Origin of the sequence: Salsuginibacillus kocurii DSM 18087 (assembly GCF_000377705.1) — a bacterium.
Classification (GTDB): Bacteria; Bacillota; Bacilli; order Bacillales; family Marinococcaceae; genus Salsuginibacillus; species Salsuginibacillus kocurii.
This window is the reverse complement of sequence record NZ_KB898625.1, coordinates 173,015-288,357: the sequence shown is the minus strand read 5'-3', so window position 1 is coordinate 288,357 and position 115,343 is coordinate 173,015. Positions and strand designations below refer to the sequence as shown.

Genomic DNA, 115,343 nt, shown 5'->3' with positions numbered 1-115,343 from the left:
TCCGGTAAAACGAACGTTGAACATTTCCAACTATACATTCTATAACAATGATAGATAGAACGACCTTTCTAAACTTGGTGAAAAAAATTACGATGTATGTTGGACAAGTGTCCTCGCCATCGCAATTGAATACTCTGTTGCTTTCTCTGCGCCAATCAGGGGCGTCATGGAAGTGGTTCCTTCAAGCAGCAATGTAAATTGGTTAGCTAAATCTTTTTCGTTATTTTTTCCTTTTCTATGAGCCAATTGCTGAAAATATTCGAGCAATTTTTGTTTGTGTCCTCTTGCTATTTTTTCTATGTTATTATCCATTTCCCCATAATCTTCTATGGCTCTTAAAAACATACACCCTTTGTAGGATTCTTCTTTCAAAAAGCGACCATGTGCTTCAGCCGCAAGTATGAAAGGGGAATCTGACTCCATTTCTACATGTGCGTCTAAATAGGACCAATACCGTTCTTCCCGTTGCTTTAGCACTTCTTCAATCAAATTCTCCTTGGAAGAAAAATGATTATAAAGCGTCATCGTTGCTACATTCGCTTCATTTATGATTTGCTTTAATCCTACACCACGAAAACCGTGCTCATAGAAAAGCGATTCAGCTACTTTTAATAATGTATCCTTTTTAACAGACCGACTCATGTCATTCACTTCTCCTTCAGTTATATAGAACGATCTTTCTACTTTAAGGTATCATTTCCTCGCTCCAACTTCAACCATTCTTCTGCTGAACGAATGGGTGATTGAGTATCAACTAAATAAACGGGGCTATATTCGAAGCTGGGTGAGGCAATAGGTGAGATAAATGAGTCCTGCTTATGATTAGGTGTCATTAGCGGGCGATTTCTTCTGTGGTAAGGAAAGAGTCAGTTTGGTTTTTGTCGAAACGGGGTAGTAAACTTATAGAGGAATGGTCAAAAAAAGACAGGAAGGAGCGTAAATGTATATACGCAGGGAAGAACGCACTGATTGCTATAGAGGGAAGCCAATAGAGGAACGTTTTCTCAAGTTAATGAGAAACGAACTGGAGCAGTTGTTGGGAAATGGTCAGTTGCAATGATGACACCTACATTTTGCATACTTACATTTTTGAATCTCCCCTAGTGGAGCTTTTTTTGTTAGGGCATTACTTGAAATAGGTCCTGACGTTTAAGGGCGGGTACGTGTTACTGCCTTCTGGCGATCTCCCAGCTTTGAAGTGCAAGTCGTTGTATAGCATAGCAAGTCAGGCACTTCCCTTAAAATTACACCCGGTTCAGGAATATGATGCAGTGGGAATTCAAACACTAAAAGGGTCAGGAACCGAAGAGGGCAAGCGCAAAAAACATAACAGCCGAGCTTGCTCATGTCACAGTATTCATTTTGGTAAAAGATAAAACAGGAGGTTCCGCGTTGTCTATTGAAGAACTGACCATTGATCTGGGACTTATCTCACTTCTTCTTCTTGTTGGAATGGTCCTGCGCGCAAAGATTGAATTGATTCAGAAGCTGTTTATTCCAGCTAGTTTTATTGCTGGCATGCTCGGGCTTCTATTAGGACCAAACGGGATAGGCTTTCTTCCATTTTCTGATTTAATTGCTGATTATCCGACGGTTTTGATAGCGGTTGTGTTTGCTGCTATTCCAATCGGGGCGGCAAAGATAAATTGGAAAGAGAAGTTTTCGAACGTCCGGAATATGTGGGTTTATTCCATGACGATTACATTACTTATGTGGCCTGCAGGGCTGGTTGTATCGTATTTAATTTTAGAACATATTTGGGAGCTTCCACCTGGCTTTGGCTTTGCGCTGGGCGCCGGTTTTGTCGGTGGGCACGGCACAGCAGCTGCAGTAGGTGAAGTGTTTAATGCCCAGGGCTGGGAGCAGATCACCGACATCGGTTACACAGCAGCTACTATCGGGCTCCTGTCAGCTGTGCTCGGTGGGTTGTTTATTATCAAACGAAACACAAGGCGCGGACAGGCGAATTTTATTTCAGATTTTCAGAGCCTGCCGGATGATTTGCGGACGGGCTTGATACGAGAAGAAGACCGGGCTTCTTCTGGAACGGACACAGTTTCTAGCAACACGGTCGATCCCTTGTTTTTTCACGCTGCTATTATCGGTGGGGTCGTGCTGATTAGTTATTTTCTGCAGCAAGTGCTAGAAGGCTGGTTCCCCAACCTCTCCTTTCCGCTCTTAAGTCTCGCTTTTATCCTTGGGTTGGTCGCGCAGTATTTCCTACGCCAATCCAATGCCGATTATTATGTGGACAAGCGGGTTGTAAACCGGGTTGGCGGAACGGCAACTGACTTAATCGTCGTTTTCGGGATAACATCTATTGACCTTGCCATTGTGGCGGATTACGCCTTGCCGTTGATTGCTTTATTCATTTTTGGGGTATTGTGGGCGTATGGGATCTTTCATTTTGTTGCTCCGCGGGTGTTCCACCCAAATTGGTTTGAAAATGGAATTTTCGGTTTCGGCTGGTCCACTGGGACAGTAGCAATGGGAGTAGCTCTCCTGCGCATTGTTGACCCGAACAATGAAAGCTCCACGCTGGATGATTACGCGCTCGGTTACGCGGGTATGGTTCCGGTGGAAGTCGCCATAATCACTTTCGGTCCAGTACTTATCATAGCAGGGGCAGGACTTCCGTTTATGCTCGGGCTGCTAACTGCCTGGATTGTACTGATTGCCGTTTGTGCGAAGCTCGGCTGGCTTGTACCGAAGGACAAAGTGAAGAAACGCTAAGAAAGCTAACTAAAAATATGGAGTGATTGAAAGATGTGCGGGATATTTGCGATGACTGGAACGATCGATCAAGAACGAATGACACGCGTGCTGGAGTCGATGACTCACCGCGGACCGGATGAAGGGGATGACACGAAGCTGGATTCCTTTCATCTCGGGCATCAACGCCTATCGATTGTTGGAGTCCGCGAAGGGAAACAACCGATTTCTAATGAAGACGAGACAAAGTGGATTGTGGCCAACGGTGAGATTTATAATTATCGCACCTTGCAGGAGCAATTGCCGGCTACGACTCGTTTTTTAACAAAATCGGATAGTGAAGTGCCGCTAAAATGGTATGAAGAAGAAGGGGCCCGCTCGGTTCAGCGTTTAGACGGCATGTTCAGCTATGTAATCGTCGACAACAAAAATGAAACTTTCATGGCAGCCCGGGATACGCTCGGCATCAAACCTCTTTATTACGGAGAAGATGAGAACGGCAACATGGTGTTTGCTTCAGAAGTTAAGACACTCTATGTGGTCACAGACGATGTGAATGAATTTCCTGCCGGTCATTATTATACGCCGGAAGAAGGCTTTGTCGCCTACCGCCATATTCAGCAGCCAGCTGCCGATGAGATCTTTTCAGAAGACGACGTGCCGCAAATGATCGAAGGCATTCGCGAACGGTTGGGCAATGCCGTGGAAAAACGTCTCATGGCTGACGTGGAAGTAGGGGTGTTGTTAAGTGGCGGTCTTGATAGTAGTTTAATTGCTAAACTTGCGCACGAACGGCGTAAAATGAAGCAGCCGCTGAAGTCGTTCTGTGTTGGAAGTGAAGGCAGTGAAGACGTGCTGCGGGCCCGGGAAGTGGCAGAAGAAATCGGCACTGAGCATTACGAATATATTTATACTGAACAAGAGTTGGTCGAAGCGCTTCCGGAAGTCATCTATCACTTAGAATCCTACGACTCATCTCTCGTTCGCAGCGCTATTCCGACGTACTTTGTGTCCAAGCTCGCAGCTGAGCATGTGAAAGTAATCCTTTCCGGGGAAGGGGCAGATGAGTTATTTTCCGGCTATAGCTATTTAAAAGGAATTAAAAGTACGACAGAGCTGAACAAAGAGTTAATCCGCATTATCAATACGCTGCACAACATAAACTTACAGCGTGCTGACCGGATGAGCATGGCGCATTCGCTTGAATTGCGCGTTCCGTTCTTGGACCTCGAATTAATCGAGTATGTGTTAAAGGTGCCGGCAGAGCTGAAGTTAGGAGAAAATGAAATTGAAAAATGGATTCTGCGCAAAGCCTATGACGGCGAACTCGCGGACAATATTATTTGGCGCGACAAAGCGGAATTCTCTGAAGGCAGCGGTGCACTTGATATTTTGGAAAGTTACGCTGATAAGCAATACACAGATACAGATGTTGCCAGGGCTAACACAGAAAATGAATGGGTCCGCTCGAAACAGGAGCTTTTATATTACGAGATCTTTAAACAGCATTTTCCACACAAGTCGATTCTGTCGACGGTGGGGCACTGGGCGACAAGCTAAGGAAATGTCTATAAGAATCGCAGCAGAAAAGAGCGAAGGTCAGATGAGCATATGTTCATCTGGTCTTTTTTTAGCTTGGGCAAAGCACTCACGTATTTATGAGTTAATATGCGCCTTCTGATACTGACACACTCTGTTATTTTCGTGTTTTGGTTAAAAAAACAAAATATAAAAATAAGAAAACGCTTCTTTTTACCAAAAAGCGAACAATATTAGAAAATGGAATTGACATCTTCTGTGTTTATATTATAATAATGCTGTAAGTGAATGATTGTCACCTTTGTGGCGAAAAGGTTCGGATTTTATAAATGAATCGTAAAGAAACGTTCGTATATTCTCAAAAATATGGTTTGAGAGTTTCTAGAGGGGACCGATAATTCCTAACTACGAACAGATGGATACGTCTATCTGTTTGTGGTTAGGTTTTTTATTGTCACATACATTGTGAGTGTCTTTCCTTCCAAACAGAAGGCGAAACAGAGAAGGTAAAAGGAGAGATGAAGATGTCGACGTATGATGTCATTATTGTTGGAGCAGGTCCAGCGGGTATTTTTGCAGCGTACGAATGGGTACGTAGCCAACCGGATGCTAACATTTTGCTAGTTGACAAAGGTCATGATATTTATCGACGCAGCTGTCCGATCTTAGAAGAAAAGATTCAGCTCTGCCCGCCGCCAGCTGGTAAAAAGGAATTTGCCGGCTGTCTGCCAGCCTGTTCGATCACAAATGGCTTTGGCGGAGCGGGTGCTTATAGTGACGGGAAATTTAATATTACAACTGAATTTGGCGGCTGGCTCACTGAGTATTTGCAGCCTTCAGAAGTGATGAATCTCATTGAAGAAGTGGATGCTATTAACTTAGAGCACGGAGCGACCGAATCGATTACCGACCCGACGACAGAAGCGGTCCGCCAAATTGAACAAAAAGGTTTTAGCGCTGGTTTGAAACTCTTGCGCGCGCAAGTCCGCCACCTCGGTACTGAACAAAACATTAAAATTTTGCAATCGATCTATGAGTACTTAAAGCCACGGCTGGAAATGAAATTTAAAACCGAAGTGCAAGATCTTATTACGGAAAAAGAAGACGGAGAACACGTTGCCAAAGGGATTGTGTTAGGTGATGGCACGGAGCTTACGAGTAAGTGCGTGTTTGTAGCGCCGGGCCGTGACGGTTCCAAGTGGCTGACAGACTTGCTGAAAAAGCGCCGCCTGCGCATGCAGAATAACCAGGTGGATGTCGGCGTCCGCGTAGAGACCTCGGACATCGTCATGCGCGAGATTAACGAACATTTATATGAAGGAAAGTTTATATATAACGCTTCCTCCGGTACACGTGTCCGCACATTTTGCAGCAACCCGTCCGGGCATGTGGTGGTAGAGAACCACAGCGGAGTAATGGCGGCAAACGGCCATGCGTACAAAGATCCGGCTCTTGGTTCAAATAACACCAACTTTTCACTGCTCGTTTCGCACACGTTTACCGAGCCGTTTGATAAACCGAACGAGTACGCGCGTGACATTTGTCAGCGGGCTAATGATCTTTCTAACGGTGGTGTGATTGTGCAAACGTTCGGGGATATATTAAAAGGGCGGCGTTCTACCGAGAAACGGATTGCTGAAGGCTTTTTAGAGCCGACACTGCATGAAGCTGTGCCGGGCGACTTAGGGCTCGTACTTCCGTACAACACGATGAAAAGTTTAATTGAAATGATTGAAGCGCTTGATCATGTAACGCCAGGCATCGCTTCAGATCATACGTTGTTCTACGGAATCGAAGCGAAGTTCTATTCGGCGCGTCCGCATTTAAGTAAAGAAATGGAGACCGAAATCCGCGGCCTATACAGCGGTGGTGACGGAGCCGGTATTACGCGCGGCTTGGCTCAAGCCGGGGCGTCCGGATTGTATGCGGCGAAACAAATGATAAAGCGTGTAAGTAAGCAGAAGGAACCAATCATGAACAGCTGACGTGAAAAAGGCGCTTCCCCTACGTACATAGGGGAGCGCTTTTTCTACTAGCTGCCGACTTACCAACTTGATTTTTTTACCCCGGGGATCTGTCCTTTGTGTGCCAGTTCTCTAAAGGCAATGCGAGAAAGTTTAAATTTTCTTATCACACCACGGGGCCTGCCTGTCATTTCACATCTTCTCGTAAGACGGGTAGGGGAGGAGTCACGCGGCAGTTTTTTAAGCGCTTCATAATCCCCTTTTTCCTTTAATTCTTTCCTCAAGTCCGCATATTTTGCCACTAGTTCTTGCCGCTTTCTTTCTTTTGCAATTTTTGATTTCTTTGCCAAATTCATCACCTTCCATACGAAAATCGTAATCATTACGCTTTAAATAGTATACTAACTAAAAATCATGTGTTCGTAAAGGGGGATAAGGTAAAGAATACAAAAAAAGAGGAGTTCTCAAGAGATCCATTTGAGGTTTGAGAGGCATCAAGCAGCTGTTTTTGCGAGGATCAAGAAGATAAAGTGACAGATTTAATGTCGGTGTCACAGATATAGTTGAGAAAGCAGAGACCAAAAACGTATGTATGAGCCGGACTTAAAACCGTAGTCTTCGCTCTAAAAAGAAGACCAGGTGTAAGTCCGGAAAAAGGGGGCGCAAGAAGCTGCTAATTTTGAACGATATAACTAGACCTCTTCATTTATATGCTGGCGTTTTTACTATTTTTAACCAGTCATTTTAAATCTCTTAAATAAGGAAGGTCCTGGCGCTGTAAAGGTGTTTCGCTTAAGTCGATCTCTGTCACAATGGCTTGATCTTCAGCTGTGGCTTCAACCACTACCTGGCCTTGCGGGTTTACGATTCGAGATTGGCCACCGAAAGCAGAGAAGTCGTCGGTGCCCGCTTGATTTGAACCAATAACAAACAGTCCATTTTCCAAGGCACGGGCCCGTGTAGCAATGTCCCACGCATAGATACGCTTTTGGCTGAAAGCGGCATTGACGAGCAACAAATCGATTCCAGCTGTAGTGAGCGCGCGCGCAGGTTCTGGGAACCCGATTTCATAACAGATCTGAGTGCCCAGCTTAAGCGAAGCGGCTTCTAGTAAAGGTTGAGTATGTGTACCGGCTCGAAAACGGTTTTTTTCGTCTCCCCACAAATACGTTTTGCGATACTTACCCGTCACACCCTCTGGACTGATCACTACAGTGGTGTTATACAGCACACCTGCTACGCTGCTTTGTTCTATTATGCCGCCAGCCACTGTGATGTTGAACCGTTGGCATATTGTATGTAACCGTGTTGTTGTAGGGCCTGGAATCGGTTCACTTAACGCTTGATCCTGTACGGCTACCGCATAACCGGTAGAAAAAAGTTCGGGGAGTACGATGAGCGAAGCATGCTGTCGAGCAGCTTGTTCGATTAATTGCTCGGCTTTTTGGAGGTTTGTTTCTTTAGTAAAGGGGGTCGCTTTCATCTGAATGGCAGCAACAGTAAGTTGGGAAGTTGTCATATAATCGCCTCCTGTTTTTTACTGAGGTCAGTTAATTTGTCTCAGTATTGAATCAGGTACATGTTCATATCATTTATTATAATAGCTTTTGAATCAATTTCATCATTCAAAATAAGATATTCAAAGCGGAATAATGAATGTGACCTTCACTTCAGACCGGCGCATTCCCGAGGGCTTGTCTTCAGCTCACTTTTTCGATGTAAAGCCATCGGAAAAGTGGATCTTCAGACTGCGCTTTATCCTCTGGGAGTCGCCGTCTTACGTTTCAGTCACTTTTTAAATTCCATATAGTAAATAAAAAATAAATAGTATTCGTTTATTCTTATAAAACGTCATTATGAAATTGATTCAGCTTTTGTAAGAAATGAAATCTTCATTCACTAAATAGTTGTCTTTTTATTCAATCTTTTCTACGATTAAAGAGGAAGAAGAGCTTGAGTGTCTTTTAGGCGAGCGTGGGGTCAAAGCCGTATGTACGTCACTTTTAAAAGGAGTTTATGTATGCCTCATCAAAACGCCCATACGTTTCAACCACAGGATCTTGAAGTCCAAGAAATGTATAAATTAATGATCGGTTCGGTAGTGCCGCGCCCTATCGCCTGGGTTTCATCGAAAAGCAAGGAGGGGGTTTACAATCTCGCGCCGTTTAGCTTCTTTACGGTAGCATCTAGGCAGCCACCTGTTTTGTTAGTATCGATTGGACCGGGTGTGGCTGAACGAGAAGGAACCACGAAAGACACGCTCCTAAATATCGAAGCGCAGGAAGAGTATGTCATCCAAGTGGTGCCAGAAGCGCTCGGTAATCAAATGCATGAATCCAGCAAACACGTTGACCCTGAAGTTGACGAGTTTAACCTGGCCGGCCTGAAAACAGTGAAGGCAAAAGAAGTGGACATTCCGATTGTTGAAGCTTCGCCTATTGCCTTTGAATGCAAGCTCAACCAGATCATTCCTGTAGGCAGCGACCACCTTGTGCTTGGGGAAGTGGTTTCTGTACACATAGACGATGAAGCTTATGCAGGAAACTACCGAACAGCCATTGACGAGTGGAAGCCGCTAGCCCGGTTAGCAGGAGACTACGCTTCCCTTTCTCCGGCCTTTAAACTTCCGAAAGATCAGGAGTAGAGAAAGCTCACCGTGGTAGAGAGTAGGGACGCTGCAGAAACGAAGGACAGGCCCGGTGAAAAACGCGCCTTGGGCTAACACATATAATCCGTTTTGTAGCTAAATGTAAGTATTCAATAGAGTGGTTTGAGTCAGTGCTTCTATCCAGGAGGTCCCTATCACCACCTGCCACCGCTGCTTTCGTAACTGGGCGAGAAAATATATCTCTGTTGTTCTCTTGCCCATGAAAAAACCAGCCGTGACCTTTATCCTCGCGGCTGATTTCTCCATTTTTAATCAATCCATTCGTCTACTAGCTCGCGGTTTTCTTCAATCCATTCCGCCGCACCTTCTTCTGGGTCCTCGAGGTCATTAATGATTGACATTAATTCGCCCAACGATTCGTCATCAAAGAAAGAATTGTTCATCCATTCGATGACAGGTGCGTACTCTTTGTCAAAGCCTTCTCTTGTAATAAAGACTATATCGTCCGCTTCCCCGTAAATTCCTTCTGTATCCTCTAAATATTTGAGGTCGTAGTCAGCGAATGCCCAGTGTGGACTCCATAAAGTGACTACAATTGGTTCTTCATTCTGGTACGCACTATCTAATTCCGTCATCATCGCTTGTTCGGAAGACGATTGCAAATCATAATCAAGCTCATATTCTTCAAGAACCACTTCCGTATTTTCCATCAGCGCGGCCCCGGGCTCAATGCCGACAATGTTTTGATTGAGTTCTTCTTCATACTCATGCAGGTCTTCAATCGATTCGATATCTTCCATATATTCGGGCACGACCAGCCCTAGCTCAGTATTTTCATACCATAAGTCTTGGATCGCAAAGTCATCACCGTATTCTTCAATGTGGGGTTCATCGGTATGCGGGAGCCAAACTTCGGTACCGATATCAAGGTCACCGCTGGCTACGCCGGCAAACACTCCCGTTTTTTCTAAATTGGTCAATTCTACCTCATACCCTTCTTCTTCAAGCAGAAGCTTCCACATGTTAGAGACGGCAATGTTTTCTGCCCAATTGTTATAACCAATCTCGATCGGGTCGGTATCTTCAGGAGCGGGTGCGTCTTCTTCCGCTTCTTCGTCTCCTGACTCCTCCTCAACTTCTTCTTCATCTTCAGCTGGGTCCACTGTATCGTCTGCGCTCTCTTCTTCCCCGCACGCGCTAAGCACCAATGTACTCACGATAAACAATTTGTCCCAGAGCAAGGTATGCTTTTTCACACCAGTCGCCTCCTGCTTCCTATTAGTTGGAACTACGTTATGTGTAACTCCCATAATGTAATAAAAATACCCGGTTGGGTCAAAAGGTTCCTAGTAGTCTTAATTACTAAAAATAAGGATTAGTCCTGGTATGAGGGGAACATCTGCTACGTTTCTTAAGCTTTGGTGAAATTTGTCCAATTTAAGCAGGAATTAGAGAAAAGGGTGGCGGTCGGGTTATAGAAAAAAAGGAGGAGTGGCGCCCTGAGCAGGATTCGAACCTGCGACCTACAGCTTAGGAGGCTGTTGCTCTTCCTCTGAGCTATCAGGGCCTATTTTTGGAAGAAACAGAAGCTTCCACGTTTAGGTAGAAAATTCTTCGTGTATATAATATCATAAGCTTTTATTTCATATTTCACAAGGTAGGTTTTGTTGCTCGGAATAAGTTAAGGCCAGGAGCCTGGTATTGAGGTGGAGTAAGCCTGGCAGTTATTTACGTTAATGGAGACAAGGAGATGGTTTCTATCGCAACGATAGATTGTGAAGATGGAAGTATTATGATAAAGAATGTAGCTCGTTTAAAAGAGTCTCATAACAGGAAAAAAAGAATAAGCCCCGGTGCGGAAACAACGAGGAGCAAAGTCAACTGAAGAAAAGTATGGGAGGGGAAATATGACGATACAGCATGCGGCACCTGCGGACGCGGACCTTGTTTTAAAACTTTTAGCTTATAACAACTGGGCTTCCCGTAAACAAAGCCCCCCTCCAAAGGAAAGTTTTGAGCCTTCGAGTTTACTTGAGCAAGAGTTAAGATCAAGTACCTCTCAAGCTCTGATATACTACGTTCCAGCCGGCCCTGCCGGAGCGGTACAATTTACAGAAAAAAAGGATCACATTGAATTTTATAAATTGTCTGTTGTGATCGAATATCGCGGACATAAAATAGAACAAGAATTAATTGGTTATTTGGAAGGGATGGCTAAAGAAAAGGGGAATAACTATATTTGCTGTCGTGTCCAAAGCGATGAGTGCATGAATCATTTGGATTATGAAGCGTTAAATTATCAAAGAAACCGTCATTACTATTTTAAAAATTCAGGTGATGGACCTGTGGACATTTATTACATGTATAAAGAGTTATAACTACTTTGTAATATCGGTAAAGGAATGCCGGAAAAGTATGGAGCTCTCCATCATGGACAGCTCCATTTAGTTTGTTAAGAATATGAACAACCAAATTAGGCGAGGCGCCTGCAAGCCGGCCAACTAGGATTTTACTTTGGAACGTTCTTCTTGCAACGCTTTAATAAGTGATATGATCATCAAAATCATAATGATGGAGAAGGGCAGAGCGGCGATTATAAGCGCATTTTCCAGCGCCTGCAGTCCACCGGAATATAGTAAGATCGCTGCTGTTGCGGACAACATCAGCCCCCAGACAAGTTTTACCAAACGTGGCGGCGTTAAAGAACCATCGGTCGTTTGCATACCGAGAATAAATGTGCCTGAATCCGCGGAAGTAATGAAAAAAGTAGAGATTAAAATGATCGCAAGAATTGACATCACCATACCGAACATGTATTCATCAAATACACCGAACAATGCTTCTTCGGTCGCCAGTTCAGAGATAGCTGCTACCCCGTTGGTCTCAAGGTAAATAGCTGCCCCGCCAAAGATGGAGAACCAAAGGAAGCCAACAATCGATGGCACGAACAATACAGCCAGGACAAATTCACGTAGCGTACGCCCTTTGGATACACGGGCAATAAATGAACCTACGAAAGGCGACCAAGCGATCCACCAGGCCCAAAAGAAAATGGTCCAGTTATTGATCCATTCTCGTTCGTCAGCATCAAGTGGTGAAATGCGAAAGCTCATGCTCGGAAGGCTTTGAATATAGGTGCCAAGGGTATTGGTAAAGAAGTTCATCGAAAAGACGGTAGGCCCAAAAATAAACATGAAGGCAAAGATGAGCACAGCCAGGGTCATATTTACATTACTTAAATATTTAATCCCTTTGTTCAGCCCGGTAGAGGCAGAGAGCATAAACAGCACGGTGACAACGATGATAATGATGAGCTGAACACCGAAGCCTTCACCTAAAGCAAACAAGTAGTTCAACCCCCCGCCCATCTGCACGGCCCCGAACCCGAGCGTACTTGCCACCCCGATAACCGTGGCCGTCACTGCGATAACGTCTATAAGGCCGCCAACCGGACCTTTTGAAAATTTGCCCAGTAAAGGGGACAAGGTGCCGCTGACAAGTCCTGGAGCTCCTCTTCGGAATTTAAAATAAGCAAGGCAGAGAGCTACAATGGCATAAATCCCCCAGGCATGGATGCCCCAGTGGAAAAAGGTAAACCGCATCGCTTCAAGAATGGATTCATCTGTGCCTTCTACCGAGATGGGCGCATCCACCATGTAGTGCGAAATGGGTTCAGCCGCTCCCCAGAAGACAAGGCCGATCCCCATCCCGGCGGAAAAGATCATGGCGAACCAGGTGGAGTTCCGGTACTCCGGTTCATCATCCGGCTTTCCTAATTTGATCTTGCCGTACGGACTCACGACAAAGAAAAGACAAACGAGTGTAAATCCGGAAACGATCAGTAGGTAATACCAGCCGAGCGTGTTGGCAATCCAGTCTTGCATAGCATACGTGGTGTCTTCGAGAAAGTCCGGCGCCACCACCCCAAAAACTACGATCGCAAAAAGAATACTGATAGCGACCCAAAAGACAGCTGAAACTTTGCTCATAAACTGTTTCCTCCTTCACATCTTCTGTGCGGTGTTCCGTTCTCTATCCGTCAATTAGGAATACATGAATGTAAGTAAGGTTGAGTGCTTCTTAGTATGAGCAGAAGTTTTAAAATCACTCACTTCAGCCGGAATAATTTTAAAAACCGAAAAATGATTGGAAATTTTAAACAAACGTTTAATTAGAAAGATCTACTCAGAGGCATGGGAAGGGTTCCCTTGACAGCAAAAGAGAGAATAGGCGAAACTTACTGAGGATGTAGATAGAAGAAAGGGTGTTCAACGGTGCGGCGGGCCACTTTACTTATAGGAAGTATATTGATGATGACAGCTTGCGGAGGCGGGGACTCTACACTGCCAGACGAAGAGCCGGACATCGTGAGCACATTAGAAGAACCAGTCGAAGCTGAAAGCGGAGCAGAATCGGAAGCCCGGGCCGGCATTACAAAAGAAACTCTGCTTGAAGAAGGAGAGCTGGGAATTGATGGGGCGGTGTTTGAAGGGTATCGCTTCAATGTAGCTGAATTTACAACGTATTATTCTCCAGAGGGTTCAGAGGTGCCGCAAGAGGCAGCCGAGGATTACACCTATTTGTATAACATCTGGCTCGGTGATGACTTTGAACGAGACATCACAGAAACAGGAGATCTGGAAACGCTAATGACCGAAGAATTGCCGCTTCATAATGCCATTCACATTCAAGTCAAAGAGCCGGAGAAAGACGATGTACTGGCCTTGTTCGGGCCAAAAGGCGATCAAGACGAAAAAGTTCATGTATTTACGCCAGAGAAAGAGGCTGTTAATGGCGCGCAGGCAGCAAACGAGGAATTTTCGTTTTTACTTGCAGAAGACCTGCTTGTTCATGAAGAACTACATCCATATATTGACACGTTTTACGATGTAGAAGAGTTGCCTGAGCTGTTTGTTTTCAATGAAGAAGGGATGATAGAACAGTTGTCGTCTGAAGAGGAGATCGAAGCTTTTTTAAGGGAAGGGTAAGCAGGCAGATAAGGAGAAAGGAGTCTTTTGCCGCTTTCTCCGATCATGATTATATTAAGACGCGGACGAGCTGAATAAGTCTTTTACAATACTAATTGTGCCGATAAGCCCAATCGTGAGCATAATGCCCGGCAGGAACCAGTCAAAGCCGCTTACATTTTCGGTCAGGATGATGCCTGCTCCAAAAATGACTAAAATGATATTTCCAATTAAACCGAAAGTCAGTTTCGTTCGTCGTTTCATGCATAACCTCCGTGTACCAATGTCTCCGTAAGAATACCATAATCTATTTATAAAAGGGAACGAGGAATGTCAGAAGAAGCGGCTGCTTGTTAGAGGCAGCCGCTTTTATACGTGAGGTAGAGCAGTCCGCCGCAGCAAAAAGAAGAATCGTCCAACTTTTAAGGGGGAACGTAACAAAAATTTGTCGAAACGTCCAAGAATCTTGTCGAACTGTCCAAATATGAGCTAAAACTGTCCACTTTTTCGCTATAACGTCCAAATTGCTTCCCCCGGCCCTCGCTTGAGAGGATAACAGAAGCGCGGCACCGACATAGATATCGCCGTTTAAAGAAACCAGTCTAAACCGGCTTGCACGGCATAAGCTGTTAAGATGCTGTAGAGTACAATACTTAAAGCGCATGAAAGTGACAGTTTCAGCCTCGATAACCCGAGCACACGGCCGATAGCAGCCATCGCCCACACCCCGGCCACCACTGTAAGCACGACCACCATCGTGGCCCCATACTTTTCAATATGAGAGCGGAAGCGGTTATTTTCTAAGGAGTGAAGCCACTTGCCCAGCCTTGGCACTTTGGCCAGCTGTTTATGAAAAAAAAGAATGGTAGGTACAGCCATGAAATTACCAAGCCCGCCCCAAATCACAGCAGAGACGGGATCAAAACCCATCATCATAACCGCAGGTATGGCCAAGTAAATTTCAAAAAAAGGAACGTAGCCAAGCAGCCACGCAGTAGCAGCTAGATATAGATATTCCCACATTGAACATCCCCCTATTCCTTGGATTCTTCCTGTTCGAGCAAGTGAAACAAGTAGGACTTGATGCGCTCCTGTTCGGAAAGGTCGACGGGTTCTAAATCGAACATTTTCGCAAACCAAAGTCCGTCGCTGACTAAGCGGATAATCGCCGTAAGCTCGCTTGGCACGTTTTCCTGTCCCATTACGTTTTTAAGGCGGCTGTATTCTTCTTCCCACGGCGCAAGCAGGTCTTGATTGGTGGCAAGCGCTGCTAAAATGCTGTTTTTAATATTTAATGTATCGGGTCCGTTCAGTTCTTTTAAGGAACCGTTTAAATACGCCCGGTTATAGGAGCCTTCTGCCTGGTACGACTGTTCAATTTCATGCGCGAATTGAGCGGTCACCTGCGCGTTCATCGCTTCAATGAGTGCTTCCTTGCTGGGAAAATGGTGAATGAGCCCTGCCTTGCTTAAGCCGGCTTCTTGCGCCACCCTATCAAGCGTAAGTCGTTTCACACCTTGTTCAGCAATAACGCGGGAAGCCGCTTGCAATAATTCCTCTCGTTTTGCCATCAATGTCACCGTCCTTTTAACTACCAACCAGTTGGTAGGTATTTATGTTCAGTCTACTACGAAATAAAAGAATTGGCTATATAGATGCTTGGGGGAAAAGCAGATGCTTCATCAGGCTTTATGGAAAACTCTTTTTGAGCTTTGGTCTCGTTACGCCACAGATGAACGTAACCGCAATGACACCACAAGGAAAAGGGACGACGCCACAAGCGGGGAGAGCGACGCCACAAGCGGGGAGAGCGACGCCACAAGCGGAGAGAGCGACGCCACAAGCGGAGAGGCCGACGCCACAAGCGGAGAGAGTTACGCCACAAGCGGAGAGGGCGACGCCACAAGCGGAGAGGGCGACGCCACAACCAAAGAAACTCACGCCACCACCTCTCCTCGACCCTCTCCATTATGCAATGGATCCACCATTTTCCAAAAAAGTTAATCAGCAAATGCAAAAGGCTCAACAGGCGGCAGGTTCTCTGCTAATATGGATGTTGTGAGTGAGAAAACAAGGGGGCCTTTTAAATGTCGGTGCGTCTAGCTTATTTACTCGTGTTACTAGGGGCGGCTTTGTGGGGGATTACCGGCCTGTTTGTCCAGAATTTATATACATATGGTTTTACGCCTTGGCAAGTTGTAGGTATACGATTGTCGTTTTCAGCTGTGTTAATTACAGGGCTGCTTGCCGTATGGCGACCACAGCTTTTGCGGGTCCGAATAGCAGATCTTCCGTATTTTATCGGTACAGGGATCGTCAGCATTGCTTTTTTTAATTACTTTTTCTTTACGGTGATGGATGTGGCTAATGTGTCGCTGGCTGTAGTCCTGTTGTATACGGGGCCGATTTTTGTGGCTGTGCTGGCACGTTTTACGTTCGGCGAGCCTTTTACGATGCCAAAAGCGTTCGCGCTCATTGTCATGCTGGCAGGGTGCGGTTTTACCGTCGGGTTGCTGCCAGTCGGGGCAGATTCGATTGAAGTGTTGACGGTGCTGTTTGGCATCGCGTCAGGGTTCTTTTATGCCCTCTACAGTATTTTTGGAAAATTAGTAAGTGGCCGCTATCATTCACTCACGGTTACTGCCTATTCCATGCTTTTTGGAGCGCTGTTTCTCCTGCCGACAAGCGCTTTATGGAATCAAAGCAGTGCCTTTCTTGAACCGGGCGTATGGGTGAACGGCATCGGCCTTGCTTTATTTGCGACAGCACTTGCTTACGTGCTATATACGGCAGGACTTCGCTATGTGGAATCAAGCCGGGCGGCGATTCTTTCGATTATTGAACCGGTGGTGGCGATTGCGATCGGGGTGCTTGTTTTCAACGACATTTTAACGGGCTGGCAGGTCAGCGGCATTCTGCTTATTTTTGCTGCGATTGTGCTGACGATATATGGAGAGCGCTTCCTGGAACATCGGATCAATAAGAAAAAAAACAGGCGGCATGCTGAAGATAAAGCATAGAACACCGGTTTCGGAACATTCGGAAAAAAGTTATAATAGAGTCAGACGAATTTTAAGGGAGGGAGACAAATGAAAAGAAAGTGGACAACCGGTGCAGTGCTCGCGTTCTTTCTCTCAGCCACGATACTGGCTCCCGCTCATAGTAATGCTGAGACGGAATACAGCGATGTAGACGCTGATTTTTGGGGATATGAGGAAATTGATTATTTAACGGGACAGGGAATTATTGAAGGCAGCCCGGATGGCACCTTTTCACCGAACAATGAGGTAAGCCGGGCGGATGCGGCCATCATGATGGCACGTTCCCTGGATCTGGAAACAACGGACCGTCCGAACCCTGGTTTCAATGATATGTCCGAGGATCATTATGCCTATTATTACGCAGCAGCCGTAGCCGATGAAGGTGTCATTTCCGGCACGCCGGATGGGAATTATTTGCCGGACGAACCGTTAGAGCGCGGCCAAATGGCGGCTCTCATTGACCGGGCGTTTGAGCTTGGCGCAGGGAGTGCCGATTATGAGTTCGCGGACGTAGATGAGAACAACCCGTATTACAGTTCGATTGATGCTCTTGCTGCCAATCAAATCTCAATCGGCTATAAAGGAGGCGGAGAAAGAGTCTTTGAACCCGGTCAATCAACCACCCGGGCTGAGTTCTCCACCTTTTTAGCCCGTGTGTTCGATGAATCGTTCAGGCCTGGCGAAGATGAAGAAAGTCCGGATTCTTTTTCCGAATTAGCGGAGGATTACCGGGTGTTTGAAGATTATGACACGGACGGACCGGCGACAGGACTGGGTGAAGGAAAAGAGTTTTTGGCTAGTGTTGACGGTGCCTGGCTGGTAAGAGGACATCAAGGCCACGCCCTCGGCCATTACGCGGTTATGCAAATGGATGAAGAGGAAGAAGAAGTGATCGAGACGCATCGTTACACCGAAGAAGACCTTGATAAGTACACGGAAATCCGCGACCGGCTAGAAGAGGAAGATGCTGAAGACGTGCTCCGCGACCTTCTTGAAGAAGAAGAGAACTCGGATGAGCCTTACTTCGTGGCCAACGTGCCGCCGGAAACGACCACTGTCACCTATCAAGGCGAAGAGGTAGAAGCGATCGAAACGGAATTTGAAGAAGAGACGTACCGTTACTTTAAAGAAGATGTCGGCTTGATTAAGGTTCGTTATGCCAGTGATCTAGTGATTGATACCTTCGGTGAAGAACAAATCGCCGAGCGCCATGAAGAAAACTAACGGGAGAACGGGCTGCTGCCAAGGGGCTCCACTCCCTTATGACAAAAGCACGAAAACGGCCGCCAGCGGTCAGGGAGCTCTCCTATACAGGTGAAGCTCCTTTTTTATATGAGAGGCCCGTACCATCTGGAAAAAGCATACATTCCAGGCTCGCTGGCTAAGCTGAAGCTAGCTGCTTCTTCCATTTTAGCTAAAGCGGAAAAAGGGAATATAGACTAAAAACAGGGAGGGGTCTTTTCATGAATGAGGAATTCATTCTCACAGCCAATGAAGGGATGGCGCCGGTTATTGCCGATTTATTTTTAATGATGCTTTTAGCGTTTGCGATCGGCCTTCTGTTGCGGGTGCCTTCAGCAGTTATGGAGCGGAAACGAGCGGGGCGGTGGCAGTTTGTTTTTACGCCGCTGCTGTTAAGTGGTGTCTTTTTTGTAGCTTCTTTTACCATCTTAATGCTTTTGCCGATGCTGATGCTTGAATCGTGGCCTGCGGCTTTTCTCGTCAGCATACTGCCTTTAGTGACCGGTATATTCTTAGGGTGGAGCATTCAGAAAAGAACAGAAGAATAGAGTGTTCTGCTGGCCTGGCACAAGGTATAATACATTAAAAGGAGAAACCACGGACCGGACGGGGGAATAGCAATGAGTTATCCGATTCAACTAGCGATTGAAGGCTGGGACGTTCTTGTTGCTGGCGGCGGCACAGTAGCCGAGCGGAAAATCAAGCACGTTCTAGAAGAAAAAGCTGAGGTGCGCGTGATTGCGCCTTGTGTCACGTCACAAATTGACATGTGGGCAGAAGCAGGACACGTAACGTGGGAAAAGCGCGAAGCCCGTCCGGAAGATGTGGAAGGGGCGCGCTTAATTTTTGTTGCGACCGACCAGGCAGAGGTTAACAAAAAAATAGCTTCCGCTGCTGCCCCATTTCAGCTTGTCAATGTAGCCGACAACCCTGCTCTAAGCACCTTTCACGTGCCTGCAATGGTGAAAAGAGGGGATTTCACCGTTACTGTTTCCACCAATGGAGCAAGCCCGAGTCTGGCCAAACACACGAAACGCGCGCTTGAAGAGCAATTTGACGACGCGTACGAGGATTATGTTCATTTCTTGGCAGAGTGCCGGGAAGAAATAATGCGAACGGTTACTGACCCGGTTAAGCGGAAGAACCTGTTCGCGCAGCTGTTGAAGCCGGAATTTTTAGAATGGACACGGCAAGGGGCATGGGAAGAGCGGGATGAAGCGTTCGCACAGATTTTGCAGACCTGTTCGCCTTAACATGGCATTTAAGTCAATCGTCTACATGTAAAATATTTAGGAAATAGAAAAGGATAGCAGGAATTTTGACGAAAATATAGAATTATGCATGTGAGCATTGTAAGGGATTGACATTGCGCTAACATACCAAACTCTTAATCTAGTAAAATACATAAGGTTGACGCATTGTTTTACAAGTAAGTGCTATATGACAATAAACGTAAGATGGTTTTAAATACAAGGTTATTTTAATATCCCGCTCTGTTGGAGAAACGACTACATCAAGCTAGCTGAGGGTGAGGAAATGTATATACCAGAAACGGAAGTCTCGTATTATAAAACGTTTGATAAATCAGCCGAAGATGTGTTGCAGGCGCTTAACCTTCTTATCCCGAGGTCCACATTATTAATCTCGCATACAAATGATACTGGTTTATTAGTTATTAAAGCATACCAAAAAGACCAAGAAGCAGTACAAATTAAAGCAGGGGAACGCCTCCCTTTAGAAGAATCCTTTTGCCAATTTATCCGTTGTGAAAAAGGAGAAGTGCTAGCAATAGAAGATACAAAACAGCATTCACTTTCTTCTCGTCTTAAGATTATTGAACATTGGGATATCGCGAGCTATATAGGAGCGCCCATCATCCTTAGCAATGGAAACCTCTTTGGGACGCTCAGCGTAATCTCACATACACCGGTGTCTTTTTCTGCGGAGCAACGAAAAGCCCTTGAATTGATGGCTTCCTTTTTAGGGCAAACGCTGGATTTAGAATTTAAGGCGGTACACGATGAACTAACCGGTTTGTATAATCATCATTTTGTCGACCAATATTTACAACCTCAGCAAGAAGAAAACGCTGCGGTTATTTATTTAGACTTAGATAATTTTAAGTACGTCAATGATGCCCATGGCCATGCTCAGGGAGATATCGTGCTGCAACAGATCGCTCGCCGTATCATGGATACAGTAGGGAGTCATGTAGGTATAGCCCGGATATCTGGCGGCCAGTTTATCATTTGGTTTCGAACCATCACGCCAACAGAGCTTGACTCGTACTGTGCTCAGATTTTGCACAGCTTGAATCAGCCCTTTTATACGCCGGCCACCGATGTTCCGATTTATATCTCCGCTAGTATGGGCATCAGCAATCAAACGGCCAGCGACCAGCTGATTAACGATTTGCTAAAACAAGCCGAGCTTGCGATGGCACAGTCAAAACAAAAAGGAAAAAAGCAATATACGTTTTTCACCCCAACATTAAATGCATCTTCAAAACGGCGGGCGACTTTGATCCAGGATTTGGCCCAGGCCATTCAACAGGAAGAACTTGAATTATTTTTCCAGGGCCAGTATGATGCGAAGACGACCGTACTAACCGGATACGAAAGCTTATTGCGCTGGCACCATCCCAAGATGGGCTATATTTCCCCCGGTGAGTTTATCCCACTGGCAGAAGAAACCGGCTTAATGCTTGCCTTAGACAATTGGGTGTTAAAAGAAGCGTGCTTAAAAGGGGCCAAACTTAATGAAGAATCCTCTGGCTGCCAGGTGAAAATTAGTGTTAATTTATCTTCTTACACCTTTAATCAACCTGGATTCTCTGAACAAATTCTCGAGACGATTGATTCAGCCGATTGTGTGCATCCACCGCTTGAACTTGAAATTACAGAAAGTCATATGCTGGAAAATATCGAGCTTGTATCGCAAAAGTTAGAACAGATCAAGTCTAAAAATATATCAGTAGCGATTGATGACTTTGGTAAAGGCTATTCTTCGTTAAATTACATTAAAGAATTGCCAATCGATACGTTGAAGCTAGATGCTTCCCTCGTACAAGTGGAACCAGATAATGAGAGGGACATCGGTTTAATGAAGAGCATTGTAGACATTGCTCATTTATATTCGTTAACAGTGATTGGGGAAGGTGTAGAAACTGCCTCGCAGCTTGAAACGTTGCGCAGGGTAGGGTGTGACGAAGTGCAAGGCTTCTTCTTTTCTAAACCGCAGCCGTTAGCCGAGCTCGTGACCAGTTCGATGTCTTGAATCCGTTGCCCTCTGTAGGTACTGCCATCTTTGCCCCAAGCTTACCTGAAAAAGCGTGCTCTCCAAAACGGAGAGCGCGTTTTTATTATCCCGTAAGAATATATAAATCGTTGAAAGACACGGTATACGTGCAACGAAGGCCAAGCCTACGCCGTAGGCTTGGCTTTGCCAAGTTTTCTTTAGGAAGCGGAAGTTTCTTCTGCCGTGGTCAGCTGCGTGACCACGGCTTCGGTATCTTTCATATCTGAGCCGATTTGTTCGTTTTGTTTGCTAACATTTTCCATAGTCGCACTTACTTCTTCGATACCAGCTGAAGCTTCTTCAATAATGGCAGCCAGCTCCTCGGTGGAAGCATCTACTTCACGGGATTGATTCTGCACGGTGGCAGCCAGCTCATCAAAGGATGATACTTTTTCATTCAAGCTGTCAACCAAGCTGGAGAAAGTCTCAAATGCCTCATGGACTTTACTTGTTTTCTCATCTTGGCTCGCTACCATCGTATTACTCGTCTGCATCTTTTCCACCGCTGCTTGATTGGTCCGATTCACTTGATTTAAATTGGCCGTAATTTTTTCAGCTGTGTCACTGGTTGTTTCAGCTAATTTGCGTATCTCATCTGCTACCACGGAAAAGCCTTTCCCAGCCTCTCCGGCCCGGGCCGCTTCAATAGAAGCGTTCAATGCAAGCAAATTCGTTTGTTCGCTCACTTGAATAATCGCTTGAGAAAACGTATCGGTCTCGGCAATTTTTTCTGTAAGCTCATGGAACGCTTCGTTTAATGAACCGATCTCCTGTTGCAGACCGGTCATGTTCTCAGCGAGTTCCGCAGCGTGGGCAGACCCTGATTGTGCCAGTTCATTGGCATGCATAAAATCTCCTGAAATAGAAGTCGTTTCCTCACGCAGCGTCGCCATTTGCGTGGCCGTATGCTGGGCATGAGCTGAGATGGAACTGATTTTCTCGCTTTGTGTACTGCTTCCTGCTGCAATTTCAGCAATCGCAGCGGTGATGTCAGCCTGGGACTTCACATTGTCTTGCACACTGTGATTGACGGTGGAGATGTTTCCAATCATTTTATTTACATTTTCCTGTAAGCGGAGGTGTTCCTGTGCTTTTTCATGACTCAGCTTCTCACTTTCTAGTAGAAGTGATTCTAACTGCCGCATCTGTTTGCGATTCAAGTAAATCAATCCTGAAGCCAGAGCACCTGCTAGAATATAGGCTAATAGCAACGAAGGAAAATTCTCCTGCAGCACAGCAGCCTCTGCCGTCGTATAAAAGGAATTGAAATACAAGCCAGCCCCGCCAGCAATAAACCCTATGCAAAAAAGGAACGGATACATATGTAAGGTAGACAAAAACAAAAGAAAGAATAAAATGGAAACAACTGCTGTGCCACCGTCTAGAAGACTAATGTAAACCGCGATAAACAGATAGGCAATCACGATTAACGAATACGGGAAAACATGCTCCTTATCCATAAGGAACCGGAACAAACCATAGAGGCTGACAAGCAAAAGAAGAAGCCCCCCGTATAGAAGCGCTGCCCCCATCTCTCCCTGAACAAAGGTAAGCGACCCGCCAGCAGCCAACGAAATGGAAAAAAGAATAAGTGCCAAGGTATTTTTTGTCTTTAAATCTTGCTGCAGCAAATGTTGTACCGCGTGCATAAAACCCCTCCTAACATGATGGTCCGAGCGCCGACGACAGACAATGTAGTCCCTGGGTAATGAATGAATGGTCACTCAATGAAGTGTAAGCGCATTCAATTTTTGTTACAAAAGTAGGTTGATGGCTTTGTGGCGCCTCGTATATTACAATAAAAATAGATACAATTATCATACCATTTTCTATGATAAATTGGTACATTTTTCATAGAATAGGTTCTATCCCCATTTCCCTGCCTCCTCATTATGCAAAGAACCAAACGGTGTAAAACATAGCACGTGAAAAGTAGCAGAAAGGAACGATATGATGCGATATAAAGCGTACTACGGAGTAGGGCTTCTTCTTTTTATTTTACTGACTGCATGTACAGCCGAAACAGACAACCCTGAACTGACAATAGAAAGGTACACAGACAGCTGGGAAGCCCACAACTATGAAGAGATGTATGCAACCCTTGTTGACCCTGCGAACCATGGAGCTGGAGACAGGGAGACATTTGTAGAGCGTGCCGAAACAATAGCTGCTGAAACAGGATTGGAGGATATTGATGTAAACGTTGAATCGCGCGACTTTGAAGAAGAAGAGATTGATTTGGAAGAACTCGAAGAAATCACTTATCCGGTCGAAGTAGAGATGGAAACCGTGGCTGGTGAACTAGCGTATGAAACGGAAGTCACAGCGGTTAAGCCGGAAGACGAGGAGGAAGAAGCGGATTGGCTGATCGAATTCCGACACGATCATTTATTTGCGGGAATGGAAGAGGCTTCCGACACGGTTCAGGCTCGCACCGTTAAACCGGAGCGAGGAGACATCCTCGACCGTCACGGCGATCGATTGGCCTTAAATGGAGAGATCTACGAAGCCGGACTGATTCCGGGTGAACTGGAAGAAGAAAGTGAGGAAGAAGCAGCCGACATTCTCGGACTCAGCGAGGAAGCGGTGGAGCAAGCCTTAGCACAGGATTGGGTACAGGACGATAGCTTCGTACCGCTCGAAGAACTGCCACAAAATGATGAACGAGTGGATGACTTGCTCGACATTCCCGGCGTCCTCTTGAATACTGGTGAAGCCAGATTATACCCGTTAGGTGAAAAAGCGGCTCATTTAACCGGATATGCCAACACGATTACAGCTGAAGAATTGGAAGAAGCAGAATGGGACGGCTATACAGAGCATTCCACGATTGGTAAATCCGGTCTTGAAAGCGTCTATGAAGAAGAGCTGCGCGGCGAGCCCGGCGTGGTGATCGAGGTTCGTGATGAAGAAGGCAATGTTCGCGCTGAGCCTGTCGAACGAGAAGTCGAACACGGTGAAGATATTGGCTTGACGATTGATGCAGGTACCCAGCAGGACTTGGCCGCGGAGATGGAAGGCGAAGCGGGCACTGCGGTAGCGATGGACCCTGGCACCGGTGAACTGCTAGCGCTTGTGAATACTCCGGCGTACGACCCGGAAGAAATGGTCTTTGGCGTAAGCGAGGAGCAGTGGGAAGATTGGCAGACAGACGATAAGGAACCGATGCTGAACCGCTTTGGCCAGCGTTACGTCCCGGGCTCTGTCTTTAAACCGATCACCGCAGCTGCCGGCATCGAAGAAGGGACGCTCGACCCTGATGAAGTCCTGACCATTGAAGGAGAGTACTGGGAGCGCGACGACTGGGGCGGCTACCGCGTGCGCCGCGTCAACGAAGAGGATACGGAAGTGGACTTAAGCAGAGCAATGACGCGCTCCGACAATATTTATTTTGCCGAACAAGGGCTTGAACTGGGGACCGAAGCAATGGAAAGCTGGAGCGAGGCGTTCGGCTTCACCGAAGACAACCTGATTGATTATCCCGTTTATTCCTCGCGCCTGAGCAATGAAGGGATCGAGAGCGAGGTGCTGCTCGCTGACACGAGCTTTGGGCAGGGCGAAGTGTTAATGAACCCGATTCATCTGGCCGCTGTGTACACGACGTTCAGCCAGGACGGAGATATGATGCAGCCGACCTTGATCGATGACGGCGAAACAAACATCTGGGAAGAAAACCTCATCGGCGAAGACACCGCCGAAATCATTGAAGAGACATTAATCGCGGTCGTCGAGGACCCGGACGGTACCGCAAATGATGTATATGATGAGAACATTACCCTGGCCGGCAAAACGGGCACCGCCGAGCTGAAATCGGCGTTGGACGAAGAAGATGCCGATGAACTAGGCTGGTTCATAGGCTACGACTATGAAGATGAAGACTTGCTTGTTGCGATGATGGTAGAAGACGTGCAGGGCCGAGGCGGAGCCGGTCACGTCGTGCCGAAAGTCCAGGCAATGTTTGAATAGAAAACTTTAGTAGGAGCTGCGAGGGCGCTAAGCTTGAGGCTTTGGCGTCCTTGTTGTTATTTGTCAATAGCTGGATGCCAACGTTAACTTACGTTTAGACAGAGATAGAACAGAATGAAGGTGAGGTACGAGATGTAGGAAGCAGAAGGAGAATCACGGCGGTTGATGGGGCGTGTCAGTGGATCGTTTAATGCGCCTTTCACTTTTATTGACGAAAATAAATGGGAATAGTATGATAACAATAAGAAGAATAATTCAGTTCAAAATGTTATATCTTAATAACAAGGTCGCCCATGCGACCACATGGACGACCAGTTATAACGATCCTTTTGCGGATCGGCTCAGTCCAAAAAAGACCGCTCGTCTCCGCTAATGATTTGGGCGGTCTTTTTTGTGTTTCAAATACCTATATGCTTGAACGCCAACAGCTCCAGCGGTAACTAGGGCTAAAAGACTGTTTACGAGTGTATCGATAAGACTTGTAGATATTTCAACAAGTACTCGGATAAGCTCTAGACGTTCAAAAGTATTCATGGCATCACCCCCTTTCTCCGGGGATGAGCCAACCCGCCCAAATTCACGTTATAACATGCCCATTATATCATTTATTTGGCGTATTAGGTTAAAATATCAAGAATGTATGTTCTGGTTCTCTTTGGTAAAGCTCGTTCTAGATAACTGGTTTTTGTATATTCATTTTTAAGTCGGGGGGCCTAAGAATAAAGCTAACAAAACTGGCCGGCAACACTGGCACCGCCGAGCTGAAGTCAGGGCTAGACAAAAAAGATGCCGATGAACCCGGCTGGTTCGTAGGATGTGAGGGCGCTAAGCTTGAGGCTTTGGCGTCCTCGATGTTATGACATGAAGCGTAACAAGAAACATTCAAACGCAAAGCAACATACAACGAATTGAAGCGAGTATCACGTGTGGGGCTAAGAGGAAGAATCACGGCAGTCGGTGTGGTGAGCGAATTCAATATATTAAGATATTTTTATTACCACGAGTATTTAGGGCTTCCTTTTGAATGGACTTTCTTTGTCTTGACCGTCATTTTTCTGCTTATTGCCTGGTGGTGCGGCAAGCAATACGACAAAGCCAAATATTATTTGGAAAAGGACCCCCTCACCGGTACATATAACCGCAACCCTGGAAAAAGCCTTTGAAAAAATGAAAGCAGCCGCTGACAAACGAAACGAAGAACTAGGTGTTCTCCTCGTGGATCTCGACAATTTCAACTACGGCCATATCAAAGGCGATAAAGTCTTGCGCGATGTCTCTGGACTGTTAAAAAGGATAACGAAAAAGGACTACCTCATTGCCCGCTGGGGCGGCGACGAATTTATCATTCTCGCACCCAACGCTGCAAAAGAAGAGCAGCAGCACTTTATCCGCACTTTTCAAACCAAGCTGGAAAACAATAAGCCTGTCGACCTCTCATCCTTTGGCGCCTCCATTGGAAACGCTGTCTATCCAGAAAATGGGTATACCTTCAACGAATTAATCCAGCATGCGGACAGGGAGATGTATAGGAGGAAGGGGGAGGTTCCCTCAGTTTAAATTTGAAGGTGCATAAGATTTGGATAAAATAAAACCTCTCCCATTGACAGTCCCCCACATCCCTGTAATAATAACTATTAATTAAATACTGGTACCTTTAATTCAGTCCAGTGAGGCTGACAAGGACAGCGGAATGGTGGTGGCCGAGTGCCGTGCTGTGGGCTGCGTGTATACGTTGATACGCAGGGGCGGCGTGCGCTTTGGTTTCATCATGAGGTAAATGAGCTTCTTGTCAGAAATGGCAGGGAGCTTTTTTATGGCCTTGGTACCAGTTTCATTTACACACTATGAAACTGGAGGAATGCATTCATGAAACATACAGACTCGGATTTTTCGTTGCAGGAAGTGCCGCAGAGTCAGCGAAATGGTTTCTGGAAGATGCTTGTGGTGATGCTTGGGTTTACGTTTTTCTCGGCGAGTATGCTGGCAGGCGGGGAGCTTGGGAATGGGCTCACATTGATGGAGCTGATCGGAGTTATTCTGGCGAGTAACTTGATTCTCGGGCTTTTCACGGCGTCTTTGGCTTACATTGCCGCGCGAACGGGGCTGTCCACGCACTTGCTTGCCCGTTATGCGTTTGGGGAAAAGGGATCGTATTTGCCTTCTTTCCTGCTTGCGGCGACACAAGTTGGCTGGTTCGGGGTCGGGGTGGCGATGTTTGCGATTCCGGTTCATACCGCAACAGGGATTGATACGTATCTCTTAATCTTTATTTCAGGCCTGCTTATGACGGTCACCGCCTTCTTTGGCATGAAGGCGTTAGCGGTGTTAAGTTTTGTGGCTGTGCCGGCAATTACGGTTCTCGGCAGCACGTCCATGTTTCAAGCCGCAGAGACAGCCGGCGGTCTGGAGGGGCTGATGGATTACCAGCCTGTGGAAACGCTCGGTCTGGCGGCTGCGCTTACGATTTGCATCGGCTCCTTTATCAGCGGCGGCACGTTGACGCCTGACTTTGCGCGCTTTGCGAAAACGAAGCGTTCAGCCGTGGCCACAACAATGATCGCCTTTTTCATCGGAAATTCGTTAATGTTTCTTTTCGGCGCGGTCGGGGTCATTGCGACCGGACAGTCGGATATTTCCGAAGTGATGTTTGTGCAGGGCTTGATTCTTCCGGCCATCTTCGTCCTCGGGCTAAACATTTGGACAACGAACGACAACGCGTTGTACGCGTCCGGGCTTGGCTTCTCGAACATTACCAAGATTGATAAAAAGAAAATCGTGATCTTTAACGGCATCGTAGGTACGATTTTCGCGATGTGGCTTCACAACAACTTTGTCGACTTCTTAAATGTGCTGGGGGCTGCGCTGCCGCCGATTGGCGCGATTATTTTAGCGGATTATTTCTCCGTACGACGCAGAAACTATCCAAAACTAAACGAAATGCGCTTTAAAGCGGTGAACTGGGTCGCTTTATATGCCTGGGCAGGCGGGGTCGCCGTTTCACAGTGGGTGCCGGGCATTCCACCGGTAAACGGAGTGCTGGGTGCCGCGGTCATTTACGTGGTATTATCGAAACTAACGGCAGAAGCAAAAGAAATAGAAGAAACACCGGAATTGAAAAAGGTGGGGTAAGTGTTGAGAATTGAAAATGCAACGTTACGAGGAAAGGAAGGTCTGTGGGATATCGTCATGGACGGAGGTAGGATTAAACGTATTGCGCAGGCCGGTGAAACGACTGAAGAAAGCGGGGAAGTGATTGATGCCGCGGGTTCGCTCGTTCTTCCGCCGTTTGTTGAGCCGCACATTCATCTGGATACGACGCTGACTGCGGGCGAACCGGAATGGAACCAGAGCGGGACGCTGTTTGAAGGGATTCAGCGCTGGTCAGAGCGTAAAGAATCGCTCACGCATGAAGATGTGAAAGAGCGGGCAACCACGGCTTTGAAATGGCAGATCGGACAGGGCATCCAGCATGTCCGCACGCACGTGGATGTGACAGACCCTGAGTTGACCGCGCTCAAAGCGATGCTGGAAGTAAAAGAAGAGATGGCTCCGTTTCTTGATTTGCAGATTGTCGCGTTTCCGCAGGAAGGCATCTTGTCCTATCCGAATGGCGAAGCGCTGTTAGAGGAAGCGCTGAAGCTGGGCGCTGACGTTGTCGGCGGCATTCCGCACTTTGAATTTACGCGGGAATACGGAGTAGCCTCGCTGGAAAAAGCGTTTGATTTAGCGGAGAAATACGATAAACTGATTGATATTCATTGTGATGAGATTGACGATGAACAGTCGCGCTTTGTGGAAGTGGTCGCCAAGGAAGCATACGAGCGGAGCATGGGCGCGCGCGTGACGGCGAGCCACACGACGGCGATGGGTTCATATAATGACGCCTACACGTACAAGCTGTTCCGCTTGCTGAAAATGTCCGGGATCAATTTTGTGGCGAATCCGCTCGTTAATATTCATCTACAGGGCCGCTTTGACACGTATCCGAAACGCCGCGGCCTGACGCGCGTAAAGGAATTGGCAGCAGCCGACATGAATATTTGCTTCGGCCATGACGACATTTTCGACCCGTGGTATCCACTCGGCACCGGCAACATGCTGCAAGTGCTGCACATGGGCATCCACGCTACGCAGCTGATGGGCTATGAAGACATTGTAAACAGCATTGATTTCATTACGGCAAACAGCGCCAAAACGTTAAATATCGAAGAAACGTACGGGGTGGAAGAAGGGAAAGCCGCCAACTTAATTGTGGTTGCTGCCGAAAATGAATACGAAGCGATCCGCAAGCAGGCGCCGGTGCGGTATTCGATTCGAAGCGGCCAGGTCATTGCCGAAACCAAACCGAGTGAAACAACCGTAACGCTCGACGGTCCGGGCGAGCCGGTCCACTACACCAAATAATAAAAAACAGGCGTCAGGGCAGGTGCTGAAAACGAAGCGCCTGCTTTTTTGTATGTAAAAGCATATCAGCCGGTCTTCTCGTTTATTGCAGAAGCAATTTTAACTACTAAAACCTTTTCTCTGAGCCGAAGGGAATGACACAAAAACAAGTGAACCCTCATAATTTTTGGGAGATATAAGGTGTATGAAAAAGTTACAAAAATCTCAAACAGGGGAAACCTCCCACTGAAGGAGGTCATCTCTGGTGAATTGGCTGATCATAAGTGCGGCCGTGCTTCTTGCAGTCGTGCATATCTCTGTCGGGCGTCTCCATTTTATCGAACATATTCCCAGAAGCCGTTTTTTGTCCATTGCGGGAGGCATTTCAGTAGCCTATGTTTTCCTTCACATACTTCCTGAGCTGGAAGCGCATCAGGAAACGGTGGCAGAGGGGGTACCTGCAGGCATTTTGGATTACATGGCGCATCATGTGTATGTAACGGCTCTGCTTGGTTTAATTGTTTTCTATGCGATCGAGAAATTTGTGAAAAAGCCCCACAAGAAACGTAAAAAGATAGGGAGAGTGAAGCTTCCTGTTATAGACACGTTCTGGGCACATGTGGCTTTATTCTTTTTTTATAATTCATTAATTGGTTATTTACTCGTTTATCAGGCAGAAGGCGGGTGGGTCGAAATGTTCTTATTCGTTATAGTGATGGGACTTCATTTTCTTGTGATAGATTTTGGCTTAAAGTTTCACCATGAAAAGACATATGACCGGTATGGTCGCTGGATTCTGGCTTCGGCCATTATTGTGGGAGCGGTGGCAGGAAGCTTTGCGTTGATTACAGAGGAAATTTTTGCGTTAGTTTTCGCCTTTTTATCTGGGGCCATCATCCTTAACGTACTGAAAGAAGAACTTCCTGACGAACGTGACAGCAGTCTCGGCGCCTTCGTGACCGGAGTTCTCGGCTATATATTTTTGTTGCAGCTTTTGTGGTGAATAGGGTCAAAAGGCGGTGTCTGCTTCCACCTAAACGGGGTCAGACACCGTTTCTTCAATCGGTCGCATGATAACTGCTTTTTCATCATTAAAATTGATGACTCCCACCAATCGTCATTATTTTATTTCCCTGGAAATAATAAAGGAAGTTCTGTCGATTAACGGACGCTTTGGCGGAGATGCGGGTGTCAGACCCCCTCGGCCACTTCCTAGACCGATTCGTCTAGCTTGTACCTCATCAAACATGAGGGGTATAATCGGTTCAGAAGCCAAACCATTTTGGCAAAAGGGTTAAATACGTTCACATAGAAAGGGTGGAGACCATGAAAGTACTTGTTGTTGGGGCAAATGGCCAAATTGGAAAACACCTTGTTTCCTTTATCCAGGAGAGCGATAGCTTAGAAGCTAAAGCGATGATCCGCAAAGAGGAGCAGGCCTCCTATTTTGAAAATCTGGGCGCGGAAACAGCTGTGGTGGACCTCGAAGATGACATTGGAACGATGGCAAAAGCAGCGGAGGGCGTTGACGCGGTCGTATTTACCGCAGGTTCCGGCCCACACACAGGCAAAGACAAAACCATCATGATTGATTTGGACGGTGCCGTGAAAACAATTGAAGCCGCCAATGCAGCCGGCGTGAAACGGTATATTATGATTAGTTCGTTTGATACGACTCGTGCAGCGATTCAGGAAGCGAATTCGTCCTTTGCACCGTATGTGGCAGCAAAGCATTATGCCGATGAATGGTTGAAGGACACGGACCTGGATTACACCATTATCCATCCCGGCTTGCTCACCAATGATGAAGGAACCGGCCAAGTAGAAGCAGCAAGCAAAGTGGACAGAAATGAAGTGCCAAGAGAAGACGTAGCCCGCGTGATTGTGGCCAGTTTAGAAAACGATGAAACAATTGGAAAAGAGTTTCAAGTTGTGACTGGTACGGCACCGGTAAAGGGAGCTGTCGATTCACTCTAAACAAAAGGCATTAGGCCGTTGGACAGTCATACTGTCAGGAGAGACAACTTGCCAATCAGGCGAGTTGTCTTTTTTTAAAAAAAATAAGAAGTATAAAATTTCTGCCATAGGACAATGTTCTGTGGTATTTTTTATTTCATGATTAGGGAATTATTGGAGAGGTGCTTGATACTAGTGGTTGGGTGAGCAGAATCAGAACAAGGTTGAGCGGGATCGGGAGGGAGGTGGGCGATTTCAGGAGAGAGCAGAACCATAAAGCTCAGCGTTTAGAAACGTCCAAATATATGTCGAAACGTAACAGAAATTTGTCGAAGTGTAACAGAGAATTGTCGAAACGTCCAAATTGGAGTTCATTTTGTCCATTTTTTCGAAGAAACGTCCAAATGGCCTCCCCACTGTCCCCTCCTTAGAGCTTTCCTTGGCGACTTCAATCGCCCGCGGATGCAGGAGTGACGCGCGGAGGGCGGTCGTTCGCTTGATCCATTAGCCAGTAAAGATTGTTTTACGCGCTCTGACTTCTGATATCCCGCCTACATTCTCGACAGATTGCTACCGTATTTTTGTACGTTAATTTTATCAGCTGGCTAGGATGCAAGTGAGAGGACATTTGGCATGATGGCAAGTAGAATCTATGTTATTTTAGTAACAATAGATCAAAACTTCACGCCAGGGGGTAAAACGTGCCATACAAAGGTCGAGTCGCAGGAGTCGTACTAGTAATAGTCAATGGTATGTTTTTGGTGTTGGCAAGTGACGGCTTGAATACTGTCACTGCTGCAGTGGGAAGCATGCTCCTGCTTATAGTCGGTTGGTTCACCGGCAGGCAGTTTGACCGCATCATTCAACTCAATCAGACATTAAAGAACACCAAAGCTGACGTAGAACAAAAGAAGGAAGAATATAAAAAAAGCAAAGAAGAGATGCAAAGTATTTTCACGAAAAATTATTCGTTATTTTGGAGGATAGACCTCCTGCAAGAAAAGATGGGGGTCTCCAAGGGAATTGAACAGATTTTTGGTTTTGCGATGCAAGAGTTCGAGGAGAATTATAATCTGTGGTTCGAGAGGGTGCACCCTGACGATCAAGATACGGTGGAGGCGCATTATCAAAGGCTTTTAGCAGGAGAAGAATCGACCGCTGAATGGAGGTTTTTTCACAAAGATGGGAAAGAGGGGTGGGTCTATGTCTTTGGCGACCCTGAGAAAAATGATAAAGGAGAGGTCGTCAAATTAAACGGCGTCGCATACGACCTAACAGAAAGGAAAAATTTGGAACAAGCAATCAACCAAGCTCAGGAAGACTTTCAGCAACTGTTAGATAATGTGAACGCCTGCATCTATAGAATGGATGAAGCATTAAATATGACCTATATGTCTAGAAACGTCACACAGATCTATGGCTTTTCACCAGAAAATGATGAAGGTTTCGCAGAGAGGTGGAAAAGAGCGATTCATCCAGAAGACTTCGACCGTCTTTCCACCCATGTCGACCGGCTTTTAGACGGCCAGTACGTGCAGATGGAGTACCGCGTCATTCAACCGGACGGCGGAATCCGCTGGGTGGAAGACCGTTGCACGCCTATTTTTAAGGATGCTGAACCGGTTGAATTTCATGGTGTGCTCGTCGATATTACGAAGCGCAAAAAGGCGGAAGACCAGGTCAAACACATGGCCTACCACGACGTGTTAACCGGATTGCCGAACCGCTCCATGTTCAACGATGAACTGCAAAAGGCTTTGGTGCGCTGTGAACGTAAAAACCATTCATTCGCGGTAATGTTTATCGACCTGGACCGTTTTAAATTTATCAATGACGTTATGGGCCATCACCTGGGGGATGAATTGTTAATACAAGTGGGTGAGCGCCTGCTAAGAGGCGTGCGTCAGGGGGATGTTGTCGCCAGGCAGGGCGGAGATGAATTTATCATTCTATTGGAAGACAGCGATGCGGACGAAGCAAAAGCAGTGGCTGAGCGCATTCTTGATGAATTTTCGATTCCGTTCACGCTGGATGGCGAAGATACGTATACCTCACCCAGCATCGGCATCAGTTTGTATCCCCGCGATGGGCAGAATAACGACACGCTTATCAAACGCGCGGATGCTGCCATGTACATGGCTAAGAAATACGGGAAAAATAATTATCATTTTTACATTCCTGAGGAGCAGGGTGTTGTCGACCGGCGCATTACTTTGGAGCGCGGGCTGAAGAAGGCGCTCCGCAATCAGGAGTTTGAGCTTCATTATCAACCAAAAGTTGAGCTGAAAACCGGGGAGATCTACGGCGTTGAAGCCTTGCTGCGCTGGCAGCATCCAGAGTTGGGACTCGTTTCGCCGGTAGAGTTTATTCCATTGGCAGAAGCATCAGGAATGATTGTGCCGATTGGAAAATGGGTGCTTGAACAAGCCTGCAACCAAAATAAAGAGTGGCAGAAAAATGGCTATTATCTCAAGGTTGCAGTCAACGTTTCTGTGCTGCAATTTGAGAATAATCATTTTGTAGAAGATGTTAAAAACGTTCTTGCCGAACACGAGTTAGCACCTCAATACCTCACGCTGGAAATTACCGAAAGCGTGATGCAGAACATTGACCAATCCAAGAGGATCATTCAAGAACTGGGGGATATTGGCGTCACCTTTGCGATTGATGATTTTGGCACCGGTTATGCTTCGTTAAGTGCGATCAGCAAGTTGCCTGTTTCCGTGTTGAAATTGGATAAGTCCTTTGTCAGCGAGGTGGTTCACGATGCGAAAGCTTCCTCGCTGGTAAAAACAATGTTGGATATGGGTGGGAACTTAGACGTTGACTTAGTGGCTGAAGGAATTGAAACAGAGCAACAGGTTGAATTCCTGCTTCATCACGGCGGAGGGTTCGGACAAGGGTATTTTTACAGCCCGCCCGTGCCGGCTGCTGAGGCAGAAGAGCTGTTAAAAGAGAAACTGGCCAATTCTTGAAAGCTGGGGAAACGAGTTTTTCCATAAAAGACCCCGTGCCGGCCCGTATCTACGGGCCAGCGCGGGGCTTTTTAGGTCTCTGAATTATGTGCGGAGTGACGAATTATTGTTCTTCTAAATCTGTTACCGAAACACTTTGCTTGTGATCGGGGTCGTTCAGGGAATGAATCGTAGCGATGCCGTGGTGTTGATCGACATGCTCGATGTATACATTTTCTCCGTTGTACCTGACATTTGCCATGTTTTCTGAATTCGAAATTTCCTGCGCTCGTTGGGCTTCCATGTTTTCATTCCTCCTTTACGGTTTAACCTTGATATTTTTCGTTGTAAATCGCTGCGATATACACAATGTGCGAAAAATTTCAGGGAACGCCCAGGCATGTAGCCGTCAGCACAACAAAACAATGCATTCCTCCGTTTCTTGTCACCGGTCAACCTCCCAGGAACATATGGTAGTACAGAGGGTTATGTCCACCTCCTCATCAACATAACAGGTGAGAGGGCCAACAAGTTAGATATTTGGTTAATATATTTCTTACGCCAGGAGGACGATCGTATGTATTATCCGTATGCTTATATGCCTTATGTTCATCCTTATGCAGGATACGCGTACCCGGGACCTGCGTATGCACCTTCCCCTTATTACCGTATGCAGCCCGTTAATCCGTACTATTATTATGACCGCCCAAATGCTGTGCAAGGGCAGGCGACCTGGACAGAAGGTGGTGAGGTAACAAAGTGCGGCATTCCGTGGTCGACTGATGATTATATGACAGTCGCCGTAGGCAAGGACGCTCCGTACCGATGCGGCCAAGAGCTGCACATCACCAATCTCTCCACCCCCCAGCAAGAAGAAATTAAGGTAACCGTAGTTGATGAAGTGCCAGGTTATGAACCAAATCAGATTAGTTTGCATCGTGAAGCCTTTGAGGAATTGGGCGTGAGTCCTGATGTCGGGGTTATACAAGTAGAAATCGAACCAGCTGACTAACGACAGGTAAAGCAGAAGAGCGTTTCGTTTGCCTTCATTAGGGCATTTAATAGTGCCATTCCGTATGGATCAGGGTTCGTATCGTAATTACTGATAGTTCCTTTCTATTAAGCATCTCTAAATTGTAGGGAAGACCGAGAAAACATGCTACAATGAACTAAATTCGAAATACTGACTCCTTGCCCACGGGTAAGGAGCCTTTTTAATGAAGCAAAATGGCATTTAGAGGCCAATAAGAGAAGCGGGATGGGCTTGTTTATTTGTCGATCCGTGGCAAAATGTCTTCGCTTCTTGGCCAGCGTTAGACCGGATGATTGATTTGAGGGCCGTTTCTGCGGACGACGTTGTTTAAGTTATGGGAGAGGTAATTTCCGCTACTGACCCAAAGTGAGGCCTTTTTCTTCGAGTTACGGACATGCGTTCAGCCATTTGCCTGAATCCTTATGAAAGACTAAGGAGATGGACGGATTAGTGGAACAAATAAACGATAATTTGCACAGGCGGACATAGATTGAATAATGGAACAAATGTCCGTTGATGGGTGTTCACAAGGTCTCTTCGCCAATGAACAGCGATCTTACCATCTCTAGTTTTGGACGTTAGCGGTTTATCTTGTCTGTCGCCACTGTTTGCGCCAATGGTGGTGTGCCCGGAAAGTGTGCAGCACCGCGCCGCAAACGCTCTTCGCTTTTCTTCAACAAGGGGGGATTCGATGTCTTGGTTTTTGATTGCTTTATGTAGTTCGGTTGTTTTTGGGCTTGGGGCGTTTTTTATGAAGTATGCGTCTTTTCGCGAGGTGTTGTTAGGGCCTTACTTTTTCGGGGTTTATTTGAGTGGGACAGCGGGTTTTGTAGTTGTCGCAGCTTGGGAACATAGCTTAACAGTGACGTGGCCGCTGCTTGTAAGCGGACTGGTCGTGGGGGTTGGTTCTACATTTGGAAACTTGATTTTTATGAAAGCGATGAAATACGGCCCCGCTAGTTTAACGTCACCGTTTGTAAATACAAACATTTTATTGATTGTTCTTATGGGTGTTTTTGTCTACAGCGAGGTGTTATATGCGCGTGAGCTGATTGGCATTACGCTTATTATAGCTGCGGTTATGATATTGCCGCTTGATTCGAAGGAGGATACTTCAATCACCAACCGGGTTTGGTACTTGCTTACGACGGTGGCGATGTTGTTGTTTTTCTTTCGAAATGGCGGCCTGAAGGTAACAGAAGAACTTGGGCTTGCCAATACGCCGGTGTTGATGTACGGCTATTTGTTTGGAGCGATTTGGTCTGGTTATTATTGGTGGAATCAGAGCAGAAGCATGGAGAAGGAGGCAGCTGGAAGCGAAACGAAGAGCTCAGAGCGCCTGGTTGCGATTCAAAAGCGACTGACACTAACGCAAACAGTTTTATTTGGCCTATTTACAGGTATATTTTCCTTCGGAGGCATGCAACTATATGCGCTCGCTTTACTAGATGGTCCGGTTAGTATTGTCTCGCCCATTTTTGCTTCTCATAGTTTAATTGTTGCGTTTCTATCGATCTATTGGTTAAAGGAAAAAATCACGCTTTTACAGGCGGTTACGCTTATCTTTGTTATCGCCGGTATCATTCTGCTACAAATCTAGCGTCTAAGGGATAGAGCATTTACAATGAATAGGGACTGAGCTGTTGTTTTTACCTAATTCAGCAGCAAAACACGATACATATGGAAGGTGAATCAAATGGCTTCTATTAACTATGAAATTATTGAAACGATCGGGGTGCTGTCTGAATCTCCGAAAGGCTGGCGTAAAGAGTTGAATTTGGTGAGTTGGAACGAGCGCCCGCCCAAGTACGACATTCGCGACTGGTCCCCAGATCATGAAAAAATGGGGAAAGGCATCACGCTTTCTGACGAAGAAGTGGAAGCATTAAAGGCGCTGCTGCAAGAGTGGAAGTAAAAAATTGAAGCGGGATGAACAGGAAAAGAGCTCCCCAATGGTCAAGCCCGCTGCAGCGAGGGGGAGCTTTCTCGTTAGTTTACGCCGATTAATTTTGTTAACGAGAAGGTGAGGATCGTCCGTTTATTTTCCCATTCTAATTTATGAATGATGCCGATGGCGTGCGGACGGTCTTCTTTCGTCTTTTTTACGCGGATTTCTTCATCCAGCGGGTAGATGCCGTATCCGTCTTCAATTAACAAGTACGTATTCTCATCTTTATTGACTTCTTTATAATTCGTGATAATTGCTTGTGGTATGAAATATTGATCGCTCATTCTATCACCTCCATAGTTTTCTTTCCTGTCATAGTATTAGGTAAAACCTTCTCGTTTTCCTCCTTGGTGATATGTTTTTGCTCGCATCCCCCTTGATTTGGTGATGAGTAAGCTTAATCTGCACCTTGTAAAAATCAAACATGTCCTGACCTAGAGCCAAACAAAGCGACGAATCCTCTGATCCGTCGCTTCGCTTATTTAACGCATACATTGTCTACTTCTTAGTCAGCAAAATGGTGCTGCCCGATTGTTAAACGGACGTCGCGTGTGAAAATCCAATCCGATGTGGCTTCGGCAGGGTTATAATAGTAGGTGGCCCCAGTGGTTGGGTCCCATCCGTTCCAGGCATCCGCTACCGCTTGGTACGCCGTCGGTCCCGGCTCTAAGTCATATTGACCGTCCTGCACGGCGGTGAAGGCATTGGTTTGTTTAATCACACTCTCTACGTCATTTGGAAAGTCAGCGGCCTGGAGCCGGTTCTTCAATACAGCAGCTACTGCCACTTGACCTTTATACTCTTCTCCGCGTGCTTCGCCGTTAACGACCCGTGCCATTTGTTCAACCTCGTGCAGTTTGTTTTGGGTTGTCCCTCCTGCTATCCCGTCCACTGCTAGGTTAAAGTCCTCTTGTAACGTCCGGACAGCTTGCTGGGTTGCATCTCCGTAATAGCCGGTTGCACGTGTATGTAAGTAACCGGCTTGAATTAATTGTTCTTGCAGCTGAACGACTGATGCATCTTCATCACCGTGAGTGAGAAGAGGGGCCCCTGCTGCGGGGGTTGGCTTTTCAATTGTAAAGGAAAATAATACCATTGCCATAATTGTAATAAAGAGCTTTTTCTTGTCCATCGTATGCAGCCTCCTTGCTTGTTATTGGTACACTTTTCATCTTACCGAAAGCCTTGTCCATCTCCAACCAATTACGGTTGGCTACACTACATCAAGTAATTTGGACACAGCTATGATAATTTAAACTTGCTTATAGTAGGAGAAACAAACTAGAACTGAAGGCGAGCCTAAGACTTAGAATATGAGCGCTTCGTCAGTTCAAAATATTGACGTATAAGACGTAATCTAATATAAGTGTCAAGTATTGTATTTAAGCTGAAGCATGGTAAAGTTGAGGTTATTCGAAAACTTAAAGAAAGGGGCAGGAACATGAAAGTGAACTTTCTCACCCAGATTTTAATTGCATTTATTCTTGCTATTATTGCGGGCGTCATCTTTGGCCCGGAAGTAGAAGTTGTATCTCCGCTCGGGGACGCCTTTTTACGATTGATTCAATTTATTATTGCTCCTCTTATTTTAGCCACGCTAGTTGTAGGGGTGGCGGGCACTGGAGACATCAAGAAAATTGGTCGCCTTGGAGGCAAAACGGTAGCGTATTATTTAACGACGTCGGCCATTGCCATCACCCTTGGCTTGGGCATGGGCTATCTGTTTTCTCCAGGTGAAGGTGTTGATATACCAGAAGAGAGCATCGATGAAACGGCCGCTGAGACAGAAGAGACAGAAGGCGTTGTGGATACGCTGTTAAATATCATTCCGGAAAATCCATTTGCAGCCTTAGTCGAAGGCGAGATTCTCCAGATTATCTTTTTTGCTCTTTTCTTAGGGATCGCCATTGCAGCTGTTGGGGAACGGGCCCAGCCTGTTTATCGCTTCTTTGAAGGCTTTTCAGAAGTCATGTTCAAAATCACCAGCTTTGTCATTTTACTGGCCCCAATTGGAGTCTTTGGTCTCGTTGCTCCAATTATTGGCGACCATGGGCTGTCTATTCTCCTACCGCTGTTGCAAGTCATTTTAGCTGTTGCGGTAGCCTGTATTATTCACGTAGCGGTTATTTATACGCTTGCTGTTCGCACGTTTGGGAAAATGAACCCTATTCACTTTCTGAAAGGGATTGCGCCTGCCGGAATCTTTGCTTTCAGTTCTGCGAGTAGTGCGGGGACGCTTCCTCTTACGATAAAAAATACGACCGAAAATCTCGGTGTTTCAAAAGGAACGAGCAGCTTTGTTCTCCCTCTTGGCGCAACGATAAACATGGATGGTACTGCGATTTATCAAGGGGTAGCCGTACTCTTTATTGCTCAATTTTACGGAATTGAACTAGGAGCGATGGAGCTTCTTACGGTCGTGTTGATTGCTACCTTAGCTTCCATTGGCACTGCCGGGGTTCCTGGCGCTGGGCTGATTATGCTTACGCTCGTTTTAACCAGCTTAAATATGCCGCTTGAAGGTATCGCTCTTATAGCAGGTATTGATCGAATCTTGGATATGTTTAGAACCGGGGTCAATGTTGTTGGTGATGCGTCTGCTGCCGTAGTCGTGGACCGGAAAGAATCTCTAGCTGAGCCCGGAGAAGATGAGGAGGAGAGAAGAGGCGAGGAAGAAGAAGGGTCACCATCTTAATTTAAGCATGAAGAGAAGAAAAAAGGGGGGGCTGTCTCAAAAGGGCAGCCCCCTTTTCTAATCCTCATATGACGACGGGATGATTCCGTGTGCGCCGCTGGCATCTCGAAAATATAGGAGGGGAAACGCGTGACATCGCATTCGAACAACATCACGCCACACTCCGACCTAGTCACTGCGCAAGCGGAAGGCGAGGCTGTGCAAAGAGAGCCCGTCACTGCGCACCTACTCCATTTTTTAATGTTTTGAATCAATTTCATAATGACGTTTTATGAGCAATAAAACGAATACTATCTATTTGTTTTTTATTTAGTATACGGAATTTCAAAAGTGACTGAAATGTAAGACGGCGACTCCCAGAGGATAAAGCGCAGTCTGAAGATTCACTTTTTCGAGGGTTTTGACATCGAAGAAGGTAGCTGAAGACAAGCTCTCGGGAAAGCTTCCGTCTGAAGTGAAGGTCACATTCATTAGTCGGATTTGAACAACTTATTTTGAATGATGAAATTGATTCTTTTACAAAGGCTTTTGAGAGAGCTCTATTATTTATGGATATGACATACTGTAAGTTTTCAATGGCTTCTATGTATGAAAGGTGAAAGGAGAACCCCTCACTAACTCTCCTTTTCAACGGTCACGGTGGTAACGTACCCCTTCTTACTATTAAGCAGGTCCCTGTTCAATCTTTACGGAGATAAATAAACTTGATTAACACGATAGACTTATGGGAAATAAGGAGGAGTAGGTGATAGAGAAACACATTTTTGAGGGGGACTACACATGCAATACGATAATTTAAAAATGGTGGTAACTATCGTAAAAGAAGATAAAGCAAAAGAAGTCTTAGCAGCGTTTGAAAACATAGGCGTGCAGGGGTGGTCAGTCACAAGAGGAAGAGGACAAGGAGAGCATGCAGAAGGAAAGTTTTTTGGGCAAATGGTGGTGCCGGAAAAAGAAATTATTTTTACCGTTACGAGTGAAAGCAGTGCTGCAGAAGTCATGGAAGCTGCAAATCAAGCTGGAGACCTAGAGCAGCCAGGGCAGGGCATCAGCTGTATCATTAATATCGAAGATGCATTGGGGTTAATTCAGTCGCCAGAATAAGGTTTGAGCCTATAAGGGTCAAGCTTATGGACCAATATAAAAACGTGCCTCTATGACGGTTATCTTTTCATTAGAAAAGCAGAATTCTTTCAATATTTTTTTGAAATGATAAAATAGAAAATGAAATACTCTCCTATTTTTACTTTTTTTCTGATGATACACTACGCATTTATTACATAAATATGTACTACCCTATTGTTATCAGTATAAGCTAAAAATGAATAGTGGAAACTGGTTCAGGAGGCACACGCATGATATTGGATTCATTTGGGATAGACTCATTTATATTACTTGGCGCCCTCCTTTTAATCAGCGGTGTTGTGGTTGCAAAATTCTCTAACCGGCTCGGTGTACCCTCACTTGTTCTGTTTATTCTTGTCGGCATGCTGATGGGCAGTGACGGATTAGGGGTTATTCACTTCGGTGACGCTGAAGTAGCTCAGCTTATCGGTATTATTGCCTTGGTGATCATTTTGTTTGAAGGGGGTCTTCAAACAAAATGGACAACGGTTAAGTCTGTGGCCGCCCCGTCATTACTTCTTGCTACATTAGGGGTCTTGCTTACTTCTGCGATTGTTGCTCTCGGAGCCCACCTTATTTTTGATATCACCTGGCTGGAAGCATTCCTATTTGGGGCTATCGTTGGTTCAACAGATGCGGCAGCTGTCTTTGCTGCGTTAAAAGAACGAAATATTAAAGTCAAGCTTGGAGCCACTCTGGAAGCGGAGTCCGGAACGAACGATCCGATGGCTGTTTTTCTTACGCTTTCATTTATTGAGTTGATTTTAAGAGACGAGATGAGTATCTGGCTGCTTTTACCAAACTTTTTTTGGCAGATGGGCTTAGGTCTTCTCCTTGGCCTCATGTTAGGAAAAGTTGCTTCTGCTTCTATTAATCGGATTAACTTGGATTCGAGTGGGTTGTACCCGATCTTTTCCGTTGCCTTTGCACTTCTAACCTACAGTATTACTGCATTCTTGGAAGGGAGCGGGTTTCTCGCTGTCTATGTGGCCGCTCTTGTGATCGGTAATTCAGAACTTACGTATCGATACGCCATCTTCCAGTTCAATGAAGGTTTTGCCTGGATGGCGCAGATCTCGATGTTTATTATTTTGGGGCTGCTCGTGTTTCCTGGTCAACTCTTTACGCTTGACGTGATTATTAATGGGGTGCTGCTTTCAGTCGTCTTGATGTTTCTTGCTCGCCCCATTGCTGTGTTTGTGTCTACCCTTGGGCTGAAATATTCACTAAAAGAAAAAGCTTTTGTGTCTTGGGCCGGCTTGCGCGGAGCGGTGCCGATTGTATTAGCCACTTTCCCGATTGTAGCTGGACTGGAAAACAGCCAATTATTTTTTAACGTCGTTTTTTTCATTGTGCTTACGTCGGCTTTAGTGCAAGGGGCCACGATTTCACAGCTTGCTAAAACGTTAAAGTTAACAGGCCCGAAAAAAGAAACGCCCCATCATTCAATTGAGTTGATCTCAATGGGTAAAGCCAATGCGGAAATGATACAATTCAAGGTGAGTGAAGATAAAGCGGTGGTTGGGCAAAAACTCCATGAAATCCCGTTTCCGCAAAAATCAAGTATTGCAGCGATTGTCCGCAATGATGAGTTGATTACACCTTATGGAGATATTACGATTGAAGCAGAAGATTTTCTTTACATTTTAGTAGCGAGGCGAAAACATGAGGAGTTGAAAAAAGTCTTAAACAAGAAGCATGAAGCCTATAAAAAAGAAAAGAAGGAAAAGAAAGAAGGAGGAACTGATGGCAGTACACGAGCATAAAGAAGAAGCGCCAGAGCTTGTGCGCTGTGATGTAATAACTGTTTCTGACTCTCGTACGTTGGAGACTGACAAAAGCGGAAAGTTAATGCTTTCTTTACTTGAGGAAGAGGGTCTAAAGGTGTTGGACCGGACGATTGTGCCAGATGAGATGGAAAAAATTCAACGTTCCGTTCAGCAATCGCTTGAAAATGAAATGGTGGATGTGGTTCTGCTTAATGGAGGAACAGGGATTAGTGAGCGGGATGTAACGATTGAAGCCGTGCAACCCCTTATTCACAAGGAAATCCCCGGTTTTGGCGAACTTTTTCGCTATTTAAGCTATAGTGAAGACATCGGTTCTGCTGCCCTGATGAGCCGGGCCTTGGCCGGCACGAAAGCAGGGAAAGCTATCTTTTGCACGCCGGGATCTTCCGGGGCGGTCCGGTTGGCAATGACGCGTTTGATTTTGCCTGAGCTTCGCCATATTAAGCGGGAGCTATGGAAAGACCGCCATGTAGACGAAAGGTAGCAGACTTCGGCTAATTACACAGGTGAAGAGGCACATGAAATAAGCGTATGGGGAGACTCTCATACGCTTTTTCCATGTGGCAAGCCAGTTAAGGAAGTCACCAATTTATAGTAGCAAAGGAGAAACAATGATGAAAACGGAGAAAGAGAAAATGTTAGCCGGGGAATTATATCGACCCGATGACCCTGAGCTCATAAACGAAAGAGAGGAAGCGCGGCGCCTCGTCCGGTTATTTAATCAAACGTTAGAGACAGAAGTAAGCAAACGTACTGAACTCTTAGGAAAACTATTTGGTTCGTTGGGAAAAAATGCATACGTAGAACCTACATTTCGCTGTGATTACGGGTATAACATTCACGTCGGAGACAATTTCTTTGCTAATTTTGATTGTGTCTTTTTAGACGTTTGCGACATACGGATGGGAGAAAATTGCCTAATGGGTCCAGGCGTTCACATTTACACAGCTACGCACCCTCTGCAACCAGTGGAAAGAGCAGGTGGAGCAGAATATGGAAGACCTGTCACCATTGAAAATAATGTCTGGATTGGCGGAGGGGCGATTATAAACCCGGGTGTGGCAATCGGGGACAATGCCGTTATTGCTTCAGGAGCGGTCGTGACAAAAAATGTGCCGGATAATGTGATAGTGGGGGGAAATCCCGCACGTCTGATCAAGGATATTGAAGCTTAACGCAGCGTAAGTAGGGGCGAGAGATATAATTCAGAAGTAAACAGCACAAACTTTATATGAAGGAATAAACGTTTCTTCATAATGTATGGCTTATTTACTTATTAAAGTGGGAATAGGGGGATAGACTGGAGGCAAAGGAGAGAGAAAAATGATAGACCAAGCCCCTGCTCACACCTTAAAAAAACGCCTCTTTTTCGGCCTGCTCGCTGGTACTGCAGCCAGTATCATTTATGGGTTGTATCTGCAGATGGCAGGCATGGTGGCTTCAGCCGGTTTTGCAGTCGGGGAAGGGTTGCTCTTCTTTTCCTGGATGATTCACTTACTTGTGAGCTGGAATATTGGCCTTGGTTTTGCCCTGCTTACATATATTACGCGCAAATTTTACATACTTGCAGGTTTTTACGGGGTACTTTTGTGGGGCGTTCTGCCTCTGCAGCTTTTTCCAATCGGAATGGGTGCGGGACTGGAATTGGAAGGCTTGCTCGCTTCACAGCAAGTAAATACGTTATTTGTCTATCTTTCTTTTGCGTTCGTGGTAGCTGTATTTTATGAGCGCTTGGTCTATTGGGAGGAGGCCAGTAAAACCCCACCGCCTCCCAAAGACAGAAAAGTTATCTAAAAATTATTGACATTTTAAAATGAAAGCGATAACATATATTTAACGGGTAATCGTTTACGTAAACGATTTAATACCTGATATTGAAATGAGGAACTTATATGTCATCGATTAAAGAAGTTGCCAAAGAAGCTAATGTATCTACCGCTACAGTTTCACACGTGTTAAACGAAACACGCTATGTTGCAGAAGAAACGAAGATGAAAGTGTATGCTGCGATGCAGCGCTTGAACTATCAACCAAACAGGGTGGCACGAAGCTTGAGGAGCCGGAAGTCTTATACGATAGGTTTAATTGTACCGCTCGTAGCAGACGACACTTCCAATTTTTTCTTTATGTCAATTGCCAACAGCATCGAAAAGTATTTGAAAGAAAAAGGCTATAATTTAATATTAAGTAATTCTGATGAACAGTTTGAAACGGAAAGAGAACAGGTAGAAGTATTTAATGCCCAGTTTATAGATGGATTGATTATGGCACCAGTTAACGGGGCAGGAAAGAACTATGAGGACGCTTTTAGCGAAGATTATCCGGTTGTGTTTATTGACCGTAAGCCAAAGAGCTGGGGAGGAGACACTGTTCTCGTCAACAATTACCAGGCTACGTTTGAAGCGGTGAGTGCGTTAGTTGCTAAAGGGCATGAACAAATTGGACTGATTTCAGGGACGCTGGGCATTACGACAAGCAATGACCGCCTGGAAGGCTATAAAGCCGCTCTTATGCATCACCACCTTTCCATAAACAATGAACTTATCCGCGAAGCACCGGCTACACTGAATGATGGCTACCGTCTGACGGCTGAACTGTACAATAAAGGGGTTACTGCGATTTTCATCGCCAATAACGTTATGACCATGGGAGCGGTGTCCTATCTGCAGGAGCACCGTGTGCCGATTCCTGATCAAATCGCTATTATCGGATACGATGATTATGACTGGATGCGCATCGTTTCGCCCCCTTTGTCGGTGGTGCGCCAACCGGCTCACGAGATTGGGAAAGCAGCAGTCAACCAATTGCTTAAGCGAATTCACGGAGATCAAGCTTCAGCTTATGAAGAATGGTTGGAGGCCGAACTCGTAATAAGAGGCTCCATTTAACGAGCCTTTTCTTATACACTTTACGTAAACGATTACGTAATCGTTTACTAGCTTAAGGAGGGGTGATCTTAAACGATGGTTTAATTGCACTTGGATTAATTTATATTTAGTTAGGGGGAGTAAACGTGAAGAAATTTCCTGCTTTTATTGTAAGTTCAACTCTTTTAGTAATACTTGCAGCCTGTGCGGAGGGCGGAGATGACGGTGAAGAAGCTCTGCCGGAGGAGCCGGCGGCATCAGAAGAGACCGAGGATACAGAAGGTACAGCAGAGCCGGAAGAGTCAGAAGATTCAGAGGGTAATGAGGAAGAAGGAAGCGGTGATGAAGTAGAAACCGGTGCTGTCGACACCGACACCGAAGCGACTGGTGACGAGGAAACGGTCTTAGAATTTTGGATCCATCAGACAGGTGAAGAGGAGACCGAAGCTTATATTGAACGAATTGACGCTTTTAACGAAGAACATGACGACATTTACGTAGATGCTGAGGTAATTATTGACGATGGAGCAAGTGCCTACAGCGACAGTATTAACGCAGCTCTCGTTGCCGGGAACTTGCCGGACATTATGGCGGTGGATGGTCCATATGTTGCAGCGTTTGCCGAGTCCGATGTTTTACAGCCGATAGATGACTATATAGACGACGAGACTATTGATGGCTATGTTGATTCCATTATCCAACAGGGAACCTACCAAGATGAACTTTACTCGCTTGGTTCAATGGAAGCTTCCGTCCTGCTTTATTATAACAAAGACCTATTAGAGGAGCATGGAATTGAACCAGCCCATTCTCTCGATGAAGCGTGGACATGGAAAGAACTTCACGAAAATGCTCAGGAACTTACCACAGAGGATTACTATGGCTTGAATCTCTTTATGAATGAAGGTGTAGGTGAATGGCTGACCTTCATGGGAGCCCCGTTTATTTGGTCAAATGGCGGAGAACTCATTTCTGAAGATGGAACAGAAGTAGAAGGTTATTTAAATGCTGAAGAAAGCCTGGAAGCTTTCGAGTATATTCAAACCCTTTTTGAAGATGGTGTTGTTTCCGAAAGTCCTCCTGAGACCCAATTTCAAGAAGGCGAAGCAGCTATGGCACTGGGAGGCCCATGGGTTGGCGGTATGGCAGATGATGCCGGGCTTAATTGGGGCATTATGCCGTACCCTTATGCTGATGAAAAATACTCACCTTCCGGAAGCATGGCATACGGGGTAACGTCTAACTCCGAACATCCTGAAGAAGCAGCTGAATTGATGAAGTGGATGACAAATAAAGAGTCCACGATCAGGGTGGCCGAAGCAACCGGCATGCCTCCTGCCCAGGAAGCTGCCTTTGAAGAGCTGGACCGCTTTGATGATCTGCCATGGAGCATTATGGAAGAACAAGTCGTAGAAACTGCAAAAGCACGCCCTTCCACACCGGCGTATCCAGTTCTCACCGACGCTTTTGCCGAAACTTTTCATGCCGCGGCTTTAGGTGAAGACTATGAAAGCGTAGCTAACCAACAAATTCAACGGGTAGAACGAGAATTGCGCAGGTTTCAAGACTAGGGGCATATGCTTTGCCCCTTCTTTACATAGGTTCTGCGCAGCAGGACCGGTGAACAGGAGGTGCAGTGATGGATAGTTTGAAAAAACAGGAAGAAGCCGAAGTCTATCCGAAAGAGCCTAAACCAGGCCGTAAGCCGAAACAACAAAGAAAGAAGGGGCTCTCTGCCAAAAGAAGAGAAGCCCTCACCGGCTATTTTTTCCTATCGCCAGCTATTATCTTATTAGGAATCTTCCTCCTATATCCAATGGGAGCGGCCTTTTATTATAGTTTCACCGACTTTTATATTTTAACGCCGGATGACCGTTCATTTATTGGTTTGGATAATTTTATGTTTGTTTTCCAAGATCCCGAGTTTATTCAAGCGTTTTGGAATACGGTGTATTTTACGGTTATCGTGGTGCCGGTCCAGTTATCCGTGGCGTTGGGGCTTGCTTTATTGATTAATCGAAAGCTTAAATTTCGCGTATTTTTCCGGACTGCCTTTTTTTCACCGGTTGTCATGTCACTCGTTGTTGTTTCGATTCTTTGGACGTTTATGTATAACCCGAGTGAAGGGCTGATCAATGAAATGCTGGCCATGATAGGGATTCCGGAGCAGCCTTTTTTAACAAGCCCGGATCAAGCGATGAACTCTATTATTGCCATGTCCGTTTGGCAGGGTGCCGGCTTTCAAATGATGATTTTTCTGGCCGGGCTGCAGAATATTCCGAATCATTTGTATGAAGCGGCGGATATTGACGGAGCCAGCCCGTGGCAAAAGTTCGTTCATGTCACGCTTCCTGGTTTGCGGAATGTTTCCTTATTTATTTTTATCACGATTACAATTGCGGCTTTCAAACTGCTTGTCCAGCCAATGATTATGACGCAGGGCGGACCGCTTGGAACGACGAAATCTCTGGTTTATCACATATATGAAGCGGGCTTTGCTTATCGGGATGTCGGTTATGCATCAGCCATGGCTGTTGTTTTCACTGTTATCGTTTTAGTGATTACGATCGTGCAGCGGATATTGGTTAAGGAAGAACGGGGGTGAAGCGACATGCGTAGAAAACGAATCATTTCAAGAGTGTTTTTATACATGACATTGGTAGTCTTAACATTTGTCTTTCTTTTCCCACTGGCATGGATGATCGTTTCTTCTTTTAAGGGCGATTTGCAAATATTCAGTGACATGACTTCTCTGCAAGCGTTTCTGCCTCCATTGCCAGGTGATGTGGAAGGCCATTATTTTCAAAACTATATAGAAGCGTTTCAACGCGTGGATATCATGGGCTATATTATCAATAGTTTAATTTATACGATTGGAATTATTATTTTCGGGCTTTTGGTCAATTCCATGGCCGGTTATGCGTTGGCCAGGTTCAGATTCCCGCTCGTCGGCTTTTGGCTTGGATTGATTATCGCGACCTTGATCATTCCGCCGGAAAGCATTTTTCTTCCTTTATACGTGCTCGTTTATAACCTTGGCTGGGTGAATACGTTTACTGGATTGATTGTTCCTTTTATTGCCAATGCCTTTGCTATCTTTTTATTCAGGCAGTTTTTCATGGACTTTCCGAGTGAACTGGAAGAAGCGGCGAAAATCGATGGCTGTTCGCAGCTGGGCATCTTTTTCCGGATTATTGTGCCGCTTTCTAAACCAGTATTTGCGACCGTGGCGATCGTCTTGTTTATTAACCATTGGAACGACTTTTTATGGCCGCTTGTTGTTGCCTCTGATGAAAGCATACGCACCATTCAAATTGGGCTTCAGTACTTTATGAACGAAGAACCAGTGAGGTGGGGGCAGGTGATGGCAGCACTCACCGTAGCAACGATTCCGATGCTACTTATATTTACATTCCTGCAGCGCTATTACGTGCAAGGTTTAACCCATACAGGCTCTAAAAACTAAGTGTCCACAGAGAGGAAAAGGAAAGGGTGCTATAATCAATGACAAATGTTAGCCAGACAAAAACAGAGGACTATTACCAAGAAAGGTACCGGCCACACATTCATTTTACGCCAGAAAAAATGTGGATGAACGACCCAAATGGGCTCGTCTACTATGAAGAAGAGTACCATTTGTTTTATCAATATCATCCAGATGGCAAAGAGTGGGGGCCGATGCACTGGGGCCATGCCGTAAGCGATGACTTGTTTCATTGGCGTCATCTTCCAATCGCTCTTTTTCCAGATGAGCACGGAACCATTTTCTCGGGCAGCGTTGTCGTCGATTGGAAGGACTCGAGCGGTTTCTTTGACGGTGGTCACGGGCTGGTCGCGCTATTCACTCATCATAAAGAAGGGCTGCAGCAGCAGAGTGTGGCATATAGCGGAGACAACGGCCGCACCTGGTTGAAATATGAGGAGAATCCAGTTATTAAAAACCCAGGCAGAGCTGACTTTCGCGATCCGAAAGTGTTTTGGCACAAGGAAAGCAGCCGATGGGTGATGGTGCTTGCAACCGGACGATCCGTTATGCTCTACCAATCTGTAAACTTGCGCGACTGGTCGTTCCTGCAAGAAGTCGGTGACGGTTGGGATGTGACCGAAGGGATTTGGGAATGTCCTGATTTGTTTCCGCTCCAGCACAAGCAATCAGGTGAAACGAAATGGATTTTGCAGATTGATGTAAATGACGGGGCCTATGCGGGCGGGTCCGGAGGTATTTATTTTATCGGAGAGTTCGACGGGAAGAGCTATACGCTGGATCATAACCCTCAGGATTTTAAATGGATGGATTATGGCAAAGATTTTTACGCGGCGCAGTCTTTTTCTGACCATCCGCAAGAAGGAAAAGAAAGAATCATGATTGCCTGGATGAGCAACTGGCAGTATGCCAATGTGGTTCCAACAGATCCATGGCGTAGTGCGATGTCGCTGCCACGCCAGTTGGAACTGCACCGGATTGAAGGAGAAGAGGTGCTCGTGCAAACACCGGTATGCCAACTGGATGAAATTTGTTCCAAGAAAACTACAGAAAAGGCCCGTTTGGTTGCAGCAGGAGAAAGCTGGCGGGTAACGACAGCCGAACTGCCTCTGCGCTGGCAAGTTATCCTCGACCTGACAGAAAATAAGCGCACACGGCTAGAGTTTTTCAAGTCAGAGGGACATTCGCCCTTTCAATTCGTGATCGACACTGAGCACGAGGTGGTCTTCGTCTCGCGCAAAGCGAACGAACAGGAGCCATTTTCCAATCACTATCCAGTGGAAGTGAAGCTGCCAGAAAGCATAAAACTAAATGGCATCCTCGACCTTGATATTATCGTCGATCGTTCTTCGGTGGAAGTTTATATGGACAGTGGTAAATTTACGATCACCAATCTGGTGCTCCCGGAAACAGACGTTCATGAGGCGATTGTACTGAAGCAGGAGAAAGGCACCGTATACGGTGTGGAGTCTGTAGTGAGTGCGTTAACACAAACCTTAAAGCGTGTATAAATGAAATAAGGGAAGGCGTTACGTATGAGTGGAACAGGAGATTTCATCTATAAAGTGTGCGATTGGATTATGCGGCTGGCTGTCGCTAACCTGCTCTGGATGGGCGGAACGCTTGCTGGAGCACTTGTTTTTGGGGCTTACCCTTCGTTTGTTGCTTGCCTGGCTTTGATTCGCTGCTGGGCGGCTGGCGAGCGTCCGGTTCCGCTGCGGTTTTTTTGGAAGTCTTACAAAGCTGCTTTTGTGCAGGCCAATACAGTCCTGTTGATAAACGGGCTTTTGGTCTCGTTTCTCTTAGTCAACATTTATATTCTGTTGCACTTTGACGGTTTGCTTCAGTACGTCTTAATCAGCATCCATCTGTTCGTTTTGCTCTTTCTTTCTTACCTGCTACTTATTGCTGCTGTACCTTTAGGGAGGAATACTCAGTTGAGGGCGGCAGCTAAAGAAACCATATACCTCGCTTTTATTTCGCCGAAACGGATAGTGGTATTAGCGCTTGGGCTCTGTTTGCTTGTCATGCTGGTTCGTGCGCTGCCAGGCGTGCTGCCTCTTTTTTCGGTAAACCTAGTGGCCGCGCTGGTGATGCTCCTTTATCAAGGTGTGGGCCTTAATTGGAATAAAGGGGAACAGAAGGCGGAAGTGGTATAAATCACGCCCTGTGTTTAGTTGTTCGAATTAAACACAGGGCGTTTTTTGTGTGATCAAACGAAGAAGCATTACGCGCCGCGCTTATAGTTTTTCATATCTTGCAGCGTTTGTTTTACTGCTTGTTTATACGTCTCTTCTTCTGCTTTGGTGAGCGTCTGGCCGCCGTAGCGGACTTTACTGTAAAGGGCGATGACCGTAGTAGCAGCTTTGCTTACCTGCTTACCTGATTGTTCTCCCCATTCTTCGACCGATTGGGAAGGATCTCGAGAAAAACCATGAGCAGCATAAGCGGCTTCCACCTTGGCAAATTTACGCCGGACCATCGAATCGGTATGGAACCATGGCCGTTTTTTCTTTTGCCTCGTAACGGAAGAGCTGACGCTTCTTGTTTGTCTGGCAGAGGAAGCAAGTGCTTTAGCGGGAGCTTCCTGGCGCTGTCGTTTGGCGTAGCGCTTTAACCAACGGATTAAGAAGTAGGTAGCCGCTCCTATGATGAGTGCGGCGATTAGCCATACGAGCGCACCAGGCGGGCCAGCAGGTTCATCACCAATGTTGGCAAACAATTCAGCCTCACCGGCGCTGTCATTATTTTCTTCTTCCTGGTCTTCCACTGCCTCTTCGTCCTGGAGGCTTATGATGAAATTCACCAGATAAGAAAGAGGCAGGAGCAGGTAATACAGCCCTTGCAGAAAAAGGTGAGTTATTTGCTGAGTGACGGCAAGCACAGCTGGCCAGATCCCGTAGAGAAGGACAGCTAAACCAATGAAACCTGTGCTTACAGATACTGTCCATTTACTTTGATTCAGCGCCTCTTTTGTCGTTGTACTATAGAGCAGAGCTGTTGATATACCACGGACGAGTAGCAGGAGGATAAATTGCCCCAGCCCATAGAGAAAGAACGCTTCAGGCCATGGAAAGTAAGGATACACGAGAAAAGAAAATATCACTAAGACTAAGCTGATAAACAATATGAGAAACTCTAAGTCTTCGCTTTCTTTTTCTTCTCGCGCGATTTGGAAAGCAAATGAGGCAATCACAATAAGGAGCGTTTCTAACCAGCCCATCCCTGCTGTAAGCCCCAAGCCAAAAACGACAATAGGTGGCAGCGGCAGGAGCCAGCTTTGCTGTAGTTTTTTCAATCCCACCTGATAGGCAAAAAAACTAGCAGCAATCAAGAGCTTAAAAGGAACGACCGGTGCGAACAAACCAGCAGGTGCATACAATTGCCACACTACTAAATAAAGGAGCGTCGAAAAAAAGAGTAATTGTAAGCCTTGATAGAGAAGGGGAGCGTTTTTCATATAGTGGCTGCCTCCTTCTCCAACGTCTCAGCTTCTCGTTCGCTAGCTGGATGCGGAATAAAGGTGTGCAGGTTCGTGCCGTGTTGTTGCCAGCGGGTGAGTCTGCTTGGCTTTTTATCCTCCAGAGCGCTGTAAAATACGATTGGTTTGATACCGCTGGATTTTTCTACATGCTCTACTAACCGGTCAAATGAAGAGAGGACGCTGTTTTTCTTAATGCGCGCCAGTAGCTGAAGGGCGGCTCGTCCATGTTCTTTGCCTTGACCGGGCGGATGATGAAGAATGCCGCCGCGCGCAAATTGTAAGTTGGTATAGAACTCAAAGGTTACCCCTTTTTCCACCGCTGTTAAGATGAGATACGCCATTTCTTTAAGTTGCTGTTCAAAGCGCTCACTGTTTGTTTCCGTTACGTTCATAAACAGTGACCATTCCTGAAACTGCTGGCGTTCCACTTCCTTCGTTTGAAGAGCTTGCTGCCTGGCGGTTGCGTGCCAGTCTATGGAACGAAACGAATCGCCGTATGCGTAGTCGCGCGCGCCGATTTTTAAGAGTGGATCTTCAAAGACAGACAGTGGCATCGATTGATTACCAGGTCGTAAAAAAAGGTGGTCGGCGAGCCCTTTGCGCGGAGCAGGAATGGGGTACACACAGGCTTCATTCGTATAAGCGGCAGCAAAGGTAAGCGAGGCTTTGCCCGCGCGGATAACATCGAAGACTTCCATATGAACGGCGCGAATCTCTGTCACGCCCCGTTGGACCGTTTCAAAAGGAATGCGTACTTCATTTGTCGATTTAGGCTCAAGCGTTACAGGAAGTTCTGCATGTGCAGTCTTATCCATCGAGACTGCTCCCGCTACATTATAAACTGTACAGGTCACAGTCGCGGCGTGAAGCGGAAGGAGGCCATGGTTTTCTAAGCTGATCACAAACTCTCCGCTTTCATTTTCATAAAACCATTGTGTGCGGCGAGGATTGATGAGTTTGACATGCTGGGTTTGATAGCGAAGATACTGAAAGCTGATAAAGACAAACAGCATGAGCAAAAGTCCGAACGTAAAGAGCACAGTCGATGTAAACAGAGCTCCGCCAAGCAAGAGAAATGGAGTCATCCAGGCGAGGGCATGGTATCGTCTGGAATATGTTAAAGATGAAGGTTGAGCCATTAGTTGACCTCCGCTTCAACCGGTACTTCGACTTTTTCGAGAATAGTAGCCATCACGTCGCGTTTGGTTTGCTTAAACGAGCCTTCCAGCGTTAATACAAGCCGGTGGGCCAGGACGGGCAGAGCGAGGCGTTTCAAATCATGTGGCACTACATACGAGCGCTCATGTAAAAGGGCAAGCGCTTGGGCACTCTTCATGAAAGCGATCGTCCCGCGCGGGGAAATGCCCGTTTCCACCGAAGCATCCGTGCGCGTTGCCTGGACAATGTCTAATAAATAGGCCTCCACATCCTCTGAAAGAGTCACTTCCGCTGCCTCCTGCTGCATCGTTTTCAGCTGGGCTGGCGAAAGGACAGAGTCTACCTCATCAATAGGCTCCGCCGTGCCTCGCTGCAGCCGCAACATTTCTCTCTCTTCGTTTATGTCAGGGTACCCTGAGTCAATCACCATTAAGAAACGATCCAGTTGTGCCTCTGGCAGAGAAAAGGTGCCTTGCCCGCTTTCAATCGGGTTCTGGGTGGCGAAAACGAAGAACGGATCTGGGAGTGGATACGTTTTCCCATCGATAGTCATCTGCCGTTCTTCCATCACTTCCAACAGACTTGATTGCGTGCGCGGGGTGGCGCGGTTGATTTCATCAGCAAGGAGCAGGTTGCACGTTACGGGACCGAACTTCACTTCAAATTCATTCGTCTTCTGATTGTAAAATTGAATGCCTGTTACATCACCCGGCAAGAGGTCCGGGGTGAATTGGATGCGGCTGAAATCTGTATCCAGGATGCGCGCGAGCGTTTTAACAAACATGGTTTTTCCAGTGCCGGGCACATCTTCGAACAAGACATGGCCGCTGCTCACCAGCGCAGCCATCACCAACTCGGTCATCTGTTCTTTACCAATTAAGACTTTTCTGATTTCTTCTTGCACAGTTGTAAGCGGAGAAGCTTCCATTGTTTAGACCCCTTTTTATGTAAGACATCTCTGTGTTCAAATTCCTAATTATTATACTATAAATTGACATTTTAACCAATCAGCACGGTGGTCGCGGGGACTATACATAGTGGTCCAGAGTGTAGAGGGAGGAAACTGTCCAGGATTTTGTCGAAAGCGTACGAGAATCTTGTCGAAACGTCCAAATTTCTTGAAAAACGTATTAAATTACGCTGAAAACGTCCAAGTAACATGACATTTCAATAAATGGAAAATGAAGTAAAACTTCCATCGCCTGAGCAGCTCTGATGTTTAAACAAGCATTCGAGTGGTAATTAGAATTCACAAATTCTTTTTGTGAGGTGAAAAAATGGCTGAAAATAAAGAATGGAGCGACAAAGTAAAAAGTAAAGTGAACAAAGCAAAAGGCGAGACTAAAGAACAGGTCGGAAACGCAATAGAAGATAAAGATATGGAACGAGAGGGTAAGAAAAAGAAGACAGAAAGCAAGTGGCAAAACAAAAAAAGTGAGTTCAAAAATAACTGGTAAGAAAGAACGGTGAGAGTACGCGCCCGTTTTATTAGTACAGCCGGCATGTGTTTAGCAGAAGTCTAAGCACATGCTGTTTTTGCAGGAAATTGTGGTCGGAGTAGAGAATTATATAGGATATAGCCCGTTTAGAAAAGAAATCGAAGTTATGTAGAGTAGATGAGTGGGAAAAGTTACATAACGTATCGGTTGATGTAATGGTTGTTTTAAAAGCAGTAGCTGTAGCTCGAAGCATGCAAACGATGTAGAAAAACTAATGGAGCATCGGGTATTTGTTGCTGAAAGCCTCCGCCTGCAGCAGAAGCAAAGGAGAACGATTTTTAGAAAAAAGGAGTGATCGTACAAATGGCACATCATACTCACGAAGACCACACGCATGAACACAGCATGGCGTGCGGCCACACAAAGATTAAGCACGGCGACCATATTGATTATCTGCATGACAGTCATCTCCACCATAAACACGAGGATCATTGGGATGAGTGTAAAATTGAAGTGAGTGATGACAACCCTGACAATTGCGCACCGGTTGAAGCGGCGTGCAATCATAACGAAGACTGCGGCCACGAGCTGGTTCCACACGGTGATCATTATGACTATCTCGTTGATGGTCGCCTTCATCACGTGCACGGTGACCATATTGACGACCACGGTCCGGTAGAAGTGATTAAGTAAACGTGAAAGCATAAGAGTCCCGCATGGATGAAGCACCATGCGGGCTTTCTTTCATTTAGGCAGGCCGTGCCTCTTTATTTAAATGATTGCAGGCAGCAAGTACAATAAATAAAAAGGCGAAATAAATGAAGAGTTACATAATAGAGAGGATGAAAGCTCATGGGGGAGGAAACGCAGGCATATAAAATGTTGCTCGCTGCCAAAGAGCAGTTCTGGTTCAATCTGGGCTACGAGGCGCAGGCGCCGCTTAAAGAAACGAAGGAGGTTTCACCGCTCACGATTGACTCGGCCGCTGCTCGTTTTAAGCGCTTTGAATCGTTCTTAAAAGAAGCGTTCCCGGGCACGAATGGGCAGATTCAATCGTCTGTTCGCACGCTGCCTTCGTTTGTGGAAAGGCAGGAAGCAGCGTCTGGCCGTCTGCTGGCTGGTCGTTTTTTACTAAAAGAGGATTATGCTTTGCCGGTGGCTGGTTCGATTAAGGCACGCGGCGGCTTTCATGAGGTGATGGAAGTGGCGGAGCGGCTCGAAGCTGAGGGGAAAGGCGGTGAGCTGGATCAATTTGAACTGGCGGTGGGTTCAACCGGGAATCTCGGGCTTAGCATTGGTTTGCTCGGTTCGGCGCTTGGTTTTCAGGTGAAGGTTCATATGTCGGCGGATGCGAAGGCGTGGAAGAAGGAGAAGCTGCGAAGTCACGGCGTGCAGGTGTTTGAGTATGAGTCGGATTACGGCGCGGCAGTGGCAGCGGGGAGAAAAGAGTGCCAGGTGAGCCCGAATTGTCATTTTGTTGACGATGAGGCTTCGGCTTCGTTGTTTAATGGTTATGCGGTGGCGGCGCGTGAAGTGGAGGCGCAGCTGAAAACAGAGGGTGTGACGGTGGATAGCGACCATCCGCTTTGTGTGTATCTGCCATGTGGTGTGGGCGGCGGTCCGGGCGGTGTGGCGTATGGCTTAAAGCACATTTACGGGGATGCGGTGCATGTGTTTTTCGCCGAACCGGTGCAGGCGCCGGCTGCGATGCTCGGCTGGCTGACGGGTGAGTTTGCTGGGACTTCTGTGCAGGATGTGGGCTTGAGCAATGTGACGGAAGCGGATGGCCTTGCGGTCGGCCGGGTATCGCCGTTAGTGTCGGACTTGTTGAAAGATCAGCTCGCCGGCTTTTTCACAGTCACCGATGAGCGGTTGAAGCGGGATTTGGTGACGATGTACGAAACGGAAGGTCTGTTTTTGGAACCGTCGGCCCTTGCTGGCGTGCGCGGGCCGTGGGACGTGGAAGCGAGCGGCTTTTTTGAAAAGGTGGGCGTGTCGGCGGACCAGGTGACACACCTCGTCTGGTCGACAGGCGGAAGCATTGTGCCTGAAGACGTTCAAAGAGAATATATTGAGGGAAAAGGAGAGAGATGACATGAAAGCAGTAACGCATGCGGAAAAAGAAGGCTGGGACGGGCTCGGCCTCCGGGCCGTAGAGAAGCCGGAGCCGGGAGAAGGAGAAGTACGCATCCAGTTGAAAACCGCGGGACTCAATCATCGCGATTTGTTTGTGTTAAACCGGCATAAGGCTAACGACCCCGCCGTCGTGCTCGGTTCAGACGGAGCCGGCGTGGTGGATGCAGTCGGAAGCGGAGTCGCGCGCGTGGCGGAAGGCGAGGAAGTGATCGTCAACCCGAGCCTGAACTGGTTTGAAAAAAGTGCGGCTCCCCCGGAAGAGTTTGAAGTGTTAGGCTTTCCGACCGACGGCACCTTCGCGGAATACATTATTCTTCCTGAAGCGCAAGTCTCAGCGAAACCGAAGCATTTAACCTGGGAGGAAGCAGGTGTCCTCTCGCTCGGAGCGTTGACGGCGTATCGGGCGTTGTTCACAAGAGGATTGGTGAGCGAGGGCGACAACGTATTGGTCCCTGGCGCCGGCAGCGGGGTCGCTACCTTTTTGCTACAATTTGCGAATGCGGCAGGCGCGCGCGTCATCATGACCTCCCGTTCGGAAGAAAAGAGAAAGCGTGCGGTTGAACTAGGAGCCGATGTGGCGGTTGACAGCGAAGCAGATTGGAATGCAGAACTCGGCAGCGAAAAAGCAGACGTGGTGATTGAATCAGTGGGCGCGGCCACGTTTCAGAAGTCCCTGAATCAAGTAAAGAAGGGCGGAACGATTGTAACCTTTGGCGCTTCGGCCGGGGATGTGGTTGAAATCAACCTGCGCGAATTCTTTTACGGCCAGTACAATTTTCTTGGTACTACCATGGGCAGCCGCGATGAATACGAAGAAATGCTCCAGTTTATTGAAAAACACGATATCAAGCCGGTCATGGACGAGGTGTTTTCATTAGAGGAGTACGAAGCTGCATTTAAGCGCATGGATGAAGGGAAGCAGATGGGAAAAATTGCGCTGAAAATGTAACGCAGGCAGGCTGTGTTCATGAGCAGCGCATGATGTTGCGGACGCGGAGAGCACGGGAGAGTGAGCGCCTCGATTTGCGCAGTGGCCGGTTCGACTTGCACAGTGGCTGGCTTTGTTTGCAGAGTGACGGAGCGCGGTTGCACAGTGACGGGTTAAAAGTGCGCAGTCACGTGTGAGTCTTGCGCAGTCACGCTGATTTGTTGCACAGTGAAGTCAGCCGTGGCAAGTGGGTAATGTGCGGCACGAGCCAAACCATCGATAGAAAATGAATAACAGGCAGAGCCAGTGGAGTTCCGACCACTGGCTTTTTTTATAGAGAAGCTAGACGGGAAGCTTACGACCCCGCTATAAGCGGATACGGCTCCAGGGGAGTGAAGCGTGGCCGCGGTAAAGGAGTAACGGCGAGGATAAACGAAGTGAAGAACAAGTCAGTGCCGCCCTTGTGGCTGTGGCTGTGCCAGTGAGGACCAAGTTTATAGGAACACATGTTGAACATAGATAATCATGTTGCAATCGTTTAGAAAGACTCCTTCACAAGTTTACATAATAAGTAACCCGGGAATAGACAGCTAACTATATTTTCAAGGAGGAGCTTACATATGAGCGAAAGCCGGAACGTGAACAGTAACTCAAAACAGGAACAACTGGAGAACCATCGTGTCGACGACAAAGGGAAAGACATGACAACAAACCAGGGGGTTAAAGTTTCCGAAGATGAATTTTCCTTAAAGGCGGGCGAACGAGGTCCTACGTTAATGGAAGACTTTCATTTTCGTGAAAAGATGACTCATTTTGATCATGAACGGATACCGGAACGTGTTGTCCATGCAAGAGGTTTTGCTGCACATGGGGAGTTCGAATTATATGAATCCATGGAAGATGTTACAAAGGCAAAATTTCTTCAGGAGCCTGGTTCAAAAACCCCTGTCTTTGTGCGGTTTTCTACGGTCCAGGGTTCTAAAGGTTCTCCGGAATTGGCCCGAGACGTACGTGGAATTGCAACAAAATTTTATACAGAAGAAGGGAATTTTGACTTAGTTGGAAATAATATGCCTGTCTTTTTTATTCAGGATGCCATGAAGTTTCCTGATTTGGTCCATGCCGTAAAGCCGGAGCCTCATAATGAAATACCACAAGCTGCCTCGGCCCATGATACATTTTGGGATTTTATAGCAAACAATCAGGAGTCCGCCCATATGATCATGTGGAAAATGTCAAACAGAGCTCTACCAAGGAGCTTTCGCATGATGGAAGGCTTTGGTGTACATACGTTTCGATTTGTAAACGAAGCCGGTCAATCCCATTTTGTAAAATTCCACTGGAAACCTAAGCTTGGGGTTCATTCCGCTGTCTGGGACGAGGCCCAGAAGATAAATGGAAAAAATCCGGATTTTCATCGCGCCGATTTATATGAAACCATCGAAAATGGGGATTACCCGGAATTTGAATTTGGGGTACAAATTATTCCGGAAGAAGATGAATTCAAATTTGATTTTGATATTCTTGATCCGACAAAAATTTGGCCGGAAGAAGACGTTCCTGTAAAAATCATCGGCAAAATGACATTAAACCGAAACGTGGATAATGTTTTTGCAGAAACAGAGCAAGCAGCTTTTCACCCAGGTCATGTGGTGCCAGGCATTGACTTTTCGAACGACCCATTATTGCAAGGCAGGCTTTTCTCTTATACGGATACCCAGCTGATTAGACTCGGAGGGCCGAATTTTCACGAGCTGCCCATTAATAGGCCGGTCTGTCCGTTTCACAACAACCAACGAGACGGGTACGGGAGGCAGACCATTAATACCGGACAGGTAAATTACCATAAAAACTCGTTGGCAAATAACACGCCAAGGACGGTCCCACCGCAAGAAGGCGGCTATGAGCATTATCAAGAAAAAGTGGAAGGGCGCAAAATTAGAGCAAGAAGTGAAAGTTTCAAGGATCATTTCTCTCAGGCGACCCTCTTTTGGAACAGCATGACGGCTCCGGAAAAAGAGCATATTACTTCCGCCTTTTGTTTTGAACTGGGAAAAGTTAAAAGTAAAGATATCAGGCAGCAAACCGTTGATATGTTTGCCAATGTTAACTTAAAGTTAGCACAAGAAATTGCCGATAAGGTTGGTGTAGAACCACCGCAAGAAGGCGGGTCCAATGTTAAAAAATCTTCCCCTGCCTTAAGTACGGAAAACACGGTGTTCACGCCTGAAACAAGAAAGGTTGCCGTGCTTTTAGCAGAAGGATTTAACGGGAACGAAGTAAAACGTGTTCTTGAAGAACTTGAAACTAAAGGAATGTACGTTGAGGTAGTCAGCGAAAAACAAGGCGCGGTAAAAGGTGCCGATGATGTGGAAGTGGAAGCAGATCATACCTTTGCTACCGCCGACCCAGTTCTATTTGACGCAGTTTATACAGCGGGAGGAAGCCATAAGACTCAACAATTTGACGCGAATACTGCGTATTTTCTAAATGAAACCTTTTCCCATTTCAAACCAATTGGCGCAACCCACGAAGGGAAAAATCAATTGGATGCAGAAAATCTGTCAGGACAACCAGGTGTTGTTACTGATGCTACTGTGGACGATTTTGTCGATCGGTTTACTGATGCAGTCAGCAAGCATCGATTTTGGGATAGAAAGCTTGTCTAAAATTCCAAGGAAAAAGGTCCTTTCTGTAATTACGGTAAGGACCTTTTTTACTCATTTTTATTTTTCTATATTCATGAATCAATTTCATCATTCAAAATAAGATACTCAAATCCGAATAATGAATATGACCTTCACTTCAGACGGACGCTTTCCCGAGGGCTTGTCTTCAGCTACCTTTTTCGATGGGCTTTACCCTCGAAAAAGTGGATCTTCAGACTGCGCTTTATCCTCTGGGAGTCGCCGTCTTACGTTTCAGTCACTTTTTAAATTCCGTATACTAAATAAAAAACAAATAGATAATATTCGTTTTATTACTCATAAAACGTCATTATGAATTGATTCTCATATATACTTGCACAAATTTTGAAAAGCTAAGGAGGAAGTGATAGTCAACCATAGTATTAGATAAAACATCTGTTTCTGGGTGGTCAGCGTGCCTATCTAATAAAAAATTCACATCGATTCCTAGCTTTTTTTCTTTTCTTCTTTTGTTAAACACTTCGCGAATATAACTAGAAGCTTCATTATTGATTTTCGGAACAATACTAGGAGAAGCGGTGCTATCAGATCGCTATAAGACATATGAGCCAACTAAAGCAGCCTTTGAACGGTTTCGTTGATAGATTATCTTCCGTTAGAAACCACCTAGCTTTATATGTTTATTATAATGAAAGGAAACGAAGGCCTGTTAAGAGGAGGCAAAGGTATGCCAAGTCCACACCACCTAGATGAGAAAGTGATTCGGCAAAAAGTGGCTCAGATCTATAACCAAGTGAATCAGAAGATGTATGGGACAGGTGTTCGGGCACAGAAAGTGGAGCTCATGGATGATAAAATTCTAATATTCGGGCTTCATAAACGGGTGCCCGCATTAGAAGCCTTAGATGACAATCATAAAGATTTAACTCGTACTGTTGATGCGACGTTAATTCAAGAGTTTAAAGCCCGTTTGCAAAATAGCTTGGAAAAAGAACTAAACTTGCCGATACGTACCATTTTAAAAGACTTTGACCCCGCCTCAGAAGATGCAGCAGCGGTTATTTATCTTGACAAAGCCACTAGGTAAGGCAGTAGAAGGGTCATTGAAAAAATATGTTAAAAAAGCTCACATCATTAATGACAATTCCTGAATTTTTTATTAAACTTATAAATAACTTAAGAGAACCTGCTGTTTATCGGGAGGTTTTCTGAATTTATCTTTCTTTCATAGTTTATAATTCGCCATGTGTTGAGCGTGGATAGTAATGAAGTGACATACCTTCGTAACCCTTTCCTTGTTTAATGCATGCTCCCTTTTATGTTCGGTAGCTGTTCTTTTGCTGGGCGGAAGAATCAAGAAACCGGAGAAATGATCGTTATCCGTGGACGATGCATTTCTTCGGTTTTTTTCTATCCGATAAATCAGAAAGTTCAAACTCTTTTAAACAACTTTATAGAGTTACTTCAATGTTTTAGAAAGGAAGAGCATGATGACACGTTTACTCATTAAAGAGACCCAAATACTAACGATGAATGAACAAATGGATATTTTTTCAGGAGATGTATTAATAGAAGATGACCGAATTACTCAGGTGGGTCAAGAGCTTGACAAGGTGGAGGAAGCTGGCACCAAAGTAATTCATGCTAAAGGGAAGACGCTTCTTCCAGGCTTTGTGCAGACACATGTTCATTTATGCCAATCCATTTTTCGAGGTCAGGCTGATGATATGGAGCTGATGGATTGGCTGCAACAGAAAATTTGGCCGCTTGAAGCTTCACATGATGAAACCTCGCTCTATGATTCAGCCATGCTCGGGTTAGGCGAGTTAATTCAAGGCGGCACAACCACTGTGGTGGATATGGAAACAGTGAACCACACCGATGCAGCCTTTGAGGCTCTGGCTCAATCAGGCATGCGCGCTTTATCAGGAAAAGTCATGATGGACGTTGGCAATGAACTCCCACCTGCGTTGCTAGAAGATACCCAAACTTCTATTGCAGAAAGTACCAGGCTTTTAGAAAAGTGGCACGGCTATGACGGTGGGCGGCTTCAATACGCTTATGCTCCCCGTTTTGTCGTATCTTGTACTGAAGAATTATTAACAGAAGTTCGTGACCTCGCTAAATATTATGATGTGTACATCCATACCCACGCTTCGGAAAATCTTGGCGAAATTCAAATCGTCGAGGAAGAGCGGGGCATGCGCAATGTGGAGTATCTTGATCATTTAGGCTTAGCACATGAAAAGTTGATCCTTGCGCACTGCATTTGGTTGAGTGATCGGGAAAAACAAATTATTCGCGACCGCAAAGTAAAGATGTCTCATTGCCCTGGTTCAAACTTGAAATTAGCTTCTGGCGTAGCAGATGTGTGCGGGATGAGCCATCAAGGGACGCATATCAGTCTTGGTGCTGACGGGGCCCCCTGTAACAATGCGCTTAATATGTTTCAAGAAATGAAATTAGCAGCACTTCTACCAAAGCCGACACACGGGCCAGCTGCCATGCCAGCAGAAGAAGTGCTGAAAATGGCGACGATTGAAGGCGCCCGCGCAATCGGCATGGAAGAGGAGATTGGCAGTATTGAAGAAGGGAAGAAGGCGGATTTGGCACTGTTGGATTTAAACAAACTGCACACGTCCCCGAGAGCCGGGGTGGATCCGATTTCTAGCATTGTCTATTCAGCGACAGCTCAAGACGTCGAAACCACCATTATTAATGGTGAAATTATTATGGAAAATCGTGAGCTTAAAACAATGAATGAAACAGAAGTTTTAGCCAACGCAGATCGTTCCATGAAGCGGTTACTTTCCACGATGGCTAGTATGACCTATTAAGGTTAGGAGGTCAGTGTAAATATAAACATTACGTGTAGTTCGTTTTATTGACAAGATGAATACAACTTCAAGGATATGGTTGCCTAACAATCACATTTTTTGGGGAGGGGTCCACCCATGGAGAGCATTCATGAAATTTTAGAAGAACTGGCTAAAACAAAAGAGAAAGCAGCCCTTGCCACGATTGTTCACGTGGAAGGTTCTGCTTACCGCAAAGAAGGAACGGCCATGCTGATTAAACAAGATGGTTCTACGGTAGGTCTCTTAAGTGCTGGTTGTTTAGAAGAGGACGTGGTTGCTCGCACGGAGGACGTAATAAACAACGGACCATGCCTAGTAACCTTCGATATGAAAGAAGAGCATGACCTTGCTTGGGGGGCTGGAGCCGGCTGTAATGGAGAAGTGCAAGTGTTAGTAGAGCCGATTGACGCTGCTTATCGCCACTACCTCTTAACGTTGAAAAGCTATCTTGATCGAAATCAACCTGTGCTGATGAGCAAGAAAATGACGGAAGCCGACCCTGGTATATCATGCTGGTTTTCCACGCTGGAAGGAGAGGCGTTTGGGCGCTGGCAAGGAAGCCTGCCAGACAGACAGCTGGAATGCAAAATAACGGAGATAAGAAGTGGTCTTCATCAGCAATACGGTTCAACAGCCCCATTATATATACACTGTTTCCGGCCAAAACCGAAACTAACAGTGTTTGGTGCAGGTCCTGATGCCAGGCCGCTCGTATCATTTGCAGCTAAAGCCGGATTTTCAGTTACTGTGGCTGACTGGCGGCCTGCTTTGTGTACTAAAGAGCATTTTCCTGAAGCCGACCAGCTCGTAATAGGGTTTCCTGAGGAAATACGAGAACAATTATCTTTTAGTGAAACTGAGGCTTGTGTAGTGCTTACTCATCATTTTATGAAAGACCAGGAACTTCTCATGTTTCTCGTTGATGAACCACTCTATTATTTAGCAGTGCTTGGCTCGCGGGATCGAACAGCCCGGCTCCTCGGCACAGATGAATTTCCGTCTCATTTGAAAACGCCGGCCGGCCTGGATATCGGAGCAGAAGGACCGGAACAAATTGCCATTAGCATCGTCGGTCAATTAATTGAGTCAACTGCTAGCAATAAAACAACTGCAGAGGTGGTGGCTTCTTGATAGGGAGAAAGGTGGTCGGCATCTATTTAGCCGCGGGGAAAAGCCAGCGAATGGGTGAAAATAAACTGGCCTTGCCGTTAGGAAACTCCACCATAGGGAGCCATGCCTTAAAAACTGCCCTTCGCTCGCAATTACATCACATTATCATTGTCGCTAAAGAAGACGATAATCTTTCCTGGCTGGATGAATCAGTCAGCCAGATAAAGTACCCGGATTCGTCGTGGTCATGCGTGCGCTCTTCTCGCTCTGGCTCAGGCCAAGCGTATTCGCTCCGCACCGGAATTATCGAAGCGGAACAAATGAACGCTGATGCGGTAGTGGTGTTATTAGGAGATCAGCCCTTTATTACCTCAGATCGGATCAACACCCTTGTAAACATGTGGGCCCAGAGCGTGGCTGGCATCCAACCGCTCGATTATGTGGCTTCAAGCTATAAAAATCGGATGCAGCCGCCCATGCTTTTAGCTCAACCGTTGTTTATGAGTCTCAAAAAATTAGAGGGCGACCAGGGAGCACGGGTGTTATTAAGAGAACGTAGTTTTTATCACGGAAAAAAAGTAGAAGGTGAGCAGAAAGCTGAATTTATTGATGTTGATACAAAGAGCGATTATGAGAAGATTAGGCCATAAGGGGAGATGAGCATGGTACAAAGCCAGCATGTAGCTGAGAGGACAGTAGTTTGGCAGGTGAAGAGTGTAGAAGAAGCTCTCCACAAAAAGCTCGAATACAAAGATCAAGCAATGTATATTGCTGGCGGCACTTACCTCCAACTTCAACGAGAAAAAGGTATCCCTTTCCCGCCTAACCTTATTAGTCTTGCTTTGCTCCCAGAACTTCAAGGTATCTCTCTAGAAGAAGAAGCAGAGTCCCCTTTTTTGCAGGTTGGGGCGCAAACGAGCTTAAACACTTGTTTGAGAGATCCACTGATTATAAGCATGTTTCCTCTGCTGGTCCAGGCGATTAAGCAAGTAGCTGCACCGGCCGTGCGCAACCGGGGCACAATTGGAGGCAATCTATCATTTGGTAGCGGCGATCTGGTGCCTCTTCTGCTGGCTTATGATGCCTCTGTTTCTGTCCTGGACGACACTGGACAGAAAAATATTCCTCTTCACGAATATATCAATCAACCTTCAGAGAATAGCTTAATAATCCATGTTTTACTCCCGCTAGCAAGCGTAAATGCAGGCGAGGAAGAAACGTTCTCTTTTTATAAAAAAATAGGGCGTCGTGAAGCATTTACTACCTCGCAATTAAGTGTGGCAGGACGTTTTCAACTCAGTAAGGATGCCAAGATCATAAAGGCTCTTCTTACGGTTGGAAGCAGTGAAGAATATCCTCGTCACCTCGAAACTATAGAAAATTGGCTCCAGGGCGCAGTTCTAACCGAAGAGACGGCAGCCGGCATACATGAGGTCGTAATGAAAAGTTATCAGCCTGGAACTGATGCATTTTCCTCCGCTAAGTACCGCAAACGAATACTTGCCAATATTCTTACTGCAGAAGTGATGCGTGCGCAGGAAAATGCTAGTTACTACAAGGAGTGAAACGAATGGAAGCTAAGTCACCACTAACTGCTCAGACGACGAGCATTCGGCCAGATGGAGTCGAGAAAGTGACAGGTCAACTATCGTATTTAACAGACCTTTCTTTTTCCGCTACATTATATGGGAAAGTGCTGCGAAGCGCTTTCCCGCATGCGAAGGTATTGTCTCTTTGTACTAAAGAGGCGGAGAATTTGCCGGGGGTTCATGCTGTACTAACCGCAAAAGATGTACCTGGTGTGAACGGCTATGGCATTATTGAGCCGGACCAGCCTGTTTTTTGCGAAGACCGGGTACGTTCGGTCGGTGATGCTCTAGCTGCGGTAGCTGCTGATTCGAAAGAAATCGCTGAACGTGCTTTAAGGTTGATTAAAGTAGAGTATGAAGAGCTTCCAGTATTAGATACACCTGAAAAATCTCTACAAGAAGGTGCCCCTCTTTTGCATGAGAAAGGCAATCAGCTTCATGAAAGAACGCATGCTAACGGGGATATAGAAGCTGGCTTTGCAGCCGCAGCAGTGATTGAGGAAGAGACCTATCAATTGCCGCGCCAGATGCATGCGTACATGGAAACTGAAGGCGGAACGGTCGTGCCAGAAGCAGACGGCGGTATTACCGTTTATATGGGGACACAGCATGGCTTTAAAGATCGTTTTCAACTTGCACGCTTGTTAAATATGGATGAAGATAACATCCGGGTTGTTTCTAGTCCGATGGGTGGATCGTTTGGAGGTAAAGATGAACTGAACGTGCAGCCTTATGCTGCTCTTTTAGCGCTTAAAACGAAACGACCGGTCAAAATTCACCAATCACGTGAAGAGTCTGTTAAAGCTGGCTTAAAACGCCACCCTATGAAAATTACTATGAAAACAGGAGCTGACCAAGACGGTAATTTGCTTGCACACCAGGTTGAAATTGTAGCAGATACAGGGGCTTATTCTACGCTTGGGCCAGCCATTCTTGATTTTGCTGTTGAACATGCAGCCGGTCTTTATATCATTCCTCATCTTAAAATCCATGGCCTGTCCGTATTTACGAACAATGGCGTGGCTGGTGAATTTCGCGGCTTCGGAGGTAACCAAATTACATTTGCACTTGAAGGACAAATGGACCGCTTAGCTAAAAAACTTGCGCTTGATCCACTGGAATTTAGGCGAAGAAATGTGCGAGCTGCTACTGATCCCGGTCCATTAGGCCATCGAATTGCTCCTCATCCAGGGGCAGAACTTGTAGTAGAAGAAGTTGAAAAGATGCGGACAGAAGTAAAAAAGGAACAGGCATCCCCACAAGAGCCATGGGTGAAAACAGGCATTGGAACTGCTATTTGCATGCATGGCGGTGGTCTAGGCTATAATCGCCTCGACTCTGCTGGCGGTCAACTTGCTCTAAGTGAAGATGGAAGACTGGAAATCTCTTTTGGGTTTGAAGAAGTTGGACAAGGCATTGTCTCTGTGATCGAAACGCTGATGATTGACACATTTTCTTGTGCGAAAGAGGATATCAAAACGGTTATAGGCGATACAGAAGTAGTGCCAAAGACGGGTTCAACCACAGCTTCTCGAGGCACGAGCATGGTATGGCACGCGCTTGAACGAATGAAGGGGCCATTTACCCTTCAACTGTTGGAGCGAGTATCAAAACGGACAGGTCAATCTACAGATGCCATGTTACTTGCCAAAAATGGCGTGTATGTTAGGGCGGAGGAAGGGGCCCCTCACTACATTTATTCGTATAAAGAACTTGCTCAACAAGAGCCAGGCGAAGATCCCATTGTCGTAACGACCGAATTCGAGTTTCCCACCACTCCGGACCCTGTAGATGGTGGGCACTTCTTATATACGTTTAGTAGTGTATTAGCAGCCGTACAAGTTAATTTGCTCACCGGGCAGGTTAAGGTCACTTCGCTTGATCAGGCAGTAGCTGCAGGTCCCGTCGTCAGCCGGCTTGGTTATCTTGGCCAGATAGAGGGAGGCAGCGGCATGGCTCTTGGTTATACGTTAATGGAAGATGCCGTCATGGAAGAAGGAGAATATCAAACGGTAAACTTTGATTCTTATCTTATTCCTGGAATTGGAGATATGCCAGCTTCTATTGAAGTAGAAGCGGTCGAAACATTGGCAGAGGGCGATTCCTATGGGCCGCGTGGTGTAGGAGAAATAGGAACGGTAGCTGTAGCTCCAGCCATTACGAAAGCCATTCACGATGCTTGTGGGGTTTGGGTTTCCAAGCTCCCAGTATCTAGAGAGACCATCATCGAATCGGCGAACAAAGGAGGGGCGCCAAAATGGCTGTCAACAAGCAAAGTGTAACGGTACAAGAGCCTGGCAGTGTACCAGGTGAAAGGACCTTATCCTTTTCCGTTAACGGGAGATGGCAAAAAGTTAATGCTACTCCTACGACTCGGTTGGTCACCATCTTGCGAGAAGAGTTGCAATTAACAGGCACAAAGATCTCATGTGAAATTGGACGATGCGGGGCTTGTTCGGTTTGGATGGACGGAGAGCTTATTAATTCATGTTTAACTTTAGCATACCAAGTAGAGGGCCGTGAGATCACCACAATTGAAGGAGTGGGTACGCTAGACAAACTAGACCCTGTCCAAGAGGCTTTTTTGCAGGAAGGTGGTTTTCAATGCGGCTATTGTACGCCGGGGATGATTATGGCAGTGAAAGCATTGGTGAAAGAGAGGCCAGACCCGAGTGAAGAAGAGGTAGAAGAAGCCCTGGCCGGCAACTTGTGCCGCTGTACGGGCTACACAGGCATTCACCGGGCGGTTCAGAGGGTAGTGAAAGACCTCAGTTAATAGTATTGGATGAAGCGGGACAAAAGGAGAATAGACTATAAAAGTGATAGAGCAATCGGAGCAATAATGACTGCTGGAGGCAAAGCGAGAGCGTAGCGAAAGTAAAAGCGGCGCCGCACTCTCGAGGCGTCGCCCCCCCTTAAAATATTTTGACGCCGCACTCCTCCCTCGTCACTGTGCAAACAAGAAGCGCCAATGCCCCCTTCCCCACGCAAAGCTGTACTCTTCCGCGCAAAAATATCTACCCCTCCTATTGGTAAAAGCTGGGTCAGTTTTTTCACACCGTAAGAATGTATAAATCGTTGAAGGAAACGGTATACGTGCAACGAAGGCTCAGCCTGCGCCATCTGTTTGGCTTTGCCAAGTTTCTTTAAAATTATCCTTCTCGACCTTCTATCACGTTTCCGCTATACTACGAATAACCGCGCGTTCCCTATAGCACGTCCCCCTAAAGGAGATCGACCTCTACGTCAAATTCCCCGAACGATCCCACTGGGCATGACATGCTTTTCAAACAGCTTCTTACCACCTCTTTCACTGAATTTCTCGTTGCGTTTCCCACCGTTTTCGAACACATCGACACCACTCATCTTACATTTCTGGAACAAGAGTTTTCACCGACATCGGCAACCAGGACAAAGACGTCATCGCCCTGCTCGTCGAAACGAAAATCAAAGGCGAAGACGGACTCATTCTCGTCCCCGTGGTAGCCCAAGCCGCGCCTCATACCAACTTTTTTTCACATGTTTTGTTAGTTACCCTGGCTGTATGTAAAAACTCAAACTCCTAGAGGTAAGGAATTCCTTGTGCAGAAAACATTTAAAAACGTCTTTAAAAGTGGAATCCATTGATGCTTTGCTTTTTAAAATCTTTTTGTTTTATATAAAAAGTTTGTATTAGAAATGAATTGAATTGGGTAAATAAGAGCATAGAACTCTATCAATCTATAGGATGGTTATAACCATCGACTATTTAAAAGAAGGTGGGGATTATGCGAATACATCTTTTTATCGGCTGCAGGCAACCTTTTCAAAACATAAAGCATTTAAAGTTAACAATTATTTGTGCGTGGTCCTTCATTCTTTTGATTGGGAGTGGTCTGAATTCTGTATATGCCGAAGAAACGGAAGATTATTTTATTACTTTCACCGAGGAAGTTGACGAAACACTAATTGAAGAGAAAGGGGGAGAAGTAAACGAAACATATAACCTATTACCGACAGCTTTGGCGGAACTTAGTGAAGAAGTAGTAGAATCATTGTCTGAGTTAGAAGAAGTAGAGTACATTGAAGAGAACGAAAAAATACAATTAGATCCTCCTCCAGTTGCTGAAGAAGAGGAAGAAGTTTATATGGAAAGTTTAAGCGACGAAACAAAACTTTCTGCAGCAAATGAAACAATTGATTGGGCTATGGAACGCATTAATGCTCCGGCTGCCTGGGAGAATGGAGTAACCGGAGAAGGCGTCAGTGTCGCGGTCATTGATACCGGTATCATGCATGCTCATCCTGACCTTAATGTGACAGACAGTATTTCGTTTGTAGATGGGACTGAAGACGCTGAAGATGATAATGGACACGGCACCCATGTGGCAGGCATTATTAGTGCCCTTAATAACAATGAAGGGACAGTGGGAGTGGCACCAGAGGTCGACCTTTACGCTGCAAAAGTACTAAACCAAGATGGCAGCGGTTTTCATTCTTGGTTGGTGCAAGGACTTGATTGGGCTGTAGAGAATGAAGTTGACGTAATTAATTTAAGCGTAGGCGGGGATCGGCATTCTAATGTTCTTTCCGATGCAATAGAACGTGCCCATGAGGAAGGAAGTGTGCTTGTTGCAGCTGCGGGAAATCGTGGGAATGGGGAAGACCGGATTGAGTATCCAGCTCGCTATGATGACGTGATTGCGGTAGGTGCGACCAATAGGTGGGACCAGCGAGCGGAATTTTCAGCAACTGGCCCAGCTCTCGATTTAGTTGCTCCGGGCCAGCATATTTTAAGTACGACGAACGATGGAAGCTATGGCCGTGAAAGTGGAACTTCTATGGCAACTCCACACGTGAGTGGGCATCTTGCTCTTTTACAGCAAACAGAACCTGAGGCGACAAATGAAGAATTGAGCCGGCTGCTATTTGCCAACACTCAGAATTTAGGGAGGGAAACGCCAAACGAAGAGCACGGGCGCGGTATCACTTACATCTCTTCTGATCTGTCACTACCGGATATGACACCTCAGCCACCACTCAACCTTAGCGCTGAAGTAAGTGAAAGCCAAGTTGTCACTTTGAGGTGGGATCCGCCATCCGAAGGACCCGAACCTGACAGTTACCGAATTGAGCGTAATGGAAATGAGATCACCACCACCTCTGAGAACATTATGACTGATGAACCGGGGGCTGGTGAACACACATACAGGGTTACCGCGTTAGGGGCCGACAACAGTGCTTCAGATCCGGTTTCTACTACCGTTACAGTAGAAGGGCCTCAAGAGTTAGAGCCGGTGTCTGATTTGGAAGCTACAGTGACCGAGGAGGGAACGGTACAATTAAGCTGGAGCTATGATGAACCTGGTGATACTTCTTCTCTTGAAATTGTGCGCAACAATGCTTTTTTAAGTCATGTTGACATCACTACAACCAGCTATGAAGATGAACCTTCTGAAGGGACTTATACGTATACACTGATTCCATTAGATGAAAATAATCACCGGGCTGACAGCTCTTTGTATCGTAGTGTTACTGTTACTGTGCCTCCAGATCCAACAATGTTGGCTTCCTTTGCAGATATGGACCCAGAAGCTTGGCATTACGCTTACATTGCTGATTTGTATGATAGGAATTTTATTAATGGATATCCGGATGGGACAATGAGGCCAAATCAAAGCATTACCCGAGCGGAAGCAGCTATACTCCTCGTCCGTGCCACCGGGGTTTCTTCTACGGATGCCAGTCATAATTTTAATGATGTGCCGGACGGTCATTTTGCAGAAGAAGCAATTGCAGCGGCAGCCAGAGCGGGATTTATCAGCGGATATGAAGATGGAAGTTTCCGGCCGGGCGTATCGATCACTCGTGGCGAGACTTCGGCCATGTTCACGCGCGCCTATAATTATAGGAGTGGAGAAGGTAGAGAATTTCCTGACGTAAGCGAAAATTATTTTGCTCGTGAAGCGATTTATACATTAACGGGAGCTGGCATTATTGAGGGCTACCCGGATGGGACGTTTGGGCCGAATAATCGAGTGAGAAGATCTGAATATTCTGCTTTCTTAAGCCGTACGTTAGACCATCAACAATAAATAGAGAGCTTCGGCCTTTTGATCTTGGCCGAAGCTTTTTTAGACAGCAGGTCATGTCTTCCATCTAAGTGACGAAGCTCTTTAGGCCAAAATTGTGTACAAGTTTAGCTTCAGAGAAGACTGTTTACGCAAACGTTATTATTTGGCTCAAACCCTAGAAGAAGGGAGTGTTGCGACTCCTGCGGGAAAAGCAAAGCTCGCGAGCCCGCAGCAGTGAGCAGGCTGCGGATCTGAAGGAGGCTAAAGCGTTGCCTGCAGGAAAAGCAAGTCTTTCAGCTGCTATTGCCGAGAACTGATTTATGGGACAGTTTCTCCCTTTAACCATATCTTCCATATGTTGGAGCCACGGTAACTTATTCACCTAAAAAGGCGAAGTAACCGAGGAAGACAAAGAATAAGATATACATGATCGGGTGGATTTCGGCTTTTCGTCCTTTGAGCAACATGGTGACAGGATAAAAGATAAAGCCGAGGGCGATCCCGGTTGCGATACTGTACGTAAGTGGCATTGCAACGACAGTTAAGAAGGCTGGGACAGCGACTTCGAATTTATTCCAGTCAATTAAACCGAGTGAAGATGCCATTAAGATGCCGACGATGATTAAAGCAGCTGCAGTGACTTGATCAGTAACTACCGCAAGTAACGGAGAGAAAAATGTTGATAAGAGAAACAAACCTGCGGTGATGATGGAAGCAAACCCTGTGCGGCCGCCTGCAGCTACGCCGGAGGCCGATTCTATATAAGCGGTGGTGGTAGAGGTTCCGAGCAACGCTCCGACTGAGGTAGCGGTGGAATCAGCCATTAACGCCTTGCCCGCGCGCGGCAATTTATTATTTTTCACAAAGCCTGCCTGGTTGGCAACAGCGTACAGGGTGCCAGCTGTATCAAAAAAGTCAACGAATAAGAAGGTTAAGATAACAATGAGCATCTGTACCAGCAGGGCAGATGTCCACTCTACTTCAAACATACTTGTGACAGCAACTCCAAAAGTTGGTGCTAAACTTGGTACGGCCCCTACGATCTGATTAGGCAAGTCAATCAATCCGACAACCATTCCAGCGATTGACGTGAGCACCATTCCATAAAAGATACCGCCCCGATACCCGCGCACCATTAAAATGACGGTAACGACGAGGCCAAATACGGCGAGAAGGGTGGTTGCCTGCGTCATGTTACCGAGCGTAACGGCAGTTGATTCATCTGGGACTACAATCCCCGCGTTTTTCAAGCCAATAAAAGCAATAAACAGGCCGATCCCGGCTGCGGCTGCGTATTTTAACTCCGCTGGTATAGCGTTAATAATTGTTTCGCGAATGCCAAACAGTGTAATAATAATGAAAATAATACCAGAAGTAAACACGCCAAACAGAGCGAGCTGCCAATCAATGCCCATGCCAATGACTACCGTATAGGCGAAAAACGCATTTAAGCCCATTCCAGGCGCAAGCGCGATCGGATAACGGGCTAAGAGCCCCATAACTAGTGTTCCGATGGCCGCTGCTACTGCTGTAGCTGTGAAAACAGCCCCTTCGTCCATGCCAGCATCGGCTAGAATCATTGGGTTGACAAACAATATGTAAGCCATGGATAAAAACGTGGTCAAGCCAGCCAGGCTCTCTTTGCGGTAATTTGTTCGTAATTCTTTAAATTGAAAGTAGCGTTCCATAAAATCCCTCATTTCATTACTGCGAATAAGTTAACAGAAAGAAACGCCCCATTAACGTGAGAAAAGAGGCGTTGTCTTCGTTCGTACAAACCTCCGTTTAACTTCCTCGATAGACTTGGTATCCCCACGGTGAGACAAGAAGAGGAACATGATAATGGTCCTCTTCCCCCAGGAGATGTACGCGCACCGCTACTTTTTGTAGAAACGGAGGCTCGACCTGTTGGACTCCTTGTTCAGTAAAATAAGGTCCAATATGAAAAAGAAGCTCGTATTCTCCCGTAGTCATCTCAGCTTTGGAAAGCAGCGGCGTGTCTACGCGTCCGTCGGCATTCGTGACTGTTTTTGTTACCAACGAATGATCGGCTATGTTAAAGCGATATAACTCGATCTCCACACCAGCTGCTGGTTTTCCGTGGGCAAGGTCAAGGATGTGAGTGGTTAGTCCATTCATTTAAAAACTCCTTGTGCATTAATTCTGCGAATGTGTGAGACGTTGAGGCTGTGCTTGCGTCACATCCTCCTGCGTAACTTGAAAACGCTGAAAGCCATAAGGTAAGCGTGGTTCGGTATAAACTTTTCCTTCTGACCCTGGGATATTTTCTACAACTGCATCCCACGTTCGGTTTTGTGATTCAAAGGAAATATCGGTTAACTGTGGGAAGCGTTCAAGGACACGGCAGCCAATTTCATAAATTAATGCTTGGATAGACGGCGTTTCCATTTCATGAAAAATACTCGTCGCAATATCACGGACTTGTTCCGCGGCGACATACGTTGAAGGGTCATCCCCGAGCGCCTGCGCTGGATCTTGATAGCGCCAATCCAGGTTCAAATAAATAAACAACGGGCGGTTTCCATCTTCAGGCAAGGTTGTATACTCATCCCGAATAAAACCGGTAAAGCTGTTGTCTTTTACTTTAACGAGCTGCAAATTTAGGAGGCCTGATTTTTGTTCAACAATCTGCGTGCCGCCTGCTGTTTTCTGCAATTGGATTGAAGCATACGCCTCTTCATTTCTGGAACGGTTAAAGACAAGGTCGCTAATTGCAAGTTCTCCATCTTTAACAGTAGTCGTCGCATTGAACGGCACTTCTGTGGAACTTAGCTCAATCATCTCCACATGGTTGTATTTTTGTAAAAATGCTTCACTCGCATAAGATACAAACCCTTCTAAAGTTGTTCCTTCAAAGGAACCAAGATGCCACTGGATAAAATTTTTCATCGAGTCGGTGGCTACCACCAGGCTATTATCTCCTTCTGTAAATGACGAAAGAAAGGCTGGTCCACCAATTTCTATTGAGGCATTAAAGCCAAAGACGGTATTGTCCCGTCCACTAAAAGAGGATTCGGGAATTTGTTTTACTCCTGAGAGTGGTGTGAGAAATGTACGGTAGGCAAATACATCAGCTTTTCCATAGGAAAGCATTCGGGCTGCTTGCTGGTCTTGCATATGATCGTCTCCCTTCTTGCATTTATCAACCAGGCGAAAATAAGCAATTTTATAAATCTCATCTAAAGCTGTCGTAAATTCCTGCTCTGCTGAATTTTTCACCCTGTTTTTTAAAGAAATGTAAATATCATGCTTTGTTTTTCCTTTCACGGCGAAGATAAAAGGGAAGTCGAACGTTTCCATATACGTTTTATTCAACGCATTCAGTTCCTCATTTTCCTCGATTGTGAGTCCTCGAAGGCCGGCTTGTTTTTGTTCGTCGCATGAATTGGTACTCATCTTTTTGTTCGTGCCAAGATTTGGGTGGGCTTTTATCAAGGCAAGCTGGTCCTGGTAATCACTCGTCTTTACGACGTGAACCATTTCATTATGAAGGGTTTCCATTGAGGCGAAAGGTTTTTGCCGGTAAGCTTCAACAGCGATCCAGGATGAATCTTCAAATATGTCACCAAATGTGCGACTAAATGTTTTCAAATCCATTTGATTTACTTCTTCAATCGTCAGCATGAGTTCAACCCTTTCATAAGTGAGTAAGCGTATAAACAGCAGTTTTAGGAAGTGGAAATCTTTTTTCAAGCTCTGAACAAATAAAGGTACAGAAGAAGACGAAAACAGCATGACTCCTCACGTGGTGGTAGCTGCTATATTAGCGGATCAACATATGAAGGTCATTATTTAAAATCACTAATTGGAAGTTTGTAATTGTTGGAATTATCTAAAGAAACGAAAAAATTGTTAGGCTTTCTATCAAAACCAATGGTGGGATGAAGAGAAGAAGATGAAGATGCAGGTGAAAAGGTGAGGATGAAGAGCCCATCAGAGTAGGGTTTGAGCATGGTAAGGATGCAGTAGCTATCGGATGAAAGCTTCTTTTTTTCGAAGGAAGGTCAAGACAGGAGTGTTGTCAGATCTGATGACGGGAAAATTTAATAAACGATTCCGACCTCGAAGGGGGGAGGAAGGGGAAACAGAATAGAATGGCCACACACAAACGGCCATCTCTGCTGTTATATGCCCTATAAAGAGGGAAAACATGTCCATTAACATTTTGAAAATCCATCAATTGGGCAAAATAACGGTCTTCATGGCCGAAACAAAAAACTGCGGCGTGCGGCCACGCCGCCACATCGCCGCACGATCGCCCATTACAATTTCGGCCAGTCTTCCTGCTGATAAGCCGCTTCCCAGAACAGATATTCATAGTGGCTGGTGGTCAAAAAGATTTCTTCATAGCGCTGCATGTCAGCTTCTGGTTTCCCTTCCATCGAACGGTCCAGCAATTCAATCGTCCAATTGGCTAGCTCTTCAAATTCTTCGCCGGCATACATTTTTACCCATTCGCCGTAAAATGGATGGTTCACCGAATCTGGGTATTGGGCTGCGAGTCGCTTGCCGATCTCATGATAGCCCCATGAGCACGGAACGAGACTGGCCATGAGCTCAGCGAGGCTGCCGTTATGCGCGGCGTGAAGCATATAGTGCGTGTACGCCACCGTAGTAGGAGCGGGCTTGGCTGCGGCCAACTCTTCAGGAGTAATGCCAAACTGAGCGGCGTACTCACGGTGGAGATCCATCTCGGTATTGAGCGTACCGTCGAGCAGGTTGGCAAACTGGCTCATAGTCGCCTCATCTTGTGCTTTTGTCACACCAAAGGCAAATAATTTGGCGTATTCAATTAAATACAGGTAGTCCTGGACCATGAAGTAGCGGAATTTGCTTTGGTCGAGGGTACCCTGGCCGATCTCCTGCACGAATGGGTGCTCGAACGATTTTGTCCAGATGGCTTCGGCTTTTTGGTATAGGCGTTCGGATGGTTTCATACGTTGCTCCTCCTTTTAATGGAGGGGTGCGCGGACCCTAAAAAAAGCACTTCCATAAATGGGAAGCGCCGGATAGGTATAGTCCCTAAGTAGTCGGTCGTCACTTCCCTTCGCTAGTGTTAACTAGTGGCAGGTTCAAAGGGTCGAAGAACAAGTTCTTCTCTCAGCCGCGCGGCACCCCTAGTGAATAATGATCTAGTTCCTTTTCACTGTAGCAAATGAGGAGATGGAAGGCAAGCGATATCCTGAAAATTAAGAGTTGGCTGAATATTGTAAGGGCTCAGTACCCGCGTTATTAGGAGATGTAGCTCACCTTAATGAACGGCAGATCTAGAGAAATACTGATAAATTTGTTTTTTCTTCTACAAAACGGGGAAGTCTATCTGTAGAAATTTCTACTTATATGGCCACTGTCTAGCGAAAAATGGCAGTGAACCATAATTTAGATAAAGGAGTTGAAGCTGGTGAGAGTACAACAACCGGTCCCGCAAGCCGATGGTATTGATAACACTATGGCTTTAATGAAAGAAGGATTTCATTTTATTCCCAGGCGCCGGGAAGAACTGCAGTCCGATATTTTTGAAACGCGGATCATGGGCCAAAAAACGGTCTGCATGGGAGGAGAAGAAGCGGCAGAAGTGTTTTATGACAATGAACGTTTTAAACGAAAAGGTGCTGCGCCCTTGCCGCTGAAAAGTGCATTGCTCGGCCACGGAGCGGTACACGGTTTGGACGGCGAAGAACATAAACAACGAAAGCGCATGTTTCTTTCCATGATGACACCTGAGCGCATTGAGGACATGAAAGAAATAGCCGTTGAAGAGCTGGACAAGAAAGTGAGCGAATGGGAAGGCAAAAACAGGGTCGTGCTGTTGGATGAAATGCTGGAACTGATGGCGCGTACGGGCATGCGCTGGGCCGGGGTCCCGTTTGAAGAGGACGAAATCAACCGACGTACGCAGGAGCTTACTGAAATGGTGGATTCTTTCGGTTCTGCTAAACGTCTCCATCGTGGCTCTAAAGCACGGGACAGCCACGAAAAATGGCTGAAAGACTTGATTAAAAACATCCGCAAAGGCAAGGTGAATGCCCCGGCCTATACACCAGCTTATATAGTGGCGCACCACCGTGAGCCAAATGGCAAATTGCTTGACCCTGATGTAGCAGCGGTCGAATTAAGCAATGCCTTCCGTCCATTAATGGCAACAGCATACTTCATTGTATTTGGCGTGGTTGCGCTTCATGAACATCCTGAGACCAATGACAAGCTGAAAAGGGATGAGAACAATTACAGCCAGATGTTTACGCAGGAAGTGCGCCGCTATTATCCGTTTGCCCCGGCGATGGCGGCCAAAGTGAAAAAGAACTTCACCTGGCAGAATTATAAATTCAAAAAGAACATGCTGGTCGTATTAGACTTGTTCGGCACAAACCGCCATCCTGATGCTTGGGAAAACCCAGGCGAGTTTCGCCCAGAACGGTTTAAAAACTGGAAGGGAAGCCCGTTCGCATTTGTTCCGCAGGGCGGCGGCGACCACCATACAGGACACCGCTGTGCCGGCGAGTGGACGACGGTGATGGTTATGCGCTCGTACTTTAAGTATTTAACTGAAAACGTTTCGTTCTCGGTCCCCGACCAGGACTTAAGCTACGACTTAACGCGCATGCCTACGATGCCGAAAAGTGGCGTCGTGATCAGCGATGTGAAGAAGAAACGGGAATCAGCCGATAACATTGCTCAGGAAGAAGCGAGCCAGACGGTAATAAAATCGTAAAGCGTGTGTAAACGAAGCCGGTCCAACCGAGGGCCGGCTTTTGCTTATGTGTACTGGCCATAAAGCTGTTACGTATTTGGAATGGTATGTAAATCATGTGGAATGTTACGTATTTGTGGCGCAAGGCTTTTTTAGTAGTGGAGAACACGTATGGAAACGCATGCTTGCTCAAATAATAAACGCGACTGGTAAAAGCTTAAATAAACATTAAAAAGGTTTATCCATACATTATTCAAGTTAAATCACTAAACGCCGCGTAGCCGAGATGCTTTTTTAGTGGAGATTGCGATAAAAAGAAGGAGGGAACGAATGGAATGGAAATATTTATACTGTTTACCGTGTTGTGGCTCGGAATGCTGTTATGGATGACCTCCAGAATGGAAAAGCCGGATGAATGGTATTTCCCGAGTGTAAGGCTCAGTGATTATCCGAGTCCCTGGGTGGAAAAACAAGCAGAGCCAGTTCCAGTGCATGACGATAAAAGGATCAACCGCCAGATTAATCAAGAAATAGGTGAAGAATTAACGCCGTTTCGCGCCAATGTAGATGAGATTCAAACGGCAATGGGCGAGGTGGAAGCACATCTTTTGCAGCAAAATTTCAACCCGAATTCCTACCAGCTAAAAGAGCTGTCCCAAGAACTTACTTTTCTTATGAAGCAGTATGAAACAGAAAAAAAGCAAGCCCTTCAGCATGCGCATCACGCGCTTCAACATGTGCTGCAAACCTTGCAGACTGCGGAACAGTCACTGTATACCTTGGATGAGGTGCAGCAGCAAAAAGCAAAAATTACACAAGCACAAGATTTTTTATATCAGCATTATACGGTTGACATTCCCCCGTTTTTCTTCCAACAGGATACTAATAGATAGCTTCACTAATACTCCCCAGAACAAAAAAGCCCCTCACCAATTTAGTGAGTGGGCATCCACTTTCTCAATTCAGGAAAAAGGAGAATCTGCTAATAAAGGCAAAGCAAAGAGAGCTTTCTTCCTCTCATGTTTCTTTGAGGATGAAAACCCTCTTTTCGGCAGCTAGTTGGGTTAACCTGTAACCCATTGTGGTGACCAAAGAGCTGCTTGCTAATCAGTACCCGCTGTATAAAAATCTAAACCTATTTCTTTAACAAATTTGGTAGATGGATAAAAGTTAGAGGAACAGAACCAAGATTCACCTATGATAAACTAGAAGAGACAGAGCGTTTCGACGAGACATGGGCCACGCGCTCTTTTTTGTTGCGCTCGTAGAACCATTTGGAGAAAGGAGACCGTAAATGAGCAGCTTATGGATTGATATAATCTTGATTGTCATCATATTAGTAATTGTGACAGCCGTTATTATGGGGACCATTTCTACATTTAAGTATTACAACGTTAAGCGGCGCGAGCTTGAGGGAGAGGCGCAAAAGGCAGAAGCGCCAAAGGAACATGAGGAGCAAGATGAAGAGAGAAATGAACCTTCCGAAGAAGAGCGGAAGAAATAGAGCCACGAGATAGGGAGTAGGGCGTTAGTATTTTTAACTCATGGGAGCCACCATTATTGTAACTATTCTGGGGGGTAGGTGACATTGTTCGGTATACTATGCTGGTTCTGATTTGCTCAGTTTGGGTAAGATTCAGACTGCACTGCAGAAAATTAAAGAAGCAAGTGAGCGTGCTGCTGAATAGAACGAAATAAAGGGGGAAGGCTGCAATGAAGGCGGATGATGACAGACGGCAAAACGCAGAGCAGGTGCTGACAGAGCTGAACCTAGAGGAAGTACTTAGACCTTACAGCCCTACTTTTTGTGGGACTATTCCAATTGGGTTGGCTACCGATGACTCTGATATAGATATCATAATGCAGGTGGAAGAAGAGGATTTCCCTGCAGTAGAAAAACAGCTGCGGACCTGCTTTGCAGCGAATCCTGGCTTCCGTCTTAAACGATCGTTTAAAAAAGGTCAGCCTGTACTAAAGGGAGCGTTTACGTACCAGGGATTTGACATAGAGATTTTTGCTCAACCCGTCCCGATAGAAGCACAGCATGCATATGTACATATGGTAATAGAAAGAAAACTGCTAGAAGAAAACCCTGGCCTGCGCGAACCGGTCCTGGCCTTAAAGCGGCAGGGCTATAAAACCGAACCCGCTTTCCAGTACGTATTAGGCTTAGAAGGCGATCCGTATGAAGCGCTGATAGAATACGGGCAAAAGCGCGGATGGGTGTAAGAGGGCTGTTGGAGGTAGAGAGCGGACGGCGTATAGGAAGAACACATAACATTAGCTTACATTTACGTAACATTGGGGTGTGTGAGTGGAAGGCGGTCCCTCTCGATTCATCCGCTAAGCAGTCCACTCTCAAAGCCGCCTCCGCTTTTCTTTCCCAAAAAAGGTGTTGACGCATTTGAGAGGGTATGCTTGAATGAAATTATACCAATTACATACGCACCGACCACTGGGGGAGCCTGTTTGGCTGAGAGAGACGCGGTCTCGACCCTTTGAACCTGATCTAGTTCATACTAGCGGAGGGAAGTGGGGGCAGTTCGCGCTAATCAGTACATAACTGGCGTTGATAGATGCACCCGCTTCGGACTCCGAGGCGGGTTTTTTGCGTGGTTGGCTGTGAAAGGAGAGGATGCGGATGTCGATTAAAGAGCGGCTGCTTGCGGAGGTGCGTGAGCGGGAAACGGAGTGGCTGGAGCTGGTGGAGGAGTTGATCCGTTTTGAAACGCCGAGTCCGCCGGCGAGGAATACGGAGGAAATTCAGAATTATGTGGCAGGTCAACTTCGGGCGGCCGGCTGTTCGATCGACGAGTGGGAGCTTTATCCCGGCGACAAGGTGGTGGTTGGCACGAAGCGGGGTACGCGGTCGGAATCGGCGCGGCGGCTGATTTTGAATGGCCATGTGGACGTGGCGCAGGTGGAAGAAGATGAGCCGTGGGTCCGGCCGCCGTTTGATCCGGTGACAGAAGACGGCTACGTGTACGGGCGCGGCGCTTCGGATATGAAAGGCGGCGTGGCCGGCATGCTGTTTGCGATGAAGCTGCTGCAGGAGCACGGCATCGAGCTGCCCGGCGATGTCTACGTGCAGTCGGTGACTGGCGAGGAAGTGGGTGAAGCGGGGACGAAGTCGTGCTGCGAACGCGGCTATGAGGCCGACTTTGCGCTGGTGACTGATTCGAGCGATTTGCAGATTCAAGGGCAGGGCGGCGTGGTGACCGGCTGGGTGACGGTGAAAAGTAAGGAAACGTTCCATGACGCGCAGCGCCGGCAGATGATTCATGCAGGCGGCGGAGTGCATGGTGCGAGTGCTGTGGAAAAAATGGCAAAGGTGGTCCAGAGTCTGCAAGAACTCGAACAGCATTGGAGCGTGATGAAGAGTTACCCCGGCTTTCCACACGGAACAACGACGATCAATCCAGCCGTCATCGAAGGCGGTAGGCATGCAGCTTTTATCGCCGACGAATGCCACTTGTGGATCACGGTGCATTATTACCCGAATGAGCACCACGATGAGGTGGTCCGTGAGATCGAGGACTATTTGAACGCGCTGGCCGCGGCGGATCCGTGGCTTCGCGATAACCCGCTTCAATTTAAGTGGGGCGGCGAATCGATGATCGAAGACCGCGGCGAAGTGTTTCCGCCGCTTGCCATTGACGAGGAGTGGCCAGGCGTCCAAGTGTTGGAGCGGGCTCATGCGGCGGTGCACGGGGAGTCAGCGGTCAAGTCAATGTCCCAGACGGTCACCGACGGCGGCTGGTTCAGCGACGCAGGCATCCCGTCCGTGATTTACGGGCCGGGTAACCTGGAAAACGCACATGCAGTGAATGAGCGGGTATCAGTCGATCAGCTGCGCCGCTACATTGAGACATTAGTGTGCTTCCTGCTGGACTGGGGCGAAGTGGAATGAAGAATAAATTTGGCAGAACGATGTCAGCGTGGCGCACGTGGCGGGAAAAAATCGCGGGCCGGTGCGCTCCGCCCGTGGAGGCGGCGACGGCGCACTCGTGGGGCGCGACTCGGCATACAAGTCCCGTGACGCCACACCTAAGCAGCGTCATGCCACAACAAATGAGGGTCTCGCCACAACCGAGCAGAGTGACGCCACAACAAATGAGCGTCACACCACAACCCAGCGGAGTGACGCCACAACAAAGCGGGTTCACTCCACAAGAAAGCAGAGTCACGCCACAACCCGGGGGCGTGACTGCGCAACCGGCCGATCACGCGGCGCCACCCAGCTCATCTCCCGCTCCGGTGTTAGCGCTCGACCAGGTGGCTTTCCGCTATAACGCGCACGAATCACGTGTTTTGGAGGATGTGTCGCTCCACGTCAAACCGGGTGAAATCGTCGTACTGCTTGGTCCGAGCGGGTCGGGGAAAAGTACGATTTTCCGCTTGCTCTCTCAACTAGACCATCCGGAATCCGGGATGGTAACAACACCGGAGAAAATCGGGCTTATGCCGCAGGATGACCTTCTTCTACCGTGGCGGACGGTGCTTGAGCAAGGGGCGCTTCCGCTGGAAATTCAAGGCATGAAAGGAAAGGACGCGCGCCGGCGCGTCCTCGCCCGACTGCCGGCATTTGGCCTGGAAGAAGTGGCGGATAAGTATCCGGAGGCGCTTTCCGGCGGGATGAAGCAGCGGGTGTCGCTCCTTCGCGCAACGATGGCCGGGGAGAAGACGCTGCTTCTCGATGAGCCGTTTAGTAAGCTCGATGCGTTGACAAGGGTTTCGATGCAGGAGTGGCTACTCGAAATGTGGGAGAAAACGGGGCTCACCATATTGTTTATTACGCATGATTTAGATGAGGCCTTGCTGTTGGCGAACCGGGTGCTGTTATTTCCGGAAGCACCGCTTTCAAACCCGCTTGAGACGAAGGTTCCACTCGGCCGTCCGCGCAGCGCGGAAGATATTACAAAGCCGGCCGCACAAGAAATAAAACGTGAGTGGCTGCGGCAGTTAAGGGGGGATATAAGGTGAGCCTGGATGACCGAGTGACTGATCAGTCTGCTCAATCAACAACTGGAGATCAGCAACCTGAACAAAGCTTCCAACAAGAACAAACAGAACCATCCAACGCGGCTCCTGCTCCGCCTGCTCAGGCGCCTGAGGAGGAGAAAAAAACCTCGCGTCTCCGACCTTTGCTTGCCCCGGCCGCGCTCTTTGCAGTCTTTCTGCTCCTCTGGACCGGGATTGCCTGGTGGTATGATCAGCCTTTCATTCTACCGACGCCGTGGGATGTGGTTCTCCGCTTCGGCGAGCTCTATGAAGCGCTGCTGTTTGTCCACTTGCCGGCAACCTTGATCGTTGTGCTGATTGGCCTTGCCATTTCCATCATTCTCGGTTGGCTGACAGCCCTTGCGATGACCGGGGTGCCGGCTCTGGAGCGCGCGGTCTTTCCATTGCTTGTCGCCTCGCAGACGATACCGATCATTACGCTTGCGCCGATTTTTGTGCTCTGGTTTGGCTACAGCGTCACCAGCAAAGTCGTGGTAACTGTTTTGATTACGTTTTTTCCCATTACGGTGAATACGTTCGACGGCCTTCGGTCCACAAGAAGCGACCTGCTTGACTTGACGCGAACCATGGGCGCGTCGCCTCTCCAACGGCTGGTGAAGGTGCAGCTTCCGTCCGCTCTACCGTCTTTCTTTTCCGGACTGAAAGTGGCTGTCACCCTGGCTGTGATCGGGGCGGCGATTGCGGAATGGCTAGGAGCGGATCGCGGATTGGGGTATTTCTCGCGCCGGATGATGACGCAGTTTGACGGCGCGGGCGTGTTTGCGCCGATTGTGCTGCTGTCGCTATCGGGGATTGTGTTGTTTTTGCTAGTAAAAGTGGCGGAACGGCTGGTTGTACGGCCGCCGCGCAAATAATAAGGAGGAATCATTATGTGGAAAAAAGGAATAGGCATCGCTTTAAGTCTCGCCGTGCTAAGTGCATGCGGCGCGGAAGAAACAGAAGGTGACGAGGCGGATGAGCTGTCGCTGATGCTGGACTGGTATCCAAACGCGGTACATAGCTATTTGTACGCGGCGCAGGAGGAAGGATTTTTTGAGGAGGAAAATATAGAATTAGACATTCAGTTTCCGGCCAATCCGACCGACCCGATTAATTTGACCGGGGCGGGCGAAGTGGATATGGCGATGTCGTATGAGCCGACGGTGCTGATGAGCCGGGACGAAGGGCTTCCGGTCGTCTCCATTGCCACGATCGTGCAGTCGCCCTTAAATCACATAATGTCCTTGGAAGAAAGCGGGATTGATGAACCGGCCGATTTGGAAGGGAAAACGATTGGATATCCGGGCGGGCCGACGAATGAGCCAATTGTGGAGCGCGTGCTGGCCGAAGCCGACTTGACGATGGATGATATCACCTTAACAGACGTAGGCTTTGACATTGGCCCGGCGCTCGTTTCTGGAAATGTCGATGCGATCGTAGGGGCTTATATTAATCATGAATATCCGTTGCTTGAGCAGGAAGGTCATGACATTTCCTACATGAATCCGGGGGATAAAGGTGTGCCGAACTATGATGAACTCGTGCTGATCGCAAATGAAAATGAAATTGCTGAAAAGGAGGAAGTGTTCGAGCGCTTTTGGGCAGCAGCATCGCGCGGTTATGAAGTCGTTCGTGATGACCCGGAATACGGCTTGGATCTGTTATTTCAGCACGAAGAAGAAGAGGAATTTCCGTTAAATGAAGAAGTCGAAGAAGAGAGTATGGAGATTTTGCTGGAACGCATGGAGACTCAGGAGCGCGCGTTCGGCGAGACCTCGCTGGAAGAAAGTGAAAGCGTCGTCGACTGGGTTTATGAAGCCGGCCTGGTAGAAGAACGCCCCGACGTCGAAGACGCCTTGTGGCCGGTGGGGGAATAGAATTTATCACCAAATTATTTTTCTTTTGACAACTTTAAACATTTAATGTAATATAAAGGTATCATATTACAGCAATGGATTAGATGTTGATATGATAAGGTTGCTTGAAAGCAGCCGTGGCGTTGGGGATCGCCTGCTCACTTTAAAGGTGAGTGTCTCCCCACTTACATAAGGCTTTACAAGACCCCAGTGATCGACGTTAATCGACTACTGGGGTTTTTTTATTAAATTAAGGAGATGAAACATTATGAGTGACACGATAGACTATAGGATCGGTCTTGATATCGGAACGAATTCTGTAGGCTGGTCTATAGTAGAATTAGAGTTCAATGGTGAACAATACGAAACGGTTAATTTGATTGATGCAGGAGTTCGTATGTTTGATAAGGCTGAAGTTCCAAAGACAGGAGCGTCCCTCGCTTTTCCGAGGCGTCTTGCACGGAGTACTCGACGTCGCTTGAAAAGACGAGCTAACCGAAAAAAGGCCATACGTAATTTGTTAATTAATCAAGATGTAGTTAATGAAAAAGAATTAGAAAAACTCTTTCAATCACCTACATTAATTGATGTGTGGTCTTTGCGAGTTGAAGCTTTGGACCGGCTTTTAGGACGGGAAGAATGGGCTCGCCTTTTAATCCACCTTGCCCAAAAACGAGGTTATAAGTCTAATCGTAAAGCAGAAGAATCTACGAAAGAAGGAAAAGTGGTTTTATCATCTATTAATGAAAATACTGAACGGTTAAAAAGGTATCGAACCGTGGGGGAAATGTGGGTTGAAGATCCTCATTTTGAAGGTCGATTTCATAACCAAGAAAATGAATACAAATTTAATGTAACAAGACATCAATTAGAAGAGGAAATTCGTTTCCTGTTTAAACAGCAAAGAGAATTAAATTCTCCATATGCCAGCAATGAGTTAGAAGAGCATTATTTAAACATATGGGGACATCAGTTACCCTTTACGAGTGGAAATTCAATACTAAATAAAGTAGGGCAATGTTCATTATTGGAGAATGAAAAACGGTTTCCAAAAGCTACATATACGTTTCAATATTTTATGGTGCTAGATAAGTTGAACCGTATTCGCCTTAAACCCTCTGTAAGAAAACTGACACAGGAAGAGCGTTCTCATGTCATAAACAGTTTGTTTAATCGGTCAAATATAAAAAAGACCCCGCCAAAAGTGAAGTATAAGGATATTCGCAAGATAATAGAGATAGCGGAGGAAGAAACATTTCATGACGTTGTATATGATACTGAGAAATCAATAACTAAAAATGAAGATATTCCGTTTGTTAATCTGGATTCTTATTATAAAATAAAAAAAGTTTGTGATGAGCATAAAGAGGAATATGGCCCTGCTGATTATGATGCTGTCGGGTACGCTTTAACCGTTTATAAGACAGACCATGACATCAGGCTATATTTAAGAAACCCAGAGAATCTTGCCAAACGTGTCTTTGAAGAAAAGTTTATTCAAACTTTGTTACTACAATCATATTCGACCTTTGGACATTTAAGCCAGAAAGGGATTCAAGCTATTCTTCCGTTTATGGAAGAAGGAATGACCTATATTGAAGCGGCTCAACAAGCAGGATTTAATACGACAGGCTTTAAGAAAGAAGGCAAATCTAAGTTTTTAAAAGTGATTCCTGATGATATTCGAAATCCTGTGGTTATGCGCTCGCTTACTCAATCGAGGAAAGTAGTAAATGCAATTATTAAAGAGATGGAGGAGCAACCACAATCTATTCATGTAGAATTAGCGAGAGAGTTATCAAAAGATAATGATGAGCGGAAAAAGATATCAAATCAGTATGAAAAAAATCGGAAACGAAATGAGGGAGCCGTAAAAATTCTTAGTGAAAATGGCATTCTTAATCCAACAGGCCATGATATTGTTAAATATAAGCTATGGTCTGAACAAAGAGGCCACTGTATGTATTCATTGAAACCTATCCCAGCAGAGGAATTTTTTGCAGAATTAAAAGCAGAACGAAATCGGGCTCCCATGTTAGATGTTGATCACATCATTCCTTATTCTAAATCATTTGATGATTCATACAGCAATAAAGTTTTGGTCTATAGTGACCAAAATCGTATTAAAGGAGACCGTTTACCTGTTGAATATTTTGATGGAGACATTGATAGATGGAATGAATTTATAGGATTTGTAAATTCATGTGACTTTTCTAAGAGAAAAAGAACTAATTTGACAAAAAAGAGATTGAATGAAGAAGAAGAACAGTTAATAAAAGAACGTCATTTAAATGATACCAGGTATGCCAGCCGTTATTTTAAAAATTATTTAGAAGAACATTTGAAGTTTAAAGTCTCTGAAAAAAAGAAAGACAAAAAAAGAGTTGAAACGGTTGCTGGAAAAATCACTTCTCATTTAAGAAAAAGGTGGGGCCTAGTAAAACATCGACAAGATACTCATCTTCACCATGCCCTTGATGCGGTAGTTGTCGCTTGTACTGATACAAAAATTATTCAAGACGTGATACGTTATTACCGTTTAAAAGAAGAGAGTAGAGCAGAGTCTAATATTTACTTCCCCTTGCCTTGGAAAACATTTCGAAATGACATCTTGCACAGGTTGTCGTTAGTTGCTGTGCCCGAACAGGTTAAAGAAGCACTCGAGGGTGATCAAGAACAAACAGAGTATATGCTCGTTTCAAGAATGCCAAGGCGTTCTATAACTGGAGCGGTTCATAAAGAAACGATTTCTACTTTTGGCGGATATGATGAAAAAGGAAAAGTACTAATGGTACAAAAAGTTCCTCTTAATGAGATTAAGTTTGATGAGAATGGCGATTTTAAAATGTTTAATAAAGAATCAGACCCCGCCACTTACGAAGTTATTAAACAACGCCTCTTAGAAAATAATGGAGACTCGAATATAGCATTTGAAAAGCCTTTGTACAAACCTAGTAAAAAAGGAAACGGAAATGAAATTAAACGGGTAAAAGTGATTAAAGAACAAAAAACAATGATGAGACAAGTAAACGGCGGTATTGCAGAAAATGGCGACCTTGTAAGAATAGATTTTTTTCAAAAAGATAAGAAGTATGTGATGGTTCCTATTTATACATGGGATACAATAGAACCTGTTTTGCCTGATAAATATGTAGTCGGCGGAAAAGGTTATCAGCAATGGCCAAAGATAACTGAAGATTACCATTTTAGTGCTAGTATATATCCTTATGAACTGATTCGAGTAGTGACAAAAAAAGGGGTAGATCGTTTTTATTATTTTTCTTCATTAAATATTGGTAAAAATGTTATAAAAGTTATTGAGTGTAATATACCTCACCAAGAATATATTGAAATTGGTGTAAATTCTATCACTTTGTTAGAAAAGTACGAAATGAATGTTCTCGGTAAAATAAAAGGTGTTGTGCAAGATTCTAGAAACACATTTTCAAACTATAAGATAAAAAAGCACACACAGTGAGTGGGTTAAACCCTCTTACTGTGTTTATTTAATGAAAGTTTTGTTCATCCTATTATTGAAGAATTAAGAGGAGTGATAAGAATGGGATGGCGCCATATTATGATTACTCAGCCAATAAAACTTTCTATCAAACAACAACAATTAGTTATCAAACAAGATGTAGAAGTCACTGTTCCCTTACAAGATATTTCCACTATTACATTAGAACATAAGCAAACTATCATTACTCAAAGTGTATTATCTGCTTGTGCTTCGAATCGGATTGCTTTAATTAGCTGCGACAACAAAAAATTACCAGATGGGATTTTTACCTCTTATCATCAGCATTCGAGACAATTGACTGTCTTAAATATGCAACAATCTTTATCAAAACCTTTGAAAAAGAGGCTATGGCAACAAATTGTGAAACAAAAAATAATGAATCAAGCTAATTGTCTCGATAGTCATGGATGCGAAGAAAGTTCTAAGCTTTTGTCTATAGCCAGACAAGTAGAATCTGGTGATACATCTAATCGTGAAGGTTACGCAGCAAAAATATATTTTCCACAATTATTTGGTTCTAGTTTTACTAGGCGAGCAAATGATAGCAGAAACCGATTGTTGAATTATGGATATTCAATCATGAGAAGTACAATAGCGCGCTCATTAGTAGCTTACGGGTTTACCCCTTGCTTAGGCATCCACCATGATAGTCAAACAAATCCATTTAATTTAGCAGATGACTTTATGGAAGTTTTACGACCATTAGTTGATATGCATATTGTTGAGCTTCCCCCGAACAATTGGGATGTTAATACAAGAGCTAGTATTGTTAACTTATTAAACAAAGAGGTTGAAATTAATGGAGCAATGTACGTAGCATCATCTGCTGCTGATGAAATGGTGAAAAGTTTTGTAGCAGTTTGTCGTCAAAATGATATTTCGTATTTGAAGCTTCTTACTATACCTCGTATTACTGTGAATGAAGCAATATGAGGCAGCATATGAGAATTATATTATTTTTTGACTTGCCAACTAAGACGGCGAAAAATAAAAAAGACTATCTACATTTCAGGAAATACTTGTTGAATGATGGGTATGACATGCTTCAGTGGTCTGTATACAGTCGAATTTGTAATAATCATGAAATGGTACAAAAGCGCTTAACCCAAGTGAAGAAAAACCTTCCAGCAAAAGGATCGGTTCGAGCTCTTCCTGTAACAGAAAAACAATACGCTAACATGAAGATACTATTAGGAGAAAAAACAACAAATGAGGAATTTTTAGAAGTTAATCAACTAACATTATTTTGAATAAAAAAACCATGGAAGGAAATAATGAAAATTTGATTATTTATAAGTGAAAATGGAGATACTAATAGTAAGGAAGCAGAGTAACGTCATTTTTTTAAAGATAATAAGAGTTTTTCACTCACGACCAACAGTTTTTTCTTAAATCAAAAAGCCTAAACACTTGTCGTGTCAGGCTTTATGGTGGACGTATCATATCACAGCAATGGATTAGATGGAGATATGACTCGCCGCGTTGACAAAGTTTTCATCTGTCAATCATATCACAGCAATGGATTAGATGGAGATATGACAGACATCCACCTCACCCTTTTAACGTTTTCATCATATCACAGCAATGGATTAGATGGAGATATGACGCTAATGCCTCCGTCAATGTGTTCCGCGCGATCATATCACAGCAATGGATTAGATGGAGATATGACATAAAAACTGGGAAGAGGTTCACCAAGGAAAATCATATCACAGCAATGGATTAGATGGAGATATGACCGATCCGGCAGTGACTTTGTTTCACATTGAATCATATCACAGCAATGGATTAGATGGAGATATGACCGTAATGTTTAAAACAAAGTACAGGAGCTGATCATATCACAGCAATGGATTAGATGGAGATATGACTTAACTTGCACTATTGAAGAAGAGGATAAAATCATATCACAGCAATGGATTAGATGGAGATATGACAACCGCAACCACAGCCGACACAACCTCAAAATCATATCACAGCAATGGATTAGATGGAGATATGACTTCGCTGTCGACGATTTGGTACGAGAAGCCATCATATCACAGCAATGGATTAGATGGAGATATGACTGTCGCGATTAAACTTACACATTATGGTCGATCATATCACAGCAATGGATTAGATGGAGATATGACGTAGTAACCAAGATTGAAAAAATGCAACAGATCATATCACAGCAATGGATTAGATGGAGATATGACTTCCTTCATCAATTAGCCCCCTTTATCCCCATCATATCACAGCAATGGATTAGATGGAGATATGACCCGCTTCACGGTAGCCGTAATCGTAGTTGGATCATATCACAGCAATGGATTAGATGGAGATATGACTTCGTCTAGTCATTCGGGTGGTGGACGAGTATCATATCACAGCAATGGATTAGATGGAGATATGACCCTGCGTTCATGAAGGTTGGCGTGGCCGGAATCATATCACAGCAATGGATTAGATGGAGATATGACTCTATCGCGATATGTAAGTCGCACAGCAGCATCATATCACAGCAATGGATTAGATGGAGATATGACTTTCCGCTCTCTCTTCGAATGACTTACCGCATCATATCACAGCAACGGATTAGATGCAGATGTGATAGTGTAAAGTAAGGAGGTCCGGGCATCAATACCCCAATACACGTAAATACTAAAGCTATAATTTCATATGAGGTAATGATAAAAATATTTTAAAAGCTTCTTCTTAAAAACAAAAGTATAAATGTTAAAAAGGATTCATAGTGGAATACACTTATATTAAAGCGGAAGAACGTCCTGACGTCGAAGACGCCTTGTGGCCGATGGGAGAATAAAAGAGAAGTCGACCTGGCAAGGAGCTAGGTCGTTTTTTTATGTTGAGAAGCTCAACACTACGTTTATCCTAGCCAATGGGTCAATGCAGCCTTTAAATACGACATAATATATCCAAAAGTTCAAAAATTTTCATACTATTACTTGTTTCTGAATGAAAATAGTATATATTAATAATTGAGGCACGTTCAAACAAACAGGAGCTCTACATATATTGTACATAGGTTAGCGAGGGGGAAGAGTCTTGCCTACCCGAGTGGAACGTCTTGCTAATTATTACCGCTTTCATTTTTGATAATGAGGAGAAAGGATACTCATTGACACTGTCTGAACGAAATGGGAGATGTCTATGGTAAGCTCCGAGCTTCCAAGGATGACTTTCTATTTGCAGCAAAGTTCAGCAGAAGTCGTTCTTTCATAAGGTACGCTTTTGCTGATTGCTTTTACATCTGTCGTTTACCTGCTTTCAGTTTTCTTGTGGTGTTAGTTGGTTTTAATCTAACGATTGACTTTCTTGTTTATGGTGAAATGACGTTGGCACAGATGGTCTCAGCTCTTGCTGCTGCCTCGTAATAGAGGAGAAAACCAGCAGCCACCTCAGCCTTTTCAATCTACTGGAAGCAGGGACTCACCTTGATCTGGGTGATATTTATAAGTTACTGGCAGTTAACCCCGTTTCAACTTTTTTAGTAACTTAGTAATGATAGAATAGGAGAAAAAGATGAAGCCAATCAAATCCTGGTTACGGTTTTTACTATATGGGATAGCTTTTATTTTGCTCGTTATGATGGCCTCTGGACTGTATCAGATGATCGCCTCATCAAGTGATTTAAAAACCTATCCACCAGCAGGAAAAGTAATCGAGATCAACGACAATGAGCAGCATGTTTATAAAAATGGGGCAGGAGAGGAAACGGTTGTTTTCACCGCAGGGAGCGGCACCGCCTCGCCATTTGCTGATATGTATCAGCTGCAGGAAGCTGTCGCAAAAAAGCACCGCACCATTGTTTATGAGCGGCCGGGTTATGGGTGGAGTGAAGGCACAAATACGGAACGTACCATTGAGCAACTGACGAAGGAATTAGCAGAAACTTTGGAACAGCTGAATGAGAAAGGGCCTTACTTATTTGCAGCGCATTCGATGGGGGCATTGGAAGTTATTCACTTTGCCCAACGCTACCCTGAGCAAGTAAAAGGTATAGTTCTATTGGATGGGGTGGAACCAGCTTATGCTGCCCGGATGGATGAAGCAGCCCCTTTAAGCATGTATGTGTTGCAAGCCCTGCGAGCAAGCGGTGTCTTACGTTTGCTTTCCCAACATGAGACAGTAGCTTCTCAGCTCGATCTGCACGAACACTTGCCAGATAGAGTGCTAGAACAAAACCGGGCCCTTACCTTAATCAATCTATGGAATCAAGAAATGCGGGAAGAACAACGAATGCTCAATGAGAATGGAAAGGCGGTAGCAGAGGAGGGAGCTATTGGCGATATTCCGTTAACAATTATAAGCGCTGAAACCTCTGAGATGGAGGGCTGGCATACCAGCCAGGAACGGTTACTCAACCTTTCAACCGAGGCCGAGCAAATTACGCTCGAGAACACGGATCATTTTCTCCATCATCAGCAGCCCGAACGGGTAGTGGAAGAGATTTTACGGATTGCAGACTAAACAAGAAGGGGGATGTGAGTTAAGGCAGCAAGCTACGGCGGCGCTGATCTATAGAAGAGGTGGCCTTGCAAGCAGGAGAGACCGGGTCGGCGAGAGCTCGAGCGCCTCTCCACAGTTGGAATCTTTTTATCGGTAAAAAAAGAGTTGCTGCATAGCTGCGGCAACTCTTTTATAAACGTTAAGCTTGTTTGGTGAGGTGGTCACTAAATTGTTCTCTGAGTGCTCGTTTCAAAAATTTGCCGACTGACGTTTTAGGGAGTTCTTCGAGAAAGATGACGTCATCAGGAAGCCACCATTTGGCAAACTGCGGACGAATTGAATCAAGAATGTCTTTGTCTGTTAACGTTTCAAAGCCATCTTTTTTCACCACGCAGGCAACGGGTCGTTCCTGCCACTCCTGGTGAGGAACGGCGATGACTGCTGCTTCAAAGACACCTTCGTGAGCCATGATCGCATTTTCCAAATCGACAGAAGAGATCCACTCTCCGCCACTTTTCACGAGATCTTTAGTCCGGTCAACAAGGCGAATAGTGCCTTCTTCATCAAGAGTTGCTACATCGCCTGTGTGCAACCACCCATCTTGAAACGCTTCGGCACTTCGGTCATCTTGATAGTATTCATCGGCGATCCAGGGCCCACGGATAAGTAATTCTCCCATTTCTCCACTTCCCCAGGCGACATCACCTTGCGCGTTTACGACTTTCATTTCGACTCCAGGGGCGGGTAAGCCTTGCGAGGCGCGAATCTCTAGTTGTTCCTTTTTTGATAGCTCGTATTGATAACTTTTTAAACTAGCTACAGAAGCAAGCGGACTTGTCTCGGTCATACCGTATGCATGTAAGAAAGGTACGTTATATTTCACTTCAAATGCTTCAATCATAGCTTCTGGCGCCGCGGAACCTCCACATAACACTGCGCGCAAAGAGCTCGTGTCATAATTTCCGTTCTCCCACGCTTGTAACAACCCCATCCAAATCGTTGGCACACCGGCAGTTAACGTGACATTTTCAGCTTCGATCAATTCGGCCAGTAAAGCTGGGGTGAATTGTGGCCCCGGGAGGATTTGACTCGTTCCAAACCAGGTGGCGGCAAATGGAATCCCCCACGCATTCGCATGAAACATAGGTACGACTGGCATGCAACGATCTTGTTCGGAAAGAGCGGCCGTATCAGCAAGGCCTAATGCGTAACTATGAAGGACGATGCCGCGGTGAGAATACACAACGCCTTTTGGGTTTCCGGTCGTAGCAGATGTGTAGCAAATCCCCGCAGGATCTTCTTCACTTACATCGGTAAAAAAGGAAAAGTCAGCGTCTCCTTGATTGATCAACTCTTCGTAATCGTAGACTGGGTGTAACGTCGTGTTGTATTCTTTGCTGTCAGACATCATGATATATCCTTCAACCGTGGATAATTGCTCTTGAATCGGCTCAATTAAAGGCAGCAAATCTTCATCAATTAATAGAAACTTGTCTTCAGCATGATTAATGACATAGCGTAAGTGCTCTGGCGAGAGGCGCAGGTTAATTGTATGCAAGACCCCTCCTGCACCAGGAATGGCAAAATAGCTTTCCAAATGGCGATGGTGGTTCCAAGCAATGGTGCCGACACGGTCTCCTTTGCTAACGCCTAGGGCTTCGAGTTGGCTAGCAAGTTTTTTGGTTCGTTCAGCGATTTCAGCATAGGTGAAGCGTTGAATACCGTTTAGTGTTCTGGAGACTACTTCTTTTTTTCCATACAAAGCAGCAGCACGTTCCATCATAGCAGGGACATTTAAAGGCACATTCATCATAGTGATCAACCTCCTAGTTTGAAATGAAAAATCCTAACGTATGAAAATTCTTTATTTCGCTGGCATTCGAATTGCCCCGTCAAGGCGGATGGTTTCTCCATTAATCATTGAATTTTGGAAAATATGAAGCGCCAATTCAGCAAATTCCCGTGGGTTACCTAAACGTTTAGGGAAGGGGGTGAGTTGTTCAAGGTGACTTCTTGCTTCCTCAGGCAACGCCCCAAATAACGGAGTGTCAAACACACCGGGAGCGATAGAGACGACTCGTATCCCAGCGTTAGCCAGTTCCCTTGCGGCTGGAAGTGTAAGTGAGGTGATCCCTCCTTTCGATGCGCTATAAGCGGCTTGGCCAATCTGTCCATCATATGCTGCGATGGAAGCCGTATTAATGATTACGCCCCGTTCGCCTGTATCGGTAGGATCATGGCTTTTCATCCGTTCAGCAGAGAGTCGCAGCATATTAAATGTTCCAATCAAATTTACTTCTATGACTTTTTGAAACGTTTCGAGGTCGTGGGGCCCTTTGTTACTGAGTACTTTTTTTGCACTGCCAATGCCGGCACAGTTGATTACTCCGTGTAATGCGCCATTCGATTCTATAGCAGCATCCAGTGCGATTGTCACTTCAGTTTCGTTGGTAATATCAACTTGATGATAGACTTGGTTGGTACCCCTGGTATGCTCAATGTTTTCTTCACTTTTCTGGTCAAATATAGTGACGTTCGCTCCATGGGCTTGGAGAAGCTCTACGCAGGCTGCACCTAAGCCTGAAGCGCCACCAGTCACAAGAATATGTTTACCGTTTATTTCCACGACAGTGCCTCCTTTTTCGTAAATAGTCGGAACTTTAAAGTAGCACTACTTCCGCAATTGCAAAGGAAGAGGGGAATTCGAGAAAAGTTCGTACAATAGTTACTTGGCAGGTAATTTCATTTCTTTAGCGATGATTTGTTTCATCATTTCATTACTGCCTGCATAAATGGATTGAACCGGCACATCACGATACCTGCGGGCGATTTCGTATTCTTCAATGAAGCCATAGCCGCCGTGAAGCTGCATGCAAGTATCAGCTGTTCGTTTTGCAAGCTCTGTTATCCACCATTTCGCCATGGATACTTCTTCAGTTAAGTGCTCTCTGGCCGCGTGCCGTTGGATGAGATCATTCACAAAGGTTTGACCGATCGTAATTTCAGTGTGAAGCTCAGCCAGTTTGAATTGCACGTGCTGAAAAGAACCAAGCGACTGTCCAAATGTCTTCCGCCCTTGTACATAATCCCGGGTCAGCTCAAGCATTCGTCTGCTGCCTGCAATGGAGCCGATCGCAAGTATCAAGCGTTCTTGCTGCAATTGATTCATTAAATAATAAAACCCTTGATGTTCGTTTCCAATTAAATGATCGGCGGGCACTTTTACGTCTTCAAATATGAGTTCCGCGGTATCTTGACTGCGGAGGCCAACTTTCTCCAACTTTTTCCCGCGCTTAAATCCTGGCGTGTCTCTTTCTACAACAAAGAGGCTCAGGCCTTTGTGGGGTGCTGAAGCAGCAGCATCCGTACGACAAACGACGATGATCAAGTCGGCATGAATGCCATTTGTGATAAACGTTTTTTCACCGTTAATGATATAATGCTCACCGTCTCGTTCTGCTTTCGTTTGAATAGAGGCAAGGTCCGAACCCGTCTGGGGCTCTGTCATGGCGATGGCTGTAATGGTTTCACCTTTTACACAAGCGGGCAGCCACTTGGACTTTTGCGCTTTGGTTCCGTAGTGAAAAAGGTAAGGAACCGCAATGTCATTATGTAAGCTAAGCCCCATCAGTCCTGTGCCTATACGTTCAATTTCCTCAGACATAATCGCTGAGTATAGAAAATCAGCCTGCGCACCACCGTAAGCTTCATCAACCCACGGACATAAATACCCTTGTTCACCCGCTTTTTCCCAGAGAGAGCGTGGAATGATGCCGTCGCGTTCCCACTGAGGGAAGAATGGAAGAGCCTCTTTTTCCAAAAAGCGCCGAAAGCTTTTTCTAAACAGTTCATGTTCTTCTTTGTACATACGAACACCTCATTATTTGGTAGCGCTTTCATTATTGTTAGCAAAATAAAAAGGAGAATAGTGGGCTTCAAGTGGATCAATAAAGTGCGTTCCTCCTACAAAGCGATAGGTGGGTTGATAGTTCTGGGATTTGACTGCGTTGCTTACTTGGGTCTGAGAGGTCCCAGTCGCTGGATTAAACACTTCAACAAACATTTCCCGCTCGTAAAAAAGAGGATCGTCGTGAGCTTCAGCTAACGTAGCCACAGGTTCAACACAAGCATCAGTCTCAGCCAAGATTTCTTTCCATTCAGCTAATGGTTTCGTTTTAAAGACGTGGGTAAGCTCATCTTTGATTGTTTGCGCGCTGAGAGAAGAAGACAACAAATCTTCTCGCTTTATCACTTTACACAGGCGTTTGAAAAAGACCTCTTCGAGACTGCCGACGGCCAAGTACCGTCCATCGCTTGTTTCATAAAAATGATAATAACTCCCGCCGTTTAATGTTTCTGACTCGTAATCAGGCACCGTTTTGTCATAAATATACCTTTGGTTCGCCAAAGGCTGCATGCTAAACATCGCATCGGTCATGCTAATATCTAGATAATCTCCAACACCGGAATGTTCCCGCTGATAAAGGGCCATTAAAATAGCCATCACACTGTAGTGCGCACCCCCAGCCACATCTGCCCAGGGCGTACCAGCAAGCAGCGGGCCATCTGTTTTCGTTCCGCTGTATGAAGCTAACCCAGAACGAGCATAATAGTTAATATCATGACCTGCTTTTCGCCTGTCTGGACCAGTCTGGCCGTAGCCAGTGAGGGAACAATAGATAATCGCTGGGTTCACCTTTTTCATATACTCATAATCCAATCCGTATTTGGCCATCACCCCCGGACGAAACTGCTCAATGATTACATCCGCATCTTCCACCCAGCGTTTGAGTACATGCAAATGATCGTCATCGGTAAAATCAAGCTTAGCTACCGTTTTCGAGCGATTCATTTCTTGATAAAAAACAGACGAACCATCAACCTTCGGAGGGACCTCATGCAAAAGATCCGTTCGATGAGGCGACTCAATCCGCAACACATCAGCGCCCCAATCAGCCAAAAATTTCGAAGCCATAGGCCCTGGCAGAAGCGCAGTGAAATCTAACACTTTCACCCCTTTTAACATGGACATGTCTTTACCCCCCCCACAAAAAGAATGAACATTCATTCAGCATAAATAATTTTTTAAAAATTCTAACCCTTTGTTCATTTTATTATTATTTCCTTTTTTCGGTCAAGTAGAAATATTGACGAAAAGACGTATAAGCTGGGAAGTGGAAGTAAGCACGTGGCCATATGCCTAACGTAATAGCATAATGCACCAACTAGACCCTGCACATTTATAAACGCAATTTTTTGATCCTATAGCTTTTTATAGATAAAGAGAAGGCAGATAAGTACATAGAATTAAATGAGAATGGTAGATATATGAAGAACCTTACCATCAGTCGCATAGAATAACTTATATACTATTACTAAGTATAAAGCTTTCTTCTTCTATAAGATAAAAATTCAGGCGCTATTAAAAGTACATAAAGCAGTCATGTACACGCTTGTAATCCTTTGCAAAGGGCTAATAAAAATACCCTGGTCAAAAACGACCAAGGTATTTCAAAATTATAACAACTACCTTCTCGATAGTTACGATTCTTTTGTAATTCCCAACCGTCTGGCCAGAGGAGTTATCGTAAAGCCATGAACACATACCGTAGTAAAGACTAAAGCAAGTGTTAACGGAACTAATAAGGTAGCATCTGAAAATCCAGCATCCACCAAGACATCTTGAAAGTAACTGCTAACCGTCATGGCCACAATCCCCCGGGGAGCAATCCAACCAATAAGGGTTTTTTCGCGGGCTGGAAGACCAGTTTTTATTAATGACAACCAAACGGATAATGGGCGAATGACAAAAATCATCATCAACACAAAGATTAATAGCCTCACATCAAGGATGGTAGTCAGTTCTTCTCTAGTGGTTGAGGCTGCCAAGATGATAAACACCGAGGAGATAAGAAGAACTGATATATTTTCCTTAAAATGGCGGATGTTCGTTAAAATACGCAGGTCTATTCCCATATTGGCCATAGCAAGTCCCATGGCGGTAACGGTTAATAAACCACTTTCTGGCATTAACATATTAGAGACACTGAAACTGAGAACCACTACGGCAAACATGAATGAATTCTGCATAAAATAAGGAATGATTTCTCTTTGAAAGATAAGTCCCATTACATATCCAATACCATAGCCAATGAGTAAAGCAATAATTGCGGCAAAGAAAAATAACAACAGAGAGTTCGAATTCGCCGCGCCTGTAACAGCTAAACCAACTTGAAAGGCAAATAAAGCAAACAACGGTCCAATTGGGTCAACAATGATTCCTTCCCAGCGCAATAATGCGGCTGGGCGTTCTTTTAGGTTAGCTTGACGAAGAAGGGGACCGATTACGGTTGGGCCTGTCACAACAAATAACCCACCGATCACAAAAGCCACGACCCATGATAAACCCAAAATATAATGAGTGGCTAACGCTGTGAAAATCCACGAAAGCAGGGGTACAATCAAAATCATGCGGTTTACAGGTCGTTTGAAATCAAAAATTTCTTTTCGGTCTAAATTTAAGCTGCCTTCAAATAAAATGATCGCCACAGCCATGGAGATTAATGGTTTCATGACCGGACCGAAAACGTCTTCTGGTACAATAACTCCCGCCCCAGGACCTAATGCCACTCCTGTAATCGTCATGATAAAAATGGCAGGGAGGCTGAAGCGCCAAGAAAACCATTGAGATAACATCCCAACTATTAATATCACACCTATAGCAAATAGTGTTAATTCCATGGGTTTGATCCCTCTCAATCTATGGTTTAGGTTGCTGCTAGATAACATGCTTCATTGTTTAATCGGTATTTCAGTCACACGAAATCCCATTGTAAAATGGCATTCATGTCTTTTGCTACCGGCTGTTAAAATTCAGAATTGAAAATTAAATCAGGTGAGAAATAGAAAACTAATAACAAAGGCATGTACCGGGAGAGAGGGAGAACACAGGAGGGTTGGTACCACATAGGGGACAGAACATTACTTTTCAACTAAACGGATGCACGGAACTTCGATGGACTCCTTGCACCACACGAAACTGTCTCATACAAAAACCCTGCCGCCGCATTCCACGGGGCAGGGTGCCTTTTTAATGTTTCAGGTGAATTTACCCAACAATCATGTTCGCAATGATCAGCATAACAAGTGATGCAGCCCACGCAAGTGTTGTTGGCACGGACCATACAAGCATCTGTTCTTTCACGTTTTTAATGCCAAGCATGCGGTTAACAACCCAGAACAAGCTGTCGTTAAAGTAGGAGAAAATAAGCGCTCCCAACGTGGCGGCTTGTGCAGCCAACACAATATTGATGTCCATATCGACAACGATTGGCGCTGAGATTGAAGCAGCGGTGATCATGGCGACTGTGCCGCTACCTTGAATCAAGCGCACAAGCGAGGCAATGAAGAATGGAAGCAGCACGGGTGGAATCGCAGTGGCTGCCATTTGTTCCCCGATGTAGTCGCCTGTTCCGCTCTCCCGAAGAACTTCACCAAGTGCGCCACCGGCACCGGTAACAAGTAGGATAATACCAGCAGTCTTAATTCCTTCTTCCATGCGTTCGATTGCTTCCGTCTGTCTTACCTCATTAAACAAGCCGTAAATCGCAACAATCAGACCAATTGCCACTGCAATAACCGGATTTCCAAAGAACTGAATATAATCGGCAACTACGCCTTCAACACCCATCGCATCGGAAATCGTATTGGCAAAGATTAATAGAATCGGCACGATAATAGGCGCCACCGAAATGCCAAGACCAGGAAGATTCTTTTGTTCTTGCATTTCATAGTATTCGTCCAAAGTAGATGGCATTGCCGGGCGTTCGTAGTCCAAGCCGTCTTCTGTTGGCACCTGGTAAATCTTTTTCCCGATCCAGCGGGCATACCAAATTCCAACAACCAAAATAGGACCTGCAAAAATAAGACCATATAATAACATTAATCCAATATCTGCGCCGAAAATCCCAGCAACACCGAGGGGGCCTGGTGTCGGAGGAACCGCGTGGTGAGTGGCACTCAAACCAATCGCAAGAGCCACACCCAGACCTACGACCGATTTACCAGTTTTTGTTGAAAGCGCCTTCACTAAAGGCATTAAAATAACAAACGCTGAATCTACGAAAATAGGGATCGATACAACGTAACCTGCAAGTGCCATCGCCCATTCTTCTCTTTTGCGGCCAAGCCACTTAATAAACGAATACGCCATCCGTTCAGCTGCACCGGACACCTCTAAAATCCGGCCCATCATGACACCCAGACCAATCACAATCCCGATCGTGCTGAGCGTATTCCCGAAACCAAACGTAATCGCATCCACAACCTCAGGCGCCGGCATGCCTCCGACAATGCCCGTCACCGAAGCCGCAATCAATAGAGCGACAAACGCATGAATCTTCGTTTTAAGCACTAAGACAATCAGTAAAAAAACACCAATCAACAGACCCACAATCATTTGCGTACCGGACGGATCCATCAATCAAAACCCCTTTCTGTAAAAAATAAGATATAAGAACGGGGTGCCTTCTTTGCGTTCACAAAGAAGGCCAACCCGGTATTACTTTACTGTTTCACCCGTAAAGTGGGGCGCGTATTTTGCTGAAAGTTTAACACATTCTTCCATACTTACCGCACTCGCAATGCCGGTGCCTGCGATATCAAACGCCGTTCCGTGGTCGACGGAGGTGCGGAGGAACGGCAGCCCGTTCGTAATAGAAATGGTGCGTTCAAAGTCTGTCATTTTCGCAGCGATATGGCCCTGATCATGGTACAGAGACAACACGGCGTCATACTTGCCGTTTAAGGCTTGATGGAAGACAGAGTCTGCCGGTACCGGTCCTTCAACGGGAATACCGTCTTTTTGCGCGCGTTCAATGCCAGGGCGGATTTGGTCCACTTCCTCGCGACCGAACAAGCCGTTCTCGCCGCTGTGCGGGTTAAGCCCGGCCACGGCAAATTTGCGGTCTTCAATGCCGAGACGCTTGAGCGCTTCGTCACAGCGGATCAGATAATCATGCACGCGCTCTGCGGTCATTTGGTCAATCGCATCTTTAAGCGAAAGGTGGCGGGTAAGGAAGAAGATGCGCATCGTGCGAACTTCAAACATCGTCAGCGGGTCGTCAATGCCTGTCATTGAAGCAAGCATTTCCGTGTGGCCGATATGCGGCACTTCCGCTGCTTTCAGTGATTCTTTATTAATCGGTGTCGTCGCAATCACATCTGCGCTGCCATCTTGAGCAAATTCAACTGATTTCTGAATATATTCATAAGCTGCCTGCCCGCACTGCGCCTGCACTTCTCCGTACTGGAGGGAAGAAATGTCGACGTTGTTTAAATCAAGTACATCAACAGTGCCGAAGGTAAACTTCGCTTCGTTCGGTGAAGAAATTTTGTTAAAGGAAATGTCTGTCTTTGTCACTTCGGCTGCTTTTTCTAAAATATCGATTTGACCGACCACGAAAGGCTTTCCAGATTCAAAGACCTCCTGGTTAGCTAGAGATTTAACTGTAATTTCTGGTCCGATGCCGGCCGGGTCTCCCATTGGAATGGCAATAATCGCTTTCTTTGTCATCATAAATTCCTCCTAAAAGTAGTTATTATAGTTTCGTGCGCAAGAATTTGACCGCTTCGAGCATGGAACGCTTATCGCCGACCATGCCGCCTTTGGTGACAATCGGCAGCCGGTCAAAATAACCGCCGACGAGCCTTCCGTAAGACGCGAGTGGGATCACTTCATCTTCAAGCGCGATGCCGTTGGCTCTGCTGAATGCGCAAAGGGAAGCAGTGACATCGCCGCCGCTGGAGTAGCAGGCGCGAATTTCTGGTTTGCCGCGCTCAATCACCTGGCGGGTAATGCTGCCAAGCCCATCGGTCATTCGCTTGGCCAATGCCTCTTCGGTTACGCCTTCTTCCTGAGCTTTTGCTTTTAGATTAATCAGCTCCATTCCCTGGCGGTGGGTGGTAATGACGAGTACTTCTCGTTCAGCCAGGCGCTTCAACGCTTCTTCAGTCACACGTTGGACTTCTTCTTCCCATGAAGCGGTGTAGCTCGCCAGTTGTTCAGGCTTCGCGTAAACAACGGTAGGGTCAACATCCTCAATGAGCCGCTCCAATTGCTTCCCGGTAAGTGCTGTCGCGCTGCCAACTGTAGCGAGAATCCGCCCGCCTTGTTTCATTTCCTCCGCGCAGGCTGACGCATAAGCGGCGGTAAATGGGCCAGGGTCAACCGTAATAATATCTTGTTCCGGAATTTCTTTTAGTGTAGCAGCGATACGCTCCACATCTTCATCGGTCACCGCATCACAGACGATAATACGGGCCCCGCTTTGAAAAGCATCACGCAGTACCTTTTGTAAATGGCCGTTAGAAGCCATTATGTCTTTTAACCCAATCGAATGGACTGTATGAGTAGACTGTTCTTCAATTAATTCCGGCACACATGAAGTCGTTAGCGGCTTTACTGGATCATTTGCTACATCAGTCTTTTGCAAAGGAACGTCGTCTACGAGCATGTAGCCGCCAATAACTACCCGGTCGGAAGCAGGGAAGGAAGGGGTTACGACTGCCACCCGATCAGGAAAAAGCTCAAGCAGTTGATCAAGCTCGGGGCCGATATTGCCGCGGACGGTACTGTCGATCCGTTTAGAAATAAGCTCTGCTCCCCAGTGATTTAGTTCTTCAGCTGCTGTTTTTACCCGCTCTGCTGCATTTTCAGTTGGCAAATAGCGGCTGTCCGTATCCATAATGACAGCGTCGTAACCTTGGTCTTTAGGAAAAGGCGAACTATGAACGACTGTAACGGCCGGGAATCCTTCTTTCGTTAAGCGGACACCCGTGGCATTGGCTCCGGTTAAATCATCCGCAATTACACCAATCTTCATTGAACCTTCCCTCCTTCTCGAGCCGGCACTTGGAGAAGGTGCTGATGAATGGTGCCTCCAACACGTTCTGCATAGCCGCTGTCTGTTAAAATACCTTCTAGTTCATCCAATCCGCAAACCCGGGCAAACGCTTTTTTCTTAAATTTGCTCGAATCAGTCAAAAGCCACGTTTCTTCAGCAGCTGCCATCATGAGTTGTTTGATGCGGGCTTTTTCCATCGTTGGAGCGGTCACACCGGCTTCAATGTCAACCGCGTGCGCCCCAAGAAAAAACTGATCGACAAATAATGTTTGGAGAAGCTGTTCCGTGTGCGGACCGAACATCGCCCCGACATGGCGCTGCAGCTCTCCGCCCGCTACCACCACTTGAGCAGGGCTGTTTATAAGCTCGGCTGCAATTGGAATATCATTGGTGATTATTGTTAAATCCCCGCGCTCTTTTAATTCACGTGCCAACTCTAACGTCGTCGTGCCTGAATCTAAAACAATCGTGGCATTTTCTTTTACTAACTTTGCAGCCTTCTCTGCAATCGCTTTCTTTTCGGGCTGAAAATACCCTTCCTTATAAGAGTAAGGCGTCTCTCCTTTAAGTGTCTGCGGGGCAGCGGCGCCGCCGTGAGTTCTGATGAGCTTGCCTTCTTGTTCAAGCTGGCTCAAATCCCGGCGAATCGTCATTGTTGACACGCCTAAACGTTGCGTCAACTCTTCGACCTCCACCCGCTGTTTCTCTTTTAACAATTCTGTAATATGTTCTCTTCGATCATTAGCGTTCATGTTATCGCCTCTTTGTTGTTCGGTTCAAACAAGTTATGATGTTATTATGTATGAAAGTGTTTGTTTTAGTCAATAATAAATAGCTGTTTTGTGAAAAAAATTTTGGTGAGTGTATATTTTGTTCGTTTTGAACATATAAAAGTAAAATGAGCAACTATAGGGCAGCAGGAAAATCGGTCACGCCACACTAAGTAAGTGCCACGCCACAACATAAGCCGTTTACTCCACAAGTCAGGGCCGCCACTCCACAGCTGACCAGGGTGACGCAACAACCAGCAGGATTCACGCCACAAGCCCGCTGCGCGACGCCACAACCAAACAAGGCGACGCCACAACCAATACCGGTGGTCCGAGCCCCAGAGAAAACCCAATAAAAAAACAAATAGAAGCGCTGCCCCCGCAGCGCCGCCTTACGTTATTAGCAGTGAAGTAAGGACATATCTGGAGGGGACAACTCGATGACAAAAAGGTGAGTACGCACGTGAAGGGGCTTCTGCGCAAAGGGAGTGTGTAACTGTGCATCGAAGGAGAGTGACTACGCAACGGAATCAGGTCACTGTACAACGGAGAGGAGTGTCTGCGCAACGGAAGGCACTCACTGTGCAATGAAGAAGAGCGAATGTGCAACACCCCCCTGAAAAATAAGAAAACATTTTCACCGCCGCATTACGAACCCCACTCGGCACTCAAATCTTTCGACGCCGCACCCCCTCGCCGTTCCCCCGCATTAAACCCCAAACTCTCTATCTGGGTATCTGTCATAATCCCCTTCATTTTCCCAAGCTATAAACCGGTCCCACCCTGCCCCCGCAGGCTTTATGCCGAAGTATATTTCCCCGAAGGAAACACTTTTCAACATTCGCATAGAATGCAACTAAACCCTTTGGAGGTGGTTGTTTTGCTCCACACGGTCCAACCCGGCGAAACGCTGACACAAATTTCAAGGGATTACCGCACGCCCCTGCCCGATATCCTTGAAGCCAACCCGATGATTGATCCAAATTTGATTTATCCCGGCCAACCGCTCGTTATACCAGGTTTTCCTGATCCCCACACTCTTCCATATCAGATTGAAGTCTCCATCAACAATCGCCGGCTGTGGTTATTTCGAGAGGGTGTTCTGCAAAGAGAGTACCCGATTGCAGTCGGAAGAATACTGTTTGAAACACCAATTGGAGATTTTATCATTATTAATAAAGCCCCCAACCCTGGCGGCCCGTTCGGTACCATGTGGATGAGCTTGTCCAAACAGCATTACGGTATCCACGGCACAGATGATCCGGCTTCCATTGGTCACGCGGTATCAAGAGGGTGTATTCGTATGTTTAATCACGATGTCGAGGAATTGGCAAGCATTGTTCCAATCGGCACACCGGTTTCGATACAGCCATAATTCTGTTTGGGGGACAGCGATGAGAGTTCGTTCCATTGGGGCTCCAGGGGTCTCTTTATAAATGGGCTTCATGAAAATATAGTAGGGAAATGCCATCTTTAGAGTGTTTCCATAAATGAGAGTGCAGGGGATCTTCTGCCAACGAGTAGGCCCGCCCGTTAATGGCCAGAGCTACCTACCTGGCAGATGGCTAAGCAAACATTTCTCGTCACTGTGCAAGCGGAAGGTGCCATTTTGCAATCAGAGAACTTTATTCCTCAACCATAGCCCCTCACAGTGCAACAAACTAGGTTCACTGCGCAATGCTCCTCCACTCTCGACACGCCGCACCCTCTAACCGAGATTCCACTAACCATCCCTAAACCTCCCAACATCTCCCGAAGTCTTCTAACACTCACACAGTAATCGGCCGGGCGCGAGACGCAAAACTGCCCCTTTTCCCGCAATACCTTCAACATTTGACAAAAATCTATCATCTTTCTACACTTATTCTGCCAATACTTTCCGACATGATTCCCATGACATCCCTATTAATTCGCGCTACAATAGGCATAGCTACCCTTAAAAAGGAGGTCCATTCATGGCAATTGGACGAAATGAACCGTGTCCATGCGGCAGCGGCAAAAAATATAAAAAATGCTGTGCAAACACAGACACACCAAGTATCGACCAGCTTGTAAAAAAAGATATTAAAGAGATTGTGACAAGGTATTTAGAACACGCGGAGCACAAACTGAAGTTTGATGTGGAAGCGAATCAGCTTAAGCAGCAGGAATGGAAGAAGTTCAGCGACATTGGAGTGGAAGACCGTGACACGCAGCATTCGATCTTTCTCACCTGGTATGCGCTGATTTTAAACCGGGAAAAATGGCAAGATTTCTTACATAGCGAGCAGAAAAATATCACCCGCAAGCGTACAAAAGAAGCTATGAAACAATTAGAACATACGAAGATTCTGATTGGCTCTATCGATGACTTGGCTTCTGATTATATCAAGCTGACGAATTGGACGGATAACGAAAGCGTAACTCTTTACCAAATCGACCGGTTAGAAACAGAAGAAGACGCCTCTTCTGTTCTTACCATTGCGGCCCCATACAGAGACGGTTGGCTTTCACTACCGGCACCGCTCATTCAACCTATTCCTTATGAAACCTTTGAGTCTGACTTAACCGAAGATTTCAACCAAAGCGGACAGCCGGACCGGCAGGCCTACGCTGATTCCCACTTCTTTGATATGCAGCTAACGATGGTGCTTTCATATGTAGAAAAAGAGGCAGACCAAACGCATACTGAGGAGCAACCACAAACGGAAGTCGCTAACGCTAGCGACTATGCATATCAATTTGACCTGGATATCACCATGTACAATGAGGCGTTACAACACCTGGCTGAATTCCTTGACACGGACATCGATGCAAACGAACAGCATAACCTTTATTACCTGATCGACATCGTGGCCGACTACCTGCGCGACAAACAGCCGAATATGCGCAAGCCCGCCGCCTGCGCAGCCGCCGTCATTAACAATATGAAAGACTTGGACACCAACCAAACCCTCCAGCTTACGCAAAAAGAACTCGGTGAACGCTTCTCCGTCTCGCCGAACACGATCTCAAGACTTACCAAAGATATGGAAGAGACCGTCTACGCATACGTACAAGCCAACCCGGACCGCTTTCCCGCCAGCCCGCAGCAAGTAGGCGGCGCGTCGTAATTATTCGACGGCTTAAGGGACCGGACGTGTGAAGTGAAAGAGAATATGTAGAAGGTATAACGAACCCGACCTAGGAAGAGCCAGGTCGGGTTCTACTCATTTAAAAGATCATCAATCTTCTGGTCACATATCTCTGGGATTCATTTCTCGAGGGATTTCTTTAAAATACACTTGAAGAGCTTTAACCATTCCACCACCTCTGGAACAGCATATGATCAAGTTAGGTTGTCCAATGTCAAAGGACAAATTTTGATTAAACATTTAAACCCAGCAACTCCCACCCTCATGACATCCTGCTCCCATCGCGGTACAATAAGTCTAGCTTGTTCTCCAATATTATCAATTTTTTAAATGCTGCTAAAAATGAGGAATGCCTATGCTGCAGTCTATTTTACACGGGAAGGTGCCGTCTGTACTTGTGCGGAGTGAGGATGTGCTTACGTCTTCGGTGTTTGGTTTGTTGTCTTATATATCGTCGCCTGCTCTTTTGGTGGACATGCTTGCCCAGGTGGAGCCTGTGCTTGGGGAGCGGCCGTTTCAGGTTAAGCCGGTTACGCAGGTGGAATTCCATTTTTGGCCGCGGCTGCACACCTCAGAGCCGGATCTTGTATTGGTTTTTTGCCATGAGGATGATACTTATACCCTCACTGCGATAGAAGCGAAGTATTTATCGCCTAAATCAAGTCTTGAAAAGTGGGAGGTTCCGGCGGAGGATCGCTCTGCGGCTGGCCGGGACCAATTAGTGAAACAAATGCAGGATTTGCAGCTTCTAGAGACGCGCCGCCTGTTTGCTATTCCGGAAAAGGCCGCTGTACAGTATGCCATGTATTATGTAACGAACGACCATATTGCGCCCGGCACCGATTTAAATGAAACCATACGGGCTATGCCGAAAGATTTAGCGATGAGCATGACGCTGGCCTGGTTCGATTGGGCTTATATTTATGAAGCTGTTTTGCGGGATCGTAAACGTTCTCTCCAAGATGAAAAAATTAAACGTGACCTCAAACAGCTTTGTGAGAGCCTGGAATTTACGCGGTTTGGAGGATTCCGGCATATTAAGAGCGTCCAAAAAGCCACCTGGAAGATTGCTGAAGGGGAAAGGAAGAAGCAGGGATGAATGAAGAGCAAAACATGATGCAGTCGATTCAAAATGTACGGGAGCTTGCCTATCAATCCAAGCAGTTGTTAAAAGAAACTGATCGAATCATGGAGAAAAACGGATATGAACCGCTGCGGGGCACGCGTGTATATGCCAAGTGGAACGATAACTTAAATGAAAGGTACCAAGAAAACCGCTCCTTTCTCCCTCCCTTTATGGCCCGTTATTACATCTTGTCGGACGGACCAGCTGATAAAAACCGCGTAACGATTTTCGGTATCACCGTCCAGCTGTATCATGCCTCATTGCCTGATTTGCCGCCTCTTTTTATCGGGGGACGGATTGAGATGGACCATGTGCCGGGGTACGATCGTGAAATTGAAAGTCATTGGCTGAAAGCAGCCCTGTTAGACCGCGAACACCGAGGCGATTTCACATATGATGAAACATTTTACAAAAGTAGCCGCGTAGTTGAAAAAGAAGATCTTCATAATGTCACCGCTGAAGTTATGGCGACATCCCTTCTTTCAATCCAGTCGGTAGAGGAAATTGAAAGATTCATGACTTTGATGCTTACGTCATGGCAATCTACAAAATAAAAAGTTTCCAGCTACATATGCTCGACCGCTCCACCATGCTACACTTAAAGAAAGCTAAAATAGTCATAGTTCGAGGTGCTGTGCAGATGAACTGGTTATTATTGATCTCTGTTATTATCATTATTATTGGAGCGGTGGTCACATTTATGTTGACAAAGCTCACTAGCTCGGAGCATCAGAAATATAGCAGCAGTGGCAGTGAGAAGAATATGGTGATTTATTATCTCATTTTGATGCCGGTGTTGTTTATTCTAGCCGTTATCGTGGCCGCTGTTCTATTAATTTAAACAGGCGCGGAAGCCTGTGCCTTAAGAAAGCTTATTCAATTTAGACATCTCTATGACGAAATAGCACACTGCGGGCATTCGCATTCAGGCTGTGTTATTCTAATGAACGAATACATACCCCAATAATAGAGGTGCTTACTACGATGAGCTGGTTCATTTTTTTCGCTGTTGTAATTAGTATTATTTCAACAGTGGTTACGGTGTTAGTTATTAAATTGACGCAGGCACAGGCGACAAAGTCAGACAGCCAATTAAATGAAAAAAAGATGCTGATTGCACTTATGGCTGTGCTCCCGGTCGGATTTATATTTGTAGTAATGGTCGCTATTATGTTGATGATTTGATGGTGAAGGAGTACGTTAATGGAGGCCGCTTCATGGATAATATCATCTATCAACTCAACATTACGTTGCGTGATATTAAGCCACCTGTTTGGCGGAGAATAGAAGAGCCTAGCACGGCGACATTTTTACCAATTGCATCAGTTGGTTCAAGCGACGATGGGCTAGATGGATGTCCATCTGCACAATTTTGAAGTAGACGGACGCTACCGGAATTTGGGGGCGAGAGCTTATATTGCCGCAAGACCAGGAAGATGAGGACGCATTTGTAGGAAAGGTCGATATTACCGATCCTGACCACTTTCAGAAGATATTCTTTCCTAAGACAAAATTAACCGAGGATTACGTGATTCTAGCGGATTTTTTGCAGAAAGAAAAGGATAAAACGCAGGGTTACTGAAAGGATTACGATGAAACACTATCTCACTATGATATTAACTGGCATTTACGCCTGCTTATTGCTCTCCTGCGCTCCGGTTCAGGAGGAGATGGAGATCCTCGATGAGATAGAAGCGATTTCCATTTCTCATTCTATCGGCTATGGCGGAGTTAATAGTGATTTTTTTGCCGAAGTCACCGAAGCAGATGATATTCAGTTGTTTAAAACTGCCATGGTCGAAGCAGAGCGAGCGGAAGGGATAGCGGAGGATTTTCAAGCTATGCCAGATTACGATCTCCTCATTGAATACGAAAACGGTGAAACGCACCTGCTGAACGTTTTGCTAGGAGATGTGCATGAGCCGATGGCCTTAGTTTATGTCGGCCATGAGCATAACGTATTTTTTGTACAGCAGGGTGAAAGTGAGGCGCTCTTGGCAGAAGGGTGGTTTTAACGGCAGCACGCGGCAGGGGAGAACTTTATTTTCCTCTAGCTTTAAGCGCCCGGGGCTGTCTCAAAAGCCTTAGGAAAGTAATTAAAAGCCGTTGTGGTGGCTGCTCCTCACAACGGCTTTTTGATGATGCTCTTCATGGTAACGGCGTCCGTCGTCCAACTACGTATATGTTAGGAAGTTGTCGGCGAAGAAACTAATAAATTGTTAGCGAAAGCTGTAATGCCAAAGGTGTATTTGAAGAATTTGGAATATGAAATAAATGATGCTTCTATAGAAGATTGGGAAGTAGCCCTATTGTTATTTATTTATATTATGGAAATAAGCAGGCATTGGATAGACTTTGGCGTTGCCTAACAGGGAGCGATAGTACAAGAAGCTATAACTGCTCTTGTTCAACAAACGAAAGCTTTAGTTGAAACAGGATAGTGAATTTTAGGAAAAAACGCCCAGAATAGAATATATCTGAGCGTTTTTCTTGCTATTTACAATGCGAATTTACTGGCGAAATGTTTGTTAATTAGTATGATATTCATACTGTTATTACGATTTTTCTCCCCCAAACACTGAACCCGTTAGCTTTGTTACAGGAGGGCTTTTAAGAGGAAAGAGTAGCATTATCTTTCAATTACGGCGCAAACACTACTTTCATGGTGTTTTTGTTACTTTTGTTGGCGGCAGCATCGAGCGCTTCGTGATAGTTTTCGAGCGCGAAGGTGTGGGTGAGGAGCGGTGCAAGATCAACTTTCCCGGCAGCGATTAATTCAACTGCAATCTGCAAGGTCCGTTTTTTCTCGCCTTTGTACGTGTCGGTACCGTAGGCGAAGCTGCCTTTGATGTCTAACTCATTTAACCAGACCATCGTTAAATCCATGTTGTCTACGAAGTTCGCGAGTCCTAACAATGACACTTTCCCACCGCGCTTGGCGAAACGAAGCGCATCATCTAAGCTTTTTTTATTCCCGACACATTCGTATATCACGTCAGCACCGCCGTGTACAATCGGCTCGCCGATTACCGGCTTAAGCACATCCGCTTGAAAGGTGTTGGCGGCCGTAGATATGTAATCCTTGTCCTTTGATAAAAAAATGATGTCGTCCGCGCCAAAGTGACGGGCAAGTTCCGCCTGAAAGTCGTATTTGACCAGCGCCACAATGTTGCAGGTGTACTCGAGAGCACGCAGGGCGGCAACCACACTGATGCCAATCACGCCTGCTCCGATGACGAGCACCGTGTCATCAGGTTCGGGAGGATTCTGCATGACGGTATGTAACGCACAGCTGAACGGTTCAATAAGAACCCCGTTTTCATCTGATACGTGTTCTGGCAGTTTAATGACCTGGCTTTGGTGCGCGACGAGATGACTGCTCCAGCTTCCGCCTGTATCTTTGCACGTCCCGGTTAGAAGCCCTGGTGAAAGGATGCCGGCATTCATGTGCTGGCAAAGGTTATAGTTCCCTTTTTCACATTCTTTGCAAAAAGGAGTGATGCCTCTGGCTTCACATGCTAAGACCGGGTCAATCACGACCCGCTCTCCAACCTCGATCCCGGCTGCCTCTGTGCCGACATATGAAATTTTGCCAACGATTTCATGACCAATCGTAAACGGAAACGATACATAAGGAGAAGTAGCAGGGCTGTCTTTTAATGTAATTAAGTTCAAATCGCTGCCGCAAATGCCGCCGTATGTTACGTTTACTTCCACCCATTCTTCAGTAGGAAGCTGCGGTTTTTCGATATCGCGAAGCTCAAGGCAATTAAAAGGGCCTTTCACATAAAGCGAAGGGTTAAGTTTACCGGCAGCTTTTGTAAATGCGTATTTTGGGAGATGTAAGTCAAACTGAATTGCTTTCATGCCAACCTCCATTTTGCCAATCAAAAGTGCGCTGAAATCGAACGTAGCTTGATTCGCCGTCGAAAATATATTGGTATAATAAATCGCAGAGCAACAAAGACTGTATGTGTTAAAGTTTGAGGGGGCTGTCCAAAAAGGGCAGCCCCTTTTCTAGTTATCATATAAAAACTGGGGGTTTCCGTTTGCGCCGTTGCCAAACACAGAGGGGGGCCTGCACGACGCCGTGCCCATTGGCGATGACACGGCACTTCATACTCATGCACCGCACTCGAACACCGTCACGCGGCACTAATATAGCGTCACGCCGCACTCCGTACTCGTCACTGTGCAAGCGAAGGGCGGGGCTGCGCACCCGCTCCATTTTTTACCGCTTTACAAAGGCATTTGAGACAGCCCCCATGTTAAACAAGTTAATGCATTGGCACTTGTGGAATAATTTTTCCTTCAATCCGATTGAAAATATCATCCAGATCTCTGCCAGTTATAGTAAGGCCGTGATTTTTCAAGCCGATGACCGCACGCGAGGGGTCTTCCGATTCTTTTACTAATCGAGCTACGGTTTCAGCTAATTCAACCGTGCCGCACGGGTAGTTAATCTCTGTAGCTTCCACGTTGTCCATCCAAGCATGGATATGAACAATGGCTCCTACCTCCGGATGCTCTTTATAAATCATCCAATGCTCAATCGCATCCACTGAAGCTCGCTTTGGTGTAATATTAGGTGGAATGCTTACTTTCATTTTATTCTTTTCATAATCATAGCCGGAGATGTGGAGGAAGTCTTTTCCTACTTCACTCATTTGTGATTTATCAATGCCGCTTGCACTCATCCAAAAGTTCTCTTCATCTTTTCGGGCGCTCAAGTTACCATAGCTTAAGCCGCCGATCCCATATAACTTCTTGAGGTGGCGGATATCTCGCTCTGATAACACGTCTTCGAGTGGGAATGGAGCCGGCAGCAGATTCATCTCATCCAGCTTTTTCCCGGAGGCGCTTAATGAATCGGTAATCTCATCGCCGTTCCAAAGGGATTCTGGCAGATCTT

Annotated in this window: 98 protein-coding genes, 1 tRNA gene, 1 CRISPR repeat array and 3 riboswitches (1 of these 103 cut by a window edge); of the genes, 67 read left to right on the top strand and 32 right to left on the bottom strand. The window is 45.9% G+C overall.

The genetic code is table 11. The annotated features are described in order from the left end of the window. Positions 1-87: 87 nt before the first annotated feature. The gene (locus D469_RS0108035; RefSeq protein WP_018922875.1) at positions 88-642 is read right to left on the bottom strand and encodes a TetR/AcrR family transcriptional regulator; all 555 of its coding nucleotides are present in this window, start codon (positions 640-642) and stop codon (positions 88-90) included. A gap of 750 nt (positions 643-1,392) precedes the next feature. Here D469_RS0108035 and D469_RS0108025 point away from each other — a divergent pair. The 3 genes from D469_RS0108025 (at position 1,393) to D469_RS0108015 (ending at position 6,236) form a co-directional block, all read left to right on the top strand. Then, a complete protein-coding gene (locus D469_RS0108025; RefSeq protein ID WP_018922873.1) occupies positions 1,393-2,733 on the top strand; it encodes a sodium/glutamate symporter in 1,341 nt (446 codons plus the stop codon). 33 nt (positions 2,734-2,766) lie between these two features. Continuing rightward, entirely contained in the window at positions 2,767-4,272 is a 1,506-nt protein-coding gene (asnB, locus tag D469_RS0108020) for an asparagine synthase B (protein ID WP_018922872.1), read from the top strand. A 307-nt stretch (positions 4,273-4,579) separates the two neighbouring features. Continuing rightward, a riboswitch (purine riboswitch) is annotated at positions 4,580-4,679 on the top strand. A 96-nt stretch (positions 4,680-4,775) separates the two neighbouring features. Further along, positions 4,776-6,236, top strand: a complete 1,461-nt coding sequence (locus D469_RS0108015) for an NAD(P)/FAD-dependent oxidoreductase (protein WP_018922871.1) — start codon at positions 4,776-4,778, stop codon at positions 6,234-6,236. Positions 6,237-6,295: 59 nt separating this feature from the next. Here D469_RS0108015 and rpsN read toward each other — a convergent pair whose 3' ends face one another. Both rpsN and D469_RS0108005 read right to left on the bottom strand, forming a co-directional pair. Then, positions 6,296-6,565, bottom strand: a complete 270-nt coding sequence (gene rpsN, locus D469_RS0108010; protein WP_018922870.1) for a 30S ribosomal protein S14 — start codon at positions 6,563-6,565, stop codon at positions 6,296-6,298. A 389-nt stretch (positions 6,566-6,954) separates the two neighbouring features. Then, positions 6,955-7,734, bottom strand: coding sequence for a carbon-nitrogen hydrolase family protein (locus D469_RS0108005; RefSeq protein ID WP_018922869.1), 780 nt, complete (start codon positions 7,732-7,734; stop codon positions 6,955-6,957). A gap of 501 nt (positions 7,735-8,235) precedes the next feature. On the opposite strand from D469_RS0108005, the gene D469_RS0108000 reads away from it, so the two are divergent. After that, positions 8,236-8,859 carry a flavin reductase family protein gene (locus tag D469_RS0108000; RefSeq protein ID WP_018922868.1) on the top strand — a complete coding sequence of 208 codons (624 nt, stop codon included), beginning with the start codon at positions 8,236-8,238 and terminating at the stop codon, positions 8,857-8,859. 272 nt (positions 8,860-9,131) lie between these two features. Here the strand turns inward: D469_RS0108000 and D469_RS0107990 are convergent, their stop codons facing one another. Next, positions 9,132-10,079, bottom strand: coding sequence for a glycine betaine ABC transporter substrate-binding protein (locus D469_RS0107990; RefSeq protein WP_018922866.1), 948 nt, complete (start codon positions 10,077-10,079; stop codon positions 9,132-9,134). A gap of 236 nt (positions 10,080-10,315) precedes the next feature. Then, positions 10,316-10,390: transfer RNA gene (locus D469_RS0107985), tRNA-Arg, on the bottom strand. Positions 10,391-10,730: 340 nt separating this feature from the next. Here D469_RS0107985 and D469_RS0107975 point away from each other — a divergent pair. Next, on the top strand, positions 10,731-11,201 hold the full coding sequence (locus D469_RS0107975; protein WP_018922864.1) for a GNAT family protein: 471 nt from the start codon (positions 10,731-10,733) through the stop codon (positions 11,199-11,201). Positions 11,202-11,324: 123 nt separating this feature from the next. On the opposite strand, the gene D469_RS0107970 is transcribed toward D469_RS0107975, so the two are convergent. Continuing rightward, the gene (locus D469_RS0107970) at positions 11,325-12,812 is read right to left on the bottom strand and encodes a glycine betaine uptake BCCT transporter (RefSeq protein WP_018922863.1); all 1,488 of its coding nucleotides are present in this window, start codon (positions 12,810-12,812) and stop codon (positions 11,325-11,327) included. A 321-nt stretch (positions 12,813-13,133) separates the two neighbouring features. Here D469_RS0107970 and D469_RS0107965 point away from each other — a divergent pair, with 321 nt between their 5' ends. Next, positions 13,134-13,811 carry a hypothetical protein gene (locus tag D469_RS0107965; RefSeq protein WP_018922862.1) on the top strand — a complete coding sequence of 226 codons (678 nt, stop codon included), beginning with the start codon at positions 13,134-13,136 and terminating at the stop codon, positions 13,809-13,811. 54 nt (positions 13,812-13,865) lie between these two features. Here the strand turns inward: D469_RS0107965 and D469_RS0107960 are convergent, their stop codons facing one another. From D469_RS0107960 to D469_RS0107945, 3 genes are all read right to left on the bottom strand, one after another. Further along, positions 13,866-14,054 carry a hypothetical protein gene (locus D469_RS0107960; RefSeq protein ID WP_018922861.1) on the bottom strand — a complete coding sequence of 63 codons (189 nt, stop codon included), beginning with the start codon at positions 14,052-14,054 and terminating at the stop codon, positions 13,866-13,868. Positions 14,055-14,378: 324 nt separating this feature from the next. After that, complete coding sequence (locus D469_RS0107950) at positions 14,379-14,813, bottom strand: small multi-drug export protein (RefSeq protein WP_018922859.1); 435 nt, start codon at positions 14,811-14,813, stop codon at positions 14,379-14,381. An 11-nt stretch (positions 14,814-14,824) separates the two neighbouring features. Beyond that, a complete protein-coding gene (locus D469_RS0107945; protein WP_018922858.1) occupies positions 14,825-15,361 on the bottom strand; it encodes a TetR/AcrR family transcriptional regulator in 537 nt (178 codons plus the stop codon). Positions 15,362-15,495: 134 nt separating this feature from the next. On the opposite strand from D469_RS0107945, the gene D469_RS22435 reads away from it, so the two are divergent. The 6 genes from D469_RS22435 to D469_RS0107910 all read left to right on the top strand — a co-directional run bounded on the left by D469_RS22435 (position 15,496) and on the right by D469_RS0107910 (position 21,349). Next, entirely contained in the window at positions 15,496-15,852 is a 357-nt protein-coding gene (locus tag D469_RS22435) for a hypothetical protein (protein ID WP_205621064.1), read from the top strand. 25 nt (positions 15,853-15,877) lie between these two features. After that, complete coding sequence (locus D469_RS0107935; RefSeq protein WP_018922857.1) at positions 15,878-16,810, top strand: EamA family transporter; 933 nt, start codon at positions 15,878-15,880, stop codon at positions 16,808-16,810. A 69-nt stretch (positions 16,811-16,879) separates the two neighbouring features. Continuing rightward, the gene (locus D469_RS21045; protein WP_018922856.1) at positions 16,880-18,055 is read left to right on the top strand and encodes an S-layer homology domain-containing protein; all 1,176 of its coding nucleotides are present in this window, start codon (positions 16,880-16,882) and stop codon (positions 18,053-18,055) included. A gap of 239 nt (positions 18,056-18,294) precedes the next feature. Beyond that, complete coding sequence (locus D469_RS0107920; protein ID WP_018922854.1) at positions 18,295-18,621, top strand: hypothetical protein; 327 nt, start codon at positions 18,295-18,297, stop codon at positions 18,619-18,621. 72 nt (positions 18,622-18,693) lie between these two features. Further along, a complete protein-coding gene (locus tag D469_RS0107915) occupies positions 18,694-19,326 on the top strand; it encodes a precorrin-2 dehydrogenase/sirohydrochlorin ferrochelatase family protein (RefSeq protein ID WP_018922853.1) in 633 nt (210 codons plus the stop codon). 283 nt (positions 19,327-19,609) lie between these two features. Then, entirely contained in the window at positions 19,610-21,349 is a 1,740-nt protein-coding gene (locus D469_RS0107910; protein WP_018922852.1) for a sensor domain-containing phosphodiesterase, read from the top strand. Between the two features lie 179 nt (positions 21,350-21,528). Here the strand turns inward: D469_RS0107910 and D469_RS0107905 are convergent, their stop codons facing one another. Beyond that, complete coding sequence (locus D469_RS0107905) at positions 21,529-23,019, bottom strand: methyl-accepting chemotaxis protein (RefSeq protein ID WP_018922851.1); 1,491 nt, start codon at positions 23,017-23,019, stop codon at positions 21,529-21,531. A 301-nt stretch (positions 23,020-23,320) separates the two neighbouring features. Between D469_RS0107905 and D469_RS0107900 the strand changes: the two genes are divergently transcribed. After that, positions 23,321-25,336, top strand: a complete 2,016-nt coding sequence (locus tag D469_RS0107900) for a penicillin-binding transpeptidase domain-containing protein (protein ID WP_018922850.1) — start codon at positions 23,321-23,323, stop codon at positions 25,334-25,336. Positions 25,337-25,705: 369 nt separating this feature from the next. Here D469_RS0107900 and D469_RS22015 read toward each other — a convergent pair whose 3' ends face one another. Continuing rightward, complete coding sequence (locus tag D469_RS22015; RefSeq protein WP_018922849.1) at positions 25,706-25,870, bottom strand: hypothetical protein; 165 nt, start codon at positions 25,868-25,870, stop codon at positions 25,706-25,708. 528 nt (positions 25,871-26,398) lie between these two features. Between D469_RS22015 and D469_RS21035 the strand changes: the two genes are divergently transcribed. The 6 genes from D469_RS21035 to D469_RS21030 all read left to right on the top strand — a co-directional run bounded on the left by D469_RS21035 (position 26,399) and on the right by D469_RS21030 (position 34,650). Then, positions 26,399-26,893, top strand: coding sequence for a GGDEF domain-containing protein (locus tag D469_RS21035; RefSeq protein ID WP_276202157.1), 495 nt, complete (start codon positions 26,399-26,401; stop codon positions 26,891-26,893). Positions 26,894-27,202: 309 nt separating this feature from the next. Beyond that, a complete protein-coding gene (codB, locus tag D469_RS0107885) occupies positions 27,203-28,465 on the top strand; it encodes a cytosine permease (RefSeq protein WP_018922846.1) in 1,263 nt (420 codons plus the stop codon). Positions 28,466-28,468: 3 nt separating this feature from the next. After that, on the top strand, positions 28,469-29,740 hold the full coding sequence (locus D469_RS0107880; protein WP_026286157.1) for a cytosine deaminase: 1,272 nt from the start codon (positions 28,469-28,471) through the stop codon (positions 29,738-29,740). 244 nt (positions 29,741-29,984) lie between these two features. Beyond that, positions 29,985-30,722 carry a hypothetical protein gene (locus D469_RS0107875; RefSeq protein WP_018922844.1) on the top strand — a complete coding sequence of 246 codons (738 nt, stop codon included), beginning with the start codon at positions 29,985-29,987 and terminating at the stop codon, positions 30,720-30,722. A 323-nt stretch (positions 30,723-31,045) separates the two neighbouring features. Beyond that, on the top strand, positions 31,046-31,696 hold the full coding sequence (locus D469_RS0107870) for an SDR family oxidoreductase (RefSeq protein WP_018922843.1): 651 nt from the start codon (positions 31,046-31,048) through the stop codon (positions 31,694-31,696). A gap of 680 nt (positions 31,697-32,376) precedes the next feature. Continuing rightward, positions 32,377-34,650, top strand: coding sequence for a bifunctional diguanylate cyclase/phosphodiesterase (locus D469_RS21030; protein ID WP_018922842.1), 2,274 nt, complete (start codon positions 32,377-32,379; stop codon positions 34,648-34,650). A gap of 103 nt (positions 34,651-34,753) precedes the next feature. On the opposite strand, the gene D469_RS0107860 is transcribed toward D469_RS21030, so the two are convergent. Then, the gene (locus D469_RS0107860) at positions 34,754-34,933 is read right to left on the bottom strand and encodes an H-type small acid-soluble spore protein (protein WP_018922841.1); all 180 of its coding nucleotides are present in this window, start codon (positions 34,931-34,933) and stop codon (positions 34,754-34,756) included. 273 nt (positions 34,934-35,206) lie between these two features. On the opposite strand from D469_RS0107860, the gene D469_RS19875 reads away from it, so the two are divergent. The 3 genes from D469_RS19875 to D469_RS0107845 all read left to right on the top strand — a co-directional run bounded on the left by D469_RS19875 (position 35,207) and on the right by D469_RS0107845 (position 37,577). After that, positions 35,207-35,641, top strand: a complete 435-nt coding sequence (locus D469_RS19875) for an RlpA-like double-psi beta-barrel domain-containing protein (protein ID WP_018922840.1) — start codon at positions 35,207-35,209, stop codon at positions 35,639-35,641. Positions 35,642-36,353: 712 nt separating this feature from the next. Then, the gene (locus tag D469_RS0107850) at positions 36,354-37,262 is read left to right on the top strand and encodes an EamA family transporter (RefSeq protein WP_018922839.1); all 909 of its coding nucleotides are present in this window, start codon (positions 36,354-36,356) and stop codon (positions 37,260-37,262) included. 96 nt (positions 37,263-37,358) lie between these two features. Next, the gene (locus tag D469_RS0107845; protein ID WP_018922838.1) at positions 37,359-37,577 is read left to right on the top strand and encodes a YdbC family protein; all 219 of its coding nucleotides are present in this window, start codon (positions 37,359-37,361) and stop codon (positions 37,575-37,577) included. Positions 37,578-37,651: 74 nt separating this feature from the next. On the opposite strand, the gene D469_RS0107840 is transcribed toward D469_RS0107845, so the two are convergent. After that, positions 37,652-37,894, bottom strand: a complete 243-nt coding sequence (locus D469_RS0107840) for a DUF2584 family protein (protein ID WP_018922837.1) — start codon at positions 37,892-37,894, stop codon at positions 37,652-37,654. A gap of 221 nt (positions 37,895-38,115) precedes the next feature. Continuing rightward, entirely contained in the window at positions 38,116-38,742 is a 627-nt protein-coding gene (locus D469_RS0107830; protein WP_018922835.1) for a cell wall hydrolase, read from the bottom strand. A gap of 309 nt (positions 38,743-39,051) precedes the next feature. Between D469_RS0107830 and D469_RS0107825 the strand changes: the two genes are divergently transcribed. The 12 genes from D469_RS0107825 (at position 39,052) to D469_RS0107765 (ending at position 51,730) form a co-directional block, all read left to right on the top strand. Further along, complete coding sequence (locus D469_RS0107825) at positions 39,052-40,305, top strand: dicarboxylate/amino acid:cation symporter (protein WP_018922834.1); 1,254 nt, start codon at positions 39,052-39,054, stop codon at positions 40,303-40,305. A 780-nt stretch (positions 40,306-41,085) separates the two neighbouring features. Beyond that, the gene (locus tag D469_RS0107815) at positions 41,086-41,409 is read left to right on the top strand and encodes a P-II family nitrogen regulator (protein ID WP_018922832.1); all 324 of its coding nucleotides are present in this window, start codon (positions 41,086-41,088) and stop codon (positions 41,407-41,409) included. A gap of 251 nt (positions 41,410-41,660) precedes the next feature. Next, positions 41,661-43,196, top strand: coding sequence for a potassium/proton antiporter (locus D469_RS0107810; RefSeq protein ID WP_018922831.1), 1,536 nt, complete (start codon positions 41,661-41,663; stop codon positions 43,194-43,196). After that, complete coding sequence (locus D469_RS0107805; protein ID WP_018922830.1) at positions 43,177-43,704, top strand: MogA/MoaB family molybdenum cofactor biosynthesis protein; 528 nt, start codon at positions 43,177-43,179, stop codon at positions 43,702-43,704. Before D469_RS0107810 ends, D469_RS0107805 begins: the two co-directional genes overlap by 20 nt. A gap of 130 nt (positions 43,705-43,834) precedes the next feature. Beyond that, complete coding sequence (locus tag D469_RS0107800; RefSeq protein ID WP_018922829.1) at positions 43,835-44,395, top strand: sugar O-acetyltransferase; 561 nt, start codon at positions 43,835-43,837, stop codon at positions 44,393-44,395. Positions 44,396-44,543: 148 nt separating this feature from the next. Then, positions 44,544-45,014, top strand: a complete 471-nt coding sequence (locus tag D469_RS0107795; protein ID WP_018922828.1) for a hypothetical protein — start codon at positions 44,544-44,546, stop codon at positions 45,012-45,014. Positions 45,015-45,112: 98 nt separating this feature from the next. Beyond that, positions 45,113-46,108 carry a LacI family DNA-binding transcriptional regulator gene (locus tag D469_RS0107790; protein WP_018922827.1) on the top strand — a complete coding sequence of 332 codons (996 nt, stop codon included), beginning with the start codon at positions 45,113-45,115 and terminating at the stop codon, positions 46,106-46,108. A 125-nt stretch (positions 46,109-46,233) separates the two neighbouring features. Continuing rightward, the gene (locus tag D469_RS0107785) at positions 46,234-47,658 is read left to right on the top strand and encodes an ABC transporter substrate-binding protein (RefSeq protein WP_018922826.1); all 1,425 of its coding nucleotides are present in this window, start codon (positions 46,234-46,236) and stop codon (positions 47,656-47,658) included. Between the two features lie 68 nt (positions 47,659-47,726). Next, positions 47,727-48,692 (top strand): carbohydrate ABC transporter permease, encoded by a 966-nt coding sequence (locus D469_RS0107780; RefSeq protein WP_018922825.1) that lies wholly within the window; start codon positions 47,727-47,729, stop codon positions 48,690-48,692. Between the two features lie 6 nt (positions 48,693-48,698). Next, positions 48,699-49,553 (top strand): carbohydrate ABC transporter permease, encoded by an 855-nt coding sequence (locus D469_RS0107775; protein ID WP_018922824.1) that lies wholly within the window; start codon positions 48,699-48,701, stop codon positions 49,551-49,553. A gap of 38 nt (positions 49,554-49,591) precedes the next feature. Then, positions 49,592-51,082 carry a glycoside hydrolase family 32 protein gene (locus D469_RS0107770; RefSeq protein WP_018922823.1) on the top strand — a complete coding sequence of 497 codons (1,491 nt, stop codon included), beginning with the start codon at positions 49,592-49,594 and terminating at the stop codon, positions 51,080-51,082. A gap of 24 nt (positions 51,083-51,106) precedes the next feature. Continuing rightward, positions 51,107-51,730, top strand: a complete 624-nt coding sequence (locus D469_RS0107765) for a YesL family protein (protein ID WP_018922822.1) — start codon at positions 51,107-51,109, stop codon at positions 51,728-51,730. A 68-nt stretch (positions 51,731-51,798) separates the two neighbouring features. On the opposite strand, the gene D469_RS0107760 is transcribed toward D469_RS0107765, so the two are convergent. The 3 genes from D469_RS0107760 to D469_RS0107750 are packed head-to-tail and all read right to left on the bottom strand — an operon-like array spanning position 51,799 to position 55,141. Further along, positions 51,799-53,031, bottom strand: coding sequence for a DUF4129 domain-containing protein (locus D469_RS0107760; RefSeq protein ID WP_018922821.1), 1,233 nt, complete (start codon positions 53,029-53,031; stop codon positions 51,799-51,801). Continuing rightward, complete coding sequence (locus D469_RS0107755; RefSeq protein WP_018922820.1) at positions 53,028-54,194, bottom strand: DUF58 domain-containing protein; 1,167 nt, start codon at positions 54,192-54,194, stop codon at positions 53,028-53,030. The genes D469_RS0107760 and D469_RS0107755 overlap by 4 nt, the downstream gene beginning before the upstream one ends. Then, positions 54,194-55,141, bottom strand: a complete 948-nt coding sequence (locus tag D469_RS0107750; RefSeq protein ID WP_018922819.1) for an AAA family ATPase — start codon at positions 55,139-55,141, stop codon at positions 54,194-54,196. Before D469_RS0107750 ends, D469_RS0107755 begins: the two co-directional genes overlap by 1 nt. Positions 55,142-55,490: 349 nt before the next feature. On the opposite strand from D469_RS0107750, the gene D469_RS0107745 reads away from it, so the two are divergent. The 13 genes from D469_RS0107745 to D469_RS21025 all read left to right on the top strand — a co-directional run bounded on the left by D469_RS0107745 (position 55,491) and on the right by D469_RS21025 (position 72,995). Continuing rightward, complete coding sequence (locus D469_RS0107745; RefSeq protein WP_018922818.1) at positions 55,491-55,670, top strand: CsbD family protein; 180 nt, start codon at positions 55,491-55,493, stop codon at positions 55,668-55,670. 345 nt (positions 55,671-56,015) lie between these two features. Further along, on the top strand, positions 56,016-56,345 hold the full coding sequence (locus D469_RS0107740) for a hypothetical protein (RefSeq protein ID WP_018922817.1): 330 nt from the start codon (positions 56,016-56,018) through the stop codon (positions 56,343-56,345). Positions 56,346-56,504: 159 nt separating this feature from the next. Continuing rightward, positions 56,505-57,746 (top strand): D-serine ammonia-lyase, encoded by a 1,242-nt coding sequence (locus tag D469_RS0107735; RefSeq protein ID WP_018922816.1) that lies wholly within the window; start codon positions 56,505-56,507, stop codon positions 57,744-57,746. Position 57,747: 1 nt separating this feature from the next. Continuing rightward, positions 57,748-58,737 carry a zinc-binding dehydrogenase gene (locus tag D469_RS0107730; RefSeq protein WP_018922815.1) on the top strand — a complete coding sequence of 330 codons (990 nt, stop codon included), beginning with the start codon at positions 57,748-57,750 and terminating at the stop codon, positions 58,735-58,737. Positions 58,738-59,336: 599 nt separating this feature from the next. Beyond that, positions 59,337-61,385, top strand: a complete 2,049-nt coding sequence (locus D469_RS0107725; RefSeq protein ID WP_018922814.1) for a catalase — start codon at positions 59,337-59,339, stop codon at positions 61,383-61,385. A gap of 706 nt (positions 61,386-62,091) precedes the next feature. Next, a complete protein-coding gene (locus D469_RS0107720; RefSeq protein WP_018922813.1) occupies positions 62,092-62,451 on the top strand; it encodes a Na-translocating system protein MpsC family protein in 360 nt (119 codons plus the stop codon). A 403-nt stretch (positions 62,452-62,854) separates the two neighbouring features. After that, a complete protein-coding gene (locus D469_RS0107715; protein ID WP_018922812.1) occupies positions 62,855-64,201 on the top strand; it encodes a 5'-deoxyadenosine deaminase in 1,347 nt (448 codons plus the stop codon). Between the two features lie 117 nt (positions 64,202-64,318). Then, positions 64,319-65,353, top strand: coding sequence for an XdhC family protein (locus tag D469_RS0107710; RefSeq protein ID WP_018922811.1), 1,035 nt, complete (start codon positions 64,319-64,321; stop codon positions 65,351-65,353). Then, positions 65,350-65,982: a nucleotidyltransferase family protein gene (locus D469_RS0107705; RefSeq protein WP_018922810.1), complete on the top strand. Its 633-nt coding sequence runs from the start codon at positions 65,350-65,352 to the stop codon at positions 65,980-65,982. Before D469_RS0107710 ends, D469_RS0107705 begins: the two co-directional genes overlap by 4 nt. Before the next feature lie 12 nt (positions 65,983-65,994). Next, entirely contained in the window at positions 65,995-66,897 is a 903-nt protein-coding gene (locus D469_RS0107700) for an FAD binding domain-containing protein (RefSeq protein WP_018922809.1), read from the top strand. 5 nt (positions 66,898-66,902) lie between these two features. Continuing rightward, positions 66,903-69,203, top strand: coding sequence for a xanthine dehydrogenase subunit D (gene pucD / locus D469_RS0107695; protein WP_018922808.1), 2,301 nt, complete (start codon positions 66,903-66,905; stop codon positions 69,201-69,203). Further along, complete coding sequence (locus D469_RS0107690; protein ID WP_018922807.1) at positions 69,179-69,697, top strand: (2Fe-2S)-binding protein; 519 nt, start codon at positions 69,179-69,181, stop codon at positions 69,695-69,697. Before pucD ends, D469_RS0107690 begins: the two co-directional genes overlap by 25 nt. A gap of 991 nt (positions 69,698-70,688) precedes the next feature. Beyond that, positions 70,689-72,995: a S8 family serine peptidase gene (locus tag D469_RS21025; protein WP_018922805.1), complete on the top strand. Its 2,307-nt coding sequence runs from the start codon at positions 70,689-70,691 to the stop codon at positions 72,993-72,995. Positions 72,996-73,348: 353 nt separating this feature from the next. On the opposite strand, the gene D469_RS0107670 is transcribed toward D469_RS21025, so the two are convergent. From D469_RS0107670 to tenA, 4 genes are all read right to left on the bottom strand, one after another. Further along, positions 73,349-74,662 (bottom strand): NCS2 family permease, encoded by a 1,314-nt coding sequence (locus D469_RS0107670; RefSeq protein ID WP_018922803.1) that lies wholly within the window; start codon positions 74,660-74,662, stop codon positions 73,349-73,351. Between the two features lie 97 nt (positions 74,663-74,759). Continuing rightward, positions 74,760-75,113, bottom strand: coding sequence for a hydroxyisourate hydrolase (gene uraH / locus D469_RS0107665; RefSeq protein ID WP_018922802.1), 354 nt, complete (start codon positions 75,111-75,113; stop codon positions 74,760-74,762). Between the two features lie 18 nt (positions 75,114-75,131). Next, positions 75,132-76,619, bottom strand: a complete 1,488-nt coding sequence (gene pucL / locus D469_RS0107660; protein ID WP_026286156.1) for a factor-independent urate hydroxylase — start codon at positions 76,617-76,619, stop codon at positions 75,132-75,134. Between the two features lie 638 nt (positions 76,620-77,257). After that, on the bottom strand, positions 77,258-77,932 hold the full coding sequence (tenA, locus tag D469_RS0107655; RefSeq protein WP_018922800.1) for a thiaminase II: 675 nt from the start codon (positions 77,930-77,932) through the stop codon (positions 77,258-77,260). Between the two features lie 88 nt (positions 77,933-78,020). Continuing rightward, positions 78,021-78,124: riboswitch (TPP riboswitch) on the bottom strand. Between the two features lie 272 nt (positions 78,125-78,396). Here tenA and D469_RS0107650 point away from each other — a divergent pair. The 12 genes from D469_RS0107650 (at position 78,397) to D469_RS0107590 (ending at position 94,539) form a co-directional block, all read left to right on the top strand. Then, the gene (locus D469_RS0107650) at positions 78,397-79,707 is read left to right on the top strand and encodes a CYP152 family fatty-acid peroxygenase CypC (RefSeq protein ID WP_018922799.1); all 1,311 of its coding nucleotides are present in this window, start codon (positions 78,397-78,399) and stop codon (positions 79,705-79,707) included. Between the two features lie 314 nt (positions 79,708-80,021). Then, positions 80,022-80,579 carry a hypothetical protein gene (locus D469_RS0107645; protein WP_018922798.1) on the top strand — a complete coding sequence of 186 codons (558 nt, stop codon included), beginning with the start codon at positions 80,022-80,024 and terminating at the stop codon, positions 80,577-80,579. A gap of 401 nt (positions 80,580-80,980) precedes the next feature. Continuing rightward, positions 80,981-81,190 carry a hypothetical protein gene (locus D469_RS0107640; RefSeq protein WP_018922797.1) on the top strand — a complete coding sequence of 70 codons (210 nt, stop codon included), beginning with the start codon at positions 80,981-80,983 and terminating at the stop codon, positions 81,188-81,190. Positions 81,191-81,399: 209 nt separating this feature from the next. Further along, positions 81,400-81,915, top strand: a complete 516-nt coding sequence (locus tag D469_RS0107635; RefSeq protein ID WP_018922796.1) for a DUF4269 domain-containing protein — start codon at positions 81,400-81,402, stop codon at positions 81,913-81,915. A gap of 218 nt (positions 81,916-82,133) precedes the next feature. Further along, positions 82,134-82,234: riboswitch (TPP riboswitch) on the top strand. A 93-nt stretch (positions 82,235-82,327) separates the two neighbouring features. Further along, positions 82,328-83,596 carry an acetylornithine deacetylase gene (locus D469_RS0107630; RefSeq protein ID WP_018922795.1) on the top strand — a complete coding sequence of 423 codons (1,269 nt, stop codon included), beginning with the start codon at positions 82,328-82,330 and terminating at the stop codon, positions 83,594-83,596. Positions 83,597-84,006: 410 nt separating this feature from the next. Further along, on the top strand, positions 84,007-84,669 hold the full coding sequence (locus tag D469_RS0107625) for an ABC transporter ATP-binding protein (RefSeq protein ID WP_240473320.1): 663 nt from the start codon (positions 84,007-84,009) through the stop codon (positions 84,667-84,669). Beyond that, positions 84,666-85,562, top strand: a complete 897-nt coding sequence (locus D469_RS0107620; protein ID WP_018922793.1) for an ABC transporter permease — start codon at positions 84,666-84,668, stop codon at positions 85,560-85,562. Before D469_RS0107625 ends, D469_RS0107620 begins: the two co-directional genes overlap by 4 nt. A 15-nt stretch (positions 85,563-85,577) precedes the next feature. Then, positions 85,578-86,564, top strand: a complete 987-nt coding sequence (locus tag D469_RS0107615; protein ID WP_018922792.1) for an ABC transporter substrate-binding protein — start codon at positions 85,578-85,580, stop codon at positions 86,562-86,564. 247 nt (positions 86,565-86,811) lie between these two features. Continuing rightward, positions 86,812-90,021: a type II CRISPR RNA-guided endonuclease Cas9 gene (gene cas9, locus D469_RS0107610; protein ID WP_018922791.1), complete on the top strand. Its 3,210-nt coding sequence runs from the start codon at positions 86,812-86,814 to the stop codon at positions 90,019-90,021. Between the two features lie 81 nt (positions 90,022-90,102). Then, on the top strand, positions 90,103-90,996 hold the full coding sequence (gene cas1, locus D469_RS0107605; RefSeq protein WP_018922790.1) for a type II CRISPR-associated endonuclease Cas1: 894 nt from the start codon (positions 90,103-90,105) through the stop codon (positions 90,994-90,996). An 8-nt stretch (positions 90,997-91,004) separates the two neighbouring features. Continuing rightward, the gene (cas2, locus tag D469_RS0107600; RefSeq protein ID WP_018922789.1) at positions 91,005-91,313 is read left to right on the top strand and encodes a CRISPR-associated endonuclease Cas2; all 309 of its coding nucleotides are present in this window, start codon (positions 91,005-91,007) and stop codon (positions 91,311-91,313) included. A gap of 188 nt (positions 91,314-91,501) precedes the next feature. After that, a CRISPR array of direct repeats spans positions 91,502-92,660; the repeat unit is 36 nt; unit sequence ATCATATCACAGCAATGGATTAGATGGAGATATGAC. A 931-nt stretch (positions 92,661-93,591) separates the two neighbouring features. Further along, positions 93,592-94,539, top strand: coding sequence for an alpha/beta fold hydrolase (locus D469_RS0107590; protein ID WP_018922787.1), 948 nt, complete (start codon positions 93,592-93,594; stop codon positions 94,537-94,539). A 178-nt stretch (positions 94,540-94,717) separates the two neighbouring features. On the opposite strand, the gene D469_RS0107585 is transcribed toward D469_RS0107590, so the two are convergent. The 9 genes from D469_RS0107585 to D469_RS0107545 form a co-directional block, all read right to left on the bottom strand. Next, a complete protein-coding gene (locus tag D469_RS0107585) occupies positions 94,718-96,331 on the bottom strand; it encodes a long-chain fatty acid--CoA ligase (RefSeq protein WP_018922786.1) in 1,614 nt (537 codons plus the stop codon). 51 nt (positions 96,332-96,382) lie between these two features. Continuing rightward, positions 96,383-97,144: a 3-hydroxyacyl-CoA dehydrogenase gene (locus tag D469_RS0107580; RefSeq protein WP_018922785.1), complete on the bottom strand. Its 762-nt coding sequence runs from the start codon at positions 97,142-97,144 to the stop codon at positions 96,383-96,385. A 99-nt stretch (positions 97,145-97,243) separates the two neighbouring features. Next, positions 97,244-98,386: an acyl-CoA dehydrogenase family protein gene (locus D469_RS0107575; RefSeq protein WP_018922784.1), complete on the bottom strand. Its 1,143-nt coding sequence runs from the start codon at positions 98,384-98,386 to the stop codon at positions 97,244-97,246. A 12-nt stretch (positions 98,387-98,398) separates the two neighbouring features. Continuing rightward, positions 98,399-99,550 carry a CaiB/BaiF CoA transferase family protein gene (locus D469_RS19865; RefSeq protein WP_018922783.1) on the bottom strand — a complete coding sequence of 384 codons (1,152 nt, stop codon included), beginning with the start codon at positions 99,548-99,550 and terminating at the stop codon, positions 98,399-98,401. Between the two features lie 509 nt (positions 99,551-100,059). Continuing rightward, a complete protein-coding gene (locus D469_RS19860) occupies positions 100,060-101,259 on the bottom strand; it encodes a cation:proton antiporter (protein ID WP_018922782.1) in 1,200 nt (399 codons plus the stop codon). A 367-nt stretch (positions 101,260-101,626) separates the two neighbouring features. Beyond that, on the bottom strand, positions 101,627-102,997 hold the full coding sequence (locus D469_RS0107560) for a GntP family permease (protein WP_018922781.1): 1,371 nt from the start codon (positions 102,995-102,997) through the stop codon (positions 101,627-101,629). A gap of 81 nt (positions 102,998-103,078) precedes the next feature. Beyond that, the gene (gene pdxA / locus D469_RS0107555; protein ID WP_018922780.1) at positions 103,079-104,092 is read right to left on the bottom strand and encodes a 4-hydroxythreonine-4-phosphate dehydrogenase PdxA; all 1,014 of its coding nucleotides are present in this window, start codon (positions 104,090-104,092) and stop codon (positions 103,079-103,081) included. A gap of 25 nt (positions 104,093-104,117) precedes the next feature. Then, positions 104,118-105,401, bottom strand: coding sequence for a four-carbon acid sugar kinase family protein (locus D469_RS0107550; RefSeq protein ID WP_018922779.1), 1,284 nt, complete (start codon positions 105,399-105,401; stop codon positions 104,118-104,120). Then, the gene (locus tag D469_RS0107545) at positions 105,398-106,174 is read right to left on the bottom strand and encodes a DeoR/GlpR family DNA-binding transcription regulator (RefSeq protein ID WP_018922778.1); all 777 of its coding nucleotides are present in this window, start codon (positions 106,172-106,174) and stop codon (positions 105,398-105,400) included. The genes D469_RS0107550 and D469_RS0107545 overlap by 4 nt, the downstream gene beginning before the upstream one ends. A gap of 898 nt (positions 106,175-107,072) precedes the next feature. On the opposite strand from D469_RS0107545, the gene D469_RS0107540 reads away from it, so the two are divergent. The 8 genes from D469_RS0107540 to D469_RS0107500 all read left to right on the top strand — a co-directional run bounded on the left by D469_RS0107540 (position 107,073) and on the right by D469_RS0107500 (position 112,446). Beyond that, positions 107,073-107,567, top strand: coding sequence for a L,D-transpeptidase family protein (locus tag D469_RS0107540; RefSeq protein WP_018922777.1), 495 nt, complete (start codon positions 107,073-107,075; stop codon positions 107,565-107,567). Positions 107,568-108,147: 580 nt separating this feature from the next. After that, on the top strand, positions 108,148-109,284 hold the full coding sequence (locus tag D469_RS0107535; RefSeq protein ID WP_018922776.1) for a YecA family protein: 1,137 nt from the start codon (positions 108,148-108,150) through the stop codon (positions 109,282-109,284). Between the two features lie 376 nt (positions 109,285-109,660). Next, on the top strand, positions 109,661-110,404 hold the full coding sequence (locus D469_RS0107530) for a hypothetical protein (protein WP_018922775.1): 744 nt from the start codon (positions 109,661-109,663) through the stop codon (positions 110,402-110,404). Further along, entirely contained in the window at positions 110,401-110,985 is a 585-nt protein-coding gene (locus D469_RS0107525; protein ID WP_018922774.1) for a hypothetical protein, read from the top strand. Before D469_RS0107530 ends, D469_RS0107525 begins: the two co-directional genes overlap by 4 nt. Before the next feature lie 86 nt (positions 110,986-111,071). Next, the gene (locus D469_RS0107520; RefSeq protein ID WP_156816930.1) at positions 111,072-111,272 is read left to right on the top strand and encodes a hypothetical protein; all 201 of its coding nucleotides are present in this window, start codon (positions 111,072-111,074) and stop codon (positions 111,270-111,272) included. 143 nt (positions 111,273-111,415) lie between these two features. After that, entirely contained in the window at positions 111,416-111,616 is a 201-nt protein-coding gene (locus tag D469_RS0107515) for a hypothetical protein (protein WP_018922772.1), read from the top strand. A gap of 32 nt (positions 111,617-111,648) precedes the next feature. Next, positions 111,649-111,807, top strand: coding sequence for a hypothetical protein (locus tag D469_RS22010; protein WP_018922771.1), 159 nt, complete (start codon positions 111,649-111,651; stop codon positions 111,805-111,807). A 294-nt stretch (positions 111,808-112,101) separates the two neighbouring features. Beyond that, the gene (locus tag D469_RS0107500) at positions 112,102-112,446 is read left to right on the top strand and encodes a hypothetical protein (protein WP_018922769.1); all 345 of its coding nucleotides are present in this window, start codon (positions 112,102-112,104) and stop codon (positions 112,444-112,446) included. A 625-nt stretch (positions 112,447-113,071) separates the two neighbouring features. Here D469_RS0107500 and D469_RS0107490 read toward each other — a convergent pair. Together D469_RS0107490 and D469_RS0107485 are read right to left on the bottom strand one after the other, a co-directional pair. Beyond that, positions 113,072-114,298 carry a zinc-dependent alcohol dehydrogenase gene (locus D469_RS0107490; protein ID WP_018922767.1) on the bottom strand — a complete coding sequence of 409 codons (1,227 nt, stop codon included), beginning with the start codon at positions 114,296-114,298 and terminating at the stop codon, positions 113,072-113,074. 410 nt (positions 114,299-114,708) lie between these two features. After that, a protein-coding gene (locus D469_RS0107485; RefSeq protein ID WP_018922766.1) for a class II aldolase/adducin family protein crosses the window boundary here: on the bottom strand, positions 114,709-115,343 show its 3' portion. The gene runs 457 nt beyond the window's last position; only the last 635 of its 1,092 coding nucleotides appear in the window; its start codon lies beyond the right edge, outside the window; it ends in the stop codon at positions 114,709-114,711.

Excerpts from the sequence above, each read along its gene's own strand:
- D469_RS0107900 (WP_018922850.1), top strand. The coding sequence starts at position 23,321 with ATGATGCGATATAAAGCGTACTACGGAGTAGGGCTTCTTCTTTTTATT.
- D469_RS0107810 (WP_018922831.1), top strand. The coding sequence starts at position 41,661 with ATGATATTGGATTCATTTGGGATAGACTCATTTATATTACTTGGCGCC.
- uraH (WP_018922802.1), bottom strand. The coding sequence starts at position 75,113 with ATGAATGGACTAACCACTCACATCCTTGACCTTGCCCACGGAAAACCA.
- D469_RS0108015 (WP_018922871.1), top strand. The coding sequence starts at position 4,776 with ATGTCGACGTATGATGTCATTATTGTTGGAGCAGGTCCAGCGGGTATT.
- D469_RS19860 (WP_018922782.1), bottom strand. The coding sequence starts at position 101,259 with ATGGAATTAACACTATTTGCTATAGGTGTGATATTAATAGTTGGGATG.
- D469_RS0107585 (WP_018922786.1), bottom strand. The coding sequence starts at position 96,331 with ATGATGAATGTGCCTTTAAATGTCCCTGCTATGATGGAACGTGCTGCT.
- D469_RS0108000 (WP_018922868.1), top strand. The coding sequence starts at position 8,236 with ATGCCTCATCAAAACGCCCATACGTTTCAACCACAGGATCTTGAAGTC.
- D469_RS0107915 (WP_018922853.1), top strand. The coding sequence starts at position 18,694 with ATGAGTTATCCGATTCAACTAGCGATTGAAGGCTGGGACGTTCTTGTT.
- D469_RS0107800 (WP_018922829.1), top strand. The coding sequence starts at position 43,835 with ATGAAAACGGAGAAAGAGAAAATGTTAGCCGGGGAATTATATCGACCC.
- D469_RS0107860 (WP_018922841.1), bottom strand. The coding sequence starts at position 34,933 with ATGGAAGCCCAACGAGCGCAGGAAATTTCGAATTCAGAAAACATGGCA.
- D469_RS0107765 (WP_018922822.1), top strand. The coding sequence starts at position 51,107 with ATGAGTGGAACAGGAGATTTCATCTATAAAGTGTGCGATTGGATTATG.
- D469_RS0107870 (WP_018922843.1), top strand. The coding sequence starts at position 31,046 with ATGAAAGTACTTGTTGTTGGGGCAAATGGCCAAATTGGAAAACACCTT.
- codB (WP_018922846.1), top strand. The coding sequence starts at position 27,203 with ATGAAACATACAGACTCGGATTTTTCGTTGCAGGAAGTGCCGCAGAGT.
- D469_RS0107520 (WP_156816930.1), top strand. The coding sequence starts at position 111,072 with ATGAACTGGTTATTATTGATCTCTGTTATTATCATTATTATTGGAGCG.
- D469_RS0107615 (WP_018922792.1), top strand. The coding sequence starts at position 85,578 with ATGTGGAAAAAAGGAATAGGCATCGCTTTAAGTCTCGCCGTGCTAAGT.
- cas2 (WP_018922789.1), top strand. The coding sequence starts at position 91,005 with ATGAGAATTATATTATTTTTTGACTTGCCAACTAAGACGGCGAAAAAT.
- D469_RS19875 (WP_018922840.1), top strand. The coding sequence starts at position 35,207 with ATGTATTATCCGTATGCTTATATGCCTTATGTTCATCCTTATGCAGGA.
- D469_RS0107760 (WP_018922821.1), bottom strand. The coding sequence starts at position 53,031 with ATGAAAAACGCTCCCCTTCTCTATCAAGGCTTACAATTACTCTTTTTT.
- cas1 (WP_018922790.1), top strand. The coding sequence starts at position 90,103 with ATGGGATGGCGCCATATTATGATTACTCAGCCAATAAAACTTTCTATC.
- D469_RS0107840 (WP_018922837.1), bottom strand. The coding sequence starts at position 37,894 with ATGAGCGATCAATATTTCATACCACAAGCAATTATCACGAATTATAAA.
- D469_RS0107845 (WP_018922838.1), top strand. The coding sequence starts at position 37,359 with ATGGCTTCTATTAACTATGAAATTATTGAAACGATCGGGGTGCTGTCT.
- D469_RS0107960 (WP_018922861.1), bottom strand. The coding sequence starts at position 14,054 with ATGAAACGACGAACGAAACTGACTTTCGGTTTAATTGGAAATATCATT.
- D469_RS21025 (WP_018922805.1), top strand. The coding sequence starts at position 70,689 with ATGCGAATACATCTTTTTATCGGCTGCAGGCAACCTTTTCAAAACATA.
- D469_RS0107500 (WP_018922769.1), top strand. The coding sequence starts at position 112,102 with ATGGAGATCCTCGATGAGATAGAAGCGATTTCCATTTCTCATTCTATC.
- D469_RS0107775 (WP_018922824.1), top strand. The coding sequence starts at position 48,699 with ATGCGTAGAAAACGAATCATTTCAAGAGTGTTTTTATACATGACATTG.
- asnB (WP_018922872.1), top strand. The coding sequence starts at position 2,767 with ATGTGCGGGATATTTGCGATGACTGGAACGATCGATCAAGAACGAATG.
- D469_RS22010 (WP_018922771.1), top strand. The coding sequence starts at position 111,649 with ATGGATAATATCATCTATCAACTCAACATTACGTTGCGTGATATTAAG.
- pucL (WP_026286156.1), bottom strand. The coding sequence starts at position 76,619 with ATGCTGACGATTGAAGAAGTAAATCAAATGGATTTGAAAACATTTAGT.
- D469_RS0107780 (WP_018922825.1), top strand. The coding sequence starts at position 47,727 with ATGGATAGTTTGAAAAAACAGGAAGAAGCCGAAGTCTATCCGAAAGAG.
- D469_RS0108035 (WP_018922875.1), bottom strand. The coding sequence starts at position 642 with ATGAGTCGGTCTGTTAAAAAGGATACATTATTAAAAGTAGCTGAATCG.
- D469_RS21045 (WP_018922856.1), top strand. The coding sequence starts at position 16,880 with ATGAAAAGAAAGTGGACAACCGGTGCAGTGCTCGCGTTCTTTCTCTCA.
- D469_RS0107830 (WP_018922835.1), bottom strand. The coding sequence starts at position 38,742 with ATGGACAAGAAAAAGCTCTTTATTACAATTATGGCAATGGTATTATTT.
- D469_RS0107560 (WP_018922781.1), bottom strand. The coding sequence starts at position 102,997 with ATGGATCCGTCCGGTACGCAAATGATTGTGGGTCTGTTGATTGGTGTT.
- D469_RS0107710 (WP_018922811.1), top strand. The coding sequence starts at position 64,319 with ATGGAGAGCATTCATGAAATTTTAGAAGAACTGGCTAAAACAAAAGAG.
- D469_RS0107850 (WP_018922839.1), top strand. The coding sequence starts at position 36,354 with ATGTCTTGGTTTTTGATTGCTTTATGTAGTTCGGTTGTTTTTGGGCTT.
- D469_RS0107815 (WP_018922832.1), top strand. The coding sequence starts at position 41,086 with ATGCAATACGATAATTTAAAAATGGTGGTAACTATCGTAAAAGAAGAT.
- D469_RS0107795 (WP_018922828.1), top strand. The coding sequence starts at position 44,544 with ATGATAGACCAAGCCCCTGCTCACACCTTAAAAAAACGCCTCTTTTTC.
- D469_RS0107630 (WP_018922795.1), top strand. The coding sequence starts at position 82,328 with ATGTCGATTAAAGAGCGGCTGCTTGCGGAGGTGCGTGAGCGGGAAACG.
- D469_RS0107975 (WP_018922864.1), top strand. The coding sequence starts at position 10,731 with ATGACGATACAGCATGCGGCACCTGCGGACGCGGACCTTGTTTTAAAA.
- D469_RS0107805 (WP_018922830.1), top strand. The coding sequence starts at position 43,177 with ATGGCAGTACACGAGCATAAAGAAGAAGCGCCAGAGCTTGTGCGCTGT.
- D469_RS0107545 (WP_018922778.1), bottom strand. The coding sequence starts at position 106,174 with ATGAACGCTAATGATCGAAGAGAACATATTACAGAATTGTTAAAAGAG.
- D469_RS0108005 (WP_018922869.1), bottom strand. The coding sequence starts at position 7,734 with ATGACAACTTCCCAACTTACTGTTGCTGCCATTCAGATGAAAGCGACC.
- D469_RS0107700 (WP_018922809.1), top strand. The coding sequence starts at position 65,995 with ATGGTACAAAGCCAGCATGTAGCTGAGAGGACAGTAGTTTGGCAGGTG.
- D469_RS0107755 (WP_018922820.1), bottom strand. The coding sequence starts at position 54,194 with ATGGCTCAACCTTCATCTTTAACATATTCCAGACGATACCATGCCCTC.
- pdxA (WP_018922780.1), bottom strand. The coding sequence starts at position 104,092 with ATGACAAAGAAAGCGATTATTGCCATTCCAATGGGAGACCCGGCCGGC.
- D469_RS0107515 (WP_018922772.1), top strand. The coding sequence starts at position 111,416 with ATGAGCTGGTTCATTTTTTTCGCTGTTGTAATTAGTATTATTTCAACA.
- D469_RS0107575 (WP_018922784.1), bottom strand. The coding sequence starts at position 98,386 with ATGTACAAAGAAGAACATGAACTGTTTAGAAAAAGCTTTCGGCGCTTT.
- D469_RS0107720 (WP_018922813.1), top strand. The coding sequence starts at position 62,092 with ATGCCAAGTCCACACCACCTAGATGAGAAAGTGATTCGGCAAAAAGTG.
- D469_RS0107725 (WP_018922814.1), top strand. The coding sequence starts at position 59,337 with ATGAGCGAAAGCCGGAACGTGAACAGTAACTCAAAACAGGAACAACTG.
- tenA (WP_018922800.1), bottom strand. The coding sequence starts at position 77,932 with ATGAAACCATCCGAACGCCTATACCAAAAAGCCGAAGCCATCTGGACA.
- D469_RS0107825 (WP_018922834.1), top strand. The coding sequence starts at position 39,052 with ATGAAAGTGAACTTTCTCACCCAGATTTTAATTGCATTTATTCTTGCT.
- D469_RS0107525 (WP_018922774.1), top strand. The coding sequence starts at position 110,401 with ATGAATGAAGAGCAAAACATGATGCAGTCGATTCAAAATGTACGGGAG.
- D469_RS22015 (WP_018922849.1), bottom strand. The coding sequence starts at position 25,870 with ATGAATACTTTTGAACGTCTAGAGCTTATCCGAGTACTTGTTGAAATA.
- cas9 (WP_018922791.1), top strand. The coding sequence starts at position 86,812 with ATGAGTGACACGATAGACTATAGGATCGGTCTTGATATCGGAACGAAT.
- D469_RS0107905 (WP_018922851.1), bottom strand. The coding sequence starts at position 23,019 with ATGCACGCGGTACAACATTTGCTGCAGCAAGATTTAAAGACAAAAAAT.
- D469_RS0107740 (WP_018922817.1), top strand. The coding sequence starts at position 56,016 with ATGGCACATCATACTCACGAAGACCACACGCATGAACACAGCATGGCG.
- D469_RS0107490 (WP_018922767.1), bottom strand. The coding sequence starts at position 114,298 with ATGAAAGCAATTCAGTTTGACTTACATCTCCCAAAATACGCATTTACA.
- D469_RS0107730 (WP_018922815.1), top strand. The coding sequence starts at position 57,748 with ATGAAAGCAGTAACGCATGCGGAAAAAGAAGGCTGGGACGGGCTCGGC.
- D469_RS19865 (WP_018922783.1), bottom strand. The coding sequence starts at position 99,550 with ATGTCCATGTTAAAAGGGGTGAAAGTGTTAGATTTCACTGCGCTTCTG.
- D469_RS0107970 (WP_018922863.1), bottom strand. The coding sequence starts at position 12,812 with ATGAGCAAAGTTTCAGCTGTCTTTTGGGTCGCTATCAGTATTCTTTTT.
- D469_RS0107950 (WP_018922859.1), bottom strand. The coding sequence starts at position 14,813 with ATGTGGGAATATCTATATCTAGCTGCTACTGCGTGGCTGCTTGGCTAC.
- D469_RS0107590 (WP_018922787.1), top strand. The coding sequence starts at position 93,592 with ATGAAGCCAATCAAATCCTGGTTACGGTTTTTACTATATGGGATAGCT.
- D469_RS0107715 (WP_018922812.1), top strand. The coding sequence starts at position 62,855 with ATGACACGTTTACTCATTAAAGAGACCCAAATACTAACGATGAATGAA.
- pucD (WP_018922808.1), top strand. The coding sequence starts at position 66,903 with ATGGAAGCTAAGTCACCACTAACTGCTCAGACGACGAGCATTCGGCCA.
- D469_RS0107535 (WP_018922776.1), top strand. The coding sequence starts at position 108,148 with ATGGCAATTGGACGAAATGAACCGTGTCCATGCGGCAGCGGCAAAAAA.
- D469_RS0107790 (WP_018922827.1), top strand. The coding sequence starts at position 45,113 with ATGTCATCGATTAAAGAAGTTGCCAAAGAAGCTAATGTATCTACCGCT.
- D469_RS0107770 (WP_018922823.1), top strand. The coding sequence starts at position 49,592 with ATGACAAATGTTAGCCAGACAAAAACAGAGGACTATTACCAAGAAAGG.
- D469_RS0107735 (WP_018922816.1), top strand. The coding sequence starts at position 56,505 with ATGGGGGAGGAAACGCAGGCATATAAAATGTTGCTCGCTGCCAAAGAG.
- D469_RS0107640 (WP_018922797.1), top strand. The coding sequence starts at position 80,981 with ATGAGCAGCTTATGGATTGATATAATCTTGATTGTCATCATATTAGTA.
- D469_RS0107745 (WP_018922818.1), top strand. The coding sequence starts at position 55,491 with ATGGCTGAAAATAAAGAATGGAGCGACAAAGTAAAAAGTAAAGTGAAC.
- D469_RS0107920 (WP_018922854.1), top strand. The coding sequence starts at position 18,295 with ATGAATGAGGAATTCATTCTCACAGCCAATGAAGGGATGGCGCCGGTT.
- D469_RS0107645 (WP_018922798.1), top strand. The coding sequence starts at position 80,022 with ATGGAAATATTTATACTGTTTACCGTGTTGTGGCTCGGAATGCTGTTA.
- D469_RS0107550 (WP_018922779.1), bottom strand. The coding sequence starts at position 105,401 with ATGAAGATTGGTGTAATTGCGGATGATTTAACCGGAGCCAATGCCACG.
- D469_RS0107945 (WP_018922858.1), bottom strand. The coding sequence starts at position 15,361 with ATGGCAAAACGAGAGGAATTATTGCAAGCGGCTTCCCGCGTTATTGCT.
- D469_RS0107935 (WP_018922857.1), top strand. The coding sequence starts at position 15,878 with ATGTCGGTGCGTCTAGCTTATTTACTCGTGTTACTAGGGGCGGCTTTG.
- D469_RS0107635 (WP_018922796.1), top strand. The coding sequence starts at position 81,400 with ATGAAGGCGGATGATGACAGACGGCAAAACGCAGAGCAGGTGCTGACA.
- D469_RS0107670 (WP_018922803.1), bottom strand. The coding sequence starts at position 74,662 with ATGGAACGCTACTTTCAATTTAAAGAATTACGAACAAATTACCGCAAA.
- D469_RS0107690 (WP_018922807.1), top strand. The coding sequence starts at position 69,179 with ATGGCTGTCAACAAGCAAAGTGTAACGGTACAAGAGCCTGGCAGTGTA.
- D469_RS0107910 (WP_018922852.1), top strand. The coding sequence starts at position 19,610 with ATGTATATACCAGAAACGGAAGTCTCGTATTATAAAACGTTTGATAAA.
- D469_RS0107965 (WP_018922862.1), top strand. The coding sequence starts at position 13,134 with ATGATGACAGCTTGCGGAGGCGGGGACTCTACACTGCCAGACGAAGAG.
- D469_RS0107530 (WP_018922775.1), top strand. The coding sequence starts at position 109,661 with ATGCTGCAGTCTATTTTACACGGGAAGGTGCCGTCTGTACTTGTGCGG.
- D469_RS0107750 (WP_018922819.1), bottom strand. The coding sequence starts at position 55,141 with ATGGAAGCTTCTCCGCTTACAACTGTGCAAGAAGAAATCAGAAAAGTC.